The organism is Naasia sp. SYSU D00057, assembly GCF_017916505.1.
In the GTDB taxonomy this organism is placed as follows: Bacteria; Actinomycetota; Actinomycetes; order Actinomycetales; family Microbacteriaceae; genus Naasia.
On record NZ_JAFMSZ010000001.1, the window covers coordinates 1,125,722 to 1,238,600 of the forward strand.

The following is a 112,879-nucleotide window of genomic DNA, read 5'->3' on the forward strand; positions in this document are numbered from 1 at the left end:
TACGCGTCCGGGCCGCCGGGGATCGGCTTGCCGTACACGCTGTGGGCGCCGAGGAAGGCGTCCGTGAAGGCGAGGTGCACCCAGCGCAGCAGGTCGGGGTCGTTGGCGGCGTAGGGCACGGCCTCGCCGCGCTCCCCCGGGTAGACGCCCCGCACCTTCTCGTGCAGGCGCAGCACCCAGCCGGATGCCTTCGCCGCGTCCTCCTTCGACCCGTAGGTGACGGTGAAGATCCAGCGGATCGTGCCGGCGAGGCGGCCGAACGGGTCCTCCCGATAGCGCGAGTGGTCGTGGACGCCCGCCATCGCGCCCGGGTGAAGGGCCTGCGTCAGGAGCGCCCGGATCCCGGCGACGAGCGTCGGCATGTCGCCGTGCACGGCCCACGCGGCGGAGCCGGGGCCGAACCAGCCGCGGTCGGTGCCGAACTCGAGCGCCGTGACCCACGGCGGGTCCCCTGCCGGCTGACCGGAGAGCGTGGTCTGGATGCGGGCCCGCAGCGGTTCGATCAGCCTCGACACGGGTACCAGTGTGCCGTGCGGAAGCTGTGCTTCCGCCTGCGGCTTCGGCAGGACTTCCTGCACTCGGCAGGAGGAGATCCGCCGGAAAGTCCTGCCGGATGCGGGAAGTCCTGTCGAGCGCGGGCGCGGTGCGGGTCTGCAGCCCCGCACCGCCGTCCGTCACGACAGGTGGCGGTCCGCGTAGACGCGCACGGCGTCGCGGATCAGCCCGGCCGTCCCCGCGCCGTGGACGTCGTAGTTCGCGGCGAACCGCTCGTCGGCGGCGTACATCTCGCCGAGGCCGACGAAGTACTCGCGCGTCGGCCCGCCCTGCGGGCTCTGCGGCGTGCCCGGGATCCCGCTCAGCCACTCGTAGTGGCGCTGCACGATCGCCTGCACGTCCGCGTCGTCCGCCGATCTGCCGGCCTGCTTCGCGGCGCCGAAGTCGCGCGCGATGCCGGCCTGCGCCTCCTGGAACGCCCGCTTCTCGTCGGCGCTCTTCGAGCGCCACCAGCGGTCGCTGTCGGCGTAGGCGGCCTTGCCCCAGCGCTCTTCGACCTCCTCCCGGTACTGGGTGTGGTCGAAGCCGTCGAAGCTCTCCTCTGCTGTCATCTCCTCTCCTCCTCTCCGTCTCTCGAGCGTGGTGCGCACCGACGCGATCTGCCGGTCGATCCGCTCGCGCTCGCGGCGCAGCAGCTCGAGGTGGACGGCGAGCGCCTCCTCCGTGTCCTGCTCGCCGGCGAGCACGTCGCCGATCGTCGCGAGGGGCAGGCCGAGCTCGCGCAGCAGCAGGATGCGCTGCAGGCGGAGGAGGCCGTCCTCGTCGTAGAACCGGTAGCCGTTGCCGGCGGTCCGGGACGGCGGGAGCAGCCCGAGGTCGCCGTAGTGCCGGAGCGCCCTCGTGGTCGTCCCGGCCGCACGCGCGAGCTCGCTGATGGGCCACTCCATGTCGCCGCCTCCGTCCTTCCGCATCGGTCGACGACGACGATACGAGTTGACGCTGCGTCAACCGCAAGGGATCTGGTGCCGCTGTCTCTCGACAGGCATGAATGCCGTCAACAGGCAGAATCAGGGCGTTTCCGCCTGTTGGCGGGATTCCTGCCTGTTGGCGGGATTCCTGCCTGTTGAGGGAGAGAAAGGAGTGCCGACCTAGAAGTCGCCGCCCCCGAAGTCGCCTCCGCCGAAGTCGCCCCCGCCGAAGTCGCCTCCGCCGAAGAAGCCGCCGTCGGAGGTGTCCCAGCCGCCGCCGCCGTCGCCGCCGTAGTCGCCGCCCGCGTCGCCGCCCTCGGCACCCGCGTCCCCGCCGTCGGCCGCGTCAGCGGCGTCCGCTCCGCCGTAGTCGCCCATGCTCGGGTCCGGCAGGAAGGCGCTCACGAGCGCGGAGCCGACCACGTAGCCGGCGACCGTGCCGAGCAGCGAGCCGCCCAGGATGGTGCCGAAGCTCGGACCGCCGCCGAACCCGCCGCCGCCGAATCCACCGCCGCCGGCGCCGCCGCCCGAGAAGCGGCGCTCGAGGAAGCCGGGCTGGCGGAACTCGGACCGGGTCGCCGAGCGGGCGAGGGACGCGGGGTCGTCGCCGGCCGGGGCCTCGGGGCCGTTGCGGAGCTCCTCGAACACCAGGCGCCGCTGCTCGGGGGTGAGCTGTGCGAACGCCTCGGCGTGCACCTGCTCGATCGTCTCCGGGGGCGCGGTGCGCAGCAGGTAGCGGTAGCGCTCGATCGCGATCTCGTCCTCGGATCGAACCGGTGGCCGGCCCTGACCGGGAGGGCCGTAGTTCACCGGCCCCTGCCGGCGGTACTGCTGGGAGCCGTCATCGCGGCCGAACAGGCGGTCCAGGAACCCCACGGTCGTGTCCTTCCTCGTCGAGGACTCCTCACACTAACGGGGGCGCCTGGACGGCCACTGAGCGCCCCCTCCAAGGGCCCGCCCAGGGGACCCGCCTACCCTGGAGTCGGTGAGCGCCGTGCGAACCCCCTCGCCCGTGGTCCCGACGACTGCTCCCCGCAGCGATCGCCTGGTGGCCCTCGACGGGCTCCGCGGCTGGGCGGCGGTGGTGGTCCTGCTGCATCACACCCTCGAGATCGCGAAGCCGTACCTCGCTCCCGCATCGGGGCAGCCGGTCGTGCCGGGCACGCTCTGGTGGTGGCTCACCGAGACGCCGCTCAAGCTGCTGACCGCCGGGCAGGAGGCTGTGGTCGTCTTCTTCGTGCTGAGCGGGCTCGTCGTCGCCCTGCCCGCCCTGAAGTCGACAGGGCGGTACTCATGGGCCGCGTTCCTCGCGTCCCGCTTCGTGCGGATCTACCTGCCGGTGTGGGGCGCGCTCCTGCTCGCGTCCGCGCTCATCGCCGTCTTCCCCCGCAGCGAATCGCGGGTGACCGCGCACAGCTGGCTCGCGGACAGCAACGCCACCACGGTGCAGGGGTCCATGCTGTTCGACGAGGCGACCCTCTCGCGGTACTCGTTCGACATCGTCAACACGCTCTGGTCGCTGCGCTGGGAGATGGTCTTCGCCGTCCTGCTGCCCCTCTACGTGCTCGCGGCACGACGGCTGCGCCGGCTCTGGCTGCCGGTCGGGCTGGCTGCGGTGGCGGCGACCGTCGCCGGGTTCGTGATCAGGGACGGGACGCTGTCCTACCTGCCCGCGTTCTTCCTCGGCACACTCGTGGCCGCGAATCTCGACGGCCTCCGCGAATGGGCGCGCGAGCGACGTGGCAGCCGATGGTTCGGGCCCGCGTCCCTCGCGGTGCTCGTCCTGTCCGCCGGCTGCCTCATCGCCACGTGGCTCGCGCGCCCGGTCGCGCCTGCGGGGACGCCGCTGTCGCTCGCGCTCACCGGCCTCAGCGTGGTGGGCGCGCTCGGGCTCGTGCTGCTCGCGATCGCCCCGTCCGGCGTCGCCCGCCGGCTGTCCACCCGCCCGTCCCAGTGGCTCGGCCGCATCTCGTTCAGCCTCTACCTCGTGCACGTTCCACTGCTCGCGACCGCCGGGTTCCTGCTCCGCGACTCGCGGTGGCCGCTCGTGGCGCTCGTCGCGATCCCCGCCTCGCTCGTGGCGGCGGCACTCTTCGCGCGCCTGATCGAGACGCCGGCGCACCGGCTCGCACGGCGGGTCGGCCGCGAGGTCGCGCGACGGACGGCCCGCCCCGCGCTCACGCCGGTGCCGACTCCCGAGCGAGCAGCGAGCGCTTGACCTCGGTTCCCCAGGCGAAGCCGCCGAGGGTGCCGTCGGTGCGCAGCACCCGATGGCACGGCACGAACAGGGCCACCGCGTTGGTCGCGCAGGCGGACGCCGCAGCGCGAACGGCCGAGGGCCGACCGGCCGCCGCGGCGAACTGCGTGTAGGTGAGCGGCCGCCCCGGTCCGATGCGGCGCAGCGCCTCCCAGGCCTGGCGTCGGAAAGGGCCGCCCTCCTGCACGACGGGGACCGCGTCGATGGCGCCGTGCTCCCCGGAGTAGTAGGCGTCGACCGCGTCCCGGACGCCGGCCACCGAGCCGGCGACGAGCGACAGCGGCCGGCCCTCGGGCCGCAGGCGGGCGAGCAGCGCGTCCTCGCTGTCGGTCCAGCCGGAGGCGAGGACGCGCCCGTCCTCCGTCGCGAGCACGCCGAACGCGCCGTCGGGAGTGGGCAGGAACTCGATGAGGGTCGTCATGCGGCGTTCTCCTTCTGTGCGCGGGCGGCCGCGGCCGCCCTCCAGAGGTGCAGGGACGCGTAGGAGCGCCACGGTGCGTACGGGCGCAGGGCCTCGGCGAGAGGCTCCGGCAGCCCCAGCAGGCGGGCGCCCTTCCGGAGTGCGACGTCGCCTCCGAGCACGACGTCAGGACTGCCGAGCACCCGCATCGCGGTGTAGCCGGCGGTCCAGGGTCCGACGCCGGGCAGGGCAGTCACGCGGGCCGAGAGCTCGGCCTCCTCGAGGCCCGGATGCAGAGCGAGGCTTCCGTCGGCGAGCCCGAGGGCTGCCGCGCGCAGGGTCAGCAACCGCGCCGCGGGGCCGCGGTAGATGTCGCCGACGTGCTCGGCGAACGCGGCGAAGGACGGGAAGAGCCGCTCCACGCCCGGGAACCCCGGCTCCACGGGCTCCCCCGCCCGCTCGGCGACGCGGGCGAGCATCCCGATCGCGGACACGACCGTGACCTGCTGACCCGCGATCGCGCGCAGCAGGATCTCGCCGCCGTCGACCGCACCCGGCAGCCGGATGCCGGCCACCTCGGGTTGCAGGGGCGCGAGGACGGCGTCGATGCCGACCGGGTCGGCGTCGAGGTCGAACAGGCGGCGGACTCGCGCCAGCAGCACGGGCAGGTCCCGCAGCTCCTGCACGGACGCCGTGAGCCGCAGCTCCCGCTCCGGCGTCCAGCGCACCTCGAACTGGGCGACACCGCCGGGAAGCGCGACGGCGCGCGCGTAGCTCGTCGCGGTCGCGACCTCGACGCCGGCGAGCGCCCTCGCGGCGAGGAACGTGAAGATGCCCTCCGCGTCGAACGGCTCGCGGAACGGGAGGCGCAGCTCGACCCGGCCGGGCGTACCCGCGCCCGTCGCCGCCCCGCGCGCCCGCAGCTGCGTCGGCGTCAGGCCGAAGACCTCGCGGAGGGTGTCGTTGAACTGGCGGACGCTCGCGAAGCCTGCCGCGTAGGCGACGTCGGTGACGGGCAGGGCCGTCGACACGAGCAGCGTGCGCGCGTTCTGCGCCCGGACCGCGCGGGCGAGCGCCAGCGGCCCCGCGCCGAGCTCCTCGGTGAGCACCCGGGTGACGTGCCGCGGCGTGTAGCCGAGGCGATCGGCGAGCCCGCCGACGCCCGCCCGCTCCACGACGCCGTCGCCGATGAGGCGCATCGCCCGGGCGGCGAGCGTGCCGCGCATGTTCCACTCCGGGCTCCCCGGCACGGCTTCCGGCAGGCAGCGCTTGCAGGCACGGTACCCGGCGCTGTGCGCCGCGGCGGAGGTGGCGAAGAACGTGACGTTCTTCCGCAGCGGGGTGCGTGCCGGGCAGGACGGCCGGCAGTAGATGCCGGTCGAGCGCACGGCTGTGACGAACTGGCCGTCGAAGCGGGTGTCCCGAGCCAAGATGACCCGGTAGCGCTCCTCGAAGTCCATGCTCCGAGTCTCGCAGTGTCGGGCGCCCGCTCCTAGCGGGAAACGGACACGGCTACGCGGACGCCTTCGCCTGCCGTCCCCTGCGGATCCGGCGGATGACGAGCCAGGCGAGGACGCCTGCCACGGCCGCGTAGATGACGATGTCGAGGATCGACGAGTACCGGTCGATCAGCTCGTACTGGGTGCCGAGCAGTGCGCCGAGACCGATCAGGAGTCCGTTCCACACGGCGGTCCCCGCGATGGTGAAGATCGAGAAGGTCCACAGGGGCATCCCTGTGGAGCCGGCGGGCAGCGAGATCAGGCTGCGCACGCCGGGGAGGAGGCGCCCGAAGAACACGGCGCTCCGTCCGTGCCGGTGCAGCCACCCCGCCGACCTGCGGAAGTCCTCCTCGTCGACGAGCGGGAGCTTCGACAGCACGCGGATCGCCCGCTCCTCGCCGACCTTCCGGCCGATCCAGTAGAGGATGAGGCCCCCGAGATACGCGCCGAGGGTCGCGGTGGCGAACACCAGGACGAAGTTCATCTCGCCCTGCTGGGCGAGGAACCCGGCGAGCGGCAGGATCACCTCGCTCGGGATCGGCGGGAACACGGTCTCGACGAGCGTGAGGAGGCCCACGCCGAACTCGCCGAGCGCTTGGATTATGCGAGCGGCGAGGCCGACGATGCCGTGCAGGTCGCCGACGGCGGAGGACGAGGAGGCGGAGGAGAACGAGGCTGCGACCGTCACGCCGTCCACGCTACGGGTACGACCCCGGGAAGCCCCTGGGCTGCGCCAGGGGTTGATCGCGCTCGACCGACGCGGCAAGGGTGGGAGGACCGACTGGAGGAGGACGCATGACGAGGTTCGGCTACACCCTGATGACCGAGCAGAGCGGACCGAAGGAGCTCGTCCGCTACGCGGTGGCCGCCGAGCGGGTGGGCTTCGATTTCGAGGTCTCGAGCGACCACTACTCGCCGTGGCTCGTGTCCCAGGGACACGCGCCGTACGCGTGGACCGTGCTGGGCGCGGTCGCGAACGCGACCGAGCGGGTGGAGCTCGCGACGTATGTGACGGCGCCCATCCAGCGCTACCATCCGGCCGTCGTCGCTCAGAAGGCCGCCACGATGCAGCTGCTCTCCGATGGCCGGTTCATCCTCGGCCTCGGGTCGGGCGAGAACCTCAACGAGCACGTCACCGGCGACGGCTGGCCGCCGATCGACCAGCGGCAGGACATGCTCGAGGAGGCGGTCCAGATCATCCGCGCGCTGCACACCGGTGAGCTCGTCACGTGGAGCGGCGAGTACTTCCGCGTCGACTCGGCGCGGATCTGGGACTGCCCCGAGGGCGGTGTGCCGATCGGCATCGCGCTGTCCGGCGAGAAGTCGCTGCAGCGGTTCGGGCCGCTCGCCGACCACCTGATCACGACCGAGCCGGACCCCGACCTGCTCGGCGCCTGGTCGAAGGAGCACCCGGAGGGCCGCAAGATCGGCCAGGTGCCGATCAGCTGGGCGCCGGACCGGGACGACGCGATCGAGCGGGCGCACGACCAGTTCCGCTGGTTCGGCGGCGGCTGGGCCGTCAACGCCGACCTGCCGACCCCCGCCGGCTTCGCCGGTGCCAGTCAGTTCGTGCGCAAGCAGGACGTGGCCGAGAGCATCCCGTGCGGTCCCGACCTCGAGAAGATCGTGGAGACCGTGAGCACGTTCTGGGAGGCCGGCTTCACCGACATCGCGCTCGTGCAGGTCGGCGACGACCTCCAGCAGCGGTTCCTCGACGAGGCGGCCGAGCCGCTGCTCGCGCTGCTCCGCGACGCGGCGGCCTGAGCGAGCGCGGCGGGGCCGGCGGCTCTCCCCGGCCGGCCCCGCCGCGCTGGAATTCCTACTGGCCGCGGCCGGTCTTGTCCTGGAGGCGGTCGATGTTCTCGGACGCCTCCGCCTTCGTGAGGTCGGCCGGGAGCTCCTCGCCGGCCTCGCGGGCCAGCGTGTCGAGGTAGCTGCGCTGCGGCCCGGTCATGGGCTCGTCGCCGGTCACCCAGTCGGACGGGTCCTTCGACGCGCTGGTCGAGGAGTCGTCTCCGCGGGCGCCCAGCGTCTCCTGCTCGGTCTTCTCGCTGCTGCCGGATGCGTTGTCGCTCATGCCTGCGAATCTACGCCGGACCTCCGACACGCTCTCAGGGCTTGCGCGTCCGCTCCCCGATCGGGCTGTCGTCCAAATGGGCGAGCAGGTCGGCGACGTCCTCGAACACCGCGATGACGCCGGCGTCCAACAGCTCACGCTCGGAGACGCCGCCCGACAGCACGCCGATCATGTCGACTCCCGCGCGCCTCGACGCCTCCGCGTCCCACACGGTGTCCCCGACGAAGACGGCGTCCCCGGCGTCGACTCCCGCCTTCTGCAGCGCGACGTTCACGACGTCCGGCTCGGGCTTCGCCGTCTCGACGTCGCCGGCGGAGGTCGCCTCGGACACCGCGTCGTCCACGTCGAGCACCTTGCGCAGGATCTCCAGCTCGTTCTCCGGTGCCGAGGTGGCGAGCACCGCCTGCACGTCGAGCGCGGCGACCGCACGGAGCAGGTCGCGGGCACCGTCGAAGGGGCGCAGCCGGTCGGCGGACTGCACGTAGTAGTCGCTGTGCAGCTCCTTCGCCTTCGACACCGCGTCGTCGCCGGCGCCTCCCGCGAGCGAGTCGAGCAGCTTCTCCGAATCCATGCCGATCGAGCGGTGGATCCGCCAGAACGGGACGGGGATGCCCGCCTCCGTGAACCCGCGGTCCCACGCGTCGACGTGCAGGTAGTTGGAGTCGACGAGGGTTCCGTCGATGTCGAACAGAACGGCGCGCAGTCTCGTCATCCGGCCAGTCAAGCAGCGGCGCGGACGCCGGGCAGCCGGGTTGACGGCGGGCAGCAGAATGGTCCGATGACGACCCGCCTGCTGCTGCTCGCCGACACCCATCTGCCGAGGCGGGCCAAGGACCTGCCGGAGGCGGTGTGGGCCGAGGTGGCGGCCGCGGATGTCGTCGTGCACGCCGGCGACTGGGTGGACGAGGCCACGCTCGACCGGCTCGAGGCGGCGTCCCGCCGGCTGCTCGCCTGCTGGGGCAACAACGACGGCGCCGGGCTGCGGGCGCGGCTCCCGGAGGTGGCGAGGGACGTGCTCGACGGCGTCCGGGTCGGCGTCGTCCACGAGACGGGCGCGTCGACGGGACGGGAGGCGCGGATGGAGGCGGCGTTCCCCGACCTCGACCTGCTCGTGTTCGGCCACTCCCACATCCCGTGGGACACCACGACGCCGCGCGGCCTGCGGCTGCTCAACCCGGGCTCCCCCACCGACCGGCGCCGGCAGCCCTTCTGCACCTACTCGACGGTCGTCCTCGATGACGGCCGGATCTCGGAAGTGACCCTCCACCGCCTGCTCCCCCGCGATGTCGTTGCCTCCGCTTAGGATTCTCCCGTGGACGGGTTGATCCTTCTCGCCGTGGGGGTTGCGGCAGTCGTGGCGCTGGGCTTGGCGGCGAGCGGATCCGCGCGGCGCTCGGGTCGCGGAACGGGCGTCGGCGCCGGAATGCTCGGCGCCGTCGACGAGGTCTTCGCGCCCAACCGCCACGAGACGATGCTCGACCTGGAGCGCCAGACCGCCCTGCCGGCGCCCGCGCCGGCCCCCGGCGACGGCGACCTCGGCGTGTACGAGGGCCGCATCCGCATCCGGGTCAACCGCGACGACGCCGCGTAGGCTCCGGGTTCCGACTGCAACAGGACGACCGTTCTGCAACGGCACGCGGTTGCGAGATGGTCGTGCGGTTGCGAAGCCATGCGAACGGCTAGGCGACCGGGACGGCGGCCCCGGTGTCTGCGCTCTCCGCGGTGCGCCCGCGCCAGCGGGACTCCGCCGCGAACCAGGGCATGACGAGGCCGGCGAAGAGCGAGCCGAGCCCGCCGACGGTGAGGTCGCCGATCGTGTCGGCGTAGCCGACGTAGATCGACGCGTCGAGGAAGCTGTTGCCGGCCCACTCGCCGATCTCCCAGAGCACGCCCGCCGTGCAGCCGAGCGCCGTCGTGAGTACCACCGTCGCGGTGCGGGGCAGCGCCGGCACGACGCGCGTGCGCCGCAGGAGCAGCAGGGCGAGGCCCGCGACCAGGCCGTTGAGCAGGAGGTGCATCGGCACGTCGACGACCGGCACCGAGACGTAGAGGTCGAGCGCGCTCGCCCACGAGGCGAGCAGCAGCACCACGCCCGTCGCCACGTCGACGGCGGGACGGACGCCGAGGAAGCGCGGCGCGACGAGTCCGAGCAGCGCGAGCGCGAAGACGCCCAGCTGCACGGGACCGAACAGCACGGCGGCGAGGACGGTGCTGCCGACGCCGAGCACGCGCAGGACGTCCGCGAGCACCTCTCCGGCGCCTGCGGGCGGCCTCAGGAACGTGTCGATCACCCGCGCAACCTATCGGGATCGGGCGGGAAGACGCAGGACCGCCTGCACCGGGTCGTGATCCGAGCCGGCGCGCCCGTCGATGCGGACCGCCGCGATGGCGACGTCGTCGACCGCGATGTCCGGCGAGGCGAGGATCCAGTCGATGCGGCGACCCGGCCGCGGCGGCCGGTACGCGGACCGGGTGCCCCACTCCGGTGTCGATCGCCTCGCCGCCGCAGTCCAGGCGTCCGCGAGGTCGACGGTCAGGATGCGGAAGGCGACGGACCGCGTGCTCGCGTTGGCGTCCCCGAGCAGGACGGTGGGCAGCGGATCCCGCCAGGTGCCCCAGCGGGCCCTCGCCACCCGCCGCAGCAGCTCGGCGCTCCTTCGCCGGGCGAGCGGCGACACGTGGTCGAGGTGGGTGTTGATCACGCGGAAGGCGATCCCGGTCGCCCGGTCGGCGAAGTCGGCGACCACGAACACGCGCGGGAGCGCCGAGCCCCAGCTGCGCGATCCCGCCACGGCGGGCGTGCGGCTGAGCGCGTGCTGCTCCCAGCGCAGGACCCGCAGTCGCGACGGGTCGTAGAGGACCGCGCAGTGCTCGCCGCCGCCGTCGCGGCTGCGGCCGCGTCCGATCCACTCGGCCCCGGTGCTCTCGGCGATCCAGGCGAGCTGCTCGGGCACCGCCTCCTGCACGCCGAGCAGGCTCGGCCGGGCCTGCTGCAGCACCGCCCGGACGACGGAGCGCCGCCGCTCCCACCTGTCTGGGGAGTTGCGCCGCAGGGTCGGCACGGGCCGCCGCACGTTCCAGGTCATCACCGAGAGCGCGGGCGGCGCTGCCGGCCCGAGAGCCTCCGCGGCTATCCCTGCCGCCAGTCGTCGCTCTCGATGTGGGAGCCGCCGTGCGGTCCCATCAGCAGCATCCCGCCGTCGGCGACGAAGGACGCGCCGGTGACGTACGCGGAGTTCGGGGAGGCGAGGAACGCGATCACCGCGGCCATCTCATGCGCGTCGCCCGGGCGGCCGAGCGGGACGCCGGGACGCGACACCTGCCGCGGGTCCTGGTCCTCCTGCCCGGTCATCGGGGTCGCGATCTCACCCGGCGCGACCGCATTGGCCGTGATGCCGTGCTGGCCGAGCTCGAGCGCGAACTGCTTCACGAGCCCGCCGAGCCCGTGCTTCGACGAGGTGTAGGCGCCGGAGCCCACGCGAGGCGCGTGCTCGTGCACGCTGGTCACCGCGATGAGGCGGCCTCCGCGGCCCTGGTCCACCATCCGCCGCGCCGCACGCTGCATGCAGACGAACGCGCCCTCGAGGTTCGTGGCGAGCGTGTGCCGCCACTGCTCGAGCGTGAGCTCGAGGATCGGCGCGTTGTCGCCGGTGCCCGCGTTGTTGACGAACACGTCGAGGCCGCCGAGCTCTCCGGCGATGCGGTCGACGACGTCGCCGCACTCCTCGAGCTTGGTGGTGTCGAGCTGGGCGACGACCGCGTTGCGGCCGAGGGCACGGACCTCCTCCGCGGTGCCCTGGGCACCCTCCTCGTCGTCGAGCCAGGTGATGCCGACGTCCATGCCGGCGGTGGCGAGGGCCACCGCGGTGGCCTTGCCGATGCCCGAGTCGGAGCCGGTGACGATCGCGTAGCGGGGTTCGTAGTCAGCCATGCCCCGATCCTTCTCGCACCGGGCGCCCGCGTCAGGGGGTTGCGCTCAGGCGGTGACGAAGTCGATGAGCTGCTCGACCCGGCCGAGCAGCTCCGGCTCCAGATCGGCGTAGGTGTCGACGCGGGAGAGGATCCGCTGCCAGGCCCGCGCGATGTCCGCCTGGTCCTCGTGCGGCCAGCCGAGCGCCTGGCAGATTCCGTGCTTCCACTCGATGCCGCGGGGGATGTTCGGCCACGCCTTGATGCCGAGGCGTGCGGGCTTCACCGACTGCCAGATGTCGATGTAGGGGTGACCGACGACGAGGACGTTCCCGCCGTACGGTCCCCGCTGCACCGCGTCGGCGATCCGGCTCTCCTTCGACCCGGCCACGAGGTGGTCGACGAGCACCCCGACGCGCTTGCCGGGCGCGGGCTTGAACTCGCGGAGCAGCTCCTCCAGGTGGTCGACGCCCTCGAGGTACTCGACGACGACGCCCTCGACACGGAGGTCGTGGCCCCACACCTTCTCGACGAGCTCCGCGTCGTGGCGGCCCTCGACGAAGATGCGGCTCGCCCGAGCGACGCGCGCCTTCGCGTCGGTCACCGCGATGGAGCCGGACGCGCTGATCAGCCTGCCGCCCGCCTTCGCGAGCTTCGCGGGCGCCTTGAGCACGGCCGGCTTGCCCTCGAGCAGGAAGCCGGGACCGAGCGGGAACACGCGCACCTTGCCGCGGCGGTCCTCGAGCTTCACCATCCGGCCCTCGACGCCGACGACGGCGCCGACGAAGCCGCTGTCGGGGAGCTCGACGACGAGACCGTCCTGCGCCTCCACAATCGCGGGCGCCGCCGTCTTCGGGCGTCGCCAGTCGGTCTTCAGAACGTCGGGTCCGTACCGGTCGAAATCCACCGGTCGAGGCTAACCAGCGCCGCGCGCGCGGCGGACCTGGCACGCCGCCATGGAGGATGACGGCGCTCTCGGCGCGGGCGACGCGTCGACCGCAACCCCCTGCCGGCCCTCAGGCGCCGCGCCTACCGTTGACGGCATGTCGATCGGCGACGAGCAGCAGACGAAGAAGGATCGGGCCTACAGCCCGGCCACCGAGCGCGAGCAGGAGGTCCGGAACTCGCCCGGCGGGCAGGACAGCCTCGCCCAGCAGGATCCGGACGTGGACGCCGACGCCGTGAACCTGCTTCCGGGCACCGGCGGCCCCGACGACCAGGGCGACGTCGACGTGTCGGACGACGAGTTCTCCCTCAACGGCAAGCCCTTCCCGGGGCACGCCTCCGACTAGCCGGGGCGGACGAGCCGGGGCTCGTGCCGCCGACGAACTCGCTTCAGCAGGAACGGAACGGCTCGGGCAGGCAGAAGTGACCCTGTGTCGCCTGCTGAGCGCCCGGAGTGCCTGCTGAGCGTGCGAAGTGCCTGCTGAAGGCAGAGAGCGCCGCTCTCTAGGCGGCCGGCATCAGGAGACCGGTCGCGACGAGCTCCCGCGCCACGGGCAGCAGCTCCGCGCGCAGCTCGGCCGGGTCGGACTCGAGCAGGTCGGCGAGCGCGTCCACGATCGCGCCGACCGTCAGCTCGCCGTCGCACGCGCCCACGAGGCCCGCGGCCGCGGCGTCGACGGGGACCACCCGCGCGAAGCCGCCGCCCTGGCGCAGCTCGATCGCCGCCGGGTGCTCCTCCCCCGGCCAGTGGTGCCGCTCCTCGGTGACGTCGCCCGCCACCACGAGGCGTGCCGTGAGCAGCGCGTCGTCGTCCGTGGCGGCCAGCCAGTCCTGCGCCTCGAGGCAGGCGGCGAGATGACCGCCGAGCCCGCCCGCGCCGCCCTGCTCGCGCTCTACCCGCCGGGAGGGGCGCCGCCGCTCCGGGCGCCGCAGCGTCACGTAGCCGAAGCCGACCGAGCGGACCTCCCGTGCGGCGAAGTCGTCGAGCCACGCGGCGAGCAGCCGGTCGTACTCGGGCGTCCCGGGCCGGATGCCGCCGTCGCGAATCCAGGTCTCCGCGTAGAGGACGGGGTCCTGCACCTCGCGCTCGACGACCCACGCGTCGAGTCCCTCCTCGAGCGCCCACGCGGCCACGCGGTCCCGGCCGTCGGCGCCGGCGCGGTCCTCCCAGTTCGCGAGCAGCTGCGCGACGCCGCCCGGCAGGAGGTGGCCCGCGACGCCGCGGACGACGGTCTCGACGAGCGCATCGCCCTCCAGTCCGCCGTCGCGGTACTCGTACTCGGGCACGCCGGGCCGGCGGGGCGTGATGACGAACGGCGGGTTGGAGAGGATGCGGTCGAACCGCTCCCCCGTCACCGGCTCGAAGAGGCTGCCGGCCCGCAGGTCGACGTCGACGTCGTTGAGAGCGGCGTTGAAGCGCGCGTAGGCGAGCGCTCGCTCGGACACGTCCGTGGCGACCAGCCTTCGGCCGTAGCGCGCGGCGCGGAGGAACTGGATGCCGCTCCCGGTGCCGAGGTCGAGCACCGACTCCGCCCGGCGCGGCAGCTGCAGCCCGGCGAGGGTGCGCGAGGCTCCGCCCACGCCGAGCACGTGGTCGGCCCGCAGCGGTCCGCCGGTCGCCGCCTCGCCGAGGTCGGAGGCGACCCACCACTCGCCGACCCCGTCCGGATCCACGAACTGGTGCGGGGCCAGCTCCACGCGGGGCACCGCTGCGTCGCCGTCCAGCGCGACGAGGCCCGCCCTGACGGCGCCCTCGACCCCGAGTCGCGGCAGCGCTGCGGCGAGGCGGTCAGCCGGAACGGCCAGGCCCGCGACGAACAGGGCCGTGAGGTCGGCGACGGCGCCCGCGGCCCGCGCCTCCGGCCGGGCGAGCACGCGTGCGGCGGCGAGGGTCGAGCCACGGCGCAGGGACCCCTCGGCGGCGGACCCCAGGACGCCGGCGACGGCGGTGCTGCGGAAGCCGGCGGCCGCCAGGTCCTCGCGGAGCGGCCGGGCGGCGGAAGGATCGAGGACGCCGGCGGGGATCGCTGTCATGCCTCTCACGCTACGGCCCGCAATGGGGGCGTCCGCGTCACCCCGTCCCGAGCCCGAGCGGCCGGCACCGCGGCCGTGGTTGGCTGTCGGCCATGGCGACGACGACGCGGGGCCTCGAACGGCTCGTCTTCTTCACGGACGCGATCGCCGCGATCGCGATCACCCTGCTGATCCTGCCCCTCGTCGACCTCGTGCCCGACGTGGCGGCGGAGGGCGGGACGCTCGGCGAGCTCCTCAACGACCACGCCGGCGCCCTGATGGGCTTCGTCATCAGCTTCGCCGTGATCGCCCGCCTCTGGTACTCCCACCACCAGCTGTTCGAGCACGTCGCCGCGTACACGCCACGGCTCGTGCTGCTGACCGTGATCTGGGCGTTCACCATCGTGCTGCTGCCCCTGCCGACCTCGATCACCGCGCAGATCGAGCCCAGCCGGGCGACCGTCGCCTTCTACATCGGCACCATGGCGGCGAGCAGCATCGTGATCACCGTCATGACCCTGCTCATCCGGCGGGACTCCCGCATCGAGGCGCCGGACAACCGGGTCTCGGACCGCACGGTCGCCGGCAGCGTGTCCATCTCGATCGCGTTCGTCGTCGCGTTCGTGCTCGGCGTCACGATCCCCCACGTCAACTACTGGGCCCTCTTCGTGCTGTTCCTCAGCGGACCCGTCGAGGCGATCGTCCGCCGACGCCTCCGGCGCGGTTAGGCTGGGGCCGCATGCAGCCGCTCACCGAATCGGACATCCGCAACTCGCTCGTCAACGCGACCGCGAGTGACAGCGCGCGCATGGGGCTTCCCGGCCTCCACGAGGTGCTCTGGGACGAGCGGGAGTACCTCGGCTGGCGCGATCCGCGCACCCCGCAGCGCGCGTACATCGTCCTGTGGCGGGACGGCGAGGCGGTCGGCCTGGTGCTGCGCGCCGCCGACAACCGGATGAAGGCCGGCAACGCGATGTGCTCGCTGTGCCAGACGCCGAGGCCCTCCGGCCAGGTGGCGCTGTTCTCCGCGCCGCGCGCCGGGGAGGCGGGCCGGGACGGCAACACCGTCGGCACCTACATCTGCTCCGACCTCGCCTGCTCGCTGACCATCCGGATCGTGCCGCCCGCCTACGACATGCAGCCCGACCCGGCCGTGATCGTCGAGCGGCGGATCGCCACCCTGCAGACGCGGCTGGGGGCGTTCACGGACACGGTCCTCGCCGGCTGAGCCCCGCGCCCTGTCGGCGGACCGGATCCGCCGCGCGGCCCTCCGTGGTCAGCGCGCGCCGCCCTCCGCGAGGTAGGCGAGGCGCTGGAGCGTCTCCCGGTTGCGGATGTGCAGCCCGATCCGGCGGATCGGCGAGGGAACGAGGCGCCCGGGGCCCTCGGCGGCGTCCTCGAGGATCCGGACGAGGCTCCCCGTTCCGCTCGGCTTGACCTCGATCGTCACCTGGGCCTCGCCGATCGGCCAGCCGTGTGCGCGGAGCACCGCCCGGCGCGGCGGGTCCCACTCGAGCATCACCGTCTTGTCGTTGAGAAGGACCGGCCAGACGCCGAACGAGTGGTGGAGCTCGGCACCCTCCCCCGGCCAGGTCTCGTGCACGCCCCGGATCCGCGACGCGCCGACCACCCAGCTCGGGTAGAGCCAGCCGTCGGCGAGCACGGCGAACACCTGCTCGGGGGTCGCGTCGATCCTGCGGACGTTCTCGGCCATCCGGCTACCCTTCGGTCGGTTGGAGCTCGGGAGCCCGGCGGATGCCGAACTCGTGACGGAGCGCGGAGAGAGCGGCGTTCCAGCCGGCCTGCCCGTGCACTCCCGGCCCCGGGGCAGCCGAGGCCGAGCAGAGGTAGATCCCCGGCCCTGGCGTCCGCCACGGGTCGGGTGAGAACGTCGGCCGGGCGACCAGCTGCCAGAAGTGGCCGCTGCCGGACGCGATGTCCCCGCCGACGTAGTTGGGGTCGTGCGCCTCGACCCCGACCGCGGTGCTGCAGAACGACCCCACGATGACGTCGCGGAACCCCGGCGCGAAGCGCTCGATCTGCCGGATGATCGTCTCGGTCTGGTCGGCGTTCGACTCCTTCGGCACGTGCGTGTAGGTCCACAGCGTGCCGTGCCCCTCCGGAGCTCGGGTGGGATCGAAGAGGCTCGGCTGCGAGACGAGCACGTACGGGCGGGCCGCGTGCCGGCCGGCCGCGATCTCCCGCTCCGCGTACGCGATCTCGGCGCGCGTGCCGCCGAGGTGCACGGTCCCCGCGCGGGCGACCTCCGGGTTCGCCCATGGCACCGGGCCGGAGAGCGCGAAGTCGACCTTCGCGACCGCGTTGCCGTAGCGGAACCTCGCGAGCCGCGCCTTGTAGCCCTCGGGGAGGCGGTGCCCGGCGATGCGGCTCATGTCGCGTGCGCTCGTGTCGAAGAGCACGGCGCGCGCGTCGGGCAGGTCGCCGATCGACTCGATCTCGTGCTCGAGCACGATCCGCCCGCCGTGTGCGACCAGGTCGTCCGCGAGCGCCTCGGGGATGCGCCGGCTGCCGCCGACGGGGATCGGCCAGCCCTGCGCATGCCCCTGCACCGCGAGCGCCAGGCCCGCCGCGGCCGCACCGAGAGAGGGCAGCGGCTGCACCGCGTGCGCCATGACGCCGGTCAGGAGCGAGGGCGCTTCCTCCTCCCGCCAGCGCAGGTTCCACGCCGGGGAGCCCTGCTCGAACGTCGCGAGGCCGAACCGGGCCATCGTGATCGGATGGCGCGGAATGCGGACGAGCGTTCCCCCGGTGAAGTCGGACACCGCCCGGGCGTGCTCGACGAGCGGCTCGAGCAGCCGGCGCCAGCCCGGTCCGTCGCGCCCGAGCTGCTCCACCGTCCGATCGAGGTCGTGGTAGGCGACGCCGGCCCGGCCGCCGTCGAGCGGGTGGGCGAACGAGACCTCCGGGGTCACGAAGTCCACCCGGTCCCGGAGCCCGAAGGCGGAGAAGAACGGGGACGCGAACGCCATCGGATGCACCGCGGAGCACGTGTCGTGCACATACCCCGGCTCTGTGAGCTCCTCGGTGCGAGCGCCGCCGCCGATCCGGTCGGCGCGCTCGTGCACCTCGACCTCGAGGCCGGCGCGAGCGAGCGTGACCGCGGCGGCGAGGCCGTTGGGCCCGGCCCCCACGATGACGGCGTCGACTGCCACGGGAGCCAGTCTGCCAGCCGGCCCCGCTGCCGGGCCCCGGCTGGCGCGGCTCCCGCCGGTGCGCTAGCCCTCCGCCAGCACCGAGAGCACGTTGCCCGCCGGATCCCGGAACCACGCGATGTCGGGCCCGCCGAACTGCGCTCCCCGGACGATGCCCTTCTCATCCGAGGGGAAGTCGTCGTCGCTGTAGATCTTCGTCTCGACGCCCTTCGCGCGCAGCTCGTCGACGGCGGCGTCGATGTCCTGCACCGGGAAGTTGAGCACCGTGAACGAGGCCGGCTCGTGGTTCTCCTTCGGGTAGACGAACACCGAGCCGCCGCCGCCGAGCAGCAGGCGCAGGCCGCCCATCTCCTCCTGCACCCGCAAGCCGAGCACGTCGCCGTAGAACCGCTTTGACTCCTCGATCGCATTCGACGAGAACCCGCTGAACGCCGCGACCTCCGTGAACATGGCCGCCCCCTTTCGATGTGAACGCCGTCCACAATGCCACTCCGAGCGGCTATGGTCGAGGAATGCTCGATAGAGGGTGCCGTGAGCGCTGAGCCGAGGGCGACGTACCGCCACGGCGACCTCCGTGCCGCCCTGCTCGCCGCCGGCATGGACCTCGCCCGCGACGGCGGCCCCGACGCCGTCGTGCTCCGCGAGGCGACCCGCCGGGCGGGCGTCTCCCCGAACGCGGCGTACCGGCACTTCGCGGACCGCGCGGCACTGCTCGCCGCGGTCTCGGACACGGCCCAGGGTCTCGTCGCCGACCGGATGGAGGACGAGCTCTCCGCCGCGCCCGACCCGCCCGACGCCGGCACGCGTGCCCGGCGGCGGCTGCGGGCCGTGGGGACGGGCTATCTCGGCTTCGCCCAGGAACAGCCGGGGCTGTTCCGCGCCGCGTTCTTCGTCCCGGGCGACCTCAGTCAGGCCTTCTCCCCCGCCAAGGCGGGCCGCGCGGGCCGGAGCCCGTACCAGATCCTCTCCGACGTGCTCGACGAGCTGGTCGCCGCGGGAGCGCTGGCTCCGGAGCGGCGCCCCGGCGGCGAGTTCCTCGCCTGGTCCGCGGTCCACGGGCTCGCGACGCTCGTGCTCGACGGGCCGCTGCGGGGTCTCACCGACGAGCTGATCGCGGGCGCGCGCGAGCGGCTGCTCGACATGGTCGACCGCGGCCTCTGACCGGCCGTCAGACCCTGCCTGCGGGCTCCTCCTCGGGATCGGGTGCCCGATCGAGCGGATGCTCGACCTCGTCGCGGAGCAGGCCGAAGCCGAGCACGGCGACGAGCGCGAGCACGGTGGGCACGACCCCGGCGACGACGAAGGCGACCGGGATGCCGATCTCCTCGCCGACCGGCCCCGCGAGCGCCATCGAGATCGGCATGAGGGCGATGGAGACGAAGAAGTCGAGGCTGGAGACGCGGCCGAGCAGCGCGGGCGGCACCCGCCGCTGCAGGAGGGTGCCCCAGATCACCGCTCCCGCCTGGAAGGTGAAGCCGACGACGAACGTCAGCACGGCGAGCAGCCACACCTGGCTCACGAAGCCGACCGCGGCGAGCGGGAGGCAGCCCGCTCCCCAGAGCAGGTTCATCAGGGTGAGGTAGCGGCGCGGCAGCCGGCGCGATGCCACGAACAGTGAGCCGACCGCTCCGCCGATGCCGAACGCGGCGAGCACGATCGCGAACGAGCCCGCACCGCCGCCCGTCTGGTCCCGGACCGCGAAGGGCAGCAGCACCTCGATCGGCCCCATCACGACGAGGACGAGGAGGCAGAAGTACAGCAGGGTGACGAGCAGCCAGCGGGTGCGCACCATGTACCGGAAGCCCTCGCCGATGTCCCTCAGCATCGAGGTGACCGGGTTGCCCGGCGCGATCTCGTCCCGTCGCACCGGCGTCTCCCGCATGAGCGCGAGAACCACCGCCGCGCAGGCCTGCGCGGCCGCGATGACGAGGAGCGCCGGTCCCGGGGCCCACACGGCGATGATCGCGCCGGCGATCACGGGTCCGGCCGCCTGCATGATGCTCGGCCGCAGCACGCCCTCGACGCCGTTCGCCGCGAGCAGGTCGTCGGCGGGGATGATCGCGGGCAGCCAGGCGGAGTACGCGGGGTAGACGATGCCCTCGGCGATGCCGAAGAAGAGGGACGCCACCACCAGGTGCCACAGCTCGAGGTTCCCGGTCACGGCGAGGACGCCCGCGGCGCCGATCGCGAGCGTCTTCAGAACCTCGACCGCGACGAGCAGGCGCTTCTGCGGAACCCGATCGGCGAGGGCGCCCGCCACCAGGACGGTGAGCAGCATGCCGACCGCACTCGCGGTGGCGACCGCCGACAGCTCGGACGGTCCCCCGCCGAGCTCGATGACCTGCCAGACGAGGGCGACCACCCAGATGCCGGCGCCGAGCAGCGACAGGGTGAGCGCGACGACCAGCAGCCGGTACTGCGGCAGCCGGAAGGGCCGCAGAGCGCGCGGCAGCTCCCGCCGCGTCCGCGCCTGTCCGTCCGCCATGTCCGCTCCCGCCGTTGTGTACGCCGTCCACAATCCTGTCGGATGCCCCCGACGCCACGCCAGAGAAGTGGGCCCCCGCCCTACTCCGGCGCACCCCGGGGATCGGCCGGGAGGGCCTCGTGACGCACTCAGGCCTGGGCGCGCTCCAGCACGAGCTCGCGCACGCGGGCCGCGTCCGCCTGACCGCGCATCGCCTTCATGACCGCGCCGATCACCGCGCCGGCCGCCTGCACCTTGCCGTCACGGATCTTGTCGAGCACGTCGGGCTGGGACGCCAGCGCCTCGTCGATGGCGGCGAGGAGGGCCGTGTCGTCCGAGACGACCGCGAGTCCGCGGGCCTTGACGACCTCGTCGGGCGAGCCCTCGCCCGCGACGACGCCCTCGAGCACCTGCCGGCCGAGCCGGTCGGTGAGCTGCCCGGACTCGACGAGCGCGATGAGCTCGCTGACGTGCAGCGGCGTGATGAGCGTGCCGGCCTCGACCCCGCGCGCGTTGGCGATGCGCAGGATCTCGCCGAGCCACCACTTGCGGGCCTGCGCGGGTGCCGCGCCGGCGGCGACCGTCTGCTCCATCTCCACGAGGAGGTTCGCGTTGATGATGTCGCGGAACTCGCTGTCCGTGAAGCCGTATTCCGCCTGCAGCCGGCGCCGGAACGCGGCCGGCGACTCGGGCAGCGCGGCGCGCAGCTCGGCAATCAGCTCCTTCGACGGCATCACCGGGAGCAGGTCGGGCTCCGGGAAGTAGCGGTAGTCGTCGGCGTCCGACTTCGGGCGGCCGGGGCTCGTCGTCCCGGTGTCCTCGTGCCAGTGCCGGGTCTCCTGGATGATCGTGCCGCCGGCGTCGAGGATCGCGGCCTGCCGCTGGATCTCGTACCGGATGGCGCGCTCGACGCTGCGGAGGCTGTTGACGTTCTTCGTCTCGGTGCGGGTGCCGAGCTTCTCCTGGCCGCGGGGGCGCAGGGAGATGTTGGCGTCGCAGCGGAGGTTGCCGCGCTCCATGCGCGCCTCGGAGACGCCGAGCGAGCGGACGATGTCGCGGATGGTGGCGACGTACGCCCGGGCGAGCTCCGGCGCACGGTCCTCTGCGCCGAAGATCGGCTTCGTGACGATCTCGACGAGCGGCACACCCGCTCGGTTGTAGTCGACGAGCGAGTACTCGGCGCCGTGGATGCGGCCGGTGGCACCGCCCACGTGCGTGAGCTTGCCGGCGTCCTCCTCCATGTGCGCCCGCTCGATCGGCACGCGCACGAGGGTGCCGTCGTCGAGCTCGACCTCGACCTCGCCCTCGAACGCGATCGGCTCGTCGTACTGGGAGATCTGGTAGTTCTTCGCGAGGTCCGGGTAGAAGTAGTTCTTCCGCGCGAACCGGCTCGACTCCGCGATCGAGCAGCCGAGCGCGAGGCCGAGCGAGATCGCGTACCGGACCGCCTGCTCGTTGACGACCGGCAGCGAGCCGGGCAGGCCGAGGTCGACGGGCGCGACGTGGGTGTTCGGGGCGCCGCCGAACTCGTTCGGCGCGCCGGAGAACATCTTCGTCTTCGTCGACAGCTCGACGTGCACCTCGAAGCCGAGCACGGGCTCGTACTTCTCGATGGCCTCCTCGAAGGACAGCAGCTTGTCGGCGCCCATCAGGCGGTTCCTCCGTCGGGTTCGGTGCCCGGGCCGGGGGCCGGGACGAGGTGGTCGGGCTGTCCGCTCTCGCGGGCGGCGCTGCGGCCGAAGTCGGCGGGGAGCCGGTCGAGGAGCGGCCCTCCCCAGCTCTCGTGCAGCAGCGCCTCGAGGGTCGCGCCCACGGTGTAGAGGCGGGCGTCCTCGCGGGCGGGCGCCATCAGCTGGATGCCGACGGGCAGGCCGTCCTCCGGGGCGAGCCCGATGGGCAGTCCCATGCCGGGCACGCCCGCGAGGTTGGCGGGGATCGTCGTGATGTCGTTGAGGTACATCGCGAGCGGGTCGTCGAGCTTCTCGCCCAGCCGGAACGCCGTCGTGGGAGCCGCGGGCGAGACGAGCACATCGACCTGCGCGAACGCGGCGGCGAAGTCCCGCTGGATGAGCGTGCGCACCTTCTGTGCGCTGCCGTAGTAGGCGTCGTAGTAGCCGGCGGACAGGGCGTAGGTGCCGAGGATGATGCGGCGCTTCACCTCGGGGCCGAAGCCCGCGCCGCGCGACGCGGACATCACCTGCTCGACGGTCGCCGTCTCCCCAGGGGTCACCCGCAGGCCGAAGCGCACCGAGTCGTACTTGGCGAGGTTGCTCGACGCCTCGGCGGGCAGGATCAGGTAGTAGGCGGCGATCGCGTACTCGAAGTTCGGGGCGCTGATCTCGACGATCTCGGCGCCCGCGTTCTGCATCAGGGCGAGCGCCTCGTCGAACCGCTGCCGCACGCCGGCCTGGAAGCCCTCGCTGTCGAGCTCGCGGACCACGCCGACGCGGACGCCCGCGAGACTGCCGCTCGCCGCGCCGGCACGGGCCGCCTCGGCGAAGGACGGCCACGGGTCGCGCAGCGACGTGGAGTCATGCGGGTCGTGCCCGCCGATCACGTCGTGCACGAGCGCGGAGTCGAGGACGGTGCGGCTCACGGGGCCGACCTGGTCGAGCGACGAGGCGAGCGCGATGGCGCCGTAGCGGGAGACGCCGCCGTAGGTGGGCTTCATGCCGACCGTGCCGGTGACGGCGGCGGGCTGGCGGATCGAGCCACCGGTGTCGCTGCCGAGGGCGACCGGGGCCTCGAACGCGGCGACCGCGGCCGCCGACCCGCCGCCGGAGCCGCCGGGGATCCGGTCGAGCGCCCACGGGTTGCGGGTCGGGCCGTACGCGGAGTGCTCGGTGGAGGAGCCCATCGCGAACTCGTCCATGTTGGTCTTGCCGAGCGGCACCATGCCGGCGGCCCGGAGCCGGGCGACGACCGTCGCGTCGTAGGGCGGGATCCAGCCCTCGAGGATGCGCGACGCCGCCGTGGACGGCATGTCGTTCGTGCAGAGCACGTCCTTGATGGCGATCGGGACGCCCGCGAGTGGGCCCAGCTCGCGGCCGTCGCGGCGCAGCTGGTCGATCTCGCTCGCGCGGGCGATCGCCGCGTCGCCCGCGACGTGCAGGAACGCGTGCAGGTCGCCGTCGGCCTCGGCGATGCGGTCGAGGGACGCGCGGGTCGCCTCGACGGACGAGACCTCGCCCGTCGACAGCAGGCCGGCGAGCTCGGAGGCGGGAAGCCGGGTGAGATCCACTACTGCTCCTCCCCCAGGATCGCGGCGACGCGGAACCGGCCGTCGGCGGCGTCCGGTGCGCCGGACAGGGCCTCCTCGTTCGTGAGGACGTCGCCGACCTCGTCGGGGCGGAAGACGTTGCTCAGCGGGATCGGGTGGCTCGTGGCCGGGACGTCCGGCGTCGCCACCTCCGTCACCTTGCGGACGTTGTCGACGATCGAGCCGAGCTCGACCGCGAGGTGCTCGATCTCGGCCGGCGTGAGGGCGATTCGGGCGAGGTTCGCGAGGTGCTGGACCTGCTCGGCGGAGATGGGAGTTGGCTCGTCGGGCATGACCTCAATCCTAGGCCGGGGGCGGGAACCGTCTTCCGACGGTAACGCCCGCGAAACAGCCGCCTCCTACCGTCGAGCGCAAGGAGGAGACATGGGATTCGAAGTACCGGAAGTGGACATCACGGCCTACGTGCGCGGCGGGTCGGACGAGGAGAAGGCCGCCGTCGCGGCGGCGATCGACCGGGCGTGCCGGGAGGTGGGCTTCATCCAGATCGTCGGGCACGGCATCGACGACGGCGTGCTGACCGCCTTCACCGGGGCGCTCGACGAGTTCTTCGGGCTCGAGCTCGAGGCGAAGAAGGCGTACCGGACGCCGCCGAAGGTCAACCGCGGCTACGCGCCGCCGAAGACCGAGTCGCTGTCGCTGAGCCTCGGCGTCGAGTCGGCCTCGCGGATGAACGACTTCTTCGAGGCCTTCAACATCGGCGACGGCTCGTCGATGTACCCGGAGCTCGACCTGCCGGAGGCCGTCTACAACGAGAACGTGTGGCCGGACTCCGTCCCCGCCTTCGAGCCGGCCGTGACCGCCTACTACGAGGAGGCGCGCCGGGTCGCCCGGACCATGGTGGAGATCTTCGAGGACGCGCTCGGCGTTCCCGAGGGCACGCTCACCGGGCTGACCGGCCACTCCCTCGATGTGATGCGGATGAACAACTACGCGCTGCCGCCCGGGACGGTCCGGCTCGACGGCGACCTCACCGGGATGGGCGAGCACACCGACTACGGCATCGTCACCGTCCTCTGGGCGGACCGGGTCGCCGGTCTGCAGGTGCTCGACACGTCCGGCCGGTGGCACGACGTGCAGCCGAACCCGGGCGCGCTGCTGATCAACCTCGGCGATGTGACGGCGCGGCTCACCAACGAGGTCTGGATGTCGACGCTGCACCGGGTCAAGCCGCCGATCGTCGACGGCACCATCGAGCGGCGCCGGTCGGCGGCGTTCTTCCACGACGGCGACTACGACGCGGTCATCGCGCCGCTGCCGTCCTGCGTGGCGGAGAGCGGCGGCGGGCCGCTCTACGCGCCGATCACGGTCGGCGAGCACATCGCCGCCAAGCTCGCCGGCTCCCGGGCGGGCAAGGCGAACACCGCGGCGACGCGCGAGGCGGCCCGGGTGGTCGCCGCCGGCTGACCGAGCGCTCACCGAGCGCTACCCGAAACACCGAATGCACCCTGGGCCCAGGGTGCATTCGGTGTTCCGGGGCGCAGTCGGCGAGGCCGGTCAGCGGGTGGCGGTGTCGGCGTCCGCGCCGAGGGCGAGCGTCTTCTGCGAGTCGCCGGACGAGCCGTCGGTCACCCAGTCGCCCCTGTCGATGCCGATCAGCGAGAGGTTGCGCAGCGACTCGGTGCCCGGCTCCAGATACCAGTCGTGGCCGACCGAGGCGGTGAGCAGGGCGCCGGTCATCGGGTCCACCGAGCCGGACACGCTCATCGGCTTCGCACCGAACTCGGGCGAGCCGGGGTCCACCCCGAAGAACGCGGTGTCGACGACCGGGTCCCAGGCCGCCTCGCCCACCCACACGCGCCCCTCGGGCACGGCGAGCTCGTCGGCGCTGTCGGCGACTCCGCCCGGCGAGCCGATCATCGCGAGCGCGTCGACCGACATGTCGCCGCGATCGAGGGCGAGCATCACGGCCGTCGCGCCGTAGGAGTGGGCGAACACCGAGATGTACGGCTCGTCCGCCTTCCGCAGGGTCTTCAGCCCGTTGACGGTGCCGGACATGAAGGAGGCGCCCTCCTCGGCGAGCTCGAGACCCGCGACGTTCGTCACGTCGGGCGTGCGGTAGCCGATCCAGGACACCGTGGCGACGGTGCTGTCGTCTCCGAACCGCTCGCCCCAGGCGAGCTGCTCGTCGTAGATGTCCGCGGTGACCTTCGTCCACTCGGTCATGTGCTCGCGCACCGAGAGGAGGGCGCCCGGCACGAGGAAGCTCACGTAGTCCGCTGTCTCGAGATCGCCGAGTGCGACCGCCGCGCGCCCGGGCATGACGGTGTCGAGCATGATGAGGCTCCGCGCGGGCCCCCCGTCGGTCGTCTCGAGCGACGCGTCGATCTTCTCGAGCATGCGCAGCCGCTCGACGATCGCGCCCGCGGCGCCCTTGCCGACCCCGGAGGTCAGCTGCTCGCGCAGCCCGTCCTCGACGTCGCCGAGGTGGGCGCGGTTGGCGCGGTCGCGCACGTCGTAGGGCACGCCGTCGAGGTTGCCGATCAGCTCGGGGGCGTCGCGCGCGAGCTCCTCCCGGTCCCGGGACGACAGGCCGGCCCACCAGGACGCGACCTCCTGCGATGCGGGCGGCTCCGCGATCAGCTCCCGGATGGCCGACGGGTTCTCCGCGACGAAGCGCCGGAGGTCCGAGGGCGCGAGGTCGCCGACCCCGCGCAGCAGCTGCTCGGGACGCACCGATGCGGCGACGGAGGTGTCGAGGACGGGGCCGCCGAACGGGCCGTGCGACGAAAGGCCTGCCGGCGCGGCGATCACCTCGGGAGCCGCCGCGATCGGCGCCACTCCGGGGCCGACGGCGGCGGCGAGGACGAGGGCGAGCGCGGTCAGACCGAGCACCTACCCCACCCCCAACGGAACCTGCGCATCCCCCGACACGGCGCCCGCGACCAGCCGGCGGGCTCGGAACCCTCGGGGGACGGGCGTGTCCCCCATAGTAGGGAGGCGCGGAGGCCACCTGACAGTCCCCCGAATCCCGCGTGTTACGGCCAGGCAACGGGCCCCGCGCCCCTTCCCCGGAATCAACCTTCAACGGGGTCCTCAAGGTGAATCTGTCGCCCCCTTAGTGGGGCGCGCGGAAGCAGGACGGACGCGGTCCCCGCAGGACCTCAGGCCCTGCCGAAGATGCCCTTGCCGCGCTTCTGGAGCAGCTCGTAGGCCTCCTTGTAGGTGGCCGGGACGGTGTCGCCCGGCGCGCCGTACCGAGCGATGAGCATCCCGACGAGGCCTACTCCCGGCGGGCTCAGCGGGCGGTCCTCGTCGCCGTCTGCGAAGGGCGGGTCGTCCTCGGGATTGGGCGGAGCGTACTGCGGCAGCGTCGAGGGCCAGGTCGACGGGTCCCGGGGCTTCGTGAGCGCGATCGCGCCGTCGAGTGTCGGCGCCCCGTCGTCGCGCGGGGTGAGCGGCGGCAGCGAGTGCTTGGCGCACAGCGTGCTGATCACGGAGCCGTGGTGCATCGGGTCGGAGAGAACGGCTCCCTTCGGCGTGTAGGCGGAGATCGCGATCGCCGGCACCCGCACCCCGAGGCGGTCGAACCGGAAGCCCATCTCGGTGTCGGCGGGCAGGGGCGGCGCCACCGCGGCGGGCGGGGGCACGTGGTCGTACGTGCCGCCGTGCTCGTCGAAGGTCACGAGGAGCATCGTGTTGACCGCGTTCGAGCCCGACGGGCTGGCGCTGTCGCGGATCGCGGAGTAGATCGAGTGCAGCAGCGCCTCGCCGGCGCGCACGTCGGACACCGCTCCCCCGGTGATCACCCGCCCGTCGACGTCGGTGCGGGTGAGCGGGCCGACCGGCGGGTGCATGTCGTTGTGGTCGTAGATCATCCGCGGCTCGACGAAGCTGTACGCCGGCAGCGTCCCGTTCCGGACGTCCTCGTAGAAGCGCTTCATGGTGCGGAAGTTGGTGCCGAAGTACTGCTCGAGCGCCGGGGCGTGGATGAAGCCCGTCATGGAGACGAGCTGCTTCTCGTCGTAGTACACCGCCCAGTCGAGCCCGGCGTCCGAGAGCCGGTTGAAGATCGTGGGCGCCGCGTTGCCGGGGTCGAACCACTTGCGGTAGCCGCCGTCGCCGCTGTTCGTCACGTAGCCGTGCGAGGTGGACGCGTGGAAGAACGACCGGTTGCAGAACGTCTGCGACGGCACGGCGCAGTGCCAGGCGTCGTAGACCGCGAAGCTCTTCGCGAGGGTCGAGAAGACGGGAAGCATGGCGGGGTCGAAGGCGCCCATGACGACCTCGTACTCCTCGGGGGTCGGCTCCGCTCCGGAGTGGTCGGCCCGGTAGCTGCCGATGTAGTCCTCGACGAAGCCGCTCATCGGCGGGACGGCGGTGTCGTCCGCGGGCGCGTTGAAGGGGGCCTTCATGTCGGGCACCCGCCGGTCGCGGTTCTCCGGCGGGTCGACCGTGCCGAACAGCTGGGTGTTGACGTGCGGGTACTCCTCGCCCGGGTCGGGACGCGGGCTGGACATGACCTCGTCGGTGCCGCCGCGGTAGCGGTGCGCGCGGACCACCCGCCCGTCGGCGGTCCGGTTCGCGTGCTCGGGAGTCAGGCCGTCGAAGCCGCCGCCGCCCGGCGGCGCGCCGTCCGCGTAGAGGTAGCCGAAGATGTTGTCGAACGAGCGGTTCTCGAACATGAGGACCACGAGGTGGTCGAAGCCGGGGCCGCCCGCACGTGGGGGCACCGTGGTGGCGGGCTCCGGTGCCGGGGCGGGCGCACCTCGTCCCGCGATCGACGCGGCCGCGGCCGCCGCGACCCCGGCGGCGCCGATGCCGGCCGCCTGCAGGAAGCCGCGGCGGCTCGGAGCCGGATCGCCGTCGCTCCGCCGTCCGCCGCGCATCGTCCTGGCCTCGGTCCGCCTCCGGTCAGCGGACGGCGTCCGGCCCCTCCGCGAGCAGCCGCCGGAAGCCGTCGGCGTCGAGGATCGGGATGCCGAGCTGCTCGGCCTTCGTCAGCTTGGAGCCCGCTCCCGGTCCGGCGGCGACGAAGTCGGTCTTCTTGGAGACGCTCGACGCGGCCTTGCCTCCGGCGGCGAGGATCGCCTCGACGGCGCCCTCCCGGCTGAAGCCCTCCAGGGCGCCGGTCGCCACCACGGTGATGCCGGACAGGACTCCGCCCTCGACGACCCGCGCCCCGGGACCCGGGTGGCCGGGCGTCGCGAGCTGCACGCCCGCGGCGGCCCACCGGTCGAGGATCTCCTGGTGCCAGTCGACGGCGAACCAGTCGAGCAGCGCGTCGGCGATGATCGGCCCCACGCCCTCGACAGCGGCGAGCTCGTCCCGGCTCGCGGCGCGCATCGCGTCGATCGAGCCGAAGTGGGCCGCCAGCGCCCGCGCGGCCACCGGCCCGACGTGGCGGATCGACAGGCCGACGAGGATGCGCCACAGCTGCTGCGTCTTCGCCTTCTCGAGGTTGGCGATCAGGGTCTCGGCCGCGGCCGACGGCAGGACCAGGCGGTGGTTCTTCTTGACGCGGCGCCGCCGGCGCTCGGCCGGGTCGAGGTCCTCGGTGCCGGGTGGATAGACGAGCTCCACCCGCTGGAACGGCGTGCGGCTGCGCACCTGGCCGTCCTCGTCCTCCTTGGGCAGTCCCGTCTCGGCGTCGCGGACGATGACCTCGATAGGCAGGAGCTCGTCCATCGTGATGTCGAAGAGCCGCGCCTCGGTGACGAGGGGCGGCGTCGGCGGGAAGAGCGGCTGCGTGAGGGCGGCGGCGCCGACCTCGCCCAAGCCTTCGATGTCGAGCGCGCCGCGGGAGCCGATGTGCTCCACGCGGCCACGCAGCTGGGCGGGGCAGGACCGCGTGTTCGGGCAGCGCAGGTCCGCGTCGCCCTCCTTCGCCGGGGCGAGCGGGGTGCCGCACTCCGGGCACTCGCGCGGCATGACGAACTCGCGCTCGGTGCCGTTCCGCAGCTCGACCACCGGGCCGAGGACCTCGGGGATCACGTCGCCCGCCTTGCGGAGCACGACCGTGTCGCCGATGAGCACACCCTTCGCCTTGACGACGTCCTGATTGTGCAGCGTGGCCTGCCGCACGGTCGAGCCGGCGACGAGCGCGGGCGCCATCACCGCGAACGGGGTGGCGCGCCCGGTGCGGCCGACCGAGACGACGACGTCGAGGAGCTTCGTGCGCACCTCCTCGGGCGGGTACTTGTAGGCGATGGCCCAGCGCGGTGCACGGCTGGTCGAGCCCAGCTCGACATGCAGGTCGAGGTCGTCGACCTTCACCACGACGCCGTCGATCTGGTGCTCGACGCCGCCGCGGTTCTCGCCGTACCGGCGGATGTACTCGAGCACGCCGTCGAGATCGTCGAACACCCGGTAGTGCGAGGACGTCGGCAGCCCCCACTCCGCGAGCAGCGCGTACACCTCCGACTGAGCGGTGATCGGCGTCTCGCGCTCGATCTCACCCACCGGCCAGGCGCCGATGCCGTGCACGAGCATGCGGAGCCGCCGCAGGCGGTCGCGCATCAGCGCGAGGCGCTCGGGGCTCTTGCCCTCCTCCTTCTGCCGGAGCGAGCCGCTCGCGGCGTTGCGCGGATTCGCGAAGACGCGCTCCCCCGCGGCCGCCTGCTTGGCATTGAGCTCGTCGAACGAGTCGACCGGGAAGAAGATCTCGCCGCGCACCTCGACGAGGGCGGGATGCCCGGCGCCCGCCAGCTGCGCGGGGATGCCGCCCATCGTCAGGACGTTCTGCGTGACGTCCTCCCCCACGACGCCGTCGCCGCGGGTGGCGGCCGTGACCAGGCGGCCGCGCTCGTACCGGAGGTTGATCGCGAGCCCGTCGATCTTCAGCTCGGTGAGGTAGCGGACGGGGCGGCTGCCCGCGTCGCGCTCGACGCGCGCGGCCCAGGCCTCGAGCTCGGAGCGGCTGAACACGTTGTCGAGGCTGAGCATGCGCTCGGCGTGCTCGACGGGCGCGAACATCGTCGTCTCGGCGCGGCCGCCCACGGTCTGGGTGGGGCTGTCCTGCTGGCGCAGCTCGGGGTGCTCCTCCTCGAGCTGCTCGAGGCGCCGCACCATGGCGTCGTAGTCGGCGTCGGAGACGGTGGACGTGTTCTTCTCGTAGTACTCGTCGCGGAGCTCGAGGATGCGCGACGTGAGGCGGCGGACCTCGTCCTCGGGGCCCTCCAGGTCGGGGCGCGTGTCGGGCAGTGCCTCGACGGTCTCGTCGCTCATCGGTTCACACTCTGGCAGGAACCGCCGACACCGTGCGATCGATCGTGCACTGCCCGAGCACACGGGTGCCGAGGTAGACGACCGCCGTCTGCCCGGGGGCGACGCCCGTCAACGGCGCGTCGGGCGTGATGACGAGCTCGCCGTCGCGGACCACCGCGGTCGCCGGCTCCGGATCGGAGTGCGCGCGGATCTGCACGTCGCACGCGAACGGCACTCCGGGGTCGAGCGGCAGCCTCCCCGCCCAGGTCCAGCGGCGCCCCGCCAGCTCGGCGACGGCGAGCGCCTCCTTCGGCCCCACGACGACCTCGTTGGTCTTCGGGCGCACCTCGAGCACGAAGCGGGGCCGACCGTCGGGGGCGGGCGTGCCGATCCGCAGTCCCCTCCGCTGACCGACGGTGTACGACAGGGCGCCGTCGTGCCGTCCGAGGCTCGCGCCCTCCCGGTCGACGATGTCGCCCGGCTCGAGGTCGACGCGCTCGGCGAGCCAGCCGCGGGTGTCGCCGTCCGAGATGAAGCAGATGTCGTGGCTGTCCGGCTTGGCCGCGACGGAGAGCCCGCGGCGGGCGGCCTCGGCGCGCACCTCCGCCTTGGAGGGGGTGGAGCCGAGCGGGAACAGCGCGTGCGCGAGCTGCTCGGTGGTGAGGACGCCGAGCACGTAGGACTGGTCCTTCGCCTCGTCCGATGCCCGGTGCAGCTCCCGGTTGCCGTCCCCGTCGGTCACGATCGAGGCGTAGTGGCCCGTGCAGACGGCGTCGAAGCCGAGGTCGAGGGCCTTCTCGAGCAGGGCCGCGAACTTGATCCTCTCGTTGCAGCGCATGCACGGGTTGGGCGTGCGCCCCGCCGCGTACTCGGCGACGAAGTCGTCGACGACGTCGAGCTTGAACCGCTCCGAGAAGTCCCACACGTAGAAGGGGATGCCGAGCAGGTCGGCCGCGCGCCGGGCGTCCATCGAGTCCTCGATCGTGCAGCAGCCGCGGCTGCCGGTGCGGAGGGTGCCGGGCATGCGGCTGAGCGCCAGGTGCACGCCGACCACGTCGTGGCCCGCCTCGACGGCGCGCGCCGCGGCGACCGCGGAGTCGACTCCGCCGCTCATCGCCGCCAGAACACGCATCCTTCGAGTGTAGATCGGGCCGGCTGAGCCGCCGAGGAGAGGGTCGGCTCCCCATCTGCGCGGATCAGGAGCTTTCGCGCCGTTCAGGGGGACCGCCCACTCTCGCACGCCGTTCAGGACGACACGCCGGCTCGCGGAGCGGATCTCCTGATCCGCGCAGGTGGAGGGGGACGTCAGCCGAGGGCGGGCACCCGGTCGCTGTGCCCCGCGCGCTGGGCCCGCTCGACAACGCCGGGGAGCACGCGCAGCAGCGCGTCCACGTCGTCGGCGGTGGTGCCGGCGCCGAGGCTGAAGCGCAGCGCGCCCCGCGCCTCGACCTCCGGCACGCCCATCGCGAGGAGGACGGTGGAGACCTCGGGCACTCCGGCCTGGCAGGCCGCACCCGTGCTCACCGAGATCCCCGCGAAGTCGAGGAGCAGGAGCAGGGAGTCCCCGTCGCAGCCGTCGAAGGTGAAGTGGGCGTTGCCGGGGAGCCGGTCGGGGCCGGGAGCGGGACCGCGGAGCCGGGCGCCGGGCACCGTCGCGAGGACACCGGCGATGAGACGGTCCCGCAGCGCGACGAGCGCCGACGCGTGTGCGTCGAGCCGCTCGGCGGCGAGCGTCGCGGCGATCCCGAAGGCGACGGCGCCCGCGACGTCCTGGGTGCCGGAGCGGATCCCCCGCTGCTGTCCGCCGCCGTGGACGAGCGGCTCCGCTGCGGTGCCGCGCGCGAGCACGAGCGCCCCCGTGCCGACCGGCGCGCCCACCTTGTGCCCGGCGACGCTGAGCGCGGACAGTCCCGAGGCGCGGAAGTCGACGGGCACCTGGCCGAAGGCGGCGACCGCGTCGGCGTGGATCGGCACGCCCGCGCGGAGGGCGACCGCCGCGAGCTCGGCGACCTTCTGCACCGTGCCGACCTCGCTGTTCGCCCAGACGGCGGAGACGAGCGCCGTGCCGCCCTCGGCGAGCGCGGCCTCGAGCACCGCCGGCGCGAGGCGCCCCTCGGCGTCGACGGGCAGCTCCTCGACCCTCGCCCCCTGCGACGCCGCCAGCCAGGCCGCGGCGTCCGCAGTCGCGTGATGCTCTCCGCCCGGCAGCAGGATGCGCGCCCCCGCCGCGCGGCGCGCCCAGAAGACGCCCTTCACGGCCGTGTTCACGGCCTCCGTGCCGCCCGAGGTGAAGATCACCTCGACCGGGTCGCACCCGAGCGCAGCGGCGACCCGCTCCCGGGCCTCCTCGAGCATCCGCTTCGCCGCCTGGCCGTGGCTGTGGATCGACGACGCGTTCCCGACCGACTGGAGGGCCACGATGTAGCCCTCGAGGACCTCCGGCAGGAGGGAGGTGGTGGCGGCGTGATCCAGGTAGATCGCCATGATCCCCATACTCTAGGTGGCATGACGCCGGTGGACCCCCTGCACGACCTGGGGGTCACCCGCACGGGCGACCGCGGGACCATCCGCATCTGGAGCGGCACCGCCGACGCGGTGGAGCTCTGCCTCTTCGACTCCGCTGACCCGAACTGGATCACCTCCCGGGTCCCCCTCGCCCGCGACGAGCACGGCGTGTGGAGCGGCTCGTCGCCGCTGCTCGGGCCCGGCCGCCGCTACGGGGTGCGCGTTGCCGGCCCCTCCGGGCCCGGCAACGTCTTCGACCCGTCGACCGTCCTGCTCGACCCGTACGCGCGCGGCATCTCGCGCACCGGGCCGAACACCTGGCAGAGCGTCGTCATGGACGACTCGTTCGACTGGGGCGACAGCCGCAAGCCGAACATCCCGCTCGAGAGCACCGTGGTGTACGAGGCCCATGTCCGCGGGCTCACCAAGCGGAACCCGAGGGTGCCGGAGCACCTCCGCGGCACCTACGCGGGACTCGCGAACGAGCACACCATCCAGCACCTGGTCGACCTCGGGATCACCGCCGTCGAGCTGCTGCCCGTGCACGCGTTCACGAGCGAGCGCCGCCTCGTCGGGCAGGGGCTGCGCAACTACTGGGGCTACAACACGCTCTCCTACTTCGCCCCGCACCCCGCCTACGCCTCGACCGGCAACCTGAAGGCCGGGCCGCAGGCGGCGCTGCACGAGTTCAAGGGCATGGTCAAGCTGCTGCACCAGGCGGGCATCGAGGTCATCCTCGACGTCGTCTACAACCACACCGCCGAGGAGGGCATCGGCGGACCGCGCAGCAGCTTCCGCGGCATCGACAACGCGTCCTACTACCGGCAGGCGGCCGCCGGCGAGTACGTCGACACGACCGGCTGCGGCAACACGCTCGACTACAGCCAGGACGTCCCCATCCGGATGGTGCTCGACTCGGTGCGCTACTGGGCGAACGAGATGCAGGTCGACGGCTTCCGGTTCGACCTCGCGGTCGCGCTCGGCCGCGACGCCCGCGGCTTCTACGACCCCGACCACCCGCTCCTCCTCGCGCTGCGCGACGACCCGGCGCTGCAGGGCGTGAAGCTCATCGCCGAGCCGTGGGACATCGGGCCGGACGGCTGGCAGACGGGCAACTTCCCGTCCGGCTGGAGCGAGTGGAACGACCGCTACCGCGACGGCGTGCGCGACTTCTGGCTCTCCGACGTGGCCGCCGCGCGCCGCGGCGAGCAGGCCCCAGGCAGCGCCGGCCGACTCGCCAGCGCCCTCGCCGGATCCGCCGACGTCTTCGCGAACGAGCGCGGCCCGCTCGCGAGCGTGAACTTCATCACGGCGCACGACGGTTTCACGCTGCACGACCTCACCGCGTACGACGCCAAGCACAACACGGGCAACGGCGAGCAGAACCGCGACGGCAGTGACAACAACCACTCCTTCAACTTCGGCGTCGAGGGCGACACCCGGAGTCCGCGCGTGCTCGCCGACCGCCGTCGGGCCATGCGGAACCTGATGGGCACCCTCCTGCTGTCGGCGGGCGTGCCGATGATCACCGCGGGCGACGAGCACGGGCGAAGCCAGCGCGGGAACAACAACGCCTACAACCAGGACAGCGAGCTCACCTGGGTCTCCTGGCAGCACTCCGCCTGGCAGCGCGAGCTGCTCGAGGTGACGCGGCGCCTGCTCCGGCTGCGGCGCGAGAACCCGGCCCTCCGCCCGTCCCGCTACGCCCGGGACGGCGCGCACACGCCGAACGCGGCCGAGATGAGCTGGTACTCCCCCGCCGGCGCGTCGATGACCTCACGCGACTGGCACGCGCCGGACACGCGCTGCATCCAGTACATCTCCGCCTCGACCTCGGAGACGGGCGAGCTCAGCCGCGTGCTGATCGTCGTGAACGGCGGGGAGCAGGACTGCTCGGTCGTCCTTCCCGAGCACGAGGGCGTCTCCGGCTACACCCTGCTCTGGACGAGTGCGGACGACACCGCCGAGGGCACCGACCACGCGCCGCTCACGGAGTATGCGCTCGCCGGTCCGGCGATCGCCCTCTTCCGCGCCCACTGACCACCCCGGTGGTCGAGGAGGCGGCGGAGCGGCCGTCTGCGAACCAGCGGAAACACCACCCCGGTGGTTGAGGAGGCCGCGGAGCGGCCGTCTCGAAACCACCAGTCGGAGGGTCACCGTGTGCTGGTTTCGAGGCTCGCTGCGCTCGCACCTCAACCAGCGGAAGAGGCCCCCGCTTCGAGCGAGGGCCTCTTCCGAGCGCGATTCGTCAGTGGGCGACCGTGATCAGGCCCAGCTCCGCCGGGCTCGCGAGGTACGGGCTCTTCGGCACGACGCGCACGTTGTAGCCGAACGAGCCGGGACGCGTCAGCGTCACCGTGCCGGCGAACGTGGTGGAGCCGTCGATCGAGATCGCCCCGGTCGGCGTCTTGCCGTCGCCGTCCTCGACGAGCGGGACGAGCTCGACCGTGGTCGTGTCGTCGAGCGAGTCGCCCTCGAGGCTCTTGCCGTAGACCACCTCGACGGCGACGTCGTCCGCGCTGAGCCCGCCGAGCTGAACGCGCGCCCGCACGTGCAGCTCGTCACCGACACGGGGCACGGCGGCGAGGCCGCCCGACTCCACGTGCAGCACCTGCACGCCGGACCAGTCCTTGCGGACCTCGTCCTTCCAGCGGGCGAGCTCCCGGCCGGCGGCGTAGTCCTCGGCTCCGATCACGCCGGCCGCCTTGCCGGCGGGCGTGTACAGCTTCCCGACGTACTCCTTGACCATGCGGTCGGCGCTCAACTCGGGCGAGAGCGTCGCGAGCGTGTGGCGCATCGACTTCACCCAGCGGGTCGGCACGCCGTCCTTGCCCCGGTCGTAGAACCGGGGCGCGATCTGGTGCTCGATGAGGTCGTACAGCGCTCCGGCCTCGAGGGCGTCGCGCTCGTCCGCATCGCCGGCGGCGTCGGACGACGGGATCGCCCAGCCGTTCTCGCCGTCGTAGTACTCGGGCCACCAGCCGTCGAGGATCGACAGGTTGAGGGCGCCGTTGAGCGCCGCCTTCATGCCGGAGGTGCCGCAGGCCTCGAGGGGCCGCAGCGGGTTGTTGAGCCAGACGTCGCAGCCCGGGTAGAGCAGCTGCGCCATCTCGATGTCGTAGTTCGGCAGGAAGACGAGCCGGCGGCGGATCTCGGGGTCCTGCGCGAAGGTGACAAGGCGCTGGATGAGTCGCTTGCCCTCGTCGTCGGCCGGGTGCGACTTGCCCGCGATGATGAGCTGCACGGGCCGCTTGCGCGAGGTGAGGATGGCCCGCAGCCGGTCCTGGTCGTGCAGCATCAGGGTCAGCCGCTTGTAGGTCGGCACGCGACGGGCGAATCCGATGGTGAGCACGTTCGGATCGAGGGCGTCGTCGATCCAGGTGGGGACGACGGAGCCGGGGTTCTGCTGCTGCCAGGCCCAGCGGATGCGCTGGCGGGCGTCGGCGACGAGCTGCTCGCGCATCCCGGTCTTGACCTGCCACAGCTCCTCGTCGCTCACCGCCTTCGAGTTCCAGTCCGCCGCGGTGGTGTCGGTGGTGCCGAGCTTCTGCTCCGCGAGGTGCAGCAGGGCGGGGTCGGTCCACGTCGGCGCGTGCACGCCGTTCGTCACCGACGCGATGGGCACGTCCGCCTGGTCGAACCCCGGCCAGAGGCCCGAGAACATGCCGCGGCTGACCTCGCCGTGCAGCTTGGAGACGCCGTTGGCGTGCTGGGCGAGCCGGAGGCCCATGACGGCCATGTTGAAGACGCCCGGGTTGCCGCCGCTGTAGTCCTCGGTGCCGAGCGCAAGCACGTCGTGCACGTCGACGCCCGGCAGCAGGTCGGTCGAGAAGTAGGTCTCGACCAGCGAGCGCTCGAACCGGTCGATGCCGGCGGGCACCGGGGTGTGAGTCGTGAACACCGTGCCGGCGCGCACCACCTCGAGCGCCTCCGCGAAGGTGAGCCCCGCCGCGACGAGGTCGCTGATCCGCTCGAGTCCGAGGAAGCCGGCGTGCCCCTCGTTGGTGTGGAACACCTGGGGGAACTCGGCGCCGGTCAGCTCGCTGTGCAGCTTGATCGCCCGGACCCCGCCGATGCCGAGCAGCAGCTCCTGGAGGAGGCGGTGCTCCCCGCCGCCGCCGTAGAGGCGGTCGGTGACGCTGCGGAGCGCGTCCTCGTTCTCGGGGATGTCGGTGTCGAGCAGCAGCAGCTTCACGCGGCCGACGTCGGCCTGCCAGACGCGCGCGAAGAGGGTGCGGCCTCCGGGCAGCGCGAGCGCGATCTGCGCGGGCGCGCCGTCGGCGCCGCGCAGCAGCGACAGCGGGAGCCCGTCGGGGTCGAGGACCGGGTAGGTCTCCTGCTGCCAGCCGTCCGGCGAGATCGCCTGCTTGAAGTAGCCGGACCGGTAGAAGAGGCCGACGGCGAGCAGCGGCACGCCGAGGTCGGACGCGCTCTTCAGGTGGTCGCCGGCGAGGATGCCGAGGCCGCCGGAGTACTGCGGCAGCGCGGCCGCGATGCCGAATTCGGGCGAGAAGTAGGCGATCGACGAGGGCGCATCGGTCTGGCTCTGGTACCAGCGGGGCTCGCTGATGTAGGTCCGCAGCGCGTCGCGCAGCCCGTTCGCCCGCTCGACGAAGCCGGCATCCCCCGCCAGCTCCTCGACGCGCTCGGGCGTCACCATGCCGAGCAGCGACACGGGGTCGTTGTGGCTCGCCTTCCACAGCTCCGGATCGATGAAGGAGAAGAGCTCCCGCGTGGGCTCGTGCCAGGACCAGCGCAGGTTCCCGGCGAGCTCATCGAGCGCGGAGAGTGCTTCCGGAAGCACCGTTCGGACGGTGAAACGGCGGATTGCCTTCATAGACGGTCCCCTCGACTGTGACGCATCGGCTGTGACGCAGTGGCACTCACCCTAGGACAGAAGGGAGCCGCTCAAAGCCAAGCGAAGCGCCGGTGTTCGGGCAGCCGTTAGCGGGCGTCGGGGGCTTCTCGCAAGCCTGCCGGGGCGGAAGGCGGCCCGAAAGTGGCCGGGGCTAAAGTGACTTCCGTGGCGACTCCAGGCGACGAAGTCCCGGCGGGCCGGCAGGCCGCGCGGCGAACCAGCACCCGACGCGCCGTCTCCGACGGCATCGTGACGACCGATCCGGCGGAGGTTCCGCCGGAGGCCGCGAGCGCGAGCCCGGCCCCCGCGCGGGGCAGGGCGGCGGCGGCCGCCGATTGGACGCCCGTCCTCGGGCGCATCCCGATCCTCGACCTCTCGCCGCAGCAGCCGGACGACCTGTGGCCCGCCAAGGCCTTCGTCGGCGAGGTCGTCCCGTTCGCGGCGACCGTCTTCCGCGAGGGGCACGACCTGCTCGGCGCGGACGTCGTCCTCACCGACCCGCGGGGCCGCACCACCGAGCACCGGATGACCCTGATCTCGAAGGGCACCGACCGCTGGCGCGCCGACGCGATCGTCGACCGGGCCGGCTTCTGGACCTACCGCATCAAGGCGTGGGGCGACGACTTCCACACCTGGCTGCACAACGCCGAGGTGAAGATCCCCGCCGGCGTCGACGTAGAGCTGATGTTCACCATCGGGCAGCAGCTCTTCGAGCGCGCCGCCCAGGACAAGGCGCGCACGGCGGCGGAGCGGCGGCTCCTCACCGCCACGGCGAAGCGGCTCGCGTCGCAGTCGCTCTCGGTGAAGGAGCGACTCGAGTCGGCGACCGCGCCGGAGGTGGCCGCGGCACTCGAGCGGGTGCCGGTCGCGAGCCTCGTCACCTACTCCCCCGAGCGGCGCCTCCGGGTCGAGCGCGAGCGCGCGGGCCGCGGCTCCTGGTACGAGTTCTTCCCCCGCTCCGAGGGCGCGGTGCAGCGCGAGGACGGCTCCTGGCAGTCGGGCACGTTCCGCACGGCGGCCGAGCGCCTCCCCGCCATCGCGGCCATGGGCTTCGACGTCGTCTACATCCCGCCCGTGCACCCGATCGGCACCACGAACCGCAAGGGCCCGAACAACACGCTCACCGCCGGTCCGCACGACCCCGGCTCGCCGTACGGCATCGGCGCCAAGGAGGGCGGCCACGACGCGATCCACCCGGAGCTCGGCGACGAGAACGACTTCAAGTTCTTCGTCCAGGCGGTGAAGGACCAGGGGATGGAGCTCGCGCTCGACATCGCCCTGCAGGCCTCCCCCGACCACCCGTGGGTCGTCAAGCACCCGCAGTTCTTCACGCAGCTGCCGGACGGCAGCATCGCGTACGCGGAGAACCCGCCGAAGAAGTACCAGGACATCTACCCCCTCAACTTCGACAACGACCCGGAGGGGATCTACCAGGAGATGCTCCGCATCTTCCGGCGCTGGATCCGGCTCGGCGTCCGGATCTTCCGCGTCGACAACCCGCACACCAAGCCGCTGGCGTTCTGGGAGCGGCTGCTCCACGAGGTCAACTCCCAGTACCCGGATGTGATCTTCCTGTCGGAGGCGTTCACGCGTCCCCCGATGATGCGCGGCCTCGCGAAGGTCGGGTTCCAGCAGAGCTACACCTACTTCACGTGGCGCAACTCGAAGGAGGAGCTCGAGGAGTACCTGACGGAGCTCTCCCGGGAGACCGCGGACTACCTGCGGCCGAACTTCTTCGTGAACACCCACGACATCCTCACCCCGTACCTGCAGTTCGGCGGCCCGCCCGCCTACCGCATCCGCGCGGCGATCGCCGCGACGGCGGTGCCGACCTGGGGCGTGTACTCGGGCTACGAGCTCGTCGAGAACGTGGCGCGGCCGGGGTCCGAGGAGAACATCGACAACGAGAAGTACGAGTTCAAGCCCCGCGACTGGGCGCGCGCCGAGGAGACCGGGGCGACGCTCGCTCCGTTCCTCACGGAGCTGAACCGGATCCGCCGCGAGCACCCGGCGCTCGGGCAGCTGCGCAACATCGACATCCACTGGAGCGACGACAGCGAGATCCTCGTGTACAGCAAGTACATCGAGGGCCGGTTCACCTCGACGGGCGCGTCCGACGCCGTGATCGTCGTCGCCAACGTCGACCCGCACTCGGTGCGGGAGACGACCGTGCACCTCGACCCGACCCGGTTCGGGCTCGACGCGGACGCCGCGTTCCAGGTGCGCGACCTCATCACCGACCAGACCTGGACGTGGGGCCAGCACAACTACGTGCGGCTCGACCCGTTCACGCAGCCCGTGCACATCCTGCACGTCGTGACCGAGGTCCCCCAGCAGTACTACTGATCCCTCCCCGGTCGCCCTCACCGTCCCTCGAGAGAAGGAACGCATGGCCAGCACTACCGTCGACAGCACCCCGGAGCCGAGCTTCGACCTGCCCGTCCTCCCCGAGTCGGAGCTCGAGCGCATCGCCCAGGGCGTGCACTCGGGCCCGCACGCGGTGCTCGGGCAGCACCCGATCGCTCAGGAGGGGGTCGCCGACCCGGTGGTCGCCATCCGAGCCCTGCGGCCGCTCGCCGACAAGGTGACCGCCGTGCTCCCCACGGGCGCCCGCGTCGACCTCGCGCACCTCGGCCACGGCGTCTGGCAGGGCGTCAGCATCCTCGGACTCAGCGACTACCTCATCGAGGCGCGGTACGCGGACGGCACCGAGTGGACCGTCGACGATCCGTACCGCTACCTGCCCTCGATCGGCGACCTGGACCTCTACCTGTTCGGGGAGGGCCGGCACGAGCGGCTCTGGCACGTGCTCGGGGCGCACCACCGCGAGCACTGGGGCGTCGAGAAGCCGGCCTCCGGCGTCTCCTTCACGGTGTGGGCGCCGCACGCGCGCGCCGTGCAGGTGATCGGCGACTTCAACGGCTGGGACGGCATCCTGCACGCGATGCGCCGGCTCGACCAGAACGGCGTCTGGGAGCTGTTCGTCCCCGGCCTCGGGCCCGACACGTCCTACAAGTTCAAGATCCTCACCGCCGACGGCCGCTGGATCGAGAAGGCCGACCCGATGGCCCAGTACGCCGAGGTCCCGCCGGCGACCGCGTCCGTCGTGGCGTCCAGCTCGTACACCTGGAACGACGACGAGTGGATGACCCGCCGCGCATCCGTCGATCCGCACAATCAGCCCATGAGCGTCTACGAGCTGCACCTCGGCTCGTGGCGTCCCGGCCTCGGCTACCGCGACGCGGCCGACCAGCTCATCGACTACCTGCGCGAGACGAACTACACGCACGTCGAGTTCCTGCCGCTCGCCGAGCACCCGTTCGGCGGGTCTTGGGGCTACCAGGTCACGGGCTACTACGCGCCCACCTCCCGCTTCGGCCACCCCGACGACCTGCGCTACCTGGTCGACCGGCTGCACCAGGCCGGCATCGGCGTGATCATGGACTGGGTCCCCGCCCACTTCCCGAAGGACGAGTTCGCGCTCGCCCGCTTCGACGGCCAGCCCCTCTACGAGCACTCGGACCCGCGCAAGGGCGAGCACCAGGACTGGGGCACCCTCGTCTTCGACTTCGGCGAGTCGCACGTGCGCAACTTCCTCGTCGCGAACGCGCTGTTCTGGCTCGAGGAGTTCCACATCGACGGCCTGCGCGTCGACGCCGTCGCGTCGATGCTCTACCTCGACTACTCGCGCAACCACGGCGAGTGGGAGCCCAACATCCACGGCGGCCGCGAGAACCTCGAGGCCATCGCGTTCCTGCAGGAGGTCAACGCGACCGCCTACAAGCTCTACCCGGGCGTCGTGATGATCGCCGAGGAGTCGACGGCGTGGGGCGGCGTCACCTCCCCCACCTCCGCCGGCGGCCTCGGCTTCGGGCTCAAGTGGAACATGGGCTGGATGAACGACTCGCTCCGGTACATGCACCAGGACCCGATGTACCGCAGCTACCACCACAACGAGATGACGTTCTCGTTCGTGTACTCGTTCACCGAGAGCTTCCTCCTGCCGATCAGCCACGACGAGGTCGTGCACGGCAAGGGCTCCCTCCTGTCGAAGATGCCGGGCGACCACTGGCAGAAGCTCGCGAACGTTCGCGCCTTCCTCGCGTTCCAGTGGGCGCATCCGGGCAAGCAGCTGCTGTTCATGGGCTCCGAGTTCGGCCAGATCTCCGAGTGGAGCGAGGAGCGCGGGCTCGACTGGTGGATCCTCGACCAGCCGAGCCACCAGGGTCTGCTCCGCTTCGTCGGCCAGCTCAACCGCATCTACCGGGAGACGCCCGCCCTCTGGGAGCAGGACAACACCGAGGCGGGCTTCTCCTGGATCGACGGGGGCGACACCGGCAACAGCGTCATCTCGTTCCTGCGGTGGGACAGGCACGGCAGCCCGGTCGCGGCGATCTTCAACTTCAGCGGCCGGCCGCTCGGCGGCTACCGCGTCGGGCTGCCGCATGGCGGCGTCTGGGAGGAGCTGCTCAACTCGGACGCCGGCGAGTTCGGCGGTTCCGGCGTCGGCAACTACGGGTCCGTGACCGCGGAGGACGTGCCCCACCAGGGGCAGCCGGCGTCGGTCGAGCTCACCATCCCGCCGCTCGGCGCCCTCTTCCTGCGGCCGCGCGCCCGGGCCGAGGCGGCAGCCGTCGGGGCGCCCGCCGAGGCCGCGGCTCCGGCCGGGAGCACTCCTGACGAGGGCTCCCTCCCGTCCCCGGCGGAGGCGGAGGCGGCACCCGCCCCCAATCCGGGGGCGACACGCGCCGCAGGGGCCTAGAAATCTTGCCGCCCCTCGCCGGACGCCAGTACTCTGGGCGAATCGGCGAGGGGACCCGTCACCCGCGAGTTCCCCACCCGAAGCGTCTTTGCCCGAAGGCGCAGCCCCCGCGTTGAGAGCCGGTCCCTAGCCGGAGCCCTTCGCACTACCCGAAAGAGCCCACCCGATGCTCACCTCGCCTTACCCACCCCCATTCGGAGAGAGACCGTCCCGCCGGCTGCCGGCAGGGACCGCGTAGCAGCGCACCGCCTCCGAGCTGAACGGCCGCCCCGCCGTCCGGCTCCGACGCCTTCCCGTGCGCTCGGTCCACCCATCCTGCGCGCGGCCTCCCCTCTCTTCCGGAGTCCCGACTCCGGTCCTGCCATACCCGAATGGATCAGGTTCCGTGACCACCTCTGTACGCGTCGCCACCCTCGACGGCGCAGCACCGCTCGCCACCCCGATAGCCCTCGACTGGTCGAGGCGCTACGCCCTCCGCGTCGCCTTCGGTGACACCTTCGCCATCCTCGCGGTCGCCGCCCTCGCGCACCTGGCCGCGTTCGGCGCCGCGAACACCGCCTTCAACTCGCGCAACACGTTCGACGACGTCGTCACCCCGCTGCACGCCGGGCTCGCTCTGGCGGTGGGCTGGATGCTGGCGCTGCGCCTGCTCGACACCCGTGCCTCCCGCATCATCGGCAGCGGCGTCACCGAGTACAAGCGCGTGATGCACGCGTCGGTGCTCACCTTCGGCCTCTTCCTGCTGGGCGCGTTCTTCCTCGATCTCGACATCTCGCGCCTCTACGCGCTCGTCCTCTTCCCGCTCGGCATCGTGGCGATCACCGCCAACCGGTGGGGATGGCGGCGCTGGCTCCTCTCCCGCCGGGCGAAGGGCGAGTACAGCTCCCGCGTCGTGCTCATCGGGTCGCAGCGCTCGGTGCTGCAGACGGCGCGCGACCTCATCGCGAACCCCGCCCACGGCTTCCAAGTGGTGGGCGTCGGCCTGACCGACGGCCCCAACGAGGGTCTGCTCGGCGGAACGGGCCTGCCGATCATCGGCGGGGTGGAGGACGTCCCCGGGCTCCTCGACTCCTACGGCGCCGACACCGTGATCGCCACCAACTCGGACCACCTCCCCGCGGAGCGGGTCCGCGAGATCAGCTGGGGCCTCGACCCGCAGCGCCACCAGCTCGTGCTGGCGCCGAGCATCACCGACATCGCCGGCAGCCGGGTGCAGCTGCGGCCGGTCGCCGGCCTCCCGCTGCTGCACGTCGAGACGCCGCAGTACGAGGGCCCGCAGCGCATGGCGAAGCGGATCTTCGACGTGGTGGTGTCGGGGCTCATCCTGCTCGCCCTGCTCCCGCTGTTCCTCCTCGTCGCCGTGCTCGTGAAGCGGGTCGACGGCGGACCGGTGTTCTACACGCAGGAGCGCGTGGGCCGCGACGGCGCCATCTTCCGCATCCTCAAATTCCGCTCGATGTACACGGATGCGGACGCCCGCCGCGCCGAGCTGCTGGCCGAGATGGCGGCGCGCGGCGAGAAGCGCCTGTTCAAGATGGCCGACGATCCGCGCGTCACGCCGATCGGCAAGGTGCTGCGCCGGTACTCGATCGACGAGCTGCCCCAGCTCATCAACGTGCTCCGCGGCGACATGAGCCTCGTCGGCCCGCGCCCCGCCCTCCCCGAGGAGGTGTCGGACTACAGCTCGAAGGAGCGCCGCCGCCTCGTGGTCACGCCCGGCATGAGCGGCCTCTGGCAGGTCAGCGGCCGCAGCAACCTCGGCTGGGACGACGGCATCCGCCTCGACCTCTACTACGCCGACAACTGGTCGATGACCGGGGACCTCATCATCCTCTGGCGCACCGCCAAGGCGGTGCTGATGCCCGAGGGCGCGTACTGATCCCGCGCCCCCTCGACCTCGACGCCGTCGGCCTACTCCCCCCAGGGCCGGCGGCGTCGTGCTGTGTGGGGACCCGGCCCCCGGTCACCGTCCCGGTCCGCGGGGATGTCCAGCAGGAACGCGGGCGGTTCAGCAGGCAGCAGGGCCGCTCGGATGCCTGCTGAAGGCGATCCGTGCCTGCTGAAGGAGTCGCCCGCTCCTGCTCACGGCCTCCGGCGCGCCGTAGCGTCTCTTCAGCAGGAACTCCATCAGCTCAGCAGGAACTCGACGGGGTCCAGCAGGCACGCATGCGATTCAGCAGGCACCAGAGCCTCTCGGATGCCTGCTGAAGCCGTTCCGCGCCTGCTGAAGTCGCCCCGCATCCTGCTCACGGCCTCCGGCGGGCCGCACTGTCTCTTCAGCAGGAACTCAAGCCGTTCAGCAGAAACTCGGCGTCGTCCAGCAGGCGCGCAGACGGTTCAGCAGGCACCAGAGCCGCTCGGATGCCTGCTGAAGGCGTTCCGTGCCTGCTGAAGGCGCAGCCGGTTCCTGCTGAGGGCACACTCGGCGGCCAGCGGCCAGGCGGGCAGCCGCGGCGTCAGTACAGGAGGTTGGCGAGCCGGCGGCGTCCGGCGATGACGCGGGGGTCCTCGGCGCCGCCGATCTCGAAGTACTCGAGGAGGCGGGCGCGGACCGCGTCCTTGCCGGCGGCGTCGAGCGACGGGAAGAGCGTGAGCAGCCGGTCGAAGGCGTCGTCGAGGTGGCCGCCGGAGACGTCGAGGTCGGCGACGTCGAGCTGGGCCTGCACGTCCTTCGGGCTGCCGGCGGCGGCGCTGCGGATGCCGTCCATCGTCTTGCCCTGCAGCCGGGCGAGGAGGCTCACCTGGGCGAGCCCGGCGACGGCCAGGGAGTCGCGCGGGTCCTGGGCGATCGCCGTCCTGTACTCCGCGATCGCGGCCTCGTAGTCGCCGCGCTCGATGGCCGCGTAGGCCTCGGCGTGGTGCGGCGGCAGGGGCTCCTCGGCCGGGGCGGCGTCGCCGTCCTGAGGAGCCGCTCCGTCGACGACCGCGACGCCGGTGACCCCGTTCTGCGCGGCGAGGGCGAGCAGCTGGTCGAAGACATCGCGCAGCTGGTCCTCCGGCACCGCGCCGGCGAACAGGGCGAGGGGCCGGCCGCCGATCACCGCGGCGACGGTCGGCACCGACTGGGCCTGGAACGCCTGCGTGAGCTGCGGGTTCGCCTCGGCCTCGACGGTGACGAGGAGCAGTCGTCCTGCGTACTCGGCGACGAGGCGCTCGAGGAGGGGCGAGAGCTCCTTGCTCGGCTCCGCCCAGGACGCCCACAGGTCGATGACGACCGGGAGGACGCGGGAGAGCTCGAGGACCTGGCCGAAGTTCGCATCCGTGCCCTCGAGCACGAGGCTCGGCACGGGCACGCCGTTCGCGGGCGCCGCACCCGGCGCTCCGCTCGGAGCGCTGCGCCCGGCCGGCGGGGCCGACGAGGGTGCGGGCGCGGTGCGTCCCCGGTTGACCAGGGGCGACAGGTCGATGGCACCCCGAAGACTGCCGGGCTGCGGCATGCTCACGATTACAGCTCCTTCACGCCGATCAGAGCCTGAGCGTACCCGAGCAGCACGACCTTCCCGTTCTCGTCGGTGCCCGGCGGCACGAAGAACAGCAGCTGGTAGCCGTAGGTCGACTCCACGCCCTTCGTGGTCGACGCGAGGCCCGACAGCGCCTTCACGCGACCGCTGAGGTTGATCGTGGCGCCCTCCTCGACGACCTTCGCCGTCTCCCGCTCGACGATGCTCGCCGTGACGAGGGCACCGGAGTCGTTGCTCGCGAGCGCCAGGACGGGACCGGAGCCCTCCCCGTTGCTGTACTCGAGCGACGCCGTGGCGGGCAGCTCCGACTTCCGCTGGTTCTTGAGGTCGACGCCCACCTGGCTGCGCAGGCCGTCCGGCTCCGACTCGAACAGCGGGGCGAACTCGCTCTCGTCGCCCTTCATCAGGATGTCGGCGTACTCGCCGGCGATCTGGTCGGGCTGGACCGCGAGCAGCTTGACGTCGTTCGCGAGCAGCGGGGCGCCGACGGTGGGCGGCGCGACGGCCGGGAACGGCACGTTGGCCTGCAGCTTCACCGCGTAGTTGACGAGGTAGTTGTCGCGGGGCGTCTCCTGCACCAGCACGAGGGCGGTGGGCGCGACGGCTGGGTCGTCGCCGCCGACGACGGCGAGCACGGTGCGCGGCCACGTGTCGGTCGCCTGCGGGAGGCTCAGCGTGACGGGCGTCGCCGGGATCGCGTCGGGTGCCGGGATGCCGCCGTCCGCGCCGCGCATCGTGTAGTTCGCCGTGCGCTCCTCGAGCGCCGGACCGGCCATGCGGCTCTTCAGAAGGTCCGCGTTGCGCTCGGTGTCGGCCTGCGTGACGGTCGTCGAGACGCGGTCGATGATGCGGCGCAGCTGGCCCTCGGTGACGGCGACCGGCTGGACCTCCTCCGCGGGCAGCGCGGTCGAGGTCACCGTCGGCACGGGCGCCGGGTCGTTCTCGAACAGCTGCTCGGTGGCGGTGCACCCGGTGAGCAGCAGACCGGCGGTCACGGTGAGGCCGAGCGCCGCGAAGGCGTTGCGGCCGGCCGCACGGCGTCCCTTCGCGGTGGTCGTCGGCTCGAGGGCCGGACCGCGGATGGCGCGAGGACGCGGCGGAGCCGGCAGCTTGGGCGCCTTGGGCGGCGACTTGCGACGCGGACCGCGGGTGCGGCGCATGTGCACGAGGCCCCAGATGTAGAGGGCGAGCCCGACGAGCAGCAGAACGCCGCCGCCGACGATGAGCGGCCCGGCCCACGGGGTCGAGTGCTGCAGCGGCCAGCTGAGGGTGACGTTGGCGGGCGCCGGCTCGGTGCCGTCCGACGCGATGATCAGGGACACGTCGTCGGGGACGCTGACGGTCCAGGTGAGCGACCCCTCGCCCGACTTCTCGTCGAGCCAGAGATCCGACCCGGCCGGGTTCGGCGCCGGCTCGTCCTCGGCGGCGGCGTCGTCAGCCGCGGCGTCATCCGCAGCCGCGGCATCGTCGCCGGTCGCCTCCGGCTCCACGAGCCGGGCGCCGAGCTCACTGGTCTCCTCGTCGAAGGAGATGGCCGTGTAGGGGTCGTCGCCGATCCAGGCGGTGATGTCGCTCGTGCGGGCGTACGCGGCCCAGACGGTCTCGCCGCCCGAGAGCTCCACACGCTGCTGCCCCGGGTTGCTCGTGAGCACCCTGCCGGGGATGACGGTGAAGGCGGTGCCCTCGTCCGCGGTGGAGACCGTGGTGGTCAGCTGGTCCGGCGGCGCCAGCCAGGTGCGCTGCGCGATGCCGAAGACGATCATGGCCGCTGCGACGACGAAGGCGACGATGGCGGAGACGAACCGCACGATGCATCACTCCTTACGAGACTGCCGCAGAACGCTTCGATGCTCCGGACCGAACGGTTCATCGTAGGTCGAGGGAGGGGCGCAAACCCCGGAGGCGCTCCCGGCACTCACGGGATTTCCGCCATGACGGCAGAAAAAGTCGGTGTCCAGAGTAGTGGGCGAGCCTGAATGTTGTCCCAGCATCGACCTCGGGCCGCCCCGCCCCGGCTCCCGCCCCCGGCGGAGGCGGCGGTCTATGCTTGCGACGGTCACGGGCGCCCCCGGCGTCCCCGCGACCCCGACGACGCAAGGAGTGACCATTGGCCACTGACGAAGCCCAGTTCAGCCAGGTGATGCGCGGCTACAACCGCGAAGAGGTCGACCGGGCGATCAAGGACATCCGTCGCGAGCTGATCTCCGCCAACAGCGCCAACACCGAGGCTCAGAAGGAGATCAAGCGTCTCTCGGCCCAGGTGGACGAGCTGAGCGCCGAGCTGGACGAGGTCGGCAGCCCCACGTATTCCGGGCTCGGCCACCGACTCGAGAACACCCTCCGCATCGCCGAGGAGCAGGCGACGCGCCTCATCGCGCAGGCCGACATCGATGCGGAGCGGCTCCGCGCCGGCGTCCAGGCCGACATCGACCGCCTGAAGCTCGAGGCCGCCGACCACGCCGAGCGCACGCTGCTCGACGCGCGCAACCGGGCCGCCGACATGCTCGAGTCCGCCCGCGCCGAGGTCGACGACATGACGCTCCGCGCCCAGGATGCCGCGGAGCAGGCACTGCAGGACGCGTCCCGCGAGGCCGCCGCCATCCGCGGCAGCGTCGCCACGGAGGCCGCCGAGACGCGCGGCACCGTCAAGCGCGAGGTCGCGGCCATCCGCGCCACCGCCGAGCGGGAGGCCGCCGAGCTGCGCGTCGTCGCCGATCGGGAGACCGCCGCCGCCCGCGAGGAGGCCGCTCGCCTCGCCCGCGACACCGAGCTGGGTCGGGCCGCGCTCGTCCGCGAGCTGCAGGAGGCGCGCGTCGAGACCGCCCGCGAGCTGCGTCTGGAGCGCGAGCAGCACGACCGCGCCCTCGCGGCGGAGCGCGAGGACCTCGAGCGCGAGGTCCGTGCCGCCCGGGAGGCTCTGACCCGCGAGATCGAGCTCGCGCGCGCGGAGCTCGCCACCGAGCTCGCCGACGCCCGCGCCGCCCTCGAGACCGAGCTGGCCGGCACGGCCGCCCAGGCGACCCGCGACGCGGAGCGCGAGCGCGCCGCCCTCGCCGCCGAGACCGAGAAGGCCCGTGCCGAGCTCGCCGCCGAGACGGCCGCCGCTCGCGACGAGCTGGCCCACGAGCTCGCGGAGGCGCGGGCCGAGATCAGCCGGGAGACCGAGCAGGCGCGCCTCGACCTCGACATCGAGCTCAAGGCCCGCCGCGACGAGGCGGAGAAGGAGTACCTGCAGCGGCATCAGGAGGCCGTGTCGCAGACGCAGAAGTACCTCGACGAGGCGAACCTGCAGCTCGCGGACGCCGTCCGGCGCGCGGCGGACAAGCGCCTCGAGGCGGACACCCTCGAGATCGCCTCCGAGCGCGACAGCCGCATCAAGCGCGAGGAGGCGGCCGAGGCCGCCGCCGCGATGATCGAGGAGGCCGAGGACCGGGCCGCCGCGATCCTCTCCGACGCGGACAGCCGATCCCGTGCCCTGATCGCGGACGCCGAGCAGCGCCTCGAGGAGATCCGGCACGAGCGCGACGAGGTCGCGGCCTACTTCGAGAGCCTGCGCGGTGTGCTCCAGCACGCCGAGCAGGTGAGCGCGGACCGCTGAAGTCCCGCGGGTGAAGATCCAGAATCCCTTCCGGGTCGGCCTGCTGGCCGGCCTTGGCGTCCTCCTCGCGGTGACGATCGGCTCCGCGGTCGATCAGCTCTCGACGATCCTCACCTACGTCGGCGCGGCGATCTTCCTCGCGCTCGGCCTGGACCCGCTCGTCTCGTTCCTCGAGCGCCGCGGCCTGCCGAGATGGGCGTCCCTGCTCATCACGGTGATCGTGGTGCTCGGGGCGGTGACCGGCGTGATGTTCGCGATCGTGCCGGCGATCGTCAAGCAGGCGAGCGCGCTGGTCCAGTCGATCCTCGACTACACGAGCGGCGTCACCTGGGGCGACTTCATCTCGACGATCCAGGGCTACGTGGGCGACTCCGTCAACGTCCAGGAGATCGCCGAGGGCGTGACGGCCTACCTGCAGGACAACTTCGACACGATCACCGGCAACGTCCTGGCCGTGAGCCTCGGCATCGCGAACGGCCTCTTCGGCGCGTTCATCGTGCTCGTCCTCACCCTCTACTTCACGGCGTCGCTCGACACGCTGAAGTCGGCGCTGTACCAGCTCATCCCCGCCACCAAGCGGGCGCGGTTCGCGGACCTCGCCGAGCAGGTGACCGAGTCCGTCGGCCGCTACATCATCGGCCAGGTGTCGCTCGCGCTCTGCAACGGCGTGCTGACCTTCATCTTCCTGTCGGTGATCGGCGGCGAGCTCCCGGTGGTGTTCGCGTTCCTCGCCTTCCTCGGCTCGCTGATCCCGTTCGTCGGGACGCTGAGCGCCTCGGTGCTGATCCTGCTCGGCCAGGTGCTGCTGCTGCCGGACTCGATCCCGACCTGGATCACCGTCGGCGTCTACTACCTCGTCTACATGCAGGTCGAGGCGTACGTGCTGAGCCCCAACATCATGAAGCGGGCGGTCAAGGTGCCGGGCGCCGTCGTCGTCATCGCGGCCCTCGTCGGCGGCACCCTGCTCGGCATCCTCGGCGCGCTCATCGCGATCCCGGTGGCGGCGTCGATCCTGCTGATCATGAAGCAGGTCGTCATCCCGCGGCAGAACGAGCTCTAGCGGAGCACCTCAGGTGGCGGAGACGGGACCGTCCCACTCGCTGGGCAGCGGCGCGGCGGCGGGGTTCACGCGCTGCACGATCTCGTCGAGGACCGTGCGCGTGTAGTTCTCCCCCACCCAGAGGTGCTTGGCGCCCTCGACGCCGACGACCTCCACGTTCGGCGCGGACGCGAACTTCTCGCGCGCCTCGTCGGGGCGGAGGAAGTCGTCGAACTCGGGCACCAGGGCGGTGATCCGCCGCTCGTCTCCGGCCCAGGCCCGCACCTCGTCGGCGCTCGTGCGTCGCAGCGGCGGGGAGAGCAGGATGATGCCCTCGCTCGGGTGCTCCCTCCCCCACTTCAGGGCGACCTCGGTGCCGAACGACCAGCCGACCAGCCAGGGCGCCGGCAGCCCGCGCTCCGTGACGAAGGCCATCGCGGCGGCGAGGTCCTCGCGCTCGTGCACGCCGTCGCCGAACTCGCCCTCGCTCGTGCCGCGCGGCGACGTCGTGCCGCGCGTGTTGAAGCGGAGCACGGCGAGGTCCGCCAGCGCGGGCAGTCGTGCCGCGGCCTTCCGCAGCACGTGGGAGTCCATGAAGCCGCCCGCGGTGGGCAGCGGGTGCAGCGTGACGAGGGTCGCCACCGGCTCCCGGGTCTCGGGCAGCGCGAGCTCGCCGACGAGCGTGAGCCCGTCCGCCGTCTCGAGGGTCACGTCCTCCCGCCGAGCGGGAAGCTCGATCCCTCCACGGATCTCCACCACCTCAGGCCACCTTCCAGCAGTGCGAATGCCAGTGCCGGCGCGCGGCGAGGTCGTTCGCCTCACCGAGCACGCCGTCCGCGCGCCACACCACCAGGTGCGCGACGCCCGGGTCGATCCCGTTGCCGCAGCCGGGGCAGCGGTACTCCTTCACCGCCTGCACCGCGCTGATCGGCTGGACGTTGAACGTGCCGCCGCGCCGCACCTCGGTGCGCCGCCAGCCGGTCAGCAGCCGCGACAGGTCGTCGCCGTCGTCCTCGTCCTTGCGCGCGCCGCGAGGTCGATTGCTGCGCGGCATGTGCCGATTCTACGGAAGGGCGGAACGACGGGCGCGCCCGTCAGTACCAGCCGACGTCGACCGAGTGGCCCCAAGCGCCGCAGGGGCTGCCGTAGCGGCCCTGGATGTAGCCGAGACCCCAGTGGATCTGCGTGGCGGCGTTCGTCTGCCAGTCGGCGCCGGACGACGCCATCTTGCTGCCCGGGAGAGCCTGCGGGATGCCGTAGGCACCGCTCGACGGGTTCGCCGCGTTGACGCGCCAGCCGGACTCCTTGTTCCAGAGCGCGACGAGGCAGTCGAACTGGTCGCTGCCGAAGCCTCGAGCGGCGAGCATCTCGGCCGCGATCGCCTGCGCCGAGCCGGGGCTGGCGACGGCGACCGGAGCGCTGTAGCCGCCACCTCCGCCGGAGCTGGAGGAGGACTCCTCCTCGACGGCCGGTGGGGGCGGGGGCGGCGGAGGCTTCGGCTTCTCGGTGACCGTGAAGTTGTCGCGCGTGATCTGCTCGGCCTCGTACGCGGCCGTCTCGACCTGGAGCAGCTGCTGCGCCTCGACGGACAGGCGGGACGTCGACGTCATGTAGTACGGGGACGCCGTGGCGCCCGCGTACGGGTCCGTCACGTTGACGAGGAGGATGCCGAAGACGGCGACGAACCCGAAGAGGGAGAGGGCGATCCGCCCGTGCATCGGAGCCTTGCGCGCGCGCCGCTGCGGGGGTCGCGTCGGGGACGCCCCGGAAGGCCGGATGGCAATCGCCGTGCTCGAATGCTTACCCACGATGAACCGATGGTAGCAAACGGTCCCCGCAAGACCCCGGATAGGGGCCCGCCGCCGTGTCCGCGCCGCTCACCGGACGGCGAGCATCACGTCGACGACGGCATCGAGCAGCATGTCGACCTGCCACTCCTGGTAGCCCCCGCGGCGCGGGCGGAAGGCGACCGTGCGCACCTCGTCGATGCTCATGGGGGTGCCGTCCTTGAAGTACTTCCCCAGCCGCGCGCTGAACCTGTCGACCTCGTCGATGTCGTAGCCGATCGACATGGCGCCCGCGTGCTCGAACCGCTCGCCGTCGGGGCGGCTGACGCGCTCGAGGATCTCTGCGGCCGTGGAACGGGCCTCGCTGAACCACGCCTTCTCGCCCTGCGCCTTCACCGCGTGGTTGCGCTCGCGCAGCGCGAACGCGTCCTCGAGCCGCTCGAGCGCCGCATCCACGTGGGCGGTCGAGTAGCCGCCCTTCTCCATGGGGAAGGCGGTGCGGCGGATCGTGCGGGCGTCGATCCCGGTGATCGTGCCGGCCGGCGAGTCGTACGCCCGGCGCGCGACGGCGAGGAACCGGTCCACGTCCTCCACCCGGTAGCCGAGCTTCGTGCGCCGGCTCCGGGGGAAGGTGTTCGCCATGGCCACCATTGTGCCGCTGATCGCGCGGGCGGCCGGGAGGCTCAGCGGGCGAGGAGGAAGAGCGCGTACGCGGCCACGGCCGAAGGCAGGATCGAGTCGAGCCGGTCGAGGAAGCCGCCGTGGCCGGGCAGCCACGAGCTGATGTCCTTGATCTCGAGGTCGCGCTTGATCATCGACTCGGTGAGGTCACCGACCGTCGCGGTGACGACGAGCACCCCGCCGAAGAGGAGCCCGAACGCCCACGACTCCCCCAGCATGAAGACGCTGATCAGCACACCGGTGATGAGTGCGGCGGCCGCGCTGCCGGCGAAGCCCTCCCACGTCTTCTTGGGGCTGATCCTGGGTGCCATGGGGTGCTTGCCGAAGGCGACGCCCGCCGCGTACGCGCCGACGTCGCAGGCCACCACCACGATGAGGAAGCCGAGCGTCCACCACTGGCCGCCCTCCTCCGCCGTGAGCACGACCGTGAAGCTGCCGAGGAGGGTGAGGTAGAGCTGGATGAAGGCACCGGCGCCGAGATCGAGCCGGAGGTCCTCCGCCTTCGTCGAGCCGCGGCCGAAGAGCGCCTCGACGAGGCGCCACGCCGTGACGAAGGCCATCGCGGCGAGCACGCCGAACCACTGCCCGAGGCCGGGGAAGAAGTACGCGGCCGGCAGCACGACCGCCGCCGCGACGACCGAGGCGACGCGCGGCACGTCCCGTCCGGACCGGCGGAGCGCCCCGGCGAGCTCGACCACCGCGAACGCGACGAGCACGCCCGCGAGGACGAGGAAGAGCTCCTTCACCACCACCAGGCTGAGGATGAGGATCGCGCCGAGCAGCAGGCCGACCGCCGCCGCGAACAGCAGGTTGCGGCCGGTGCGCGCGTTGATGCGCGCCTGCGTCTCCTCGAACTGCTCGCGGGCGGCGCGCACCTGCGCCTCGATGTCGGCGCGCCGCTGCTCGACCTGAGCCTGCAGCTCGCCGCGCTTCAGGAAGGGGCGGCGCCGCGCGGGGCCGTTCGGTGCCGTCACGGCGGGATCCTCGCCGGCCCCTACACCTCGAGGAGCTCGGCTTCCTTCCGCTTCAGCGCCTCGTCGATCTGGTCGATGTGCGTCTTGGTGATCTGCTCGAGCTCCTTCTCGCCGCGCGACAGGTCGTCGTCGCCGACCTCGCCCTTGAGGGAGTCGAGGTCGTCCTTCGCACGACGGCGGATGTTGCGGACCGAGACCTTCGCGTCCTCGCCCTTGCCGCGGGCGATCTTCACGAACTCCTTGCGGCGGTCCTCGGTGAGCTCGGGCAGCACGACGCGGATGATGCTGCCGTCGTTCGACGGGTTCGCGCCGAGGTTCGGCATCGCGACGATCGCCTTCTCGATCTCCTTGAGGGCGCTCTTGTCGTACGGCGTGACGATGAGCACGCGCGCCTCGGGCGTCTGCAGGCCGGCCAGCTGCGCGAGCGGCGTCGGCGTCCCGTAGTAGTCCACGGGGATCTTCTGGAAGAGCGCCGGGTTGATGCGGCCGGTGCGGACCGTGGACAGGTCGTCCTTGGCGACCTCCACGGCCTTCTTCATCCGCTCGGTGGCGTCGGACAGCACATCCGCGATCACGGGCACACTCCTTCGTTGTCTGCTCGCCATTCTAGGCGGGGCGGTGGATCGGCCACCGGCGGCGGCGGCGATCGGAGGTCAGGCGGTGACGAGCGTCCCGAGCGGCACGTCGCCGCGGATGGCGCCCGCGACGTTGCCGGGTCCGTCGATGCCGAAGACGACCATGTCGATGCCGTTGTCCATGCAGAGGCTGAACGCGGTCGCGTCGACCACCTTGAGCCCCTTCTGCAGCGCCTCCTGGTAGGTGACCCTGTCGAGCTTGACGGCGTGGTCGTGCAGGCGCGGGTCGGCGGAGTAGACGCCGTCGACCCCGTTCTTCGCGACGAGGACGACCTCGGCCCGGACCTCGAGGGCACGCTGGGCCGCCACGGTGTCGGTCGAGAAGTACGGAAGGCCGGCGCCGGCGCCGAAGATGACGACGCGGCCCTTCTCCATGTGCCGGATGGCGCGGCGCGGGATGTAGGGCTCCGCGACCTGCGTCATGGAGATCGCCGACTGCACGCGCGTCTCCGCGCCCGCCTGCTCGAGGAAGTCCTGCAGGGCGAGCGCGTTCATCATGGTGCCGAGCATGCCCATGTAGTCGGCGCGGCTGCGCTCCATGCCGCCCTGCTCGAGCTGGGCGCCGCGGAAGAAGTTGCCGCCGCCGACGACGATCGCGACCTCGACGGTCTTGGCCGCCTCGGCGATCTCGCGGGCGAGGGCCATCACGACGACGGGATCGACGCCGAGTGCTCCGTTGCCGAACGCCTCTCCGGAAAGCTTGAGGAGTACCCGTCGTCTCTCATCGGTCGTCATGCAGCGGATCCCTCCTGAAGTGCCCCGTCTAGATTAGTGCCCGCCGCGACACCCGACCGACGGAGGGAGCCCCCGTGGAGATCGCCGGGCCGCCCCGAGGCGCCGTCGCCGTTCCCCTGGCGGTCGCCCGAGTCGCCGGCGGACCCGTCGAGCCCGTCTGGCGGAGCAGCGAGGGCGGGCTGACCTTCCGGCTCACGGGCGGCCGCTACGCGAAGTGGGCGCCCGCGGGCACTCCCCTCGACCTGGCGGCGGAGCGCGACCGCATGCTCTGGGCCGGGCCGTTCGCCCGAGTGCCGACGCCGCTCGCGCTCCTCCGGGACGAGGAGGGCTCGTGCCTGGTCACGACGGCCCTGCCCGGCCGGAGCGCTGTCCACGAGCGCTGGCTCGCCGAGCCGGCCACTGCGGTGCGGGCGATCGGCGCCGGGCTGCGCGCTCTGCACGAGGCGCTTCCCGTGCAGGACTGCCCGTTCGACTGGTCGGTGGCCGAGCGCCTCGAGCGCGCCCGCCGCTCCGGGCTCCGCCCCGATTCAGCGCTCGAGGAGGCCCCAACGATCGACCGCCTCGTCGTGTGCCACGGCGACGCCTGCGCGCCGAACACGCTGCTGGACGATGCGGGGCAGTGGAGCGGGCACGTGGACCTCGGCACGCTCGGCGTCGCCGACCGCTGGGCCGACCTCGCCGTCGCGAGCTGGAGCACCGCCTGGAACTACGGCGACGACTGGACCGGCGCCCTGCTCGAGGCGTACGGGATCGACCGCGACGAGGAGCGCCTCCGGTACTACCGCGCCCTGTGGGACGCGACCTGAGCCGGTTCGGGGGCGCCTGAGGCGCCGCCCCTGGGCTCCGGGGGGGTACCAAATCAAGGAGAACTGGCCGCCTGTGCGCCCGCCGATGCCGATCGGGGCGGATCCGCCGGAGATTCTCCTTGATTCGTCACGCTCGCACTCCCCAGCGCGACTCCCGGGAACGCGGAACGGGAGCCGCCCGAGGGCGACTCCCGTTCCGTCCGATCAGAGCGTCAGGCTCAGACGCCGACCTTCACCCGGGTGAACCCCTGGACGGTGAGGCCCGAGTCCTGCAGGACCTTGCTGACCGTGAGCTTGTTGTCCTTGGCGTACGCCTGGTCGAGCAGCACGATCTCCTTGAAGAAGCCCGTCAGCCGGCCCTCGATGATCTTGGGCAGCGCCGCCTCCGGCTTGCCCTCGTTCTTCGCGGTCTCGGTGACGATCTCCCGCTCGCGCTCGACGATGTCCGCGGGGACCTCGTCACGCGTCAGGTAGCGCGGGTTGGCGAACGCGATGTGCTGCGCGATGCTCCGCGCGGTCTCCGCATCCTCGCCCGTGTAGCCGACGACGACGCCGACCTGCGGAGGCAGGTCCTTGCTCGTCTTGTGCAGGTAGATCGCGAACTTCTCGCCCGGGACCTTGACGACGCGGCGCAGCTCGACCTTCTCGCCGATGAGCGCCGCCTCGTCGTTGATGAGCTCGCCGACCGTCTGCGAGCCGGCGGAGGCGGTGAGGCCCTCCTCGGCGCTCGCGACGCCCGCGGCGTGGACCGCCTCGAGGACCTTGTCCGCGAGCGCGATGAAGCGCTCGTTCTTCGCGACGAAGTCGGTCTCGCTCGCGAGCTCGATCAGGGTCGCGAAGCCCGCGCCCTCCTTCGCGGCCACGAGGCCCGCGGTGGTGGTGCGGCCCTCGCGCTTGGCGACGCCCTTCAGACCCTTCACGCGGAGGATCTCGATGGCCTTCTCGATGTCGCCGTCCGCCTCGACGAGGGCGTTCTTGCTGTCGAGCATGCCGGCACCGAGCCGGTCACGCAGCGTCTTGACGTCGGCTGCGGTGAAGCTTGCCATTCCTGACTCCTCTTGCTGTTGCTTCGATGCTTACTTGGCGGCCTTGGCGGCGCGCGGCGTCTTCTCGTCCTCGGTCGCGGCGGCCTCGATCTTGGCCTCGGCCTGCTCGTCCGTCTCCGGAGCGTGCTCGGCGACGACGGTCTCGTCGGCCTGGGCGTTGAGGTCGGCGTCGGCCTTCGCGTCGGCGTCGTTCTCCTCGACCGGGGCCTCCGCGGCAGCGGGCGCCTCGGCGGCAGGGGCGCTCTCGGCCTGGCCGGCCTCGAGGAGCTCGCGCTCCCACTCGGCCAGCGGCTCGGCGGCCTCGTCACCCTCGGAGGGCTTCTGGTGGCGCTGGATGAGACCCTCGGCGGCGGCGTCCGCGATGATCCGGGTGAGCAGGGCGACACTGCGGATCGCGTCGTCGTTGCCCGGGATCGGGTAGGCCAGCTCGTCCGGGTCGGCGTTGGTGTCGAGGATGCCGATCACCGGGATGCCGAGCTTCTTGGCCTCGTCGACGGCGAGGTGCTCGCGCTTCGAGTCGACGACCCAGATCGCGGACGGGGTCTTGCCGAGGTTGCGGATGCCGCCCAGCGTCTTCTCGAGCTTGTCGCGCTCGCGGCGCTGGATGAGCAGCTCCTTCTTCGTGTAGCCCTTGCTCGTGTCGTCGAAGTCGACGAGGTCGAGCTCCTTCAGCCGGTTGAGGCGCTTGTGCACCGTGGTGAAGTTGGTGAGCAGACCGCCGAGCCAGCGCTGGTTGACGTACGGCTGGCCGACGCGCTTCGCCTGCTCGGCGATGGCCTCCTGGGCCTGCTTCTTGGTGCCGACGAAGAGGATGGTGCCGCCGTGGGCGACCGTCTCCTTGACGAAGTCGTACGCCTTGTCGATGTAGGCGAGCGACTGCTGCAGGTCGATGATGTGGATCCCGCTGCGCTCCGTGAGGATGAAGCGCTTGACCTTCGGGTTCCACCGGCGGGTCTGGTGCCCGAAGTGGACGCCGCTGTCGAGCAGCTGGCGGATGGTGACGACGGCCATGGCCGTGCTCCTGTTCCCGGCGCGCGCCCGCGCGAGCGGGAACGGCGCCGATTCGGTTGCCTACCGCGACCGGACGGCCGCGGATCCTGGTGCCCGGCACGCAGCCGCCTCCTGTCCGGAGGACCGATGGCTTGCGGAGGCCTGGTGGGCACGCGAAGTCACCCCGCTGGGCGAGGTGCGGCATCCATGTTACAGGACCGGGCCCGCCGATGGGCCCGGGAGTCGGTCAGCGCCGGACGCCGAGGCCGGCCTCCCGGGCGCGGATGATCGCCTCGGCGCGGTCGCGCACCATCAGCTTGGCGAAGATGGAGCTGACGTAGTTGCGGACCGTCTTCTCGGAGAGGAAGAGACGCCGGGCGACCTCGGCGTTCGAGAGTCCGGCGGCGAGGAGGTCGAGCACTTCGCGCTCCCGGTCGGCGAGCTCGGGGAACGGTGGTGGCGGCGTGCCGCCCGCCGCGAAGAGGGCGCGCATCCGCCGTGCGATCTCCGGGCCGTACACCGCCTGTCCGGACGACACCGCGGCGAGCGCGGCAGCGATCTCCTCCTGCCCCGCTCCCTTGAGCAGGTAGCCCAGGGCACCCGCGTGCAGCGCGGCGCCGACGGCATCGTCGTCCGCGATCATCGTGAGGACGAGCACCCGCACGTCGGGGTCCTCGGCGACGAGCTGCCGGGTGGCGTCGAGTCCGGACAGCACCGGCATCTGGATGTCCATGAGCACGACGTCCGGCCGGAGGCGCCGCACGAGCTCCACCGCCTCGGCGCCGTCGGAGGCCTCGGCGACTACCTCGACGTCGAGGTCCTCGAGCAGCACGCGGAGCCCGCGGCGGAAGACGGGGTGGTCGTCGGCGAGCACGGCCTTCATCGCGGGTCCTCCCAGGGCAGCGCGGCGGCGACGCGGGTGCCGGTCGGCTCCGCGCGGGTGACGGTGCAGCTTCCTCCGAGCTCGGCGGCGCGCTCGCGCATCGAGGTGAGACCGACGCCGCCCCCGGCGTCCGGGGCGATGCCCGCACCGTCGTCGAGCACCTCCAGCTCGAGCACGCCGGGGCGCGCCTTCACGGTCACGGCGATCCTCCGGGCTCGGGAGTGCCGGACGGCGTTGAGCATCGCCTCCTGCGCGATGCGCAGAGCGGCGACCTCGACCGCCGCGGGCAGCAGCGGGAGGCCGTCGGCATCGACGGTGATCTCGGGCCCGCTCCCGCCGTCCCGGCCGGTGAGGGCGGCGGCGCCGGAGCGCAGCGTCTCGGCGAGGCCGAGGTCGTCGAGCGACGGCGGCCGGAGCCCCTCGACGAGGCGGCGGACGTCGCGCACCGCCTCCCCGATGTCGTCCCGGCCCGCGGACACGAGTCGCCGGGCCCGGTCGAGGTCCGAGCGGGCGAGAGCGGACGCGGCGGTGTCGAGGGTCATCACGGCAGCGGCGAGCTGGGGCCCGAGACCGTCGTGCAGGTCCCGCCGCAGCCGCCGTCGCTCGTCCTCACGCGTGGCGAGCAGCTCGGTGCGGGAGCCGTCGAGGGCGTGCGCGAGCCGAAGGGCGTACGCCGGAGCGGCCAGGGCCTCCCCCAGCTCCTCGAGCGCCCGGCGGTCGGGCGACGCCAGGACTCCCCCGTCCCGCGCACCGGCGCGGAGCACCCCGACGCGCTCCCCGTGCAGTGTCAGGGGCACCTCGACGCCTCCTTCCGTGACGGAGGGCCCGGCGGTGAAGGCGCGGCTCCCGTCCGGCAGCGGGACCTCCACGGTGACCGACCCGAGCCGGAGGGCGTCGGCGACCTCCGCCGTCCCGACCGCGAGCGCCTCGCCGGGGCCCACGGCCGCGCGCACCCGCTCGGCCAGTGCGCGCCGGAGCTCGGCCGGATCGGGGCGGCGCCCCCGGAACAGCCGGGTCACCGCGCGCCGCACGGCGAGGTGCAGCGGGTGGAACACGAGCGCGACCGCGAAGGCGGCCACGAACCCGGCGACCGGCGACGTGGCGCCGAGCAGCGCGCCGGCCCATCCCGTGACCGCGGCGTACACGAGCGCACTGCCCGCGAGCAGGAGGACCCCGACGAGGGCGCGGCCTGCGACCAGGTCGATGTCGTAGAGCCGGTACCGGGTGGCCGCGACCGCGAGGCCGAGAGGGAGGCCGAGCACGGCGACGGCGACGGCCCACGGCGGCGCGGTGAACGTCGCGATCACGGCGACCAGCAGGCCGAGGCCGACCCAGGCCAGCTGGCGCCGCTCCACCGGCCCGCCCCGTCGCACGCGCACGACGACCGACGCGATCCCGGACAGGACGAGGAGGAGCAGCGGAACGGTGAACGCCGGGCTCGAGAACGGGTCCGATCGCCCCGTCGTGGCGGCCGTCCCGGCCACGACGAGGGTCGACACCGCGGTGAAGGCGACGGCCGCGCCCGCGGCGGTGCGCCCGGCGCCGCCGAGCGATCGGCCGTACGGGACCACGTGCGGCAGCACGGTGGTGGTGACCAGCAGGCCCGGGAGCCACGCCCAGGCCCGCACCCAGTCGGCGAGGGCGGAGGGACCGGCGGCCGACACGGAGGTGGCGAGGACGTAGGCGGCGGCGGAGGCGGCGACCACCAGCAGCAGGGCCGCCATCCGCTGCGCGGCGGGCACCCCGGCGAGCACCGCGCCGGCCAGGGCGAACGAGGTCGCCACGACGGGCTCCGGCGTGCGGAACAGCTGCGGAAGCCAGTCGCCTCCGGTCAGGAGGGGCAGGGCGACCGCGGCGAGCGCCGCGAGGACGGCGAGGGCGGCGATCAGCCGGGCCGCTGCGACGGCGGCCCGGCTGATCGTGCGCGCCGGAACCGGGACGGGGAGCTCCCGCTCGGCGGCCGCAGGTGCAGTCATGGTGAGGGAGAGTATCGGTCCGGTCACCGCGCTGTCGCGACCCCGCCCCGGGCCGCCCGCAGACCGGCCACGGCGGCGCCGGCGCTCGCGGCGAGGAACAGCCAGTGCGGGTCCACCGGACCGACCGCGCCGACGGTGAAGTCGACGACGATGAACACCAGCAGGGCCACACCGATCCACCGGGGCAGGACGCGGGTCCAGAGCAGTCCGACGGCGAGCAGGATCATCCCGATCACGCATCCGGCCAGGAACGGCAGCAGGAACAGCACGGCCAGCACCGGATCGGCCTGAGCGGCGTCGAGGACGGCCGCTGCCGATCCCGGATCCTCCAGTCCGGCGGCGGGCAGCTGCAGGAGGCCGAGGAGGTGGATGCCGACGAAGCCCCACATCCCGGCGAGCAGGGCGACTCTCGCCGCCATGGCGAGCCGCCGCGCCCGAGTGCCGAGGACCTGCGTCAGGGCGACGAATGCGATCGCCATGAGCGGGATGGCGAGCGTGCCGAGCACGGCGCGGGTGCCGTACAGGGTCGCGTTCTCGGCGACGAGCCGGAGCTGGTCGGCGGTGCCCTCCGGGCGCTCGGGCAGGAACTGCGCGAGCACCGCTTCAGTGGTGTTGAGCAGAGCGCCGCCGATCAGCGCGACCGCGGCCAGGCGGGGGCCGACGCCCCCGGCTCGGGATCGGGCGGTCGCGGCACCGGCGGCGTCGGGCCGACCGGCGGTGGAGAGAGCTGCGGTGGTGTCCATGGAGTTTCCCCTTCGTCGGATGGCGAGCGGTGTGCTCGCTGAGAAGAAGGGTCGGGCGGGACGTGTCCCACCCGCCTGGGATCCTCGTCCCGTCTCCGCTGGGAGATCCGCGGGACGGATCGGGACGGCGCCGTCAGGCCCGCCGGGAGGGGGCCGCCGCCTTCTTAGCGCGGCCGAACACGAGCCCGCCGACGTCCTCGAGCTCGACGCCCTTCGTCTCCGGGACGAAGAAGAACACGAACAGCAGCGACAGCAGCGCGAACACCGCGTAGAGGCCGTAGGTGAACGGCAGCGAGAAGTCGGAGAACACGGGGAAGCTGACCGTGACCAGGAAGTTCGCAATCCATTGGGCGGCGGCCGCGACCCCGAGGGCCTTCGCGCGGATGCGATTCGGGAAGATCTCGCCGAGCAGAACCCACACGAGCGGCCCCCACGTGGCGCCGAACGAGACGACGAACAGGTTCGCGGCGACGAGCGCGATCATCCCCCACGGCTGCGGCAGGCTGAGCTGCCCGTCCGTCGTGACCGCCTGGCTGAACGACAGGGCCATCGCCGCGAGCGTGACAGCCATGCCGATGGAGCCGGCGAGGAGCATCGGGCGCCGGCCGACCTTGTCGACGATGGCGATCGCGACGAAGGTGACCGCCACGTTCACGACCGAGGAGAAGACGGAGATGAGGAAGGCGTCCTGGAACCCGACCGCGCTCCACAGCGTGGTCGAGTAGTAGAAGATCACGTTGATGCCGACCGCCTGCTGGAACACCGACAGGGCGAGGCCGATCCAGACGACCGGCGCGAGGCCGAGCGCGGCACCGCGGAGGGACGCCTTCTTCGCGTTCTCCCGGTCCTCCTGTATGTTGCGGCGGATGCGGCCGACCTCGTCGTCGATCTCCCCCTGAGGTTGCACGGTGGCGAGCACGTCGCGCGCCTCGCGCTCCCGGTCCACCGCGAGCAGGTAGCGGGGCGACTCGGGCAGGCGCCACGCAAGGAAGCCGTACACGACCGACGGCACCACGGCGACGAGGAACATCCAGCGCCACGCCTCCAGACCGAGGAGCGGCCGGAGCGCGTCCGGGTCGCCGATGCCCGCGAGGAGCGCGTCCGAGAGCAGGGCGGCGAAGATGCCGACCGTGATCGCGAGCTGCTGCAGCGACGCGAGCCGGCCGCGCACGGCGGCAGGCACGATCTCGGCGATGTAGGTGGGCGCGATCACGGACGCGACGCCGATGCCGAGGCCGCCGATGAAGCGCCAGACCATGAAGTCGATGACGCCGAACGCGAGGCCCGCGCCGACGGAGCTGACGAAGAAGAGCACGGCACCGATCAGCATCACCTTGCGGCGGCCGATGCGGTCGGCGAGACCGCCGGCGGCGTAGGCGCCGACCGCGCATCCGATGAGCGCGATCGCGACGGCGAGGCCCTGGATGAGGCCCTCGATCTCGAACTGCTGCTCGATCGCGTCGACCGCGCCGTTGATGACGGACGAGTCGAAGCCGAACAGGAAGCCGCCGACCGCGGCCGCCACGGCGAGTGCGGTGACTCGTCGGCGGAGACGGGCGTCGATCTTGCCGGTGGCTGCGCTGGTTCTGCTCATGCTTCCTCCGGGGATCGATCCTCCCACCGGCTCCGCTCGGGCGCCGTCCCTCCCCAGGAGGGGTTGCACGGCGACTTCCGCACCGATACGGGCGCATGGGGCCGGCGGCGGAGGGGGGCGCGCATCCTCGTCGCATGTCCTCCGCTCGGCGCCTCGTGTGCGTGCTGCTCCTGCTCGCGGCGGCGCTCGCCCTGCCCGGCGAGGCACCCGCCGCCGCTGAGGCGGAGACGACTGCTGCGGCGACGGGGACGGGCGGAGGCTCACCGTCCTGGGACTGGCCGGTGCTCCCCCGGCCCGCGATCGAGAGTCCCTACCGGGCGCCGCCGACCGCGTACGCGGCCGGGCACCGGGGCGTCGACCTCGACGTGCCGGTCGGCACGCCGGTGCTCGCGCCGGATGACGGGGTGGTGCACTTCGCGGGAGTCGTGGGGACGCGGCCCGTGATCTCCCTCCGGCATGCGGGAGGACTGCTGTCGAGCTTCGAACCCGTGGAGTCGCCGCTCGCGCCCGGTGCACCGGTCCGGCGCGGCGAGCAGGTGGGGCTCGTGGCGCCCGCCGCGGGGCACTGCCCGGCGAGCTGCCTGCATCTGGGGGCGCGGCTCGACGGGCGGTACCTCTCGCCGCTGGTCCTGCTCGGCGGTGTTCCGCGGGCGGTGCTGCTGCCGCTCGGCACGACGTCCGAGGGTGGTCCCGCAGGGAGCCCGGCGCATTCCGGGCCGGCTGAGTCGCGGTCCGGCGCGGCCCGGTCAGGCGCGGGGGTGCGCCTGCTCGTAGGCCCGCTTGAGGCGCTCGGCGGAGACGTGGGTGTAGATCTGCGTCGTGCCGAGGCTCGCATGGCCGAGCAGCTCCTGCACGGCGCGCAGGTCGGCGCCCCCGTCGAGGAGGTGCGTCGCCGCGGTGTGGCGGAACGTGTGCGGGCCGGCGGGGCCCGAGCCGGGGATTCCGGCGAGCAGCCGCGCGACCAGCCGGTGCACCGACCGCACGCCGAGCCGGCCGCCGCGGTCGCCGAGGAAGAGGGCCGGAGTCGCCTCGACGACGAGGCGGGGACGGCCGGCGCGGAGGTACCGGTCGATGGCCCGCGCCGCGGGCACGCCGAACGGCACCACCCTCTGGCGGTTGCCCTTGCCCGTGACCGTGACGGTCAGGCGCTCACGGTCGACGTCGTCCACGTCGAGTCCGCAGAGCTCCGACACCCGCAGCGCGGACGCGTAGAGGAGCTCGACGACGGCGAGATCGCGCAGTCGCTGCGGCTCGTCGTCCGCTGCCTGGGCGGCGAGGTCGGCGAGGAGATCGCCGACCGCGTTCTGCGGCAGCACCCGCGGCAGGGTGCTGTGGGCCTTCGGGGCCCGCAGGCGCAGCGCGGGGTCGACCGGCACGTAGCCCTGTCGGGCGAGCCAGTTGCCGAACGTGTGGGCGGACGCGGTCCGCCGCGCGAGCGTGGTGCGGGCGAGGCCGCGCTCGGACGAGTGCCAGAGCCAGTCGCGCAGCAGGTCGAGGGTGACGCCCTCCACCTCGGGCGTGCCCCGCCGCCGGGCGAAGCCCTCGAGGTCGATCAGGTCGGTGACGTAGCCGCGGACGGTGTTGTCCGAGAACCCGCGCTCGCCGGCGAGGTGGGCGCGGAACTCCTCGACGGCCTCCGCGATCTGCATCGCCCCATCGTCCCTCCCCGCCTGCGGCGCGGGCGGCCGGGACGCCGGTGTGGCGGCGCTACACGTCCCAGTCGTCGAAGTAGCCGTCCGGCAGCTGCACGACCGCGGGCGGCTGGTCGAGCGGGAGCAGCGTGGTCACCACCTGCTCGGGATAGACGACGGCGAGCGCGATCGCCTGGTCGCCGTCCACCCCGGTGAGGCCGAGGTGCGGCGCGTCGACGCGAACCGTGTAGCTCGTCGCCGGCGCGACCGTGACCGGGATGCCGGCGAGCGAGCCGTGCACCGAGTAGTGCAGGTGGCCGCTCAGCACCGCCCGCACGTCCGTTCCGGCGAGCACCTCGGCGAGCGCCTCGCTCCCCCGCAGCTGGAACGGCTCGAGCACGCGGACCGTGGTCGGCACGGGCGGGTGGTGCATGGCGAGGATCGTGCCGTGCTCCGCCGGCTCCGCGAGCACATCGCGCAGCCAGTCGAGCTGCGCCTGATCGAGCTCGCCGTGGCCCTTGCCGGGCACCGAGGTGTCGATTGCGACGACGCGCAGCCCGCGGACGTCGAGGACGCTGTCGACCGGCTCCGTCGTCGGCGCGACGCCGAGCAGCCCCTCCCGGAGGGGGCCGCGCGAGTCGTGATTGCCCGCCACCCAGACGACGGGGCAGCCGAGTCGCTCGGCGACCGGGTCCACGAGCTCCCGCACGCGCCGGTAGGCGTCGAGCTCGCCGAGGTCCGCGATGTCGCCGGTGTGGATGATGGCGTCGACCGTGTACTCGGACTCGACCAGGCGCTCCAGGGCACGGCGGAGGTGCGCGACGGTGTCCACGCTGCCGTGGAGGGGGGCTCCGCCGTCGAGGAAGTGGGTGTCGCTGAGGTGAGCGAGGACGTGGGTGGGGTTCGGCACGGGTCCACGCTAGCGAGCACCGCCGACCGCCTAGACTCCCGCCCATGCCCTCGCTCGTCGCGCCCTGCGTTGTGCACGCCCTACGGCCGGACTCCGGCAGCAACGGGGTCACCGCGATCGACAAGCGGGCCGTCGACGGCCCCGTCAAGGTGGGCCGGCTCGGCCTGCGGGCCGATGTCCAGGCCAATCGCAAGCACCACGGGGGCCTCGAGAAAGCCGTCTACGCCTACTCGCAGGAGGACGCCGAGTTCTGGGAGGCCGAGCTCGGCCGGTCTCTTCCGCCGGGCTGGTTCGGCGAGAACCTGCGCGTCGAGGGGATCGACGCGACCGCCGCTCGTGTCGGCGAGCGCTGGCAGCTGGGCAAGGTGGTGCTCGAGGCGACCATGCCCCGCACGCCGTGCATGACCTTCGCCCGCTGGGTGGGCGGGGCACAGGCATCCGGCTGGGTGCGGCGGTTCGCCGCCGAGGGCCGGCTCGGTGCCTACTTCCGCGTCGTGCACACCGGCGCCGTCACGGCGGGCGACCCGATCGAGGTCGTCCCGGCCGCCGCCGGCGCACCCACGATGCTCGAGGTGTTCCGCGGCGCCTGAGCGCCCGTCAGGAGCGGACGAGCCGGGCGATCGCCTCGGACGCCTCGCGCAGCTTGCCCTCGCGCTGGTCGCCGACTGCGTCCACCACGCAGTGGCTCATGTGGTCGTCGAGGAGACCGAGGGCGACCGACTGCAGTGCCTTCGTCATGGCGGACACCTGCGTGAGGATGTCGATGCAGTACTTCTCGTCCTCGACCATCTTCTGCAGCCCGCGCGCCTGCCCCTCGATGCGCTTCAGCCGGGCCAGGTAGGCGTCCTTGTCGCTGATATAGCCGTGGTGCGCGCTGCCGTGCTCGTCCATGTCCCGCCTCCTGCGCCCCCGCTTCCCGCGGTCCCTTGCACTATACCCCCGGGGGGTATAGAAAGGGAAGCCGACGAGGAGGATCGATGGACCACGAGCGCACCCACGGGGACATCCGGGCGGCCGAGCAGTCGGACACCGAGCACAGCGGCGGGCCGCTCGAGGACCGCACCGCCGCCGATTCCACCGAACCCGACCACGGTGGACACCACGGTCCTGCGCGCACGCGCGAGCACGCGCACGAGCGGACGGACCACGAGCACGATCATGCCGGGCCCGAGGCGCACGACTCCGCCGCACACGCCATGCACGACTCCGCGGCTCACGAGTACGCGGGGCACGACCGCGCCGTCGACTCCGATCACGCGCACCCCGGGCACGACCACGCCGCCCACGCACTCGCCGAGCACGAGCACGCCGGTCACGTCCCGCACGCCGAACACGACCACTCCGCCCACGGTGCGCACGCCCACGCGGGCCACGCGCACGGCGACCACGGCGGGCACGGCGGCCACGGCGATCACGCTGCGCTCTTCCGCAACCGCTTCTGGGTGAGCCTCGTGCTCGCGATCCCGGTGGTCGCGTTCAGCCCGATGTTCGCCGAGATCCTCGGCTACCCGGCACCGTCCTTTCCGGGCGCCGAGTGGATCTCCCCCCTGCTCGGCACCGTCGTCTTCCTCTACGGCGGCTGGCCATTCCTCACGGGCCTGGTCGCCGAGGTGCGCGTGCGGCAGCCCGGGATGATGACGCTCATCGCCATGGCGATCACAGTGGCGTTCGTCGCGTCCTGGGTGACCTCGCTCGGGCTGTCCGATCTCGACCTCGACTTCTGGTGGGAGCTCGCGCTCCTCATCGTCATCATGCTGCTCGGCCACTGGCTCGAGATGCGCGCGCTCGGCGCCGCGTCGAGCGCGCTCGACGCGCTCGCCGCGCTGCTGCCCGACCGCGCCATCCGCGTCGACGGGCCGGTGGGGCTGACCGAGGTGCCGCTCGGCGAGCTCCGGGTCGGCGACCTCGTGCTCGTCCGCTCCGGCGCCCGCGTCCCGGCCGACGGCACCGTCGTGGACGGGACGGCGGAGTTCGACGAGTCGATGATCACCGGCGAATCGCGGACGGTGGCGCGCGGGGCGGGCGACCGGGTGACCGCGGGCACGGTCGCCACCGACAGCGCCGTCCGAGTCCGGGTCGACGCCGTCGGCGCCGACACCGCGCTCGCGGGCATCCAGCGGCTCGTCGCGGACGCCCAGCGCTCCTCGTCGCGGGCGCAGGCGCTCGCCGATCGCGCCGCCGCCCTGCTCTTCTACTTCGCGGCGGGCGCCGGCGTCCTGACCTTCGCCGTCTGGCTGCTGCTCGGCAGTCCGGCGGATGCGATCGAGCGGACGGTGACCGTGCTCGTGATCGCCTGCCCGCACGCGCTCGGCCTCGCCATCCCGCTCGTCATCGCGATCTCGACCGAGCGCGCCGCCCGCGCGGGCGTGCTCGTGAAGAGCCGCCTCGCCCTCGAGCGGATGCGCACCGTCGACACCGTGCTCTTCGACAAGACGGGCACCCTGACCCGCGGCGAGCCGGTCGTCACCGACGTGGCGGTCGCGCCCGGCGTCGCCCGCGACAAGGCCCTCGCTATCGCCGCGGCACTGGAGCGGTCGAGCGAGCACCCCGTCGCGCGCGCGCTCGTGCGGGCGGCCGAGGAGGCCGAGCTCGACGCCGGAATCGAGGTCACCGACTTCCGCTCCCTCACCGCGCGCGGGGTCGAGGGGCGCATCGCCGGCGAGCTGGTCCGCGTCGGCGGCCCTGCACTCCTGCGCGAGGAGGACGTCGCCGTGCCGTCCGAGCTCGACGAGCCGGTCGCCGCGTGGTCCGGGGAGGGAGCAGCCGTCCTCTACCTCGTGCAGGCCGGCCGCGCGCGCGCCGCCTTCGCGGTGCGTGACGAGGTGCGGCCGGAGTCCCGCGAGGTCGTCGACGCCCTGCACCGCCGAGGCGTGCGCGTGGCGATGATCACCGGGGACGCTCGCGCTGTCGCGGAGTCGGTCGGCGCGGAGCTCGGCATCGACGAGGTGTTCGCCGAGGTGCGGCCCGAGGACAAGGACGCGAAGGTCGCGGAGCTGCAGAGCCGCGGCGCGAAGGTCGCGATGGTGGGCGACGGGGTGAACGATGCGCCCGCGCTGGCCCGCGCGGACGTCGGCATCGCGATCGGCGCCGGCACTGATGTCGCCATCGAATCCGCGGGCGTCGTCCTCGCCGGCAACGATCCGCGGTCGGTGCTCACGGTGATCGAGCTGTCCCGCTCCGGCTATCGCAAGATGGTGCAGAACCTCGCCTGGGCCACCGGCTACAACGTGCTGTCGGTTCCCCTGGCCGCGGGCGTGCTCGCGGGGGCGGGCTTCGTCCTCTCCCCCGCCGCCGGCGCGATCCTCATGTCGGTGTCGACGATCGTGGTCGCGCTCAACGCTCAGCTGCTGCGCCGCGTGCGGCTCCGCCCGGAGGAGCTCGCCCAGCCCTGACTGCGCGCTCGCCGCGGCAGAAACGCACTCCCCGCGGGTGTCGTTCCTGCCGCGGCGAGTGCGTTTCGGCGGCGGCAACGCCGCTGTCCTCGACACACGAGGGCTGAGCGGGCGGCCCTCCGGCGACTTCAGCCCTCCGGGGCGAGGCCGCCCGACCGCTCCACCCCGGTGCGGCGCGTGGCGTCGACGTGGAGCCGGAGCACGTCGGGCCTGCTGTAGTGGCCGGCGACGTCGAGGTCGGCGTGCGCGTCGTCGACCTCGCTCAGGTCGAGCTCGGCGACGATGAGCTCTGCGCGCCCACGCACGGGCTCCCGGAGCCAGGTGCCGTCGGGCGCCGCGATCGCCGACCCGCCGTCGAAGAGCACGCCATCGGCCGGGGCGTCCGGGCCGACTCCCGCGCGGTACGCATCGCGGAGCTCCGGCGGGAGGTCGTCGGTCGTGAGGAAGAGTCCCGCCGACAGCACGAAGCAGCCGCCCTCCCGCGCATAGGTGCGGGAGGCGAGCTCATGCATCTCCGGGATGTCGGGCCACGCGGCCACGTGGATCTGCTCGCCGTCCGCGTGCAGCACCTGACGGGCGAGCGGCATCCAGTGCTCCCAGCAGATGAGCCCGCCGACCCGACCGGCCGGTGTGTCGACGGCGCGCAGGCCTGCACCGTCGCCGGCGCCCCAGAGGATCCGCTCGGCGTGGGTGGGCACCAGCTTGCGGTGCAGGTTGAGCAGGCGGCCATCCGGTCCGAGAGTCGCGAGGCTGTTGTAGAGCGTCCCGCCGCTCGCGGTCCGCTCGTTGAGCCCGAGGACCACGGTCGTGCGGAAGCGCTCGGCCGCGTCGCGGATCGGGGCGAGGTCGTCGCCCCGGTCGTCCGCTCCCCCGACGACCGGGCTCTCCCGCGCCAGGCGCCCGTACCAGCGGCGGGCCTCGGGATCACCCCACGCGGCCATCCCGAAGATCCACGCCGGGTAGCCGGTCAGCCAGGTCTCGGGGAAGACGACGAGGTCCGCTCCCGCCGCCTCCTCGATCGCGGCCACCGCCCGCTCGAGCGTGGCGGCGAGGTCGAGGAGCGCGGGCGGCCGCTGCACGATGGCGACAGTGCGGCGGCCGCGGGCGATCGCGGTCACTCGGACCCCGCTCCCTCCAGCACGCGCTGGCTCTCCTGGCGGACCCGCTCCTCGGCGGCACGGTCCAGGTTGCGGCAGAACAGCCAGTACAGGCCGCCGGCGACCACGAGGCCGATGGCGAACGAGATGTCCGCACCGCCGATCGCCTCCGCCGCCGGTCCGGTGTAGAGGCCGGGCAGCGAGAAGAACGGGATCATCGCAACGAAGCCGATGCCGTACGCGGCGAGACCCCGCCACGACCAGCGACCGTAGATGCCGTGCGGGTTGAAGATCTCGGTGATGGCGTACTTCCCGTGGCGCACCGCGTAGAAGTCGACGAGGTTGACCGCCGTCCACGGCACCAGGAAGTAGAGCATCAGCAGCACGAAGTTGTTGAAGCTGCCGAGGTAGTCGTCGGGGATCAGGAGCGCGACGATCACGGTGACGAGGCCGACGGCGACGAGTCCGATCACGCGGGCGCGCACCGTGGGTCGGACCTTCCGGAAGGCGTCGATGCCGCTCACGCTCGTGAGCATCGCCCCGTAGGCGTTGACGCCCATGATCGAGATCAGCGCGAGCGTCGAGACGAGCACCACGATCGTGCCGAAGCCCGGGAAGAGGTTGTCGCCCACCTCCTTGAGAGAGCCGATCGCGTCGACCTCCGGCAGGCGGCTCGCGAGCAGCGAGCCGAGGCCCATCAGCCACACCGCGGAGCCGGCCGCGCCGAGGTAGGTGAAGAAGATGAGCTTCGGCGCCGACGACCGCGGGGGCAGGTAGCGCGAGTAGTCGGAGACGTACACCGCGTAGCTGATGTTGTAGCCCGCCGCCAGGGAGAACTGGATGAGGAACGCGGTGCCGTCGAAGCCGCCGGCGGCCTCCCCGGTCGGCGCGGGGAGCGTGACGGCGGCGAGCACCGTCGTGATCGCGAAGGCGACGATCAGCAGGTAGGTGAGCCACCGCTGCACGAAGTGGAGGAGGTCGTGACCGACGACCGCGATCACGATCGAGAGCGCCGTGATGATCGGGTACCAGAACCACTCGACCGCGGGCAGGATCAGCCCGATGCCCTGGGTGGCGAGGATGACGTCGAACACCATGAAGCCGATGTAGACGAACACGGTCGCGGCGAACGGGACGATGACGCCGCGGCTGCCGAACTGGGCGCGCGACTGGATCATCTGCGGGAGACCCATGCGCGGCCCCTGATTGGCGTGGAACGCCATGAAGAAGGTGCCGAAGCAGGCGCCGAGCAGGATCGCGAGGAACGAGAACCCGGCGGTCAGCCCGAGCTGGGGACCGATGAAGCCGACGACCATCGTGGGGAGCACGAAGTTGCCGGTGAACCAGAACGGCGCCTGGTGCCACAGCTTGCCGCGGCGCTCGGACCACGGGACGTAGTCGATCGAGTGCCGCTCGATGACGGGGCCGGCGGCGGTGCCGGTCGCGGGCGCTTGGGTCACGGTGTGCTCCTGAGGTCGGGGACTTCGCGGACGGTCGGACGGAGGGGGTGTGGGGCGGGGGCGGGTCGCCGCGGGCCGGGGCTCATGCGAACTCCTCGAACCCGGGCGCCGTGCGCGGCCAGGGGTGCGCCCGCTCCCACCGGGCCGCGAGCTCGAGCAGCGACCGGTCGGCCCAGCGCGGCACGGTGACCTGCAGCCCGAACGGCATACCGTCGGGGAGCGTGCCCGCGGGCAGCGAGAGGGCGGGCAGGTTCGCCATGTTCTGGATCGCGGTGGAGTAGACCTCCGGCCCGAGGAGGCCGGCGGAGCCGTCCCCCAGCCTGCCGTCGGCCGACCATCCGGCCGCGGCGACGGTCGGCGTGACGAGCGCGGCGTCAGCGCCGAGCACCTCGTCCATTCGGGCCACGGCGGCGAACCGGCGGCGCCGGGCCGCCAGGTAGTCGTCGATCGTGACGCCGAGCCCGAAGGCGAGGAACTCCTGCGCGCTGGGATGCAGGGAGCCGCCGTCGCGCTCGATCCGCTCGCGGCCGAGCTGCAGCGCGTGCTCGGCTGCGGCGAGGACGAACCAGTCCTCGTCCGGGCTCCAGCCGGGGAAGAACCAGCCGGGCTCGCGGTGCTCGATCGGGACGCCGAGCAGGGCGGCGAGCCGCTCGGCCGCGTCCGAGAACGCCGCCGCGACGTCCGCCGGGAGCGGGCCGAGCTCGTCCGTGCGCTCCGCCACGATCAGCCGCCGCGGGAGGCGGGCCTGCGGCAGCGGGACGGGAAGCGCGGTCGGGTCGCCGGGCACGGGCCCGGCGACGACGTCGAGGAGCACGCGCAGGTCGTCGCTGCCGGTGGTCATCAGCCCATCGGTGGAGAAGTCGATCCAGTCGGGCGTGAACCGGTGACCGATCACCCCGCCGGTCGGCTTGAAGCCGAGCAGCCCGCAGAAGGCCGCGGGGATGCGGGCGGAGCCGCCGCCGTCCGTGGCGGTCGCGATCGGGGCGAGCCCGGCCGCGAGCGCGGCCGCGGATCCGCCGCTCGAGCCGCCGGGCGACCGGTCCGGGTTCCACGGGTTGTGGGAGGGCCCGAAGAGGAGGTTGTCGGTGTAGCCCTCGATGCAGAACTCGGGGACGTTCGTCTTGCCGACCGGGATCGCCCCCGCCGCGCGGAGGCGGCCGATGGTGATGCCGTCGCCCTCGGCGGGCGGCGCGTCGGCGAACCACCGGGAGCCGTACGTGGTGCGCAGGCCCCGGACGTCGTCGTTGTCCTTGCCGAGCACCGGCAGACCCGCGAGCGGTCCGGGGTCCTCGCCGCGACGGACGGCGGCGTCCACGGCATCGGCCTCGGCCCGCGCTTCGTCGGCTCGGACCGCGACGACGGCGCCGAGGTCGCGGTGCGCCGCGATGCGTTCGAGGGACCGCTCGACGAGCTCGCGGGCGCTCGTCCGCCCCTCGCGGACGTCGCCGGAGAGCCGGCGCAGCAGGCCGGGGGCGAGGGACGTCGTCGTCACTGGTCGGAAGTCCTCAGCCGAGGGGCACCATCGAGGTGATCAGCTCGTAGGCGACGTGGGACGCCGCGACGCCCGTGAGCTGCGCGTGGTCGTAGGCGGGGGCGACCTCGACGACGTCGGCGCCGACGATCCGGTGCTGCCGGAGGGCGCGGAGGAACTCGAGCATCTCGCGGCTCGTGAGCCCGCCGGCCTCGGGCGTCCCGGTGCCGGGCGCGTGCGCGGGGTCGAGCACGTCGATGTCGACCGAGACGTAGACCGGCCGGTCGCCGAGCCGCGCGTGCATCCGCTCGAGGGCGGCGGCCAGGCCGGCGCGCTCGACCTCGTGCGAGCCGATGATCGCGAAGCCGAGCCGCTCGTCGTCGGCCAGGTCCTCGCGGCCGTAGAGCGGCCCGCGGATGCCGACGTGCAGGCTCGCGGTGAGGTCGATCAGCCCCTCCTCGGACGCGCGGCGGAACGGGGTCCCGTGTGTGACGGGGGCGTCGAAGTAGGTGTCCCAGGTGTCGAGGTGGGCGTCGAAGTGCACGACGGCCACGGGCCCGTGCTTCTTGGCGACGCTGCGCAGCAGGGGCAGCGCGATGGTGTGGTCGCCGCCGATCGTCAGGAGGCGGGTGCCGTCGGCGGTGAGCTCGTCGGCGCGTGCCTCGATCTGGCGCACGGCCTCGTCGATGCTGAACGGGTTCACGGCGATGTCGCCCGCATCCGCCACCTGCAGCTCCGCGAACGGGGATACGTCCGCGACCTGGTTGTAGGGGCGCAGCAGCCGCGACGACTCGCGGACGTGGGACGGCCCGAAGCGGGCGCCCGGCCGATAGCTGACGCCGCTGTCGAAGGGAACGCCGACGACGGCGATGTCCGCGCGCTCCACCTCGTCGAGGCGGGGCAGCAGCGCGAACGTGGCGAAGCCCGCGTAGCGCGGCGTGCGACTCGAGTCGCGTGGTCCCACAGTCATTCCGACCTCCTCGGCGTCCTCCGGAACGCTACCCCCCTGTTGCTTGTGAGGCAACAAAAGGTGCGTCGCAGTGCCGCGGCTCTACACTCGGCGCATGCGCGCAGTGCATCCGGCCCCGCAGGGCGGTCCCCTCACGATCGGTCCCCGCCTGCGCGCCACCCGCCTCGCGCAGGGCCTCACCATCGCGCAGCTCGCCGAGGCGACCGGACTGACGAAGGGGTTCGTCAGCCGGGTGGAGCGGGACGAGACGTCCCCCAGCGTGGCGACCCTCCTGACGCTCTGCCAGGTGCTGTCGCTCCCGATCGGCTCGCTGTTCGAGGCGCCCGAGCACGAGGTGATCCGCCTCGACGAGGCGCCCCACATCAACTTCGGCGGCTCGCTGGTCGAGGAGCGGCTGCTCACCCCACGCTCCGAGGCCGGAATCCAGCTGCTGCGCTCCGTGCTCGACCCGGGCGCGAGCGGCGGCGACGACTTCTACACGATCACGTGCGAGCTCGAGGTGCTGCACGTCCTGAGCGGCGGCATCACCCTCCGCTTCCCGCAGCACGATGTGGAGCTCGCCGCCGGCGACACCGTCACGCTGAAGGGACGGGAGCCGCACACCTGGGTGAACGCGACCGGCGGGCGCAGCGAGGTGCTGTGGGCGATCGTGCCCGCGGCCTGGAGCGGCTCCCGCTGACCTCCCGCTGCGGTGGCGGCGACGCCGCCGACACCGCAGCTCCGACCGGCGTTGCATGGTGCGCCGCGAGCAGCCGGGCAGCGGCGAGCGCCCATCCTGAAGATCCCCTGGCGAAACCCCTATTTCCCCTGATAGGTTGGCGCAGCGCCGTCTACCCGAAGCGGCGCGGGCGGTATCGGCTACCCACCGCGCGCCCTCATTTCCTCCCGGAGGGCTCCCCCATGCCCGTTTCCCGTCGACGCCGACGGACGCCATACGTCCTCACCGGCTCGGTCCTCGCCGTCGGACTCGTGGTCGGCGCACTCGTCGCCGCCCCCCTCGTGCTCCCGCCGCGCGCGACGGCCGATCCGGACGGCGTGGTGATCTCTGAGATCAACTACCACTCCCCCGACTTCGACGACCCCGGCCTCGACGACAGCCTGGGCGACTTCGTGGAGGTGACCAACACCTCCTCCGCCGCCGTCGACATGTCCGGGTGGACCTTCAGCTCGGGCATCCGGGGCCGGATTCCGGACGGGACGGTGCTCGAGCCGGACGCCCGATTCGTGGCTGCGAAGGACGCCAAGCAGTTCCGGGCGATCCACGGGGTCGCCCCCGACTTCGTCTACGACGGCCACCTCTCCAACGGCGGTGAGACGATCACGCTGTCGACCGCCGACCCCGAGTCGGCCTCGGACGCGACGACGGTCGACACGGTGACCTATGACGACGCCCCCGGGTCCGGCTGGGCACCCTCGGCGGACGGCGACGGGCCGACCCTCGAGCTCCGCGACCTGTCCTCCGACAACGCTCTCCCCGAGAGCTGGGGCGCCAGCGAGATCGCCGGCGGCACCCCGGGCGCCCCGAACTCGAACAGGAACACCCCCGCCCCCGACGCCGTCACCGGGGTGACCGCCACCCCGCAGCGCCCGTCGGCCGACCAGGACATCGTGGTCACCGCCGAGCTTCCGGTCGGGTCGACCGCCGACCTCAAGTACAAGGTCATGTTCGGCCCCGACACCGCCATCCCGTTCACCGACGCCGCGGCGGGCGCCGCGGAGGACGGCCTCTTCGGCGCCACGATCCCCCGCCAGGCCGCCGGCGCGCTCGTGCGCTACCGGATCGACGCCGCCCGCGCCGGCGCGACCTTCTCCGCCCCGGCGGCCGACGACAGCATCACCTATCGAGGCGTGGTCGTCACCGATCCGAGCTACGCCTCGCAGCTTCCGGTGATCGAGTGGTTCATGGAGGACGCGGTCTACGACGACCTCCGCGCGAACCACCGCACCGACGACGTCCAGGGCCCCGCGGTGTGGTCGTACAACGGCGAGGTCATCGACAACGTGCTGATGAACGTCCGCGGCGGCTCGTCCCGCACCCTCGACAAGAACAACTGGAAGGTCGAGCTGCCGAAGGGCCACGGGTTCGACCTCGGCGGGCAGCTGCCCTACCCGCTCACCGAGTTCGCCCTGCAGAACTACCAGTACAACCAGCCGGACATCGCCTGGGCCACCGTGAAGGAGGCCGGCGCGCGGGGCCTCAACATCCTCCCCGTGCGGACGCAGCGCAACGGCCAGTTCTGGAGCCTGGGCCGGCTCATGGAGACCCAGGACGGCGAGTGGCGGGAGGACCAGGGCGTCGAGGACTGGGCCATCTACAAGGGCGAGTCCGGGGCGGTCGGCGCCACCGATTCGCCGGAAGCCCTCGAGGCGAGCGGCTGGCTCGACAAGAAGACACGGCAGGACGAGGACTACACCGACGTCTGGACCCTCGGCAACATGGTCGACGGTCCCGCCTCCCCCGAGCAGCGGGCGTGGATCTACCAGAACGTCAACGTGCCCGAGCTGATCAACTACATGGCGATCAACTCGATCCTCCGCAACTCCGACACGGGCCCGCACAACTGGTGGCTCGCCCGCGACTCGGAGGGCACGCAGCGCTGGGAGATGTGGCACTGGGACCTCGACCTGACGCTCGGGCGGATCAAGCCGAGTGACACGGGTCCGTTCCTGACTCCCGACACCGACAACAAGTTCACCCGGGCGATGCTCGCGTACCCGGAGTTCCGGGAGATGTTCTTCCGGCGGCTGCGAACGCTCGCCGACCAGTTCTACCCGCCGGGGCGGCTGGAGGCGCAGTGGGACGCGATCAGCGCCCGCACGCTCGCCGACTGGCAGCTCGACAGCGCCCGGTGGAACCTCGGCGCACCGACCCGCGCCAACTTCGACGAGGCACTGGCCGAGCGGCGCAGCACGATCCTCGGCAGCCGCGAACTGCCCGCGCCCCAGGCCGCGGACGCCCCGGTGGTGATCAGCGAGATCCAGCACCACGCCAGGGCTCTCGGCGAGGACTGGATCGAGCTCGCGAACCCCGGCTCAACCGCGGTGGACGTCTCCGGCTGGGTGATCTCCGGAGGGATCGACCTCACGATCCAGGCGGGGACCGTGATCCCGGCCGGCGGGCGCATCCTCTTCGTCGAGGACGACGTCGCCTTCCGGCGGGCCTTCCCGCAGGCGACTCCTCTCGTCGGCGGGCAGTTCGAGGGCGGGCTCAGCCGCGAGGGCGAGAAGATCACGGTGAGCGCCGGGGACCGCGTCGTGGATGAGGTGTCCTACGGGGACGGCGTCGACGACGAGTGGCCGACGCCGGCGAACGGGGCATCGCTCCAGCTCGACTCCCTGACGGCGGACAACGCCGACCCGTCGAACTGGCGGACCACGGCCACGAGAGGCGGCACACCCGGATCCGCGCCGCGTGAGTGAGGCGAGCGCGCGCGGGTCGGGCTCGCGGGGTCCCGGCGTCGTCGTCATGCCCGCCGCCACCCGGCGGGGGTCTCCTCGACCAGTCCCTCCAGCTCCAGGAGGCCCAGGGCGGAGCGGACGGCCGCAAGGCTGAGACCGGAGTGCCGCGCCAGCTCCTCCACCGGCCGGGGCCGCGAGGAGAGGGCGTCGAGCAGGCGTCCCTGCTCGGGATCGCGCCGCGCCTCCGCCGGTGCCGGGTCCGCCGGACCGAGGACGAGCTCGGCCATCTCGTCGGCGTTGGTCACGCAGACCGCGTCGAACTCGCGGAGCAGCCGGTGGCACCCGGTTGAAGTCGCCGATGTGACGGGTCCGGGGACGGCGCCGAGCGGACGCCCGAGGGCCGCCGCGTGCCCGGCTGTGTTGAGGGAGCCGGACCGCATCCCGGCCTCGACCACGATCGTCGCGAGCGACGCCGCCGCGATGAGCCGGTTCCGCTGCGGGAAACGTAGGCTGTATACGTGTCCGCCACCCGTGCCGCTGTCTACCTCCGGATCTCGCGCGACGCTGAAGCCCTCGGGCTCGCCGTCGACCGGCAGCGAGAGGACTGCAAGCGCCTCGTCGCCGCGCACGGCTGGACCTTGACCGAAGAGTACGTCGACAACTCGATCTCGGCCTCAAAGAGGACGGTCTTCCGCCCGGCCTACGATCGCCTCGTCCGCGACTACGCCGCCGGCCGCTTCGACGCCCTGGTCGTCTACGATCTCGACCGCCTGACGAGGCAGCCGCGCCAGCTTGAGGACTGGATCGACGCCGCAGAGGAGCGCGGGCTCGTCATCCTCACGGCGAACGGCGAGGCGGATCTCTCCACCGACAACGGACGGCTCTTCGCCCGCATCAAGGCCTCGGTCGCCCGCGCAGAGATCGAGCGCAAAGGTGCTCGGCAGAAGCGCGCGAACGTCCAGCGGGGCGAGCAGGGACGCCCCATCCCCGGCCGACGCCGCTACGGCTATGAGTCGGACGGCGTGACGCCCCGAGAGGGCGAGGCGGCAGTCGTTCGGCGAATGTTCGACCACGTCGCGACGGGGGGCTCGATCCGCTCCCTGTACCTCGCTCTCGAAGGGGAAGGCGTTGACCCGGCGCCGGGCAAGGAGTGGAGCCCCCGCCGTGTCCGCGACATCCTGACAAACGAGCACTACGCGGGGTACGTCCGCCACCGAGGAGCGGTCCTCAAGTCCGACGTCGTCGAGCCGATCGTGGATGAGGCGCTCGCCGCCGACGTCCGAGCACTCCTCGCCGACCCCACCCGCAAGACAACCCCCGGCAACGCCCCCCGGCACCTCGCGAGCGGGATCGCCCGGTGCGGAGTTTGCGGTGACGCGATCATCTGGATGCGCGAGTATCGGTGCCGCCGGACGACTCACCCGTCCATCACCGGACCGCGGCTTGAAGGGCGCATCCGGCAGGAGATCGCCCGTGCCCTTCTGACCTCCGGCCCGGACGTGTTTGACGGCGCCGAAGTAGGCACGATCGCCGCTCTGGTCGAGCGTCGCCGTCGCAATGCAGAGGCGGTCGCAGCCGTTCTCGCCGACCGCGACGAGGGGCTCGTCCCTGCCGACGTTGCTCGCTCCCGGCTTCTCGGCCTTCGCACCGCCCGTGAGGGAATCGAGGCCGCGCTCGACGCCGCTCGCTCATCGCACACCTCCTCCGGCGCCCTCGCGACGATCGCGCATGAGTTGCTCGGTGAGGCCACCGAATGGCCGAAGGAGGATTTCGCCACTCTCGAGGCGACCATCATCGCCCGCTTCGACGCCCTCGACCTCGACCGTCGGCGAGAGGTCCTGCGCGCGCTCCTCCACGTCGAGATCGGCCCCGGTCGGCACCCGTCGCGGGTGCGGGTCGAGCACCGCCTGGCCACTCACCTCAATCCCCTCGACCAGGCCGGGAACCCCCAGGACGAGGACGCGCGCTACTACACCGACTAGGCCGCTCCCCGCCGGCCGCCCTAGTCCATGTAGCGCTGGCCCGCTCCCTTGCAGGGGAAGGAGGTTGGCGTACGCCCGGCCCATTCCTTCAGCAGAGGAAGAGACCTTGTCCCGCGACCGCGGCCCACTCCTCCAGTAGAGGAAGAAACGCGCTCTCCATCGTCGCGCCGCGCGGATCTCCCCCGGCGCGCGGCCGGACGTGCTCTCCGAGGGGCTCGGCCCGTCTGGCGAAGGTGCCGCCCCGGCTTCTGGGGCTCGATCGAGATACGTGACCCTGGGCGCGATCCCTGACGCCCGCCGCGGGCGGCACCTTCCCCCCTGCCCGATCTGGGCGGATCTCGCGTCGCCGGCCCACTCCTAACTAGGGCACGCCACCGCCCTCGACGGGCGCCCTCGGCGTTCCCTTGCTTCTTTGCCCTCGATCCGCTCGCACACCTTCTGAGAGGAGGCGCCGCGTGCCCACCATTCACCGATGCGCGGTCTGCGACCGCATCTACCGAGCGCGCGTCGACTCCCGGACCTGCTCGGCCTCCTGCCGGGCCGTCGCCCATCGGACGAAGCGGAACGCCGAGATCCTCGCCCTCATCGAAGCCGAGCAGCGGGCCGCGCTGACGGGCGACTTCGCGCAGCTACAAGCCCTCGAACGGCGCGCCCGCGACCTCCTCGGCGACCGATGAGCGACGACACCGACGCCGCGCGCACCCGACGCAGCCGACGCAGCCGACGACCTCGGCTACATGAACCCCCGCGCCGGACGGCCTCCGGCACACCCGCGACTCCGACCACACCAGGAGCCCCAGACGTGACACGCCATTTCTTCCGCAGCACCGAATTTCGCGACCGCGCCGAGAAGCTCCTCGGCAAGGGGATCGGCGAGAACCACTGGATCGCCGCCGGCCTCGCCGTGGTGGTCGACCGCCTCGACAAGGTGATCGACCGGCTCGACGTCCTGGTCGACGCGCCCGCCGCGCCCGTCCCCTCCTTCGGGGAGGAGGCGGACGCCGCCGCCGAGGACGACTCGCCCATCTACTGACCGACGCCGAGGAGACGCCGGAGCGGGCGAACCGTGCAGCAGCTTGCGACGCTGACGGAACGGACATCTTCCTATATAGGTGTTCAAGAGTCTCTCTCTCTCTTGAACAACTAATAGAGAAGAAGTCCGAAGCGTCACCGTTTCTACCTGTTACATAGGTCGCCCCGCTCCCGGCACCTCGGCCCATCCCCGAGAGCCCCCGATGACCCACTCCGCCCTCGAGGCCCTCGCCGCCCTCGAGCTGGACCTCCGTCACCGTGACAAGCGTGACCGCCTCCGCGACCGGCGCGGCCTCCTCGAGCCCGACGCCGACGGACACGCCCTCGGCTACCGCATCCCGAGCCCCTTCCGGCTCGCGAGCGTCTACGTCGGCCCGTTGCTCCGCGAGGTCTACGACCTCCGACGCCGAGGCTCCGACGTCGTCGCTCGGCGCCTAGACGCCCCCGAGGACCATTTCCAGCCGATCAAGCCCGAGGTGCTCGCCGACGTGCTCCTCGGGCGCCTCCGCGATCTCCCCGAGCGACACGACGCCCGCGACTACTACCGCGACCTCCGCGCCTTCGCGTCCCTCGGCGCGCCACACCGCGTCAGCCGCTACCTCGCCGACACCGTCGCCGCGCTCCCGCGGACCGGCCTCCCGACCTACCGGGAGCGCGCAATTCGACCGCCCGCCGCGACGCCGGCCGAGCGGCTCGCGAAGCACCGGCAGAAGCTCGCGGACCGAGAACGCCTCTCCTCTGCATGGTGGCTCGAGGACTTCCTCGAGCCCGAGGACGAAACCGACCGCCCAAAGCCTGGCGCCCGATTCCACGCGCGGCAGCTCCTCGAGGACGCCCGCCACATCCTCGCCGACCTCGAGACGGACGAGGAGCCGATCGACGACGACGACGAGAACCCGCTCCGCTTCAAGTCACCTCGCGGCCCGATCTTCTACGCCGAGGCCGACCGCCTCATCGCCCCGCGCCGCCGCTCCGCCTCCGGCTACTACTACGAGATCCCCGCGCAACCAAAGGAGAACGTTCTGCCCACCGCAACCGCCGACCTCGGAGCCGTCGTCCTCGACCGCGCCCTCGACCGAGGTCGCCGACTCAATCGCCCCTAACGTGCGATCCCAGATCCGCCACCCCCTCGCATCCGGCGACCGCGTCGGCGCCCTCCGCCTGCAAGAGGAGGAAATCCGCCGCACCGGCACGACCGCCCCTGCCGTCATCGACCTCGACTCTCGTCGCCGCCCCCGCGGCTGACGTGACCCGCAACCGCTCCCCTCGGCGCTTGCATTCGCCCCTCTCACCGAAGGACCCCTCTTGAACCTCCTGATCTCCCAGACCAGCACGCCCCGCCGCGTCTCGGCCTCGCACGGCACCGCGAATTACCCGCACCCGACCGACGCCCCGCCCGAGTGGCTTTGGCGTGGCATCGCTCGCGCACCCGAAGCCCGCGACGCATGGCTCGAAGCGAACGCGCTCGGCGAGCAGCTCCGGCGCGACTGGCGCCGGGCGGGCTCGAAGCTCGCCGACCTTCGCGACTCGAACCCCCTCGCCGCTGTCCTCGAGCAGGCGCAGCGCGAGTTCGACGCCCTGGAGCACCAGCTCGCCGACCAGACCCGCCGCAGCAAAGAGGCGCTCCAGGCGTTCGACCGCATCGTCTCCAGCGGGACCGTCGGCGTCGAAGAGCGGAAGCAGCTCGCCGCCCGCTACGCCCTTGACCAGCAGCACCGCGCCGAGCAAGCGCTCGCCGAACTGACTGAGGCCCTCGACTCCCGCGACCAGGCCTACCGCATAGCTGGCACGCCCGGCGTCGACTGGCGTCTCCGCCCAGGTTGCGACTACGGCAAGCAGCGCTTCGCCCTTGAGACCGTCGGCAAGCGCGTCTCCTACTTCGACTCCCGCACGGTCCTCGCCGCCGCCGAGGGCGAGGTCTCGGCATGAGCCCCAACATCGTCGCCCGCATCGTCGTCGAGGTGCTGGAGAGCGCCCCGAATCCTTACGAGACCGCCCGCACCCGGCAGACCGCGGAGGCCGCAGCCGGCGCCGAGGCGACCCGCATCGCGAAGGAGATCGGCCGATGACCCCTGCCCCCGCCACCGCGACCGCCTCCGGCGAATTGACGCCGCAGCAGACCGCGTTCCGCGATTCGCTGATCGCAGCTCGGCAGCGCGGGGCCGTCCGCTTCGCCTCCTCCCGAGAGGCCTCCCGGACGCCCCCGGCGCTTCGCACGCCGTACTCACGCGACGCCTGGCTCGGGCTCCACCTGAGCGAACGGGAGGCGCACCTCAGAACGGCCGTCAGGGAGCGCGCGACGAGGGAGGCCGTCCTCCTCGGCGCCGCTCCGCCCGTCGCCGAGCCGATGCTCGCGTCGCCGGCCGAGAGGGCGCGGCCAGAGCCCGAGCGCAGGCCTAGCTCGAAGGTCGCATCGCCCTACGTGGTTACGTGTGCCGGGCTATGCGGCCGATGGCTCCCGGCGTCCGGCCCGCGACCCGTCGTCCGCTTCTGCGGCGGCTTCGCGACTGCGGCTCCAGCCCCGCGCAGGCACGAGGATTCGCTCGAAGCCGTGGTTCGCGCTCTCCGGGCGGAACGTGACGACGACGAGCGCGCCCCCAGGCCGATGCCGCCGAGCGGGCGCAAGGCACGCCGCCGGCCGAGGTGCCTCGGCGACTAGACCAGGAGGAGAGCGGGCTCTCGTCGGCCCGCTCTTCCTACCGCCCGAAGTCGATTGTCAGATCGAAGCGCCGGTCGAGGTCGATGCCATCAATGTTGACGATGCCCTCCGCCGGAACCTGACCTCTCAGCCTGTGGCTCGCGAACCACTCTTCCGGGAAGAACGCCACCGTCTGGCGGGCGTTCGCGCCGACCTTCACATCGGCCGAAGCGGACGTCTTCTGCTCGCTGATCCCGTGATTGAACAGGAACACCACCGGGTCCTCGCCGCGGATGAGTTTGAGCCCGAACTGCAGCGCTCCCTGCTCGCGCGGGACCCATACGCTCAGAAGCAGAGTCTCGAAGCCTGCTGAGGGCGGAGGACCGTTCGTCTCCCACGTCACCTCCAGCTCGCCAGTAGTGGGCGAGACGACAGCCCACACTCCTTCGATCTCGGGGACGCTATCCTCTGCCATGACCCGAGCGTAGCTCGACGCGCGCGTCCCCCTGGGGGCCCCCTCCCCCCTCCCCGGTCGGCCCCAGCCCGGTACGGCATAGCAAGGCGGAACGCGCGCGAATCTCAGGTTCCGCGAAGGGAACCGCGCGAATCTCGGGTTCCGCGAAAGCAGCCGAACTGCGCGTGACGAGGGGGCGATTAGTCCGCGTCCACGCCCTGCTCCTCGGCTGTCCTGCGATGTCCGCCCGTGACGATCGAGATACCTTCCCCCGTGAAGTTGGCGCGGGCGTAGGCGACTGGCGCTACATGCGGATCGGGACGCGCGGGGCGCACGACTTGAGAACCCCACCGGTCCGGGAAGCTGAACCCACCCTCGCCAGCCTCGGCGCGGCCGAGGGCCAGGACCACCTCTTCCCAGCAGTGGCGTACGAGCCGACACGCGTTCTGCACCCGGAGGAGTGCCACTCGCACGTTTTCAGCCGAGACCTCCATATGGAACCCGATTCCCCTCCCCCGCACCTGCACATTCTCGGAGGCCCATCGTGAGTGCAAGATTTCGTTGCGCCCTCGCATCGCCTCCGCTGAGCCTGAAACCGCGCTGAGGAGTAGCTCGACGGCTGCCGCCGGCAGGCCCTGAGCGCGAGCAAGCGGCTCGACGAGTTCGAGCATCCTCGCGAAGCCCGGGTTCCCTATCGCCGTTGCCGAGACTTCCGGGCTGTCGCTGACGAGCTCGTAGACCAGGGTCCGCAGGAGACTCTCCAACTCGGCTGCAGCAACGGCCATCCTGCCGAGCTCCATGAGCGTCTCGTCGTCCGGCACTCCCGCTCCGCATCCCGCCCGCCGTTCGGCGGAGCGCTCAGTCCTCGTCGAAGAAATCCAGCGGCTGGTCACCCGCCAGGTCGTTAGTGATCTCGTCCGGCTCATCCCAGGGCCACGTCGCCCCTCCGTACTTCCGGAAGAAGAGGAAGGAGCGGTCGATGAGTTGAACTCTCTTCCCGGCACGGTGGTAGGTCAGCACCGGCGGCCGGATCTTGATCTTGACCTGAAGCCGATCAACACGCTCCAGCGCCTGAGTGAGGTCGCTCGCTCGAATACCGGAGTCGCCGATCGCCGTGAGAACTTCTCGAGACTCGACGCCTCGGGAAAGCAACTGCTCGTCGGGCAGGGACGTGTAGGCGCGGAGCAGATGGCGGTACACCACCAGGCCCTCGCGCATCCGACGCATGCCGCCGACGAAATTCGAGGCGAAGGTCTCGAATCGCCCACGCATCTGGTCTGCGACCTCGGCGCGGGCCTGGGTCAAGCTTTCGCCAACCTCGAGGACCACGTGCTCCCGTCGGTCATCGATCCCCTCCGCGATGAGGAGGCGCTCGACCAGCCGGTGGAGAAGACCTACGTTCCCGTACGCGTCCGCTATCAGAGCGTCCGCGAGGGGCTGCGAGAAGGTGATGTTGAGCGGCTCCTCCCCGTTCTGCAGGACCTGCCGAAGCTCGGGCTCGGTCCACTGCAGGTGGAAGTCCTCGATCCGGCCCTCCAGATCACCGTTGAAGTACGTGAGCAGATGACTCTGCGCCCAGACGCCCATGATGATGACGAACAGGCCGTACTCGCCGAGCGCCTTCATCCAGGAGGCGAAGACCTCCTGCTCGGACTCCTTCAGGTAGTGGAAGTCCTCGACAACCAGGCGTAGGCCAGAAGCGGCCAGGATCGTTGCTACCCATCGAAGGTTCCCGGTGGATTGTCCGATGAACTCCTCGGTGATCTGCACCTCCTTCGACGCTGTTCCTGATGCCTTCGCACCAACCTTGAAACGAGCGAGAACCTTGCCAACATCGAGGTTCGCATTCAGGTCCAGCGTCCCCTTGAGCGCCCCGGTGCCGGTTCGGGTCAGCTGAGCAGTGATTCCGAGGGCGCCGAGAGCCTCCTCGAGAACCGATGCGGCCGTCGCGGTCGTCGTGGCCTGAACGACGAGCATGTCGTCGATCGCCAGTCCCTTCTCGCGCAGCCACGACTTGCCCTGCTTGCTTCCGCCGTGAACGCTGATGTGCCGGTTCGTCTCGAGAGCGCGTGCGAAGGCGTCATCGAGACGCCCCCGGTCGACGTAGGCCGGCGAGGTGACCGGAACGCCGATGCCGTACACGTCGGCGACCTTCATCTTCGTCAACTTCAACCGCCCCCGCCGCGCACCCGAGCACATCGCATTGCCGACAACCCTACGGGCAACCCCGAACGGCGATCTGTCGGCACTCCGCGTTCGAAGGTATGTTCGAAAGATGGGGAAGAACCAGCGCTACGGAAGCGACCTCTCTGAGGAGGCGATCCTGGAGGCGATCCTCCGTCCGCAACCGGTCAGCCTCACTAGGCGCGAGGTCGGCGAGGAGATAATCGTGCCCGAAACGGGCGCTCCGCTGGTTCGCGCCTGGGTCAGGTTCCCAGAGACGTCGGTGGAGCTATCGGGCCGGGCAATCGCCTGGACAAAGAAAGCAGTTTGCGTTGAGTTCACGCTTCGTGACGGACAAGTCCGCCGCGCGTGGGTCTGGGCGAGCGCAGTGAGCCGCGCCTAGGCGCCGGGTGACACCCGGAAGTCGGTCGCAAGATGATGCGCGTAGTAGCGGCGGCTCCCTGGATTCTTCGACCAGTGCTCCGAGGTCGCCCCCCGCAGGTACTCATCCACGTAGGCACTCGACGGTCCCCCTGGCAGTTGAGTACTGATATGGAAGGCACCATCAGGACCGACGCCGACGAATCCGCGCCCGAACAACTCGTCGCATCCAAAGCGGCAATTCAGCATCGCGATGTTGGTGAAGTCGAGTTTCTCTTCGGCACTGCATTGCGACCGGCGCTTGATATGCGCCGCGACAAGGAACTCGGACGAGAAGGTCCGCCGGCAGAGCGAACACCGCCCGAACGGCCCGGGCACGAGCAATTTCCGAAGGTACCCTTGCTCAGCTCGCCGGAGAGAGACAACCTCCTGCTCCAACTGCTCAAACGCTGGCGTGGCGACCAGTTCCGAGTATTCCTCTGGAGAGTTGATGCGGTGCGGCGCCGCCTCGAGAGACTCCAGCAGGGCAACAAGAGCGTTGCTCTCTCCCTCAGGGAGGACGGTGAACTCACGCACCTGCGCACCTGGCGCTCGGCCAATGGCGTCGTTCATCACCCCGTACTCGATATCAATGTCAATGGGGGTGGTCATGGAAAACATGTACTCCCATGTCTGCATATCGCCATTGGCAGTAGGGCTGTGCCCCCAAAGATGCGCGGCTGCTTCCGGGCTGTGAAAAACGTGGGTGATCACAGCAGTGCGCGACAACCGACCGCTCCCGGCGAAAACGACGACATCTCCTGCCGCCAGCCTGAGCCAGCGCGACACCATCTGACGCCTTTCGCCAGGCCGCGTCCCCCAAACCGGCACGAGACCGTCAGGGTGCGCTAGTCGCAGGGCCGCAAGGTCCGCTTCGCCGACTAATGGTCGGAGAGTGTCAATCGACACCGGCCTATCCACTGTCGCTGCAAGATGCGCCTGTGAGAGGGCATTGGCCGACGGCTGAAGGGCAACCCTTGTCATTTCTTCTCTTCCCCTGGGTGTTCGCGCTTCACGGCTTGACCTCTCACGAGATCGATCGGATAGCGAACTGCATTCTGGATAAGTTTGCGCTCCGCGACCGAGATTAGGTCCGCGCCGACGACATCGGCGAGCCTCACCAGGTAGATCAGTACATCGGCGAGTTCATCCTCCAGCGACCGTAGATGATTCGGGTCACGCAACCATTCCTCGATCTCGTTGTCGTGCACCCATTGAAAGAGTTCATTCAGTTCGCCTACTTCGCCGGTTAAGGCCATAGTCAGGTTGCGGGGGGTGTGAAACTGCTCCCAATCACGCTCCCTCGCGAAGGCGCGGATCTTGTCCCGGAGATCGTCGATGGTCATCTCGCCTTCCTAGTCCACGTCAAGGTCATGAGCAGCGCCACACACCGGGAGCGACGGCACCCTGGGCCGCGATCGCGATCCTTCTCGGACGCCTAGGAGTGCGAACCTAGGTGTTTCTCCGGCGCCGTGCCGCCTCCTGCACGATGGCTCACTCCGATCACGCCCTGATCGCGAACCACGGGGGCGCTATCCTCGTCGAGGGGGAACTGGCTAGCCGCGCTGGACCTCCGCAGGTATCTGGAGGGGACCGTGTCGAGTACTCCCACGGTTGAATACGGGTCGTTCTACAAGTTCGTCACCTCCATCGGAGTGTTCTTCATCGCCGCCGCCGGCCTAGTCCCGTGGGCCGCGTTGCAACTTCACCCGGCCCTTCTGGTATCCACCGAGACGTTGTCCGGGCTCACGAATCAGGGCGAGCACGCCGTGCGAGAGCAGCAGAGGCTGCTGTCGGCGATAATCGACGACCTTCCTGCGACGTCCTTCTCGCTGTTCGCTCTGGGCGTGGTCGTCCTGCTCCTAGGGCTCATTCCCTGGTACCCGCGGCAACGCAAGGCGGACGAGCGTGAGGATGCAGAGACGGAGGAGGCGAGACTCCGCATCCAGGCCATGACACCTGCTCAGACTCACGAGAAGGACGTGCTGGAGGCCGAGTCTGCGGTTCAAGAGGCGGAGTCAGCCAGCACCGAGCCCGAGGCGCCGCAACTCGAAGAGCCTCCTGTGTCCCGCGCCGTTCAAAGCCGTATCGCATTGGACAACTACATCCGAGTAGAGGGACTCTTTGTCGAGAAGCTGCAGGCGGCTCTCCGAGAGTCGCACAGCGTTCGCCGCAACGTGCGCATCTCCGGACAAGCCAACTTCAGTTTCGATGCAGACGCCCTGGCGGAGCCGCTGCGACGCGACGGGCGCACCATCCTCGTCGAGGTCAAGGTCGGCAAGCGCATGATCCCTCTGGCTTTGGTGAGTACCGCCCTCAGAAGAACCGCGGAGGCGGCTCGGCGGCTGAGCGACTCGTCTGGCGCACCCGCGACGGGACTTGCAATCTTTGTCTCGGTCGAAGGCGACGACAGGTTGCTGGATGCAGTATCGAGAAGGATCACCCGCCATCTGTACCGTCAAGGGGGGCTCCCTCCAGAGGCGATTGCGCTCCTGGCCACGGAGTCGGGACTTCAGTCGCTCGAGCCCGGCGAGTTGAGGCGAGCGCTCCAAACCTTCGAAGGCACAGCCCCCTCCGTCCTTCAGCTGAAAGATGGGCACATCGACGCAGCCGTCGACGTCGCGGAAGACTGAGCGTATACAAGTCGACTTTCTGGTGCAGGAAGCGCCAGCGGGTCGGTGACGAGCCGCAGGGCAGCTCCGACACGACCGCGCCCGACTCGGCGATGCGGGCGAGCAGCGCCTCGTGCCCGCTCGGGTAGAACCGGTCGACGCCGCCGGCGAGGAACGCGACCGTCGCTCCCCCGCCGGCCAGCGCAGCGCGGTGGGCCATGCCGTCGATGCCGTACGCCGCGCCCGACACGATGGCGAAGCCCCGATCGGCGAGGCCGCTCGCCGCCTCGGCGCAGACGTGCTCGCCGTAGCCGGTGGCCGCTCGGGCGCCGACGAGGGCGATCGGCAGCGGCGCACGGAGCAGGGACGGGTCCCCCAGGCACCACAGGGCCATCGGCCCGTGCGGCCCGAGGTCCGCCAGTCCCGGCGGCCAGGCGGGATCGTCGGGCAGCACCAGCCGGACGCCGCGCGCGGCGGCCGCGGTGAGGAACCGCACGGCGTCCGCCGCCACGAGCCGCGGGCGCCAGCGCTCCTCGGCGGCCCGCACCGCCTCCGTCGTCAGCGGCTCGCCGGTGGCCTGAGCGACCTCGCGGGCGAGGCCGGCCGGGTCGTGGTCCTCGAGCACCGCGGCGAGCGCGCCGGCGGCGCCGAGGACGTCGACCAGGAGTCCCGCTACCGAGTCCCCCGGCTCCGCGATCCCGCTCCACGCCGCTCGGGCGAGCGCCTCGCCCAGCGTGTCGGCGCCGAGCGGCTCGCCGGCCGGCCGCACCGCCGCAACGGCGCGGCGCACCTCCTTCTCGTCCAGCCCCAGAATCACGTCACGGACCTCCTCAGCAGCAGGGCCCGGCCCACCTGCTCGGAGCCGGGGTGGTCGACGGCGTCGAGGTCGGCCAGCGTCCACGCGATGCGGAGGACGCGGTCGTACCCGCGCATGGTGATGAGCCCGCGCTCGAGCGCCCGGTCGACGGGCGCGAGCACGGAGCGGCCGAGGGCCAGAGCCGGCGAGCGCAGCACCGGACCCGGCACCTCGGCGTTCGCCCGCCATGCCGTGCCACCGAGCCGCGAGGCGGCCCGATCCCGTGCGGCGGCGACCCTCGCGCGGGCGGTCGCGGAGTCGAGCCGGGGCTGCTCGTCGCGGAGCCGCAGCTGCGCGGCGGTGACCCGGGCGACACGGATCCGGATGTCGATCCGGTCCAGGAGCGGGCCGGAGAGCCGCTTGAGGTAGCGCATCCGCACCGCGACCGGGCACGTGCAGCGGTTCTCGGGGCCGCCCCACTCCCCGCACGGGCACGGGTTGGCGGCGAGCACGAGTTGGAACCGGCCGGGGAAGCGGGCGACGGCGCTCGCGCGCGCGATGGTGATCTCGCCGGATTCGAGCGGCTGGCGCAGCGTCTCCAGGGCGGCGGAGCTGAACTCGGGAGCCTCGTCGAGGAACAGGACCCCCGACGAGGCGCGCGCCGCCGCACCGGGGCGGATCACCGCGCTGCCGCCGCCCACCATGGCTGCTGCGGTGGCGGTGTGGTGCGGGTTCTCGAACGGCGGCTCCGTGACGAGCGCGCCGCCGATCGGCAGCCCGCACAGCGACCGGAGGGAGGTCGCCTCGAGTGCCGCCTCCCCATCGAGCGGCGGCAGGATGCCCGGCAGGCGGGCGGCGAGCATAGTCTTTCCGGCACCGGGCGGTCCGACCATGAGCAGGTGGTGTCCGCCTGCCGCGGCGACCACCAGGGCCTCGACGGCCTCGTCGTTGCCGACGACGTCGGAGAGATCCCCGGCCGGCGAGGCCGGCGGCGGTACGGGCGGCGGCTGCAGCTCGTCGACCGGCTGGGGCTCGAGCTCGGCGCCGTGCCAGATGGCGGCATCCCGCAGGCTCGCGACCCCGACCACGCGGATGCCGGGCACGAGCTCGGCCTCGGCGCGGTTCGCCGACGGGACGAGCACGGTAGGGACCCCGGCGCGCGCCGCGGCGAGCACGGCGGGCAGCACGCCCCGCATCGGCCGCAGCCGGCCGTCGAGGGCGAGTTCGCCGAGATGCGCGGCGCGCCCCGCAGACCCGACGGGCACCTGCCCGGCGGTGGCGAGGGTCGCGACGGCGATCGCGAGGTCGAAGGCGGAGCCCTGCTTGGGCAGGTCGGCCGGCGAGAGGTTGACCGTGAGCTTCCGCTTCGGCCACTCGAGGCCGGAGTTCCCTATGGCCGCGCGCACGCGCTGCTCCGCCTCACGGAGGGCGGAGTCGGGCAGGCCGATGAGCTTGAAGCCGGGACTCTGATTGGACAGCTCGGCCTCGACGTCGACGAGGGCGCCGGACAGCCCGACGAGGGCGACCGAGCGGGCGCGACCGACGGGCATCAGAACACGTCCGTCATCAGCTCGACGACCGGCTCGTCGCCGACGGCGCCGACGACCGCGACGACGTCGACCCGGATGCGGCCGTGCCGCCCCGGATGCTCGCGGCACCACGCGAGGGCGAGCGCGTGCAGCCGAGCGAGCTTCGCCGTCGTGACCGCTTCGAACGGGTGCCCGAAGGCGGTCGATGTGCGGGTCTTCACCTCGACGAAGGCGGTGCCGCCGCGGACGCGGGCGACGATGTCCAGCTCACCCCGCGGGCATCGCCAGTTGCGGTCGACGATGTCGTAGCCGAGCGCCGTCAGCCTCGCTGCGGCGACATCCTCGCCCCACCGCCCCAGCACGTCCTTCTTCGCCACACCGACCTCCCGAGGAGAGGGTGGCGAGTCGGCGACCCCCGCGCGGAGCGCAGGAGCCAGTCGGTGTGAGGCGGGCGCGCGGGCGGGGGTGGGGAGGGCGGGCAGCCGCTTCTCGCGGGTCTCACACCGGCCATCCTCTTCAGCAGGAACGCCGGCGACTCAGCAGGCGAAACTCATGCGGAAAACGCCTGCTGAACCCGTTGCATGCCTGCTGAAGCCGACGGGTGCCTGCTGAACACGACGGGTGCCTGCTGAACACGACGGGTGCCTGCCGAGCACGACGGGTGCCCCCTCAGCCCCGAGCGCCGGGAGGGCGACCAGACGCGCCGGGATCACTCGTCCTCGGTCGGCGGCGGCTTCTGGCCCAGATCCCGGGCCGCCCGCGGCGCGATCCAGAACAGGGCGACAGCGCCGATCACGGCGCGGAGGAACACGAAGACGAGCAGGTACCAGCCGGCCGTCTCGTCGCTCCAGAGCAGGGCGACGGCGATCGCGGCGAGCAGGAAGTCGCCCGCGAAGGACAGCTGCAGCCAGAAGACGAGCCGCCGTTCGCCGGCCACCCGCGCCTCCCCCGGCTACTCGTCGAGCGCGAGCTCCTGCGGGAGCTCCAGCTCCTTCGAGGAGAGCTCCTCGACGTTGACGTCCTTGAAGGTGAGCACGCGCACCGACTTCACGAAGCGGTCGGCACGGTAGACGTCCCAGACCCACACGTCGTGCATGCTCAGCTCGAAGTAGAAGTCGTGCTCGGTGTCGCGGCGGACGAGCTCCACCTCGTTCGCCAGGTAGAACCGGCGCTCGGTCTCCACGACGTACTTGAACTGGCCGACGATGTCCCGGTACTCGCGGTACAGCGCCAGCTCGACCTCGCGGTCGTAGTCCTCGAACTCGTCCTCATCCATCGCGACAATCCTACGTCGGCGGAAGGAGCGTCCGGCCCGGCCGGAAGCCCCGAACCGGCGCGCCGGTCAGCGGACCGCGGGCTCCGCGAGCGAGGCGTCCTCGAGGTCGAGCACGTCGTCGTCGGACTCCTCGGCACCGGAGTCTCCGGCATCGGCGAATCCGGCGTCGTCGACGTCCGAGGCGTCGAATGGCCCCTCCTCGGTCGCCTCCCCCGCGTCCTCGAGGTCGAACAGGGACGGCGTGCGCAGCCAGGTGTGCCGGTGCAGGTCGGTGGCGCCGAACTCGTCGATGGCGGCCCAGTGCGCGCTCGAGCCGTAGCCCTTGTTGCTCACCCAGTTGTAGGGCGGGTAGTCGTCGTGGTGGCCGATCATCAGGGTGTCGCGGGCGACCTTCGCGAGCACCGAGGCGCCCGAGACGGACGCGCAGGTCATGTCTGCCTTGATCGTCGTCGTGACCCGGGGGCGGTCGGCGATGCCGTACGCGGCGAGCCCCGCGGTCAGGTAGTCGAACTTGCCGTCGAGCAGCACGACGACGTCCTCCGAGCAGGGCAGCCCGTCGTCGATCAGCGCGGCCAGCGCCCGCGCGCCGGCGAGCCCGAGGGCGGCGGTCAGCCCGAGCTCGTCGATCTCGACGTTGCTCGCCATGCCGACGGAGGAATGCGTCGCCCAGCGGCTCACCAGCGGCTGCAGCTCGACCCGGCGCTTCTCCGGCAGCAGCTTCGAGTCGCGGAGCCCCCGGGGGACGCGGCGCTCGAGGTCGACGACGCAGAGCCCCAGCGCGACCGGACCGGCGATCGCGCCGCGACCCACCTCGTCGCAGCCGATCACGAACCGGGCGCCCTCGGCGACGAGCGCTCTCTCGCGGCGCAGCGACGGAGGCCGCGACGACGCCGGCTTGCGGGCGGTCGTGCGCTCAGCCACTCGCCTCGTCCACCCCCCGGAAGGTGTCCGGATAGTCGTCGAGCCAGCCCCAGCGGTCGAGCGGCCAGCTCACCACGAAGGCGCGGCCGACGACGTTGTCGATCGGCACGAAGCCGTCGCCCGGCTTGTCCGTGTTGTACCGGGAGTCGCGCGAGTTGTAGCGGTTGTCGCCCATCACCCACAGGTACCCCTCGGGCACCGTGACGTCGAAGTCGAGGTCGCTGACCTTCGTGATGCCGTCCGGCAGCTTCACGTACGGCTCGTCGAGCGGGACGCCGTTGACCGACATCTGGCCGAGGGCGTTGCAGCAGGTGACGTGGTCGCCGGGCAGCCCGATGACGCGCTTGATGAGGTGGTCGTTGCTGTCCGGGGCGGAGAGGCCGACGACGGACAGGACCCAGTCGAGCGCGGCGACGAGCGGCGGCTGCTCGACGGGCGTCGAGGGCGGCAGCCAGCCGCCCGGGTCGCGGAACACGACCACGTCGCCGTGGTCGACCGGGAACACGGACGGCTCGAGCTGATTGACGATGATCCGGTCGTTGATCGCGAGGGTCTCCTCCATCGACGCCGACGGGATGTAGAAGGACCTGATCAGGAAGGTCTTGATGAGGAAGGAGACGAGGATCGCGACGACGAGGATGACGAGGACGTCGCGGAGGAACAGCACCGCGCTCTTGCGGCGACGCTCCGAGCGGCGGGCGTCGCGGCGGGTCCCCGAGTCACCCGACTCGGCATCCTGCTCGGGTCCGGGCACCGCGGGAGCGGCACTTTCGGTCACTTGCCCACCCGTCGTCCGTGCCGGCCGGGGAGGCGCCGGCCAAGAAAAGAGGACCCCCGCGACAGTGTATGTCGCGGGGGTCCTTTTCGCTTTCGTCAGCGGGACGCTCAGGCGTCGCGCTTCTCCTTGATCTTGGCCTTCTTGCCACGCAGACCGCGGAGGTAGTACAGCTTCGCGCGACGGACGTCACCGCGGGTCACGACCTCGATGTGGTCGATGACCGGCGAGTGCACCGGGAAGGTGCGCTCCACGCCGACCTGGAAGCTGATCTTGCGGACCGTGAAGGTCTCGCGCACGCCCTGGCCCTGGCGGGCGATGACGACGCCCTGGAAGACCTGGACGCGGCTGCGGTTGCCTTCGACGATGTTGACGTGCACCTTGACGGTGTCGCCGGGGCGGAAGTCGGGGATGTCCGACTTGAGCGAGGCCGCGTCGACCTGGTCGAGGAGATTGCTCATGAGAGTGCTGCTTCCTGTACCCGCCGCAGGTCGAATACTGTCGTCGATCCCGCGCGAAAGCGGCGGGACCGGGAGATCGTCAGTGAGAAGGCCGCGGAAGAAGCTGGCTCCCCTGCGGCAGAACCGGCCGCGGCACGATCGTCAATTGTGTCACAGCTCGGCCGATACCGGCAATCGCGCGCGCTCACACGGATGGGCCCGCGAGATGCCGGTCGATGCTGTCACCCGCGCGAATGGGCGCACCAAGTGACATCTCGGCGGAAGGAACGAGCGGGGAATCGTCAGCGGGGCGGGTCGGGCGGGCGGATGACGACGTACTCGCCCGCGTCGAGCGGCTGCTGCTTCGGGCGGTAGGGCACGGCCCCGCCGTTCTGCATCGTCTCGAAGACGCGGCGCACCCGCCTGCGGGTCTCGTCGACGAGCTGCCAGGCGGCGCTCCAGAACGCGCCGATGCCGAGCGCGACGGAGAGGGCGGCGAACGCCGCCGTGCCGTCGCCGAAGAAGCCGGTCGCGATCAGGGCGGCGTGCCAGGCGCCGGCGACCCCGACATCCAGCCAGGAGGCCGTGTGCTTCTCCCGCGCGGACTTGCGGGCGAAGGTGAGCCCGGCGACGCCGAGCAGGGCGAGGACGAGGAGGGGCGCCGAGATGGCGACCCCGGCGAAGTCGCCGGCGCGACCCCAGATCGCCCAGCCGAGCAGGAGCCATGCGGGCAGGACGGCGACCGCGGCGAACTGCCAGTAGTAGAAGGCCTTGCGCACCACCATGACGGAAGCCTAAGCCGCGGCCCCCGTGCGGCGGCAGTGTGTTCGCGGGGAGCGTTCCGCCCCGGAAGGGCCGCGCGGTCAGGGGCGTTAGGGTCGAGGGAGCACACGAGCAGGGAGACCGATGATCGAGCTGAGGACCGCCGCGGAGATCGAGGCCATGCGGCCGGCGGGAGCGTTCGTCGCGAGCGTGCTCGAGCGCCTCCGCGATGAGATCAAGGTGGGGGTCAACCTGCTCGAGCTCGACGCGATCGCGCACCGCATGATCAAGGAGCGCGGCGCGGAGAGCTGCTACATCGACTACCACCCCTCCTTCGGCGCGATGCCGTTCGGCAAGGTGCTCTGCACGTCGGTCAACGACGCAGTGCTGCACGGCCTCCCCCACGACTACGCGATCCAGGACGGCGACGTGGTCAGCATCGACTTCGCCGCCTCCGTCGACGGCTGGGTCGCCGACTCCGCGCTCACCGTCGTCGCCGGCACCGCGCTCGACGCCGACCTGCGCCTCATCGCCACCACGGAGCGCGCCCTCGAGGCCGCGATCGCGAAGGCCGTCCCGGGCAACAAGCTCGGCGACATCTCCGCCGCGATCGGCGACGTCTGCGAGGCGGCCGGCTACTCGGTGAACCTCGACTTCGGCGGCCACGGCGTCGGCCGCACCATGCACGGCGACCCGCACGTGCCCAACAACGGCCGCGCCGGCCGCGGCCTCAAGCTGCGCCCCGGCCTGGTGATCGCGATCGAGCCGTGGCTGCTCGCGACCACCGACGAGCTCTACACGGACGAGGACGGCTGGACGCTGCGCAGCGCCGACGGATCCCGCGGCGCGCACAGCGAGCACACGGTCGCGATCACCGAGAACGGGCCGCTCATCCTCACCCAGCGCTCGAGGTAAGGGCACGTCGGGTTGCGCGGATCAGGAGATCCGCCGCGACATGCCGCCGCGGGTCCTGAACCGCGTGCGGAACCGCCGGCGCCTCCTGATCGGAGTGGAGACTCCTGATCCGCGAGGACGGCGGAACGGGCGCGGCGGGTCAGTCCTGCAGGAGGTCCGGGCGGACGCGGCGCGTGCGCTCCTCCTGCTGGGCGCGGCGCCAGCGCGCGATCGCACCGTGGTTGCCGCTCAGCAGGACGTCCGGGACCTCGAGGCCGCGCCAGGCGGCGGGCTTCGTGTAGCTCGGGTACTCGAGGAGGCCCAGCTCGCTGTGGCTCTCCTCGTCGAGGCTCGCCGGATTGCCGATGACGCCGGGCACGAGCCGCGCGATCGCCTCGATCATCGCGAGCGCGGCCACCTCGCCGCCGTTCAGGACGTAGTCGCCGAGGCTCAGCTCGCGGACGCGGGCCCGCTGGGCGGTGTGCTCCACGACCCTCTGGTCGATGCCCTCGTACCGCCCGCATGCGAAGACGAGGTGCCCCTCCTGCGCGAGCTCCGCCGCGATCGGCTGCGAGAACCGCTCCCCCGCCGGGCTCGGGAAGATCACGACCGGGTCGCCGTCCTCGGCGAGCACGTCGTCGAGCGCCTCGCCCCACGGCTCGGGCCGCATCACCATGCCGGCCCCGCCGCCGTACGGGGTGTCGTCCACCGTGCGGTGCCGGTCGTGCGTGTAGTCGCGCAGGTCGTGGGCGCGCACCTGCAGCAGCCCCTGCAGGCGGGCCTTGCCGAGGAGCGAGACGTCGAGGACGTCGAAGAAGCCGGGGAAGATCGTGACGATGTCGATGCGCACGCGGGCGCCGATCAGTCGCGCGGAGCGGACGCGGGAGCGTCGGCCGAGGCGCCGTCCTCGGCAGGAGCATCCTGCTGGGCGTCCTCCGCGGCCGCCGACTCGCCGGCGTCGTCGGGCCCGGCGCCCGAGGTGGCCTGGGACTCGGCCTCGGCGGCATCCGCGTCAGCCGCGTCTTCGTTCCCCGCCCGGGGTGCGTCGTCGTCGTCAGGCAGGTCCTCGAAGAGGCCGGCGGGCGGGGTCACGGTGACCACGCCGGCCGCGGTGTCGACGGACGGGACGATCGCCTTGACGAACGGCACCATCACCTCGCGGTCGCCCACCTTGACGACGAGGAGGTCCTGCGCGGGCAGGTGCTCGACGCGGGCGATCGCGCCGATGCGCTCACCGTCGCGGACGACGGCCAGGCCGACCAGCTGGTGGTCGTACCAGGCGTCCTCCTCCTGGGGCTCGTCCGGCGACTGGTCGACCCAGAGGATCGCCTTGACGAGGCTCTCGGCCCCGGCGCGGTCGGTGACGCCCTCGAAGAACCCGACCGGCTGGCCGTTGTACCAGCGCAGCTCGGTCAGCGCGATGCGCTTGCCGTGCCAGGGGGACGACGTCGGCACCTGCAGCGCGAACTCGGCGCCGGGCACGAAGCGCCGCTCGGGGTCGTCGGTGAACAGCTCGAGCTTGAGGGCGCCCTTGAGGCCGTGGGCCTTCGTCAGGCGCCCTACTCGCAGCTGCGTCTGAGCGGACTGGCCGCTCGATTGCTTCTTCGCCATCGCTGGCGGGACCTACTCGTCGGTGTCGACGACGTCGACGCGGATGCGCCGGCCGTCGGCGAGGGCGGTCACCAGGGTGCGCAGCGCCTTCGCCGTCCGGCCGGAGCGGCCGATCACACGACCGAGGTCGTCGGGGTGCACCCGCACCTCGAGCAGGTCGCCGCGCGGCGTCGAGCGCTCCGAGACCTGGACCTGGTCCGGGTTGTCGACGATCCCCTTGACGAGATGCTCGAGTGCGTCAGCGAGCACGGTACTACTGGGCGCTCTCGTTGGCGGACGCCGCGGCGTCCTCGGCCGGGGCGGCGGCGGGAGCCGGAGCCTCGGTCTTCGGCCGGAGCACCGGCTTCTTCTTCTCGTCGGCGACGAAGGCGGCCTTCGGCTCCTTGGTGCGGACGGTGCTCACGGCGTTGGCGTCGCCCTTGAACTTGCCCCAGTCACCGGTGAGCTTGAGGAGCGCCGCGACCTGCTCGGTCGGCTGCGCGCCGACGCCGAGCCAGTACTGGGCACGCTCGGAGTTCACCTCGATGAGCGAGGGCTCCTCGGTGGGGTGGTACTTGCCGATCTCCTCGATGACACGACCATCGCGCTTGGTGCGCGAGTCGGCGACGACGATGCGGTAGTAGGGCGCGCGGATCTTGCCCAGGCGCTTGAGACGGATCTTGACAGCCACAATTCTCCTGTGTGCGTGTAGAGGTTGAGAAAACCGCGCCGGACGCGTGGGGGCACACTCGGCGGAAGTTCGATGTGGAGTCCGCTCGCCTGATAGAGGGTCGGGCGTCCGGGACTCGACCAACAATTGTGACAGATCGCGAGGCCGGTTGCTAACCGCCCCGGCCCCGCGCTCCCGGGCGCGGCGCCTGAGTCACTCCGCGGCGGCCTTCGCCCGCTTCCGGGAAAGCGCCACGCCCCCGAGGCACAGCACGCCGCCGAGGATCGCGAGCGGGCCGGGCACCTCGCCGAAGGCCGCGAGCGCGAGCAGGATCGCGATCGGCGGCACCAGGTAGGTGGTGAGCCCGAGGCGCGCGGCGGGCATCCGCTGCAGGGCGTACGCCCACGTGCTGAACGCGATCGCGGTCGGCACGATACCGAGGTAGACGCCGCCGACGACGGCCGCGACCGGGGCGACCTGCAGCTCGGCGACGAGCGCGGGCAGGAACGGCAGACACACGATCGCTCCCGCCAGGGCACCGAGGAATGTCACCTGGGCGGCGGGCAGGCGGACGAGCAGCGGCTTCTGGAACAGCACGCCGGCCGTGTAGACGACGGCGGCGAGCACCGCGGCCAGCACGCCGACGGTGTCGTCGAACCCGCCCGCGCCGCTCTGCACGCCGATGAGGAGGACGCCGGCGAAGGAGACCGCGGCGCCGAGGATCACGCGTCCGGTCAGCCGCTCGCCGAGGACCAGTGCGGCGCCGATGGCGAGCAGGATCGGGCCGATGTTGACGACCATCGACGCGGTGCCGGCGTCGAGGGTCTGCTCGGCGAAGTTGAGACCGATGTTGTAGGCGCCGAACCAGAGCACGCCGAACGCGGCGAGGAAGCCCCACTCGCGACCGGATGGGCGCACCCAGGCGCGGCCGAGCTGGAACAGCCCCAGCGCCGCGGCGCCGACGAGGAGGCGGAGCAGAGCGAGCGGTCCCGGCGACAGGGACTCGCCGACCGCCCGGATGACGACGAAGGCGCTCGCCCACGCCAGGACGGTGACGCCGATCGCGATGGGCAGAGCGAAGGAGCGGGCCGCGCGCGCCTCCGGAGCGGTGTCGGCGGAGGGGACGGCGGTTCGCGGGGTGGTGCTCACCCGTTCACGCTAGTTCCGCCGCAGAGCTCCGCACCGGCGGCGATCGGACGCGGCATCGACTCGACGGACGCTGGCAGGAACGGCACGGTCGTCGCGGTACCGCCGAGGGGGCGACCGGCTCTCCCATCCCTCAACAGGCAGGAATGCCTCCAACAGGCGGAAACCGGACCTTTCTGCCTGTTCGAGGGAGAAACGCCTGTTGAGGGAAAGGAGAAGCGGCGCCGCAACCCGGGGGCGGAACGGGGGCGCCGTGGAAGGATGGCGCCGTGGCTATCGAATTCGCCCGGTCGGCGCGCTCGGACCTCGGCATCGAGTGGGAGCTCGCCCTCGTCGACCACGCGAGCGGGGACCTCTCGCCCGCCGCCCCGGAGATCCTGCACGGGCTCGACCTCTCCGACGAGGACGGCTTCTCCCCCATCACCGCCGAGCTGCTGACCAACACCGTCGAGGTGGTGTCGCGGGTGCACGACACCGTGCGGCAGGCGACCGAGGACCTCGAGGGCACGATCGAGCAGGTGCGCGCCGCGGCGGAGCCGCTCGGCGTCGACCTCATGTGCGCGGGAACCCATCCCTTCGCTCAGTGGAGCCAGCAGCGGGTGACCGACAAGGAGCGCTACGCGACCCTCATCGACCGCACGCAGTGGTGGGGCCGGCAGATGCTCATCTGGGGCGTGCACATGCACGTCGGCATCGAGGACCGCCGCAAGGTGCTGCCGATCCTCGACGGGCTGCTCCCCTACTACCCGCACCTGCAGGCGCTCTCCGCCTCGAGCCCGTTCTGGTCGGGCGAGGCCACCGGGTACGCGTCGAACCGGGCGATGATGTTCCAGCAGCTCCCGACCGCCGGCCTCCCTCCCCAGTTCACCGAGTGGAGCGAGTACGAGTCGATGGTCGACGACCTCCTGCACGTCGGCGTCATCGACTCCTACGACGAGATCCGCTGGGACATCCGCCCCTCGCCGCGCTGGGGCACCATCGAGGTCCGCGCCTGCGACGGGCTCTCCACCGTCGCCGAGGTGCGCGCGATGACGGCGCTCGTCCAGTGCCTCGTCGAGGAGCTGTCCGGGATGCTCGACCGCGGCATCGTGCCGCCCGCGATGCAGCCGTGGTTCGTCAAGGAGAACAAGTGGCGCGCCGCCCGGTACGGGATGGAGACCATCCTCATCACGAACGCCGCCGGCGACGAGCGCCTCGTGACGGACGACACGCGCGACCTGATCGCGCGGCTCGAGCCGGTCGCGGAGCGCCTCGGCTGCCTCGACGAGCTGCACGAGCTCGACACCATCCTCGAGCGCGGGGCGAGCTACGAGCGCCAGCTGCTCACCGCCGCGCGCAACAACGGCAGCTTGAAGTCGGTGGTCGCGTCGCTGGTCGCCGAGCTGCGGGACGGCCTGCCGCCGCAGAGGTGAGAGACGGCCGCTGCGCGGCCTCCTCGATCACCGGGGCGGGACGGATCAGGCGCTGGCGCGTACGTCCGCCGGTTCGGCGTCCGCGTTGCGGCGGTCGCGCCAGGCGAGGAGCGCCTTCACCGGCTCAAGGTCGTAGTCCGGGCCGGACAGGCCGACCGTGAACAGGCGGACGCCGAGGGCGTACTGCGCGTCCAGCACCCGGGACTCGTCGACGGCGCCGTTGAAGCGGGCGCCGACGCCCGTCGAGATCTCGATCTCCGACACGTCCCGGCCCACGACCTTCGCGTGCTCCTGCAGGATGCCGAGCTTGCGCTCGAGCGTCTCGGTGTCGGAGAAGCTGTGCCAGATGTCCGCGTGCTCGGCGACGATGCGCAGCGTCTTCTTCTCACCACCGCCGCCGATCAGGATCGGGATGCGGCGCACGGGCGGCGGGTTCAGCTTCTCCCACCGCTCGCGGATGACGGGCAGGTCCTGCGCGAGCGCCGCGAGGCGCGTGCCCGGGGTGCCGAACTCGTAGCCGTACTCGTCGTAGTCGCGCTGGAACCAGCCGGCGCCCGTGCCGAAGATGAGGCGGCCGCCGCTGATGTGGTCGATCGTCCGGGCGATGTCCGCCTGCAGGTTCGCGTTCCGGTAGCTGTTGCAGTTGACGAGCGGGCCGAGCTCGATCCTCGAGGTCTGCTCCGCCCACGCCGCGAGCAGCGACCAGGCCTCGAAGTGCAGGCCGTCCGGGTCGCCGTGCAGCGGGAAGAAGTGGTCCCAGTTGAACAGCACGTCGACGCCGAGCTCCTCGACGGCGGCGACCGTCTCCCGCATCTTCGGGTAGAGCGCGTGCTGCGGAGCGACCTGCACTCCGACGCGGACGGGACGGGACGTGGCGGCGAATGCGTCGATGCTCATCCCCACCAGTATCCGCGCTCGCCCGACGCGGTCCGAACCGGCGGGGGCACCGCCGCGACCGCACTACGCTGTTGCGGCGGCCGCGGAAGCGCCGCAGCCGAATGCCGTCACGAGGGAGTGCTGTGCGGAGGATCGTGCTCGACACCGATCTGTCGATGGGGGAACCGGGATCCGAGATCGACGACGGGTTCGCGCTGGCCCTCGCCGCGGCGGACCCGGACCTGCGGATCGAGCTCGTCACCACGGTGAACGGCAACACGGATGTGGAGACGGCGACCCTGCTGTCGCTGCACCTCGTCGAGCGCCTCGGCATCGCCGGCACGCGCGTCGTCCGCGGGGCGGCCGCGCCGCTCACCCGACCCGACCGCGCCCGCTCGGCCTCAGCCGAGACCGTGCGCGAGTACGGCCGGCCCATCCCCGCCGGCTACGCCGCCGCCGAGATCGCGCGGCTCGTGATGACGAACCCCGGGGAGATCACGATCGTCGCAATCGGCCCGCTGACGAACGTGGCCGCCGCCCTCGCCCTCGAGCCGGAGCTGGCGCGGAACGTGCAGGAGATCGTCGTCATGGGCGGCGTCTTCCTCGGTCAGACGCTGCAGAGCGGGATGCCCGGCGAGTTCAACGTGTGGATCGACCCGGAGGCGGCGGACGCCGTCCTGCACTCGGGAGCGCCGCTGCGCTTCGTGGGCCTCGACGTGACGACGCGGGTGCGCCTCACGCGCGAGCACGCCGAGCGGATGGGCGCGGCGCCGGGCGGTTTCGGCGCGTTCGCGAGCGAGGCGACACGCACCTGGATCGACCGGATGCGGCAGGAGCACCCGGGCGACCCCGAGCTCGCCGACTCCTGCGCGATGCACGATCCGCTCGCGGTCGCCGTCGTGACGCGCCCCGATCTCGTCACCTGGCGGGACGCCCACGTCTCCGTCGTGACCGGGGACGGCGTGGCCCGCGGTGTCATGGTGACCGACCTGCTCTCGTCGGCCGAGCCGCCGGCCGCGAACTGCCGCATCGCGGTCGACGTGGACGTCGACGCGTTCATGGCGCTCTTCGTCGAGCGGATCAGCGGACTGTGACCGCGAAGCAGCGGGTCGCCGGTCCGCGGGCGCGCGAACGGATCAGCGGTCGGTGACGGCCGGCTCCGCCGCGGCGAGCCGCGCGGTCAGCGAGTCGAGGAAGTGACCGAAGGAGCGCTCGAGGTCGAACGTGGGGTCGAGGAGGAACTGGATCTCGAGCCCGTCCATGGTCGCGAGCAGCCACTCCGCCTCGCGCGCGATCTCGTCCTCGCTCATCGGCGCGAAGGCGCCCTGCTCGACGGCGTCCCGGAAGACACCGCGCATCGTCTCGAGCGTGCGGCGGTAGCGGTCGGTCATGAACTCGTGCGCGGGATGCTTCGGCGAGGTCGCCTCCGCCGCCATGGTGATGTACAGGTCGAGCAGCCCGCGGTGCTGCACGTGGTAGGACATGAGGCGGCGGAAGCCGTCGAGGAGGTCCATTCCGCGGGCCTCGGGGCCGATCACCTCGGTCGTCAGCTCGCCCCAGTGGTAGAGCACCGCGACGAGCAGGCCCTCCTTGTTGCCGAACAGCTTGTCGATCGCGGCCGGCGTCACACCGACCCGGTCGGCGACCCGCTGCACCGTGCCGGCGGCGAACCCGAACTCGCCGAAGACGTCGATCGCGGCGGTCACCACCTGGAGGCGGCGCGCGATCCCGGACTTGTACGGACCGCGCAGCTGTCCCGTCTTCGGCATGTGCACAGCATGCCAGCCCCGGCCCGCCCCACCGCAACACGGGTTTCCCTAAGTGACCGGAGCGTCTGTTGCGCGAAAGGTAAAAGGTGACATACCTTTGGCGTGCCCTGAGCGATGAAGCTCGGGGATCCATCCGAACAATAAAGGAGTTGTCGGTGAAGAAGCGTTCGTCGAGGAGGCTGATCCCGCTCGCCGCGGCGATCACTGTCCTGAGCCTCACGGCCTGTGGCGGCCAGTCCGGCAGCTCCGCAGGTCAGGGATCCGGCCCGGTCGAGGACCCGGAGCAGGAGGTGACCATCTCCTTCGCCTCGTGGATCGGCGAGTCGGACGAGATGGCCCAGATCAAGAAGGCGTTCGAGAAGGAGCACCCCACCATCAAGGTGGAGCTGCGGGCCGTGCCCGCGGACTCGATGACGCAGACCCTCACGACCCAGATCGCCGGCAACAACCCGCCCGACGTCGCGTTCGTCGACGCGAGCACCGTCGCCGCGTTCGCCTCGCGCGGCGCGCTCGTCAACCTCGACAACTACATCTCGCGCAGCGACGTCGTCGACCCGGACGACTACGTCGACGTGTTCCGCACCTTCGCGACGTTCGAGGACAGCATGTACGGGCTGCCCATCGACGGCGAGTCGACCGCCCTCTTCTACCGCACCGACATGTTCGAGGCGGCCGGCATCGACGGCCCGCCCACCACGTGGGAGGAGCTCGAGGAGACCGCCGCGAAGCTCACCCAGCCCGACAAGAAGCAGTACGGACTCGCGATGTTCGCCCCCGAGTCGGCGTACTACTGGTACCCCTTCCTCTGGCAGAACGGCGGCAACGTCCTCGACGACGAGGGCAAACCGGTCTTCGACAGCCTGGAGGCGCAGGAGGCGGCCGAGTACTACGTCGGCCTCACCGACTACGCGGCGCCGGACTACCTCAACTCGAACTCGTACGACGCCCGCCTCGGCTTTTTCCAGGGCCAGATGGGCATGTACATCGCGGGCGCCTGGTTCGCCGGGGTCATCGCGGAGGAGGCGCCGGACCTCGAGGGCAAGTGGGCCACCGCCAACCTGCCCGAGGGTGAGGCCGGCTGCGCCACCACCGTCGCGAGCGACTCGCTCGTCCTCTTCGAGGGCTCGGACAACACCGACGCCGGCTGGCAGTGGATCGAGTACCTCTCGCAGCCCGAGAACATGGCGCTGCTGACCTACGGCAGCCCGAACGGAACGCTGCTGCCCACCACGGAGTCGCTCCTCGACTCCCCCGAGCTCCTGGAGAAGAAGCCGCAGCTCGAGGGCTTCGCCGAGGCGATGAAGTGCGGCGTCAGCAACGTGCAGGTCAACGAGGTCTGGCCGCAGATGGAGGCCGAGCTCAACACCCAGCTCGGGCTCGCCATGTACGGCGAGATCGAGGTGGACGAGGCCCTCGCGAACGCGAAGGCGGAAGCCGAGAAGCTCCTCCGGTGATCCCCCGCCGCCGGCTCCGACCCCACCGGTCGGGGCCGGCGGCACCCTCGCGTCCGGCGGAGGCCGGACATCCAGAACGACGTACGAAGGAGTTCGTCATGGCGGTGGACACCGCTCGGCCCGCGTCGCGGACGCGGCCATCCGGACCGCGGAGGGTCCCCGCGGCCCGCCGCCCCTCCGGCTCCCGCCCCTCCCCGACCCGCTCCACGTCTCTCGCGGGGCGGATGGGCCGCGCGTGGCGCGCCTACCTCTTCCTCTCCCCCGGCCTGATCGTGTTCTCGCTGTTCACGGTGTTCGCGCTGCTGTTCGGCTTCTATCTGACCTTCCACGAGTGGAACCTGATCAGCCAGGACAAGCCGTTCGTCGGCCTGCAGAACTACATGGACCTGGCGGAGGACGAGAGCTTCCTCAAGTCGATCGTCAACACCTTCTACTTCACCGGCGCCTCCGTGCCGATCACGATGGCGATCGGGTTCTGCCTCGCGCTCCTGCTCAACCAGGCGATCAAGTTCAAGGGGCTCTTCCGCACCCTGTTCTTCCTGCCCCAGGTCACCCCGTTCGTCGTCGTCGCGATCATCTGGAAGTGGCTCTACAACGGCGACTACGGGCTCTTCAACTTCTACCTGCTGAAGACGCAGCTCATCCGCGAGCCCCTGCTCTGGCTGTCCGACCAGAACCTCGCGATGCCGGCGGTCATCCTGATGAGCGTCTGGTCGGGCGTCGGCTTCTCGATGGTCATCTACCTGGCGGGCCTGCAGGGCATCCCGCATGAGCTGCAGGAGGCCGCCAAGGTCGACGGTGCCGGCAGCTGGCAGCGGCTCTGGAACGTCACCATCCCGCAGCTGGCCCCGACCACCCTGTTCCTCCTGGTCATGGGCATCATCGGCTCGCTGCAGGTCTTCACCCAGATCTTCGTCATGACGAAGGGCGGGCCCGTGGAGCGGACCAGCACGATGGTCTATTACATCTACGAGGCCGCCTTCAAGTTCTACGAGATGGGCTACGCGACGACCCTCGCGTTCGTCCTCTTCGCCATCACGCTGGTGTTCACCTGGATCCAGCTCCGGCTCTACCGAAAGGCCGACCTGTGAGTGCCACCGTCGAGGTCCTGCAGCCTCAGGAGCTGGACCGCCGCTCCGAGCTGCGCCCCGAGGGCGCGGGCGACCGGAAGCGGCGCTGGATCCGCTACGCCCTCATCTACCTGATCCTCATCCCCGGCGCGATCCTCTTCGTCGGGCCGTTCGCCTGGCTGGTGAGCGCGTCGTTCCAGCGCACCGGCGACATCTTCTCCTGGCCGCCGCAGTGGATCCCGCAGGACCCGACCGTCGAGGGGTACGCCGAGTTCGCGCAGACGGGGGCCCTGCGCTGGTTCGCGAACAGCGCGTTCGTGGCGACGAGCGTCACCGTGCTGCAGCTGCTGCTCAACTCGATGTGCGCGTTCGCGTTCGCGAAGCTGAAGTTCCCCGGTCGGGAGCCGCTGTTCCTGCTGGTGCTCGCCACCATGATGGTGCCGCCGCAGATCACGATGATCCCGAACTACCTGATCCTGCAGCGCATCCCGCTGTTCGGCGGCAACGACCTCTTCGGCAACGGGGGTCACGGGATGCTCGACTCGTACGCGGGCCTCATCCTGCCCGGCGCGGTGAGCGCGTTCGGCATCTTCCTGCTCCGCCAGTTCATGATGACGATCCCCGACGAGCTGCTCGACGCCGCACGCGTCGACGGAGCGTCCGAGTTCCGGGTCTACCGGCAGATCATGCTGCCGCTCTGCCGCCCGGTGCTCGCCGCGACCGCGATCTTCACGTTCATGGCCGCGTGGGAGGACTTCCTCTGGCCGCTCATCATCCTGAGCGACCCCGGGAAGTTCACGGCGCCGCTCGGGCTCGCGATGTTCGTGATGAAGAACCAGACCGAGTGGGGCATGCTGCTCGCCGGGTCCGTGATCGCGACCCTGCCGATGGTGATCGTGTTCATGATCTTCCAGCGGCAGTTCGTGCAGGGCGTCGCGATGAGCGGCATCAAGGGCTGAACCGGCTCGTAGCGCCGGTCCCGGTTCGGGTCCTGGGCCGGCGCTACGCTCCTCCGGGTGATCGAACCCGTCGTCCCCGTCTCCTGGCTCCGCGAGCACCGGGAGGAGGTGATCGTCGCCGACGTCCGCTGGTACCTCGACGGGCGCTCCGGCCGCGCCGCCTACGACGGCGGCCACCTCCCGGGCGCGATCTTCGTCGAGCTCGAGGAGGCGCTGAGCGGGCACGCCGATGAGACGACGGGTCGGCATCCGCTGCCCACGCCGGAGGCGTTCGCGGCCGCGCTGTCGGCGCTCGGCATCGGCGACGACGCGACGGTCATCGCCTACGACGACGAGGGCGGCGTGATCGCGGCGCGGCTCGTGTGGATGCTGCGCGCGCTCGGCCGGGACGCGGCGATCCTCGACGGCGGCATCGCGGCCTGGGACGGCCCGCTGGAGACCGAGGCGACGGTGCTGCCGGCCGCCGCCGCGACCGCGGCGCCGTGGCCCGACGAGCTGCTCGCCGCCATCGACGAGCTCGCCACCACCGACGCGGTGATCGTCGACGCGCGCAACGGCGACCGCTACCGCGGGGAGAACGAGCCCGTGGACCCCCGCGCCGGTCACGTGCCGGGCGCGGTGAGCGTGCCCTGCCGCGAGAACCTCGACGGGAGCGGCCGGCTCCTCCCCCGCGACGAGCTGCGCCGCCGCTTCGAGGCGGCAGGGGTCACCGCGGATCGGCCGGTCCTCTCCTACTGCGGGTCCGGCGTGACCGCGACCCACAACCTGCTCACGCTCGAGTACGCGGGCCTCGGCCGCGGCCGGCTCTATCCGGGCTCGTGGTCCCAGTACAGCCGCGCGGCCGGCCGCCCGGTCGAGACCGGGGACCGCCGGTAGCGGTTGCGCGCATCAGGAGATCCGCTCCGCGAGCCGGCGTGTCGTCCTGAACCGCGTGCAATACCGGTCGGAAGTCCTGATCCGGCCCGGATCTCCTGATCCGCGCGGGTGGCGGGAGGTCAGCGGCCGAGGAGCTTCTGCAGGGCCGCCATGTCCTCTTCGCTCGGGGCGCCCTTCGCGCCGCCCCCGCCGAGGCCGAAGCCGGAGCCGCCGGAGGTCTTCGGCTCCTTCGCGCCCGCCAGGAGCGCGGCGTTCTCCGCTGCCCGCTTGGCCGGGTTGCCGGACTTCGAGCCCTGCACCTTCTTCTTCTGCGGCTTGCCGCGGTAGCCGCCGCCGGGCATCGGTCCCATGCCGGGCACCTGCGGGACCCCGCCCTTCGCGACCGTCTTCATCATCTTGGCGGCCTGCTCGAAGCGCTGGACGAGCTGGTTCACGTCGGTGACGGTCATGCCCGAGCCTCGGGCGATGCGGAGGCGGCGGGAGCCGTTGAGGATCTTCGGGTTGAGGCGCTCGGCGCGCGTCATCGACTGGATGATCGCCTCGGTGCGCACGATCTCGCGCTCGTCGAAGTTGTCGAGCTGCTCGCGCATCCCACGGGCGCCGGGCAGCATGCCGATCATCTTCTTGATCGAGCCCATGTTGCGCAGCTGCTGCATCTGCCCGAGGAAGTCCTCGAGGGTGAAGCTGTCGGTCGCGAACTTCTCGGCGACCTTGCGGGCCTCCTCCTCGTCGAACGCCTGCTGAGCCTGCTCGATGAGGGTGAGGATGTCGCCGAGGTCGAGGATGCGGCTCGCCATGCGGTCCGGGTGGAAGGGCTCGAAGTCCTCGAGCCGCTCGCCCGTCGAGGCGAAGATGATCGGGCGGCCGGTGACCGAGGCGACCGACAGCGCCGCGCCACCACGGGCGTCGCCGTCGAGCTTCGTGAGGACGACGCCGGTGAAGTCGACGCCCTCCTGGAAGGCGCGCGCCGTGGCGACGGCGTCCTGGCCGATCATCGCGTCGATGACGAACAGCACCTCGTCCGGGTCGGTCGCCCGGCGGATGTCCGCGGCCTGCTTCATCATGTCCGCGTCGACGCCGAGGCGGCCCGCGGTGTCGACGACGACCACGTCGTACTGCTTGTCGGTGGCGAACCGCATGGAGTCGGTGGCCACGCGGACCGGATCGCCGACGCCGTTGCCCGGCTCGGGCGCGTAGACGGCGGCGCCCGCCTGCTCGCCGACCACCTGCAGCTGGGTCACGGCGTTCGGGCGCTGCAGGTCGGCGGCGACGAGGAGGGGGCGGTGGCCCTCCTTGACGAGCCAGCGCGCGAGCTTGCCGGCGAGGGTCGTCTTCCCGGCGCCCTGGAGGCCCGCGAGCATGATCACGGTCGGCGGGTTCTTCGCGAAGCTGAGACGGCGCTGCTCACCGCCGAGGATCGAGACGAGCTCGTCGTTGACGATCTTCACGACCTGCTGGGCCGGGTTGAGCGCCTGGCTCGCCGCGGCCTCGAGGGCGCGCTCACGGATGTCGGCGGTGAACTTCTTCACCACGTCGAGGTTGACGTCGGCCTCGAGGAGGGCGCGGCGGATCTCGCGGACGGTCGAGTCCACATCCGCGGGGCTGAGGCGCCCCTTGTTGCGCAGGTTGGCGAGGGCGGCGGTGAGCCGATCCGACAGGGACGCGAAGGTAGCCATGGTCGGGCCAGTTTAGCGAGCGCGTCCGGGCGCTTCCCGGGTGCCGATTAGCCTGAGCGGATGCGGAAGGTGCAGCTGGGTCGCTCAGGGATCGAGGTGACCGAGCTCTTCTTTGGGGCGGGCGGGATCGGCGGCATCGGCTCGTCGCTCGCGACACGCGGCAAGGGGCTCACCCTGGCGCAGGGCGTGGAGCGGATGGACGAGGCGTACGACCTCGGGATCCGCGTCGTCGACACCGCCAACTCGTATGCCGGCGGGCGCAGCGAGGAGGCCGTCGGGCGGTGGCTGGGTGAGCGGGAGCCGGAGGACGAGCTCGTCGCCACGAAGGTCGGCGGGCTCGTCGAGCCCGGCCAGGACCGCATCGATCTGTCCGGGGCGCACATCGGCCGCCAGCTGGCGGCGAGCATCCGCCGCCTCGGTCGCGTCGACCTCTACCTCTCGCAGGGCACCGACCCCTCCACTCCGCTCGCCGAGACCCTCGCCGCGTTCGCGGCCGCCGTCGAGGCGCGCACGATCCGCGCCTACGGCCTCAGCAACGTGACCCCGCGTCAGCTCGAGGAGGTGCTGTCGGTCGCCGACCGCGAGCGGCTGCCGCGGCCGGAGTGGGTGCAGAACTCGTTCAGCCTCCTCGTCCGCACCGACGAGCGCGACCTGCTGCCCCTCGCGGCGGCGGAGGGGCTCGGCTACACGCCCTACTCGCCGCTCGCGGGCGGCCTCCTGTCGGACCGCTACCTGCACGGCGCCGAGCCGAAGCCGGGCAGCCGGATCGCGCTCGCCGGCGCCATCTACGCCCAGGTGAACACGCCGGGCGGGCTGGAGCGGGTGGAGCGCCTCGCCGCCCGCGCCCGCGACTTCGACGTGAGCACCGCGGCGCTCGCCCTCGCCTGGCTGCGCCGGCATCCGCACGTCACGGCGCCGATCGTGTCGCCCCGCTCGAGCGGCCAGTGGGACGCCGTCCACGAGGCGCTCGCCCTCGACCTCACCGACGGCGATGCGGCCGGCATCGCGGAGCTCTTCGACTGACGGCATCCGGTTCTTCCTGGACGCAACCGGAGGCGCACCACGCAACGCTCCCCGGTTGCGTTCTGCACCGCACGTTGCGCTTCTCCGTCGGGTGGGGGGCGGGGGCTAGCGTGAGGGCATGGCGCTGCTGCTCCCCTTCGACGGACACCATCCCGAGGTCGCGGAGGACGCGTTCGTCGCGCCGAACGCGACGCTGATCGGGCGGGTCGCCCTCGCCGCAGGGTCCGGCGTGTTCTTCGGGGCGGTGCTGCGGGCCGATCGGGACGCCATCACCCTCGGCGAGCGGAGCAACCTGCAGGACAACGTCGTCGTGCACGGCGACCCCGGCGCCCCTGTGCGGATCGGCAGCGGCGTCAGCGTCGGCCACGGCGCCGTCGTGCACGGCTGCACCATCGAGGACGACTGCCTCATCGGGATGGGCGCCACCGTGCTCAACCGCGCGGTCATCGGCGCGGGATCGCTCGTGGCGGCCGGCGCGGTCGTGCTCGAGGACACCGTGGTGCCGCCCGGCTCCCTCGTGGCCGGGGTGCCGGCGAAGGTGCGCCGGGAACTCACCGAGGAGGAGCGCGCGGGGATCCGCGCCAACGCCGACACCTACGTCGCGCTCAGCCGCACCTACCTCGGCGCCGCGCACGCCGGCCGGTCCGCCGGACCGGACCTGGGCTGACCGTGCGGCACGGCATCGTCCTCCTGCCGGAGCAGCCGTGGGCGGAGGCCCGCCGCCGGTGGAGCAGCGCCGAGGGGCTCGGCTTCGACTCGGCGTGGACCTACGACCACCTCTCCTGGCGCTCCCTCGCGGACGGGCCGTGGCACGCCACGATCCCGACGCTCGTGGCCGCGTCGACCGTGACGACGGACATCCGGCTCGGCACGTTCGTCGCCTCCCCCAACTTCCGCCATCCGGTGCCGTTCGCCAAGGAGATCGCGACGCTCGACGACATCTCCGGCGGCCGCGTGCTGCTCGGCGTCGGCTCAGGCGGCACGGGCTTCGACGCGTCGGTGCTCGGTCAGCCGGCCCTCTCCCCCGGCCAGCGGCACCGGCGGTTCGTGGAGTTCGTCGACGCGCTCGACCGCCTGCTGCGGCACGAGAGCGACGGCGAGCGCGGCATCGACTTCGACGGCGAGTGGTTCACCGCGGTGGGCGCCCGGATGGTGGGCAGTCCCCGGCAGACCCCGCGCGTCCCCCTGCTCGTCGCTGCCGACGGACCGAAGGGCATCGCGCTCGCCGCCGAGCGCGGCGACGGCTGGATCACCCTCGGCAGCCACACCGACGACCTCGACGAGTGGTGGCGCGGCGTGCGGGAGCGGACGGAGCGCCTCGCCGAGCAGGAGGAGCGCACCGGCCGCCGGCTGCAGCGCGTGCTGAACCTCGACTCCGCCCCGCGCTTCTCCCTGGAGAGCGTCGACGCGTTCGAGGACGCCGAGGGCCGCGCCCGCGAGCTCGGCTTCGACGAGGTGATCGTGCACTGGCCGCGCCGGGAGGGCGTCTACGCCGGCGACGAGGAAGTGCTGTACGAGGTCGCGTCCCGGTTCTGACCGGCGGCCGCAACAGGACGACCGTTTCGCTACCGCGTGCCGTTGCGAAACGGTCGTTCGGTTGCGAGAGGCGCGCTCGGTTAGACGCCGACCAGGTTCTGG

The 112,879-nt window shown here is 72.0% G+C and carries 108 protein-coding genes and 2 pseudogenes (2 of these 110 cut by a window edge); 38 read left to right on the plus strand and 72 right to left on the minus strand.

Going from position 1 to position 112,879, the window contains the following annotated elements:
* The 3 genes from J3P36_RS05370 to J3P36_RS05380 form a co-directional block, all read right to left on the minus strand.
* Positions 1–515: the 5' portion of an oxygenase MpaB family protein gene (locus J3P36_RS05370; protein WP_210506184.1), read on the minus strand. It extends 391 nt beyond the left edge of the window; the window shows 515 of its 906 coding nt (coding positions 1–515); its start codon is at positions 513–515; its stop codon lies off the left edge, out of view.
* A gap of 159 nt (positions 516–674) precedes the next feature.
* The gene (locus tag J3P36_RS05375) at positions 675–1,442 is read right to left on the minus strand and encodes a TipAS antibiotic-recognition domain-containing protein (protein WP_210506651.1); all 768 of its coding nucleotides are present in this window, start codon (positions 1,440–1,442) and stop codon (positions 675–677) included.
* 201 nt (positions 1,443–1,643) lie between these two features.
* Complete coding sequence (locus tag J3P36_RS05380; protein WP_210506185.1) at positions 1,644–2,339, minus strand: hypothetical protein; 696 nt, start codon at positions 2,337–2,339, stop codon at positions 1,644–1,646.
* A 109-nt stretch (positions 2,340–2,448) separates the two neighbouring features.
* Between J3P36_RS05380 and J3P36_RS05385 the strand changes: the two genes are divergently transcribed.
* The gene (locus tag J3P36_RS05385; protein WP_210506186.1) at positions 2,449–3,681 is read left to right on the plus strand and encodes an acyltransferase; all 1,233 of its coding nucleotides are present in this window, start codon (positions 2,449–2,451) and stop codon (positions 3,679–3,681) included.
* On the opposite strand, the gene J3P36_RS05390 is transcribed toward J3P36_RS05385, so the two are convergent.
* From J3P36_RS05390 to J3P36_RS05400, 3 genes are read right to left on the minus strand one after another with little or no spacing between them, the layout of a single operon-like run.
* Positions 3,641–4,141, minus strand: a complete 501-nt coding sequence (locus J3P36_RS05390) for a methylated-DNA--[protein]-cysteine S-methyltransferase (protein ID WP_210506187.1) — start codon at positions 4,139–4,141, stop codon at positions 3,641–3,643. The genes J3P36_RS05385 and J3P36_RS05390 overlap by 41 nt on opposite strands.
* Complete coding sequence (locus J3P36_RS05395; protein ID WP_210506188.1) at positions 4,138–5,580, minus strand: Ada metal-binding domain-containing protein; 1,443 nt, start codon at positions 5,578–5,580, stop codon at positions 4,138–4,140. The genes J3P36_RS05390 and J3P36_RS05395 overlap by 4 nt, the downstream gene beginning before the upstream one ends.
* Positions 5,581–5,632: 52 nt before the next feature.
* Positions 5,633–6,307 (minus strand): DedA family protein, encoded by a 675-nt coding sequence (locus tag J3P36_RS05400; protein WP_210506189.1) that lies wholly within the window; start codon positions 6,305–6,307, stop codon positions 5,633–5,635.
* Positions 6,308–6,414: 107 nt separating this feature from the next.
* Between J3P36_RS05400 and J3P36_RS05405 the strand changes: the two genes are divergently transcribed.
* Positions 6,415–7,383 (plus strand): TIGR03557 family F420-dependent LLM class oxidoreductase, encoded by a 969-nt coding sequence (locus J3P36_RS05405; protein ID WP_210506190.1) that lies wholly within the window; start codon positions 6,415–6,417, stop codon positions 7,381–7,383.
* 55 nt (positions 7,384–7,438) lie between these two features.
* Here J3P36_RS05405 and J3P36_RS05410 read toward each other — a convergent pair whose 3' ends face one another.
* Complete coding sequence (locus tag J3P36_RS05410; protein WP_210506191.1) at positions 7,439–7,696, minus strand: DUF3072 domain-containing protein; 258 nt, start codon at positions 7,694–7,696, stop codon at positions 7,439–7,441.
* 34 nt (positions 7,697–7,730) lie between these two features.
* Positions 7,731–8,408: an HAD family hydrolase gene (locus tag J3P36_RS05415; RefSeq protein ID WP_210506192.1), complete on the minus strand. Its 678-nt coding sequence runs from the start codon at positions 8,406–8,408 to the stop codon at positions 7,731–7,733.
* Between the two features lie 66 nt (positions 8,409–8,474).
* On the opposite strand from J3P36_RS05415, the gene J3P36_RS05420 reads away from it, so the two are divergent.
* Complete coding sequence (locus J3P36_RS05420) at positions 8,475–8,999, plus strand: metallophosphoesterase (RefSeq protein WP_210506193.1); 525 nt, start codon at positions 8,475–8,477, stop codon at positions 8,997–8,999.
* Positions 9,000–9,008: 9 nt separating this feature from the next.
* Positions 9,009–9,287: a hypothetical protein gene (locus J3P36_RS05425; protein WP_210506194.1), complete on the plus strand. Its 279-nt coding sequence runs from the start codon at positions 9,009–9,011 to the stop codon at positions 9,285–9,287.
* An 88-nt stretch (positions 9,288–9,375) separates the two neighbouring features.
* Here J3P36_RS05425 and J3P36_RS05430 read toward each other — a convergent pair whose 3' ends face one another.
* The 4 genes from J3P36_RS05430 to J3P36_RS05445 are packed head-to-tail and all read right to left on the minus strand — an operon-like array spanning position 9,376 to position 12,512.
* Positions 9,376–9,987: a hypothetical protein gene (locus tag J3P36_RS05430; RefSeq protein WP_210506195.1), complete on the minus strand. Its 612-nt coding sequence runs from the start codon at positions 9,985–9,987 to the stop codon at positions 9,376–9,378.
* 9 nt (positions 9,988–9,996) lie between these two features.
* On the minus strand, positions 9,997–10,782 hold the full coding sequence (locus J3P36_RS05435) for an endonuclease/exonuclease/phosphatase family protein (protein ID WP_210506196.1): 786 nt from the start codon (positions 10,780–10,782) through the stop codon (positions 9,997–9,999).
* 44 nt (positions 10,783–10,826) lie between these two features.
* A complete protein-coding gene (locus tag J3P36_RS05440) occupies positions 10,827–11,627 on the minus strand; it encodes an SDR family oxidoreductase (protein WP_210506197.1) in 801 nt (266 codons plus the stop codon).
* Between the two features lie 45 nt (positions 11,628–11,672).
* On the minus strand, positions 11,673–12,512 hold the full coding sequence (locus J3P36_RS05445) for a DUF3097 domain-containing protein (RefSeq protein WP_210506198.1): 840 nt from the start codon (positions 12,510–12,512) through the stop codon (positions 11,673–11,675).
* Between the two features lie 136 nt (positions 12,513–12,648).
* Here J3P36_RS05445 and J3P36_RS05450 point away from each other — a divergent pair, with 136 nt between their 5' ends.
* On the plus strand, positions 12,649–12,897 hold the full coding sequence (locus J3P36_RS05450; RefSeq protein WP_210506199.1) for a hypothetical protein: 249 nt from the start codon (positions 12,649–12,651) through the stop codon (positions 12,895–12,897).
* A 157-nt stretch (positions 12,898–13,054) separates the two neighbouring features.
* Here the strand turns inward: J3P36_RS05450 and J3P36_RS05455 are convergent, their stop codons facing one another.
* Positions 13,055–14,584 carry a methyltransferase gene (locus tag J3P36_RS05455; RefSeq protein WP_210506200.1) on the minus strand — a complete coding sequence of 510 codons (1,530 nt, stop codon included), beginning with the start codon at positions 14,582–14,584 and terminating at the stop codon, positions 13,055–13,057.
* Between the two features lie 92 nt (positions 14,585–14,676).
* Here J3P36_RS05455 and J3P36_RS05460 point away from each other — a divergent pair, with 92 nt between their 5' ends.
* Positions 14,677–15,291 (plus strand): TMEM175 family protein, encoded by a 615-nt coding sequence (locus tag J3P36_RS05460; RefSeq protein ID WP_210506201.1) that lies wholly within the window; start codon positions 14,677–14,679, stop codon positions 15,289–15,291.
* Positions 15,292–15,302: 11 nt separating this feature from the next.
* Entirely contained in the window at positions 15,303–15,791 is a 489-nt protein-coding gene (locus tag J3P36_RS05465; protein WP_210506202.1) for an FBP domain-containing protein, read from the plus strand.
* A gap of 48 nt (positions 15,792–15,839) precedes the next feature.
* Here the strand turns inward: J3P36_RS05465 and J3P36_RS05470 are convergent, their stop codons facing one another.
* From J3P36_RS05470 to J3P36_RS05480, 3 genes are all read right to left on the minus strand, one after another.
* Positions 15,840–16,277, minus strand: coding sequence for an SRPBCC family protein (locus tag J3P36_RS05470; protein WP_210506203.1), 438 nt, complete (start codon positions 16,275–16,277; stop codon positions 15,840–15,842).
* Between the two features lie 4 nt (positions 16,278–16,281).
* Complete coding sequence (locus J3P36_RS05475; protein ID WP_210506204.1) at positions 16,282–17,736, minus strand: NAD(P)/FAD-dependent oxidoreductase; 1,455 nt, start codon at positions 17,734–17,736, stop codon at positions 16,282–16,284.
* Between the two features lie 63 nt (positions 17,737–17,799).
* Positions 17,800–18,186 carry a VOC family protein gene (locus J3P36_RS05480; RefSeq protein WP_210506205.1) on the minus strand — a complete coding sequence of 129 codons (387 nt, stop codon included), beginning with the start codon at positions 18,184–18,186 and terminating at the stop codon, positions 17,800–17,802.
* Between the two features lie 81 nt (positions 18,187–18,267).
* Here J3P36_RS05480 and J3P36_RS05485 point away from each other — a divergent pair, with 81 nt between their 5' ends.
* Positions 18,268–18,897, plus strand: a complete 630-nt coding sequence (locus J3P36_RS05485; RefSeq protein ID WP_307806957.1) for a TetR/AcrR family transcriptional regulator — start codon at positions 18,268–18,270, stop codon at positions 18,895–18,897.
* 7 nt (positions 18,898–18,904) lie between these two features.
* Here the strand turns inward: J3P36_RS05485 and J3P36_RS05490 are convergent, their stop codons facing one another.
* From J3P36_RS05490 to gatC, 4 genes are all read right to left on the minus strand, one after another.
* On the minus strand, positions 18,905–20,221 hold the full coding sequence (locus tag J3P36_RS05490) for an MFS transporter (protein ID WP_210506207.1): 1,317 nt from the start codon (positions 20,219–20,221) through the stop codon (positions 18,905–18,907).
* Positions 20,222–20,349: 128 nt separating this feature from the next.
* A complete protein-coding gene (gatB, locus tag J3P36_RS05495; protein ID WP_210506208.1) occupies positions 20,350–21,849 on the minus strand; it encodes an Asp-tRNA(Asn)/Glu-tRNA(Gln) amidotransferase subunit GatB in 1,500 nt (499 codons plus the stop codon).
* A complete protein-coding gene (gene gatA, locus J3P36_RS05500) occupies positions 21,849–23,441 on the minus strand; it encodes an Asp-tRNA(Asn)/Glu-tRNA(Gln) amidotransferase subunit GatA (protein WP_210506209.1) in 1,593 nt (530 codons plus the stop codon). The genes gatB and gatA overlap by 1 nt, the downstream gene beginning before the upstream one ends.
* A complete protein-coding gene (gene gatC / locus J3P36_RS05505) occupies positions 23,441–23,752 on the minus strand; it encodes an Asp-tRNA(Asn)/Glu-tRNA(Gln) amidotransferase subunit GatC (RefSeq protein WP_210506210.1) in 312 nt (103 codons plus the stop codon). The genes gatA and gatC overlap by 1 nt, the downstream gene beginning before the upstream one ends.
* A 91-nt stretch (positions 23,753–23,843) precedes the next feature.
* Here gatC and J3P36_RS05510 point away from each other — a divergent pair, with 91 nt between their 5' ends.
* Positions 23,844–24,884 (plus strand): isopenicillin N synthase family oxygenase, encoded by a 1,041-nt coding sequence (locus tag J3P36_RS05510; RefSeq protein WP_210506211.1) that lies wholly within the window; start codon positions 23,844–23,846, stop codon positions 24,882–24,884.
* Between the two features lie 90 nt (positions 24,885–24,974).
* Here J3P36_RS05510 and J3P36_RS05515 read toward each other — a convergent pair whose 3' ends face one another.
* From J3P36_RS05515 to J3P36_RS05535, 5 genes are all read right to left on the minus strand, one after another.
* The gene (locus tag J3P36_RS05515; RefSeq protein ID WP_210506212.1) at positions 24,975–26,312 is read right to left on the minus strand and encodes an alpha/beta hydrolase; all 1,338 of its coding nucleotides are present in this window, start codon (positions 26,310–26,312) and stop codon (positions 24,975–24,977) included.
* 269 nt (positions 26,313–26,581) lie between these two features.
* Entirely contained in the window at positions 26,582–28,306 is a 1,725-nt protein-coding gene (locus J3P36_RS05520) for an alkaline phosphatase family protein (RefSeq protein WP_210506213.1), read from the minus strand.
* 25 nt (positions 28,307–28,331) lie between these two features.
* A complete protein-coding gene (ligA, locus tag J3P36_RS05525) occupies positions 28,332–30,644 on the minus strand; it encodes an NAD-dependent DNA ligase LigA (protein ID WP_210506214.1) in 2,313 nt (770 codons plus the stop codon).
* 4 nt (positions 30,645–30,648) lie between these two features.
* Positions 30,649–31,755: a tRNA 2-thiouridine(34) synthase MnmA gene (mnmA, locus tag J3P36_RS05530; RefSeq protein WP_210506215.1), complete on the minus strand. Its 1,107-nt coding sequence runs from the start codon at positions 31,753–31,755 to the stop codon at positions 30,649–30,651.
* 173 nt (positions 31,756–31,928) lie between these two features.
* Positions 31,929–33,107, minus strand: a complete 1,179-nt coding sequence (locus tag J3P36_RS05535; RefSeq protein WP_210506216.1) for a cysteine desulfurase family protein — start codon at positions 33,105–33,107, stop codon at positions 31,929–31,931.
* Positions 33,108–33,128: 21 nt separating this feature from the next.
* Between J3P36_RS05535 and glgX the strand changes: the two genes are divergently transcribed.
* Entirely contained in the window at positions 33,129–35,168 is a 2,040-nt protein-coding gene (glgX, locus tag J3P36_RS05540) for a glycogen debranching protein GlgX (RefSeq protein ID WP_210506217.1), read from the plus strand.
* Between the two features lie 208 nt (positions 35,169–35,376).
* On the opposite strand, the gene glgP is transcribed toward glgX, so the two are convergent.
* Positions 35,377–37,965 carry an alpha-glucan family phosphorylase gene (glgP, locus tag J3P36_RS05545; RefSeq protein WP_210506218.1) on the minus strand — a complete coding sequence of 863 codons (2,589 nt, stop codon included), beginning with the start codon at positions 37,963–37,965 and terminating at the stop codon, positions 35,377–35,379.
* 186 nt (positions 37,966–38,151) lie between these two features.
* On the opposite strand from glgP, the gene J3P36_RS05550 reads away from it, so the two are divergent.
* From J3P36_RS05550 to J3P36_RS05560, 3 genes are all read left to right on the plus strand, one after another.
* Entirely contained in the window at positions 38,152–40,332 is a 2,181-nt protein-coding gene (locus J3P36_RS05550) for a maltotransferase domain-containing protein (RefSeq protein WP_374100703.1), read from the plus strand.
* Positions 40,333–40,375: 43 nt separating this feature from the next.
* Positions 40,376–42,748: a 1,4-alpha-glucan branching protein GlgB gene (gene glgB / locus J3P36_RS05555; protein ID WP_210506219.1), complete on the plus strand. Its 2,373-nt coding sequence runs from the start codon at positions 40,376–40,378 to the stop codon at positions 42,746–42,748.
* 385 nt (positions 42,749–43,133) lie between these two features.
* Positions 43,134–44,627, plus strand: a complete 1,494-nt coding sequence (locus J3P36_RS05560) for a sugar transferase (RefSeq protein ID WP_210506220.1) — start codon at positions 43,134–43,136, stop codon at positions 44,625–44,627.
* Between the two features lie 577 nt (positions 44,628–45,204).
* On the opposite strand, the gene J3P36_RS05565 is transcribed toward J3P36_RS05560, so the two are convergent.
* Positions 45,205–46,185 carry a tetratricopeptide repeat protein gene (locus J3P36_RS05565; RefSeq protein WP_210506655.1) on the minus strand — a complete coding sequence of 327 codons (981 nt, stop codon included), beginning with the start codon at positions 46,183–46,185 and terminating at the stop codon, positions 45,205–45,207.
* Between the two features lie 8 nt (positions 46,186–46,193).
* Positions 46,194–48,017 carry a hypothetical protein gene (locus J3P36_RS05570; RefSeq protein WP_210506221.1) on the minus strand — a complete coding sequence of 608 codons (1,824 nt, stop codon included), beginning with the start codon at positions 48,015–48,017 and terminating at the stop codon, positions 46,194–46,196.
* A 299-nt stretch (positions 48,018–48,316) separates the two neighbouring features.
* Here J3P36_RS05570 and J3P36_RS05575 point away from each other — a divergent pair, with 299 nt between their 5' ends.
* Positions 48,317–49,807: a DivIVA domain-containing protein gene (locus J3P36_RS05575; protein ID WP_210506222.1), complete on the plus strand. Its 1,491-nt coding sequence runs from the start codon at positions 48,317–48,319 to the stop codon at positions 49,805–49,807.
* Between the two features lie 10 nt (positions 49,808–49,817).
* The gene (locus J3P36_RS05580) at positions 49,818–50,867 is read left to right on the plus strand and encodes an AI-2E family transporter (RefSeq protein ID WP_210506223.1); all 1,050 of its coding nucleotides are present in this window, start codon (positions 49,818–49,820) and stop codon (positions 50,865–50,867) included.
* A 9-nt stretch (positions 50,868–50,876) separates the two neighbouring features.
* Here J3P36_RS05580 and J3P36_RS05585 read toward each other — a convergent pair whose 3' ends face one another.
* The 7 genes from J3P36_RS05585 to pyrH form a co-directional block, all read right to left on the minus strand.
* Positions 50,877–51,602 (minus strand): alpha/beta hydrolase, encoded by a 726-nt coding sequence (locus J3P36_RS05585; RefSeq protein WP_210506224.1) that lies wholly within the window; start codon positions 51,600–51,602, stop codon positions 50,877–50,879.
* Positions 51,603–51,606: 4 nt separating this feature from the next.
* On the minus strand, positions 51,607–51,900 hold the full coding sequence (locus J3P36_RS05590) for a hypothetical protein (protein ID WP_210506225.1): 294 nt from the start codon (positions 51,898–51,900) through the stop codon (positions 51,607–51,609).
* Between the two features lie 40 nt (positions 51,901–51,940).
* Positions 51,941–52,564 carry a lytic transglycosylase domain-containing protein gene (locus tag J3P36_RS05595; RefSeq protein ID WP_210506226.1) on the minus strand — a complete coding sequence of 208 codons (624 nt, stop codon included), beginning with the start codon at positions 52,562–52,564 and terminating at the stop codon, positions 51,941–51,943.
* 159 nt (positions 52,565–52,723) lie between these two features.
* Positions 52,724–53,275: a DivIVA domain-containing protein gene (locus J3P36_RS05600; RefSeq protein ID WP_210506227.1), complete on the minus strand. Its 552-nt coding sequence runs from the start codon at positions 53,273–53,275 to the stop codon at positions 52,724–52,726.
* 41 nt (positions 53,276–53,316) lie between these two features.
* Entirely contained in the window at positions 53,317–54,288 is a 972-nt protein-coding gene (locus tag J3P36_RS05605) for a phosphatidate cytidylyltransferase (RefSeq protein ID WP_307806958.1), read from the minus strand.
* 20 nt (positions 54,289–54,308) lie between these two features.
* Positions 54,309–54,863, minus strand: coding sequence for a ribosome recycling factor (gene frr, locus J3P36_RS05610; RefSeq protein ID WP_210506228.1), 555 nt, complete (start codon positions 54,861–54,863; stop codon positions 54,309–54,311).
* Positions 54,864–54,941: 78 nt separating this feature from the next.
* Positions 54,942–55,658, minus strand: a complete 717-nt coding sequence (gene pyrH, locus J3P36_RS05615) for a UMP kinase (RefSeq protein WP_210506229.1) — start codon at positions 55,656–55,658, stop codon at positions 54,942–54,944.
* Positions 55,659–55,732: 74 nt separating this feature from the next.
* Between pyrH and J3P36_RS05620 the strand changes: the two genes are divergently transcribed.
* Entirely contained in the window at positions 55,733–56,464 is a 732-nt protein-coding gene (locus tag J3P36_RS05620; RefSeq protein WP_307806959.1) for an aminoglycoside 3'-phosphotransferase, read from the plus strand.
* A 218-nt stretch (positions 56,465–56,682) separates the two neighbouring features.
* Here the strand turns inward: J3P36_RS05620 and tsf are convergent, their stop codons facing one another.
* The 6 genes from tsf to J3P36_RS05650 all read right to left on the minus strand — a co-directional run bounded on the left by tsf (position 56,683) and on the right by J3P36_RS05650 (position 63,696).
* Positions 56,683–57,510 (minus strand): translation elongation factor Ts, encoded by an 828-nt coding sequence (tsf, locus tag J3P36_RS05625; protein WP_210506230.1) that lies wholly within the window; start codon positions 57,508–57,510, stop codon positions 56,683–56,685.
* 30 nt (positions 57,511–57,540) lie between these two features.
* On the minus strand, positions 57,541–58,521 hold the full coding sequence (rpsB, locus tag J3P36_RS05630; protein WP_210506231.1) for a 30S ribosomal protein S2: 981 nt from the start codon (positions 58,519–58,521) through the stop codon (positions 57,541–57,543).
* A gap of 226 nt (positions 58,522–58,747) precedes the next feature.
* Complete coding sequence (locus J3P36_RS05635; RefSeq protein ID WP_210506232.1) at positions 58,748–59,383, minus strand: response regulator transcription factor; 636 nt, start codon at positions 59,381–59,383, stop codon at positions 58,748–58,750.
* Positions 59,380–61,359, minus strand: coding sequence for a sensor histidine kinase (locus tag J3P36_RS05640; RefSeq protein ID WP_210506233.1), 1,980 nt, complete (start codon positions 61,357–61,359; stop codon positions 59,380–59,382). Before J3P36_RS05640 ends, J3P36_RS05635 begins: the two co-directional genes overlap by 4 nt.
* Before the next feature lie 23 nt (positions 61,360–61,382).
* A complete protein-coding gene (locus J3P36_RS05645) occupies positions 61,383–62,102 on the minus strand; it encodes a hypothetical protein (protein ID WP_210506234.1) in 720 nt (239 codons plus the stop codon).
* A gap of 133 nt (positions 62,103–62,235) precedes the next feature.
* Positions 62,236–63,696, minus strand: a complete 1,461-nt coding sequence (locus J3P36_RS05650) for a sugar porter family MFS transporter (protein ID WP_210506235.1) — start codon at positions 63,694–63,696, stop codon at positions 62,236–62,238.
* Between the two features lie 134 nt (positions 63,697–63,830).
* Between J3P36_RS05650 and J3P36_RS05655 the strand changes: the two are divergent.
* Positions 63,831–64,307: pseudogene (locus J3P36_RS05655) on the plus strand (M23 family metallopeptidase); the annotation flags it as partial.
* 135 nt (positions 64,308–64,442) lie between these two features.
* Here the strand turns inward: J3P36_RS05655 and J3P36_RS05660 are convergent.
* Both J3P36_RS05660 and J3P36_RS05665 read right to left on the minus strand, forming a co-directional pair.
* The gene (locus J3P36_RS05660; RefSeq protein WP_210506236.1) at positions 64,443–65,345 is read right to left on the minus strand and encodes a tyrosine recombinase XerC; all 903 of its coding nucleotides are present in this window, start codon (positions 65,343–65,345) and stop codon (positions 64,443–64,445) included.
* A 58-nt stretch (positions 65,346–65,403) separates the two neighbouring features.
* Positions 65,404–66,237: a phosphodiesterase gene (locus J3P36_RS05665; protein ID WP_210506237.1), complete on the minus strand. Its 834-nt coding sequence runs from the start codon at positions 66,235–66,237 to the stop codon at positions 65,404–65,406.
* A gap of 44 nt (positions 66,238–66,281) precedes the next feature.
* Here J3P36_RS05665 and J3P36_RS05670 point away from each other — a divergent pair, with 44 nt between their 5' ends.
* A complete protein-coding gene (locus J3P36_RS05670) occupies positions 66,282–66,827 on the plus strand; it encodes an MOSC domain-containing protein (RefSeq protein WP_210506238.1) in 546 nt (181 codons plus the stop codon).
* A gap of 7 nt (positions 66,828–66,834) precedes the next feature.
* Here the strand turns inward: J3P36_RS05670 and J3P36_RS05675 are convergent, their stop codons facing one another.
* Positions 66,835–67,128, minus strand: coding sequence for a metal-sensitive transcriptional regulator (locus tag J3P36_RS05675; protein WP_210506239.1), 294 nt, complete (start codon positions 67,126–67,128; stop codon positions 66,835–66,837).
* A 305-nt stretch (positions 67,129–67,433) separates the two neighbouring features.
* Between J3P36_RS05675 and J3P36_RS05680 the strand changes: the two genes are divergently transcribed.
* Positions 67,434–69,629 carry a heavy metal translocating P-type ATPase gene (locus tag J3P36_RS05680; RefSeq protein ID WP_210506661.1) on the plus strand — a complete coding sequence of 732 codons (2,196 nt, stop codon included), beginning with the start codon at positions 67,434–67,436 and terminating at the stop codon, positions 69,627–69,629.
* Between the two features lie 128 nt (positions 69,630–69,757).
* On the opposite strand, the gene J3P36_RS05685 is transcribed toward J3P36_RS05680, so the two are convergent.
* The 4 genes from J3P36_RS05685 to speB all read right to left on the minus strand — a co-directional run bounded on the left by J3P36_RS05685 (position 69,758) and on the right by speB (position 74,627).
* A complete protein-coding gene (locus J3P36_RS05685) occupies positions 69,758–70,747 on the minus strand; it encodes a carbon-nitrogen hydrolase family protein (RefSeq protein ID WP_210506240.1) in 990 nt (329 codons plus the stop codon).
* A complete protein-coding gene (locus J3P36_RS05690; protein ID WP_210506241.1) occupies positions 70,744–72,186 on the minus strand; it encodes a cytosine permease in 1,443 nt (480 codons plus the stop codon). Before J3P36_RS05690 ends, J3P36_RS05685 begins: the two co-directional genes overlap by 4 nt.
* 82 nt (positions 72,187–72,268) lie before the next feature.
* Complete coding sequence (locus J3P36_RS05695) at positions 72,269–73,678, minus strand: amidase (protein ID WP_210506242.1); 1,410 nt, start codon at positions 73,676–73,678, stop codon at positions 72,269–72,271.
* Between the two features lie 13 nt (positions 73,679–73,691).
* Positions 73,692–74,627 carry an agmatinase gene (gene speB / locus J3P36_RS05700; protein WP_210506243.1) on the minus strand — a complete coding sequence of 312 codons (936 nt, stop codon included), beginning with the start codon at positions 74,625–74,627 and terminating at the stop codon, positions 73,692–73,694.
* 94 nt (positions 74,628–74,721) lie between these two features.
* Here speB and J3P36_RS05705 point away from each other — a divergent pair, with 94 nt between their 5' ends.
* Together J3P36_RS05705 and J3P36_RS05710 are read left to right on the plus strand one after the other, a co-directional pair.
* Entirely contained in the window at positions 74,722–75,306 is a 585-nt protein-coding gene (locus J3P36_RS05705; protein WP_210506244.1) for a helix-turn-helix domain-containing protein, read from the plus strand.
* A 221-nt stretch (positions 75,307–75,527) separates the two neighbouring features.
* Positions 75,528–78,047: a lamin tail domain-containing protein gene (locus J3P36_RS05710; RefSeq protein ID WP_210506245.1), complete on the plus strand. Its 2,520-nt coding sequence runs from the start codon at positions 75,528–75,530 to the stop codon at positions 78,045–78,047.
* A 44-nt stretch (positions 78,048–78,091) separates the two neighbouring features.
* On the opposite strand, the gene J3P36_RS05715 is transcribed toward J3P36_RS05710, so the two are convergent.
* Positions 78,092–78,655, minus strand: a complete 564-nt coding sequence (locus J3P36_RS05715; RefSeq protein WP_307806960.1) for a DNA-processing protein DprA — start codon at positions 78,653–78,655, stop codon at positions 78,092–78,094.
* On the opposite strand from J3P36_RS05715, the gene J3P36_RS16235 reads away from it, so the two are divergent.
* The 6 genes from J3P36_RS16235 (at position 78,545) to J3P36_RS05745 (ending at position 83,109) form a co-directional block, all read left to right on the plus strand.
* On the plus strand, positions 78,545–80,008 hold the full coding sequence (locus tag J3P36_RS16235; RefSeq protein WP_210506246.1) for a recombinase family protein: 1,464 nt from the start codon (positions 78,545–78,547) through the stop codon (positions 80,006–80,008). The genes J3P36_RS05715 and J3P36_RS16235 overlap by 111 nt on opposite strands.
* A gap of 455 nt (positions 80,009–80,463) precedes the next feature.
* Positions 80,464–80,685 (plus strand): hypothetical protein, encoded by a 222-nt coding sequence (locus tag J3P36_RS05725; RefSeq protein WP_210506247.1) that lies wholly within the window; start codon positions 80,464–80,466, stop codon positions 80,683–80,685.
* Positions 80,686–80,810: 125 nt separating this feature from the next.
* Entirely contained in the window at positions 80,811–81,041 is a 231-nt protein-coding gene (locus J3P36_RS05730) for a hypothetical protein (RefSeq protein WP_210506248.1), read from the plus strand.
* A gap of 202 nt (positions 81,042–81,243) precedes the next feature.
* A complete protein-coding gene (locus J3P36_RS05735; protein WP_210506249.1) occupies positions 81,244–82,143 on the plus strand; it encodes a hypothetical protein in 900 nt (299 codons plus the stop codon).
* A gap of 202 nt (positions 82,144–82,345) precedes the next feature.
* Positions 82,346–82,969: a hypothetical protein gene (locus J3P36_RS05740; protein WP_210506250.1), complete on the plus strand. Its 624-nt coding sequence runs from the start codon at positions 82,346–82,348 to the stop codon at positions 82,967–82,969.
* Positions 82,966–83,109, plus strand: a complete 144-nt coding sequence (locus tag J3P36_RS05745; RefSeq protein ID WP_210506251.1) for a hypothetical protein — start codon at positions 82,966–82,968, stop codon at positions 83,107–83,109. The genes J3P36_RS05740 and J3P36_RS05745 overlap by 4 nt, the downstream gene beginning before the upstream one ends.
* Before the next feature lie 627 nt (positions 83,110–83,736).
* Here J3P36_RS05745 and J3P36_RS05750 read toward each other — a convergent pair.
* From J3P36_RS05750 to J3P36_RS05760, 3 genes are all read right to left on the minus strand, one after another.
* Entirely contained in the window at positions 83,737–84,153 is a 417-nt protein-coding gene (locus J3P36_RS05750) for a hypothetical protein (protein ID WP_210506252.1), read from the minus strand.
* Between the two features lie 179 nt (positions 84,154–84,332).
* A complete protein-coding gene (locus tag J3P36_RS05755; protein ID WP_210506253.1) occupies positions 84,333–84,953 on the minus strand; it encodes a hypothetical protein in 621 nt (206 codons plus the stop codon).
* Between the two features lie 37 nt (positions 84,954–84,990).
* Entirely contained in the window at positions 84,991–86,289 is a 1,299-nt protein-coding gene (locus J3P36_RS05760; protein WP_210506254.1) for a hypothetical protein, read from the minus strand.
* A 118-nt stretch (positions 86,290–86,407) separates the two neighbouring features.
* Between J3P36_RS05760 and J3P36_RS05765 the strand changes: the two genes are divergently transcribed.
* On the plus strand, positions 86,408–86,698 hold the full coding sequence (locus J3P36_RS05765) for a hypothetical protein (protein WP_210506255.1): 291 nt from the start codon (positions 86,408–86,410) through the stop codon (positions 86,696–86,698).
* Here the strand turns inward: J3P36_RS05765 and J3P36_RS05770 are convergent.
* The 11 genes from J3P36_RS05770 to J3P36_RS05820 all read right to left on the minus strand — a co-directional run bounded on the left by J3P36_RS05770 (position 86,695) and on the right by J3P36_RS05820 (position 95,849).
* Positions 86,695–87,507, minus strand: coding sequence for a hypothetical protein (locus J3P36_RS05770; protein ID WP_210506256.1), 813 nt, complete (start codon positions 87,505–87,507; stop codon positions 86,695–86,697). The genes J3P36_RS05765 and J3P36_RS05770 overlap by 4 nt on opposite strands.
* A gap of 188 nt (positions 87,508–87,695) precedes the next feature.
* Positions 87,696–88,061 carry a nucleotide pyrophosphohydrolase gene (locus tag J3P36_RS05775; protein ID WP_210506257.1) on the minus strand — a complete coding sequence of 122 codons (366 nt, stop codon included), beginning with the start codon at positions 88,059–88,061 and terminating at the stop codon, positions 87,696–87,698.
* A 1,093-nt stretch (positions 88,062–89,154) separates the two neighbouring features.
* Complete coding sequence (locus J3P36_RS05780; protein WP_210506258.1) at positions 89,155–90,144, minus strand: DNA-processing protein DprA; 990 nt, start codon at positions 90,142–90,144, stop codon at positions 89,155–89,157.
* A complete protein-coding gene (locus tag J3P36_RS05785) occupies positions 90,141–91,673 on the minus strand; it encodes a YifB family Mg chelatase-like AAA ATPase (RefSeq protein ID WP_210506259.1) in 1,533 nt (510 codons plus the stop codon). The genes J3P36_RS05780 and J3P36_RS05785 overlap by 4 nt, the downstream gene beginning before the upstream one ends.
* On the minus strand, positions 91,673–92,029 hold the full coding sequence (locus J3P36_RS05790; protein ID WP_210506260.1) for a YraN family protein: 357 nt from the start codon (positions 92,027–92,029) through the stop codon (positions 91,673–91,675). The genes J3P36_RS05785 and J3P36_RS05790 overlap by 1 nt, the downstream gene beginning before the upstream one ends.
* 332 nt (positions 92,030–92,361) lie before the next feature.
* The gene (locus J3P36_RS05795) at positions 92,362–92,589 is read right to left on the minus strand and encodes a hypothetical protein (protein ID WP_210506261.1); all 228 of its coding nucleotides are present in this window, start codon (positions 92,587–92,589) and stop codon (positions 92,362–92,364) included.
* 15 nt (positions 92,590–92,604) lie between these two features.
* Positions 92,605–92,928, minus strand: coding sequence for a DUF2469 domain-containing protein (locus J3P36_RS05800; RefSeq protein ID WP_210506262.1), 324 nt, complete (start codon positions 92,926–92,928; stop codon positions 92,605–92,607).
* A 66-nt stretch (positions 92,929–92,994) separates the two neighbouring features.
* On the minus strand, positions 92,995–93,849 hold the full coding sequence (locus J3P36_RS05805) for a ribonuclease HII (protein ID WP_210506263.1): 855 nt from the start codon (positions 93,847–93,849) through the stop codon (positions 92,995–92,997).
* Positions 93,842–94,627 (minus strand): signal peptidase I, encoded by a 786-nt coding sequence (gene lepB, locus J3P36_RS05810; protein WP_374100704.1) that lies wholly within the window; start codon positions 94,625–94,627, stop codon positions 93,842–93,844. The genes J3P36_RS05805 and lepB overlap by 8 nt, the downstream gene beginning before the upstream one ends.
* Before the next feature lie 107 nt (positions 94,628–94,734).
* Positions 94,735–95,085 carry a 50S ribosomal protein L19 gene (gene rplS, locus J3P36_RS05815; RefSeq protein ID WP_210506264.1) on the minus strand — a complete coding sequence of 117 codons (351 nt, stop codon included), beginning with the start codon at positions 95,083–95,085 and terminating at the stop codon, positions 94,735–94,737.
* Positions 95,086–95,366: 281 nt separating this feature from the next.
* Complete coding sequence (locus tag J3P36_RS05820) at positions 95,367–95,849, minus strand: hypothetical protein (RefSeq protein ID WP_210506265.1); 483 nt, start codon at positions 95,847–95,849, stop codon at positions 95,367–95,369.
* 121 nt (positions 95,850–95,970) lie between these two features.
* On the opposite strand from J3P36_RS05820, the gene map reads away from it, so the two are divergent.
* Positions 95,971–96,741: a type I methionyl aminopeptidase gene (gene map, locus J3P36_RS05825; RefSeq protein WP_210506266.1), complete on the plus strand. Its 771-nt coding sequence runs from the start codon at positions 95,971–95,973 to the stop codon at positions 96,739–96,741.
* Between the two features lie 139 nt (positions 96,742–96,880).
* Here map and trmD read toward each other — a convergent pair whose 3' ends face one another.
* The 5 genes and pseudogenes from trmD to J3P36_RS05850 form a co-directional block, all read right to left on the minus strand.
* Entirely contained in the window at positions 96,881–97,570 is a 690-nt protein-coding gene (trmD, locus tag J3P36_RS05830) for a tRNA (guanosine(37)-N1)-methyltransferase TrmD (RefSeq protein WP_210506267.1), read from the minus strand.
* Positions 97,571–97,710: 140 nt separating this feature from the next.
* Positions 97,711–98,331, minus strand: a pseudogene (gene rimM / locus J3P36_RS05835) (ribosome maturation factor RimM); the annotation flags it as partial.
* Between the two features lie 12 nt (positions 98,332–98,343).
* Positions 98,344–98,580, minus strand: coding sequence for an RNA-binding protein (locus tag J3P36_RS05840; RefSeq protein WP_210506269.1), 237 nt, complete (start codon positions 98,578–98,580; stop codon positions 98,344–98,346).
* Between the two features lie 4 nt (positions 98,581–98,584).
* Positions 98,585–99,001 carry a 30S ribosomal protein S16 gene (gene rpsP, locus J3P36_RS05845; RefSeq protein ID WP_210506270.1) on the minus strand — a complete coding sequence of 139 codons (417 nt, stop codon included), beginning with the start codon at positions 98,999–99,001 and terminating at the stop codon, positions 98,585–98,587.
* A 192-nt stretch (positions 99,002–99,193) separates the two neighbouring features.
* Positions 99,194–100,129, minus strand: coding sequence for a DMT family transporter (locus tag J3P36_RS05850; protein WP_307806961.1), 936 nt, complete (start codon positions 100,127–100,129; stop codon positions 99,194–99,196).
* Positions 100,130–100,395: 266 nt separating this feature from the next.
* Between J3P36_RS05850 and J3P36_RS05855 the strand changes: the two genes are divergently transcribed.
* Positions 100,396–101,538, plus strand: coding sequence for a glutamate--cysteine ligase (locus J3P36_RS05855; protein ID WP_210506271.1), 1,143 nt, complete (start codon positions 100,396–100,398; stop codon positions 101,536–101,538).
* A 45-nt stretch (positions 101,539–101,583) separates the two neighbouring features.
* Here J3P36_RS05855 and J3P36_RS05860 read toward each other — a convergent pair whose 3' ends face one another.
* Positions 101,584–102,435: an LLM class F420-dependent oxidoreductase gene (locus tag J3P36_RS05860; protein ID WP_210506272.1), complete on the minus strand. Its 852-nt coding sequence runs from the start codon at positions 102,433–102,435 to the stop codon at positions 101,584–101,586.
* 134 nt (positions 102,436–102,569) lie between these two features.
* On the opposite strand from J3P36_RS05860, the gene J3P36_RS05865 reads away from it, so the two are divergent.
* A complete protein-coding gene (locus J3P36_RS05865; RefSeq protein ID WP_210506273.1) occupies positions 102,570–103,508 on the plus strand; it encodes a nucleoside hydrolase in 939 nt (312 codons plus the stop codon).
* A gap of 42 nt (positions 103,509–103,550) precedes the next feature.
* Here J3P36_RS05865 and J3P36_RS05870 read toward each other — a convergent pair whose 3' ends face one another.
* The gene (locus J3P36_RS05870; RefSeq protein ID WP_210506274.1) at positions 103,551–104,183 is read right to left on the minus strand and encodes a TetR/AcrR family transcriptional regulator; all 633 of its coding nucleotides are present in this window, start codon (positions 104,181–104,183) and stop codon (positions 103,551–103,553) included.
* A gap of 155 nt (positions 104,184–104,338) precedes the next feature.
* Between J3P36_RS05870 and J3P36_RS05875 the strand changes: the two genes are divergently transcribed.
* The 4 genes from J3P36_RS05875 to J3P36_RS05890 all read left to right on the plus strand — a co-directional run bounded on the left by J3P36_RS05875 (position 104,339) and on the right by J3P36_RS05890 (position 108,542).
* Positions 104,339–105,637 carry a sugar ABC transporter substrate-binding protein gene (locus tag J3P36_RS05875; protein ID WP_210506275.1) on the plus strand — a complete coding sequence of 433 codons (1,299 nt, stop codon included), beginning with the start codon at positions 104,339–104,341 and terminating at the stop codon, positions 105,635–105,637.
* A 98-nt stretch (positions 105,638–105,735) separates the two neighbouring features.
* Positions 105,736–106,728 (plus strand): carbohydrate ABC transporter permease, encoded by a 993-nt coding sequence (locus J3P36_RS05880; protein ID WP_210506276.1) that lies wholly within the window; start codon positions 105,736–105,738, stop codon positions 106,726–106,728.
* On the plus strand, positions 106,725–107,666 hold the full coding sequence (locus tag J3P36_RS16740) for a carbohydrate ABC transporter permease (protein ID WP_210506277.1): 942 nt from the start codon (positions 106,725–106,727) through the stop codon (positions 107,664–107,666). Before J3P36_RS05880 ends, J3P36_RS16740 begins: the two co-directional genes overlap by 4 nt.
* A gap of 57 nt (positions 107,667–107,723) precedes the next feature.
* Positions 107,724–108,542 carry a sulfurtransferase gene (locus tag J3P36_RS05890; RefSeq protein ID WP_307806962.1) on the plus strand — a complete coding sequence of 273 codons (819 nt, stop codon included), beginning with the start codon at positions 107,724–107,726 and terminating at the stop codon, positions 108,540–108,542.
* 119 nt (positions 108,543–108,661) lie between these two features.
* Here J3P36_RS05890 and ffh read toward each other — a convergent pair whose 3' ends face one another.
* Entirely contained in the window at positions 108,662–110,218 is a 1,557-nt protein-coding gene (ffh, locus tag J3P36_RS05895; protein WP_210506278.1) for a signal recognition particle protein, read from the minus strand.
* Positions 110,219–110,278: 60 nt separating this feature from the next.
* Between ffh and J3P36_RS05900 the strand changes: the two genes are divergently transcribed.
* From J3P36_RS05900 to J3P36_RS05910, 3 genes are all read left to right on the plus strand, one after another.
* Positions 110,279–111,241, plus strand: coding sequence for an aldo/keto reductase (locus J3P36_RS05900; protein WP_210506279.1), 963 nt, complete (start codon positions 110,279–110,281; stop codon positions 111,239–111,241).
* A gap of 118 nt (positions 111,242–111,359) precedes the next feature.
* Entirely contained in the window at positions 111,360–111,908 is a 549-nt protein-coding gene (locus J3P36_RS05905; RefSeq protein ID WP_210506280.1) for a gamma carbonic anhydrase family protein, read from the plus strand.
* 2 nt (positions 111,909–111,910) lie between these two features.
* Positions 111,911–112,777: an LLM class flavin-dependent oxidoreductase gene (locus J3P36_RS05910; RefSeq protein ID WP_210506281.1), complete on the plus strand. Its 867-nt coding sequence runs from the start codon at positions 111,911–111,913 to the stop codon at positions 112,775–112,777.
* Between the two features lie 80 nt (positions 112,778–112,857).
* On the opposite strand, the gene ftsY is transcribed toward J3P36_RS05910, so the two are convergent.
* On the minus strand, positions 112,858–112,879 hold the end of the coding sequence (ftsY, locus tag J3P36_RS05915; protein WP_210506669.1) for a signal recognition particle-docking protein FtsY. It continues 812 nt past the right edge of the window; the window shows 22 of its 834 coding nt (coding positions 813–834); its start codon lies off the right edge, out of view — the gene reads right to left on this strand; its stop codon occupies positions 112,858–112,860.

What these genes read in the sequence shown, in the direction of transcription:
- J3P36_RS05900 (WP_210506279.1), top strand. Translation starts at nt 110,279, where the DNA reads ATGCGGAAGGTGCAGCTGGGTCGCTCAGGGATCGAGGTGACCGAGCTC.
- J3P36_RS05520 (WP_210506213.1), bottom strand. Translation starts at nt 28,306, where the DNA reads ATGCGCGGCGGACGGCGGAGCGACGGCGATCCGGCTCCGAGCCGCCGC.
- glgB (WP_210506219.1), top strand. Translation starts at nt 40,376, where the DNA reads ATGGCCAGCACTACCGTCGACAGCACCCCGGAGCCGAGCTTCGACCTG.
- J3P36_RS05710 (WP_210506245.1), top strand. Translation starts at nt 75,528, where the DNA reads ATGCCCGTTTCCCGTCGACGCCGACGGACGCCATACGTCCTCACCGGC.
- J3P36_RS05405 (WP_210506190.1), top strand. Translation starts at nt 6,415, where the DNA reads ATGACGAGGTTCGGCTACACCCTGATGACCGAGCAGAGCGGACCGAAG.
- J3P36_RS05480 (WP_210506205.1), bottom strand. Translation starts at nt 18,186, where the DNA reads ATGTTCACGGAGGTCGCGGCGTTCAGCGGGTTCTCGTCGAATGCGATC.
- J3P36_RS05670 (WP_210506238.1), top strand. Translation starts at nt 66,282, where the DNA reads ATGCCCTCGCTCGTCGCGCCCTGCGTTGTGCACGCCCTACGGCCGGAC.
- ligA (WP_210506214.1), bottom strand. Translation starts at nt 30,644, where the DNA reads ATGAGCGACGAGACCGTCGAGGCACTGCCCGACACGCGCCCCGACCTG.
- J3P36_RS05440 (WP_210506197.1), bottom strand. Translation starts at nt 11,627, where the DNA reads ATGGCTGACTACGAACCCCGCTACGCGATCGTCACCGGCTCCGACTCG.
- J3P36_RS05880 (WP_210506276.1), top strand. Translation starts at nt 105,736, where the DNA reads ATGGCGGTGGACACCGCTCGGCCCGCGTCGCGGACGCGGCCATCCGGA.
- J3P36_RS05660 (WP_210506236.1), bottom strand. Translation starts at nt 65,345, where the DNA reads ATGCAGATCGCGGAGGCCGTCGAGGAGTTCCGCGCCCACCTCGCCGGC.
- J3P36_RS05510 (WP_210506211.1), top strand. Translation starts at nt 23,844, where the DNA reads ATGGGATTCGAAGTACCGGAAGTGGACATCACGGCCTACGTGCGCGGC.
- J3P36_RS05640 (WP_210506233.1), bottom strand. Translation starts at nt 61,359, where the DNA reads ATGACTGCACCTGCGGCCGCCGAGCGGGAGCTCCCCGTCCCGGTTCCG.
- J3P36_RS05455 (WP_210506200.1), bottom strand. Translation starts at nt 14,584, where the DNA reads ATGACAGCGATCCCCGCCGGCGTCCTCGATCCTTCCGCCGCCCGGCCG.
- rplS (WP_210506264.1), bottom strand. Translation starts at nt 95,085, where the DNA reads ATGAGCAATCTCCTCGACCAGGTCGACGCGGCCTCGCTCAAGTCGGAC.
- J3P36_RS05450 (WP_210506199.1), top strand. Translation starts at nt 12,649, where the DNA reads ATGTCGATCGGCGACGAGCAGCAGACGAAGAAGGATCGGGCCTACAGC.
- J3P36_RS05750 (WP_210506252.1), bottom strand. Translation starts at nt 84,153, where the DNA reads ATGGCAGAGGATAGCGTCCCCGAGATCGAAGGAGTGTGGGCTGTCGTC.
- J3P36_RS05590 (WP_210506225.1), bottom strand. Translation starts at nt 51,900, where the DNA reads ATGCCGCGCAGCAATCGACCTCGCGGCGCGCGCAAGGACGAGGACGAC.
- J3P36_RS05735 (WP_210506249.1), top strand. Translation starts at nt 81,244, where the DNA reads ATGACCCACTCCGCCCTCGAGGCCCTCGCCGCCCTCGAGCTGGACCTC.
- J3P36_RS05785 (WP_210506259.1), bottom strand. Translation starts at nt 91,673, where the DNA reads ATGCCCGTCGGTCGCGCCCGCTCGGTCGCCCTCGTCGGGCTGTCCGGC.
- J3P36_RS05435 (WP_210506196.1), bottom strand. Translation starts at nt 10,782, where the DNA reads ATGACCTGGAACGTGCGGCGGCCCGTGCCGACCCTGCGGCGCAACTCC.
- J3P36_RS05775 (WP_210506257.1), bottom strand. Translation starts at nt 88,061, where the DNA reads ATGACCATCGACGATCTCCGGGACAAGATCCGCGCCTTCGCGAGGGAG.
- glgX (WP_210506217.1), top strand. Translation starts at nt 33,129, where the DNA reads ATGACGCCGGTGGACCCCCTGCACGACCTGGGGGTCACCCGCACGGGC.
- J3P36_RS05490 (WP_210506207.1), bottom strand. Translation starts at nt 20,221, where the DNA reads ATGGCGGACGGACAGGCGCGGACGCGGCGGGAGCTGCCGCGCGCTCTG.
- J3P36_RS05460 (WP_210506201.1), top strand. Translation starts at nt 14,677, where the DNA reads ATGGCGACGACGACGCGGGGCCTCGAACGGCTCGTCTTCTTCACGGAC.
- J3P36_RS05870 (WP_210506274.1), bottom strand. Translation starts at nt 104,183, where the DNA reads ATGCCGAAGACGGGACAGCTGCGCGGTCCGTACAAGTCCGGGATCGCG.
- J3P36_RS05800 (WP_210506262.1), bottom strand. Translation starts at nt 92,928, where the DNA reads ATGGATGAGGACGAGTTCGAGGACTACGACCGCGAGGTCGAGCTGGCG.
- J3P36_RS05470 (WP_210506203.1), bottom strand. Translation starts at nt 16,277, where the DNA reads ATGGCCGAGAACGTCCGCAGGATCGACGCGACCCCCGAGCAGGTGTTC.
- J3P36_RS05645 (WP_210506234.1), bottom strand. Translation starts at nt 62,102, where the DNA reads ATGGACACCACCGCAGCTCTCTCCACCGCCGGTCGGCCCGACGCCGCC.
- tsf (WP_210506230.1), bottom strand. Translation starts at nt 57,510, where the DNA reads ATGGCAAGCTTCACCGCAGCCGACGTCAAGACGCTGCGTGACCGGCTC.
- J3P36_RS05905 (WP_210506280.1), top strand. Translation starts at nt 111,360, where the DNA reads ATGGCGCTGCTGCTCCCCTTCGACGGACACCATCCCGAGGTCGCGGAG.
- speB (WP_210506243.1), bottom strand. Translation starts at nt 74,627, where the DNA reads ATGACTGTGGGACCACGCGACTCGAGTCGCACGCCGCGCTACGCGGGC.
- gatC (WP_210506210.1), bottom strand. Translation starts at nt 23,752, where the DNA reads ATGCCCGACGAGCCAACTCCCATCTCCGCCGAGCAGGTCCAGCACCTC.
- J3P36_RS05415 (WP_210506192.1), bottom strand. Translation starts at nt 8,408, where the DNA reads ATGACGAGACTGCGCGCCGTTCTGTTCGACATCGACGGAACCCTCGTC.
- J3P36_RS05565 (WP_210506655.1), bottom strand. Translation starts at nt 46,185, where the DNA reads ATGCCGCAGCCCGGCAGTCTTCGGGGTGCCATCGACCTGTCGCCCCTG.
- J3P36_RS05390 (WP_210506187.1), bottom strand. Translation starts at nt 4,141, where the DNA reads ATGACGACCCTCATCGAGTTCCTGCCCACTCCCGACGGCGCGTTCGGC.
- rpsB (WP_210506231.1), bottom strand. Translation starts at nt 58,521, where the DNA reads ATGGCCGTCGTCACCATCCGCCAGCTGCTCGACAGCGGCGTCCACTTC.
- ffh (WP_210506278.1), bottom strand. Translation starts at nt 110,218, where the DNA reads ATGGCTACCTTCGCGTCCCTGTCGGATCGGCTCACCGCCGCCCTCGCC.
- J3P36_RS05770 (WP_210506256.1), bottom strand. Translation starts at nt 87,507, where the DNA reads ATGGTGTCGCGCTGGCTCAGGCTGGCGGCAGGAGATGTCGTCGTTTTC.
- pyrH (WP_210506229.1), bottom strand. Translation starts at nt 55,658, where the DNA reads ATGACGACCGATGAGAGACGACGGGTACTCCTCAAGCTTTCCGGAGAG.
- J3P36_RS05820 (WP_210506265.1), bottom strand. Translation starts at nt 95,849, where the DNA reads ATGGTGGTGCGCAAGGCCTTCTACTACTGGCAGTTCGCCGCGGTCGCC.
- J3P36_RS05420 (WP_210506193.1), top strand. Translation starts at nt 8,475, where the DNA reads ATGACGACCCGCCTGCTGCTGCTCGCCGACACCCATCTGCCGAGGCGG.
- J3P36_RS05535 (WP_210506216.1), bottom strand. Translation starts at nt 33,107, where the DNA reads ATGGCGATCTACCTGGATCACGCCGCCACCACCTCCCTCCTGCCGGAG.
- J3P36_RS05465 (WP_210506202.1), top strand. Translation starts at nt 15,303, where the DNA reads ATGCAGCCGCTCACCGAATCGGACATCCGCAACTCGCTCGTCAACGCG.
- J3P36_RS05375 (WP_210506651.1), bottom strand. Translation starts at nt 1,442, where the DNA reads ATGGAGTGGCCCATCAGCGAGCTCGCGCGTGCGGCCGGGACGACCACG.
- J3P36_RS05650 (WP_210506235.1), bottom strand. Translation starts at nt 63,696, where the DNA reads ATGAGCAGAACCAGCGCAGCCACCGGCAAGATCGACGCCCGTCTCCGC.
- J3P36_RS05860 (WP_210506272.1), bottom strand. Translation starts at nt 102,435, where the DNA reads ATGAGCATCGACGCATTCGCCGCCACGTCCCGTCCCGTCCGCGTCGGA.
- gatB (WP_210506208.1), bottom strand. Translation starts at nt 21,849, where the DNA reads ATGGGCGCCGACAAGCTGCTGTCCTTCGAGGAGGCCATCGAGAAGTAC.
- J3P36_RS05410 (WP_210506191.1), bottom strand. Translation starts at nt 7,696, where the DNA reads ATGAGCGACAACGCATCCGGCAGCAGCGAGAAGACCGAGCAGGAGACG.
- map (WP_210506266.1), top strand. Translation starts at nt 95,971, where the DNA reads ATGATCGAGCTGAGGACCGCCGCGGAGATCGAGGCCATGCGGCCGGCG.
- J3P36_RS05675 (WP_210506239.1), bottom strand. Translation starts at nt 67,128, where the DNA reads ATGGACGAGCACGGCAGCGCGCACCACGGCTATATCAGCGACAAGGAC.
- J3P36_RS05635 (WP_210506232.1), bottom strand. Translation starts at nt 59,383, where the DNA reads ATGAAGGCCGTGCTCGCCGACGACCACCCCGTCTTCCGCCGCGGGCTC.
- J3P36_RS05765 (WP_210506255.1), top strand. Translation starts at nt 86,408, where the DNA reads ATGGGGAAGAACCAGCGCTACGGAAGCGACCTCTCTGAGGAGGCGATC.
- J3P36_RS05595 (WP_210506226.1), bottom strand. Translation starts at nt 52,564, where the DNA reads ATGCACGGGCGGATCGCCCTCTCCCTCTTCGGGTTCGTCGCCGTCTTC.
- J3P36_RS05705 (WP_210506244.1), top strand. Translation starts at nt 74,722, where the DNA reads ATGCGCGCAGTGCATCCGGCCCCGCAGGGCGGTCCCCTCACGATCGGT.
- J3P36_RS05395 (WP_210506188.1), bottom strand. Translation starts at nt 5,580, where the DNA reads ATGGACTTCGAGGAGCGCTACCGGGTCATCTTGGCTCGGGACACCCGC.
- J3P36_RS05680 (WP_210506661.1), top strand. Translation starts at nt 67,434, where the DNA reads ATGCACGACTCCGCGGCTCACGAGTACGCGGGGCACGACCGCGCCGTC.
- mnmA (WP_210506215.1), bottom strand. Translation starts at nt 31,755, where the DNA reads ATGCGTGTTCTGGCGGCGATGAGCGGCGGAGTCGACTCCGCGGTCGCC.
- J3P36_RS05745 (WP_210506251.1), top strand. Translation starts at nt 82,966, where the DNA reads ATGAGCCCCAACATCGTCGCCCGCATCGTCGTCGAGGTGCTGGAGAGC.
- J3P36_RS05600 (WP_210506227.1), bottom strand. Translation starts at nt 53,275, where the DNA reads ATGGCGAACACCTTCCCCCGGAGCCGGCGCACGAAGCTCGGCTACCGG.
- J3P36_RS05760 (WP_210506254.1), bottom strand. Translation starts at nt 86,289, where the DNA reads ATGAAGGTCGCCGACGTGTACGGCATCGGCGTTCCGGTCACCTCGCCG.
- glgP (WP_210506218.1), bottom strand. Translation starts at nt 37,965, where the DNA reads ATGAAGGCAATCCGCCGTTTCACCGTCCGAACGGTGCTTCCGGAAGCA.